This is a genomic window from Roseovarius sp. EL26 (assembly GCF_900327775.1).
Lineage (GTDB): Bacteria > Pseudomonadota > Alphaproteobacteria > Rhodobacterales > Rhodobacteraceae > Roseovarius.
The window spans coordinates 288144-403486 of record NZ_OUMZ01000005.1 but is presented as its reverse complement, the minus strand read 5'-3'; the positions used below and the strand labels follow the sequence as shown (position 1 = coordinate 403486).

At 55.0% G+C, this 115343-nt stretch carries 113 protein-coding genes (2 of these 113 cut by a window edge); 53 read left to right on the top strand and 60 right to left on the bottom strand.

Features of this window, described 5'->3' with window-relative positions; translation table 11 throughout:
* Both D9A02_RS03835 and D9A02_RS03830 read right to left on the bottom strand, forming a co-directional pair.
* A protein-coding gene (locus D9A02_RS03835; RefSeq protein WP_120499643.1) for a cell wall hydrolase crosses the window boundary here: on the bottom strand, window positions 1–590 show its 5' portion. 34 nt of this gene lie to the left of the window's left edge; only the first 590 of its 624 coding nucleotides appear in the window; its start codon is at window positions 588–590; its stop codon lies off the left edge, out of view.
* Between the two features lie 164 nt (window positions 591–754).
* Window positions 755–3247 carry a putative PEP-binding protein gene (locus D9A02_RS03830; protein ID WP_174232024.1) on the bottom strand — a complete coding sequence of 831 codons (2493 nt, stop codon included), beginning with the start codon at window positions 3245–3247 and terminating at the stop codon, window positions 755–757.
* A gap of 163 nt (window positions 3248–3410) precedes the next feature.
* On the opposite strand from D9A02_RS03830, the gene D9A02_RS03825 reads away from it, so the two are divergent.
* The gene (locus tag D9A02_RS03825) at window positions 3411–3713 is read left to right on the top strand and encodes a helix-turn-helix transcriptional regulator (protein WP_120499641.1); all 303 of its coding nucleotides are present in this window, start codon (window positions 3411–3413) and stop codon (window positions 3711–3713) included.
* An 88-nt stretch (window positions 3714–3801) separates the two neighbouring features.
* Entirely contained in the window at window positions 3802–4989 is a 1188-nt protein-coding gene (locus D9A02_RS03820) for an oxidoreductase (RefSeq protein WP_120499640.1), read from the top strand.
* On the opposite strand, the gene glyS is transcribed toward D9A02_RS03820, so the two are convergent.
* Genes glyS through D9A02_RS03795 form a run of 5 tightly spaced genes read right to left on the bottom strand, consistent with a single transcriptional unit; the run spans window position 4986 to window position 10588 of the window.
* Window positions 4986–7190, bottom strand: coding sequence for a glycine--tRNA ligase subunit beta (glyS, locus tag D9A02_RS03815; protein WP_120499639.1), 2205 nt, complete (start codon window positions 7188–7190; stop codon window positions 4986–4988). The two genes, D9A02_RS03820 and glyS, sit on opposite strands and share 4 nt — an antisense overlap.
* A 9-nt stretch (window positions 7191–7199) precedes the next feature.
* The gene (gltS, locus tag D9A02_RS03810) at window positions 7200–8408 is read right to left on the bottom strand and encodes a sodium/glutamate symporter (RefSeq protein WP_120499638.1); all 1209 of its coding nucleotides are present in this window, start codon (window positions 8406–8408) and stop codon (window positions 7200–7202) included.
* A complete protein-coding gene (locus tag D9A02_RS03805; RefSeq protein ID WP_120499637.1) occupies window positions 8401–8943 on the bottom strand; it encodes a DUF6446 family protein in 543 nt (180 codons plus the stop codon). The genes gltS and D9A02_RS03805 overlap by 8 nt, the downstream gene beginning before the upstream one ends.
* Window positions 8940–9659: an FkbM family methyltransferase gene (locus D9A02_RS03800; protein ID WP_120499636.1), complete on the bottom strand. Its 720-nt coding sequence runs from the start codon at window positions 9657–9659 to the stop codon at window positions 8940–8942. Before D9A02_RS03800 ends, D9A02_RS03805 begins: the two co-directional genes overlap by 4 nt.
* Window positions 9656–10588, bottom strand: coding sequence for a glycine--tRNA ligase subunit alpha (locus tag D9A02_RS03795; RefSeq protein WP_120499635.1), 933 nt, complete (start codon window positions 10586–10588; stop codon window positions 9656–9658). The genes D9A02_RS03800 and D9A02_RS03795 overlap by 4 nt, the downstream gene beginning before the upstream one ends.
* 199 nt (window positions 10589–10787) lie before the next feature.
* Between D9A02_RS03795 and D9A02_RS03790 the strand changes: the two genes are divergently transcribed.
* The gene (locus D9A02_RS03790; RefSeq protein ID WP_120499634.1) at window positions 10788–12542 is read left to right on the top strand and encodes a serine protease; all 1755 of its coding nucleotides are present in this window, start codon (window positions 10788–10790) and stop codon (window positions 12540–12542) included.
* Between the two features lie 285 nt (window positions 12543–12827).
* Window positions 12828–13286, top strand: a complete 459-nt coding sequence (locus tag D9A02_RS03785) for a DUF3592 domain-containing protein (protein WP_120499633.1) — start codon at window positions 12828–12830, stop codon at window positions 13284–13286.
* A gap of 33 nt (window positions 13287–13319) precedes the next feature.
* On the opposite strand, the gene D9A02_RS03780 is transcribed toward D9A02_RS03785, so the two are convergent.
* The 4 genes from D9A02_RS03780 to D9A02_RS03765 form a co-directional block, all read right to left on the bottom strand.
* Complete coding sequence (locus D9A02_RS03780; RefSeq protein ID WP_254054538.1) at window positions 13320–13766, bottom strand: hypothetical protein; 447 nt, start codon at window positions 13764–13766, stop codon at window positions 13320–13322.
* A gap of 344 nt (window positions 13767–14110) precedes the next feature.
* Window positions 14111–14998 carry a PhzF family phenazine biosynthesis protein gene (locus D9A02_RS03775; protein WP_120499632.1) on the bottom strand — a complete coding sequence of 296 codons (888 nt, stop codon included), beginning with the start codon at window positions 14996–14998 and terminating at the stop codon, window positions 14111–14113.
* Window positions 14999–15014: 16 nt separating this feature from the next.
* Window positions 15015–15242 (bottom strand): DUF1150 family protein, encoded by a 228-nt coding sequence (locus tag D9A02_RS03770; RefSeq protein ID WP_120499631.1) that lies wholly within the window; start codon window positions 15240–15242, stop codon window positions 15015–15017.
* A gap of 4 nt (window positions 15243–15246) precedes the next feature.
* Window positions 15247–15660, bottom strand: a complete 414-nt coding sequence (locus D9A02_RS03765; protein WP_120499630.1) for an Hsp20 family protein — start codon at window positions 15658–15660, stop codon at window positions 15247–15249.
* A gap of 160 nt (window positions 15661–15820) precedes the next feature.
* Between D9A02_RS03765 and D9A02_RS03760 the strand changes: the two genes are divergently transcribed.
* From D9A02_RS03760 to D9A02_RS03740, 5 genes are all read left to right on the top strand, one after another.
* A complete protein-coding gene (locus D9A02_RS03760) occupies window positions 15821–16045 on the top strand; it encodes a YdcH family protein (protein ID WP_120499629.1) in 225 nt (74 codons plus the stop codon).
* Between the two features lie 46 nt (window positions 16046–16091).
* On the top strand, window positions 16092–16580 hold the full coding sequence (gene purE, locus D9A02_RS03755; protein WP_120499628.1) for a 5-(carboxyamino)imidazole ribonucleotide mutase: 489 nt from the start codon (window positions 16092–16094) through the stop codon (window positions 16578–16580).
* Complete coding sequence (locus D9A02_RS03750; RefSeq protein WP_120499627.1) at window positions 16573–17640, top strand: 5-(carboxyamino)imidazole ribonucleotide synthase; 1068 nt, start codon at window positions 16573–16575, stop codon at window positions 17638–17640. Before purE ends, D9A02_RS03750 begins: the two co-directional genes overlap by 8 nt.
* A 498-nt stretch (window positions 17641–18138) precedes the next feature.
* Window positions 18139–18768, top strand: coding sequence for a hypothetical protein (locus D9A02_RS03745; RefSeq protein WP_120499626.1), 630 nt, complete (start codon window positions 18139–18141; stop codon window positions 18766–18768).
* 205 nt (window positions 18769–18973) lie between these two features.
* A complete protein-coding gene (locus D9A02_RS03740) occupies window positions 18974–19468 on the top strand; it encodes a GFA family protein (RefSeq protein WP_120499625.1) in 495 nt (164 codons plus the stop codon).
* A 14-nt stretch (window positions 19469–19482) separates the two neighbouring features.
* Here the strand turns inward: D9A02_RS03740 and D9A02_RS03735 are convergent, their stop codons facing one another.
* Both D9A02_RS03735 and D9A02_RS03730 read right to left on the bottom strand, forming a co-directional pair.
* Window positions 19483–20631 (bottom strand): alpha-D-ribose 1-methylphosphonate 5-triphosphate diphosphatase, encoded by a 1149-nt coding sequence (locus tag D9A02_RS03735; protein ID WP_254054536.1) that lies wholly within the window; start codon window positions 20629–20631, stop codon window positions 19483–19485.
* A complete protein-coding gene (locus tag D9A02_RS03730; RefSeq protein ID WP_120499623.1) occupies window positions 20628–21350 on the bottom strand; it encodes a triacylglycerol lipase in 723 nt (240 codons plus the stop codon). The genes D9A02_RS03735 and D9A02_RS03730 overlap by 4 nt, the downstream gene beginning before the upstream one ends.
* A 62-nt stretch (window positions 21351–21412) precedes the next feature.
* Here D9A02_RS03730 and D9A02_RS03725 point away from each other — a divergent pair, with 62 nt between their 5' ends.
* Window positions 21413–21862 (top strand): NUDIX hydrolase, encoded by a 450-nt coding sequence (locus D9A02_RS03725; protein ID WP_120499622.1) that lies wholly within the window; start codon window positions 21413–21415, stop codon window positions 21860–21862.
* On the opposite strand, the gene D9A02_RS03720 is transcribed toward D9A02_RS03725, so the two are convergent.
* Genes D9A02_RS03720 through D9A02_RS03710 form a run of 3 tightly spaced genes read right to left on the bottom strand, consistent with a single transcriptional unit; the run spans window position 21859 to window position 24105 of the window.
* A complete protein-coding gene (locus D9A02_RS03720; protein WP_120499621.1) occupies window positions 21859–22707 on the bottom strand; it encodes a DMT family transporter in 849 nt (282 codons plus the stop codon). The two genes, D9A02_RS03725 and D9A02_RS03720, sit on opposite strands and share 4 nt — an antisense overlap.
* Window positions 22707–23195 (bottom strand): GNAT family N-acetyltransferase, encoded by a 489-nt coding sequence (locus D9A02_RS03715; protein WP_254054535.1) that lies wholly within the window; start codon window positions 23193–23195, stop codon window positions 22707–22709. Before D9A02_RS03715 ends, D9A02_RS03720 begins: the two co-directional genes overlap by 1 nt.
* Window position 23196: 1 nt before the next feature.
* Entirely contained in the window at window positions 23197–24105 is a 909-nt protein-coding gene (locus D9A02_RS03710) for a DMT family transporter (RefSeq protein ID WP_120499620.1), read from the bottom strand.
* Window positions 24106–24381: 276 nt separating this feature from the next.
* On the opposite strand from D9A02_RS03710, the gene D9A02_RS03705 reads away from it, so the two are divergent.
* The 4 genes from D9A02_RS03705 to gndA all read left to right on the top strand — a co-directional run bounded on the left by D9A02_RS03705 (window position 24382) and on the right by gndA (window position 29501).
* Entirely contained in the window at window positions 24382–25554 is a 1173-nt protein-coding gene (locus D9A02_RS03705; RefSeq protein WP_120499619.1) for an aspartate aminotransferase family protein, read from the top strand.
* Between the two features lie 71 nt (window positions 25555–25625).
* Window positions 25626–26552 (top strand): ornithine carbamoyltransferase, encoded by a 927-nt coding sequence (argF, locus tag D9A02_RS03700; RefSeq protein WP_120499618.1) that lies wholly within the window; start codon window positions 25626–25628, stop codon window positions 26550–26552.
* 359 nt (window positions 26553–26911) lie between these two features.
* Window positions 26912–27949: an AraC family transcriptional regulator gene (locus D9A02_RS03695; RefSeq protein ID WP_162932957.1), complete on the top strand. Its 1038-nt coding sequence runs from the start codon at window positions 26912–26914 to the stop codon at window positions 27947–27949.
* A gap of 145 nt (window positions 27950–28094) precedes the next feature.
* The gene (gndA, locus tag D9A02_RS03690) at window positions 28095–29501 is read left to right on the top strand and encodes an NADP-dependent phosphogluconate dehydrogenase (protein ID WP_120499616.1); all 1407 of its coding nucleotides are present in this window, start codon (window positions 28095–28097) and stop codon (window positions 29499–29501) included.
* Window positions 29502–29589: 88 nt separating this feature from the next.
* Here gndA and D9A02_RS03685 read toward each other — a convergent pair whose 3' ends face one another.
* Entirely contained in the window at window positions 29590–30540 is a 951-nt protein-coding gene (locus D9A02_RS03685; protein ID WP_120499615.1) for a LysR family transcriptional regulator, read from the bottom strand.
* Window positions 30541–30642: 102 nt separating this feature from the next.
* Between D9A02_RS03685 and D9A02_RS03680 the strand changes: the two genes are divergently transcribed.
* A complete protein-coding gene (locus D9A02_RS03680) occupies window positions 30643–31629 on the top strand; it encodes a sterol desaturase family protein (RefSeq protein ID WP_120499614.1) in 987 nt (328 codons plus the stop codon).
* A gap of 102 nt (window positions 31630–31731) precedes the next feature.
* Here the strand turns inward: D9A02_RS03680 and hrpB are convergent, their stop codons facing one another.
* Window positions 31732–34182 carry an ATP-dependent helicase HrpB gene (gene hrpB, locus D9A02_RS03675; protein ID WP_120499613.1) on the bottom strand — a complete coding sequence of 817 codons (2451 nt, stop codon included), beginning with the start codon at window positions 34180–34182 and terminating at the stop codon, window positions 31732–31734.
* Window positions 34157–34315 (bottom strand): hypothetical protein, encoded by a 159-nt coding sequence (locus D9A02_RS19135; protein WP_162932956.1) that lies wholly within the window; start codon window positions 34313–34315, stop codon window positions 34157–34159. Before D9A02_RS19135 ends, hrpB begins: the two co-directional genes overlap by 26 nt.
* Here D9A02_RS19135 and meaB point away from each other — a divergent pair.
* Entirely contained in the window at window positions 34314–35288 is a 975-nt protein-coding gene (meaB, locus tag D9A02_RS03670; protein ID WP_120499612.1) for a methylmalonyl Co-A mutase-associated GTPase MeaB, read from the top strand. The genes D9A02_RS19135 and meaB overlap by 2 nt on opposite strands.
* A gap of 109 nt (window positions 35289–35397) precedes the next feature.
* Here the strand turns inward: meaB and D9A02_RS03665 are convergent, their stop codons facing one another.
* On the bottom strand, window positions 35398–36585 hold the full coding sequence (locus tag D9A02_RS03665; RefSeq protein WP_120499611.1) for a CaiB/BaiF CoA-transferase family protein: 1188 nt from the start codon (window positions 36583–36585) through the stop codon (window positions 35398–35400).
* Between the two features lie 3 nt (window positions 36586–36588).
* Window positions 36589–38205 carry a thiamine pyrophosphate-binding protein gene (locus D9A02_RS03660; protein WP_120499610.1) on the bottom strand — a complete coding sequence of 539 codons (1617 nt, stop codon included), beginning with the start codon at window positions 38203–38205 and terminating at the stop codon, window positions 36589–36591.
* 224 nt (window positions 38206–38429) lie between these two features.
* On the opposite strand from D9A02_RS03660, the gene D9A02_RS03655 reads away from it, so the two are divergent.
* The 7 genes from D9A02_RS03655 to mdoH all read left to right on the top strand — a co-directional run bounded on the left by D9A02_RS03655 (window position 38430) and on the right by mdoH (window position 46918).
* Window positions 38430–38948, top strand: coding sequence for a YHS domain-containing (seleno)protein (locus tag D9A02_RS03655; protein ID WP_120499891.1), 519 nt, complete (start codon window positions 38430–38432; stop codon window positions 38946–38948).
* Between the two features lie 106 nt (window positions 38949–39054).
* A complete protein-coding gene (locus D9A02_RS03650; RefSeq protein WP_120499609.1) occupies window positions 39055–39522 on the top strand; it encodes a rhodanese-like domain-containing protein in 468 nt (155 codons plus the stop codon).
* Between the two features lie 13 nt (window positions 39523–39535).
* Window positions 39536–40378, top strand: coding sequence for a PHB depolymerase family esterase (locus tag D9A02_RS03645; protein ID WP_254054534.1), 843 nt, complete (start codon window positions 39536–39538; stop codon window positions 40376–40378).
* A 461-nt stretch (window positions 40379–40839) separates the two neighbouring features.
* Window positions 40840–42213, top strand: coding sequence for a tetratricopeptide repeat protein (locus tag D9A02_RS03640; RefSeq protein WP_120499607.1), 1374 nt, complete (start codon window positions 40840–40842; stop codon window positions 42211–42213).
* Window positions 42214–42297: 84 nt separating this feature from the next.
* A complete protein-coding gene (locus D9A02_RS03635; RefSeq protein ID WP_254054549.1) occupies window positions 42298–43476 on the top strand; it encodes an OpgC family protein in 1179 nt (392 codons plus the stop codon).
* On the top strand, window positions 43476–45005 hold the full coding sequence (locus tag D9A02_RS03630) for a glucan biosynthesis protein (RefSeq protein ID WP_120499890.1): 1530 nt from the start codon (window positions 43476–43478) through the stop codon (window positions 45003–45005). Before D9A02_RS03635 ends, D9A02_RS03630 begins: the two co-directional genes overlap by 1 nt.
* Window positions 45002–46918, top strand: a complete 1917-nt coding sequence (gene mdoH / locus D9A02_RS03625; RefSeq protein WP_254054533.1) for a glucans biosynthesis glucosyltransferase MdoH — start codon at window positions 45002–45004, stop codon at window positions 46916–46918. Before D9A02_RS03630 ends, mdoH begins: the two co-directional genes overlap by 4 nt.
* Window positions 46919–46954: 36 nt before the next feature.
* On the opposite strand, the gene D9A02_RS03620 is transcribed toward mdoH, so the two are convergent.
* Window positions 46955–48115, bottom strand: a complete 1161-nt coding sequence (locus tag D9A02_RS03620) for an MFS transporter (RefSeq protein WP_120499605.1) — start codon at window positions 48113–48115, stop codon at window positions 46955–46957.
* Window positions 48116–48184: 69 nt separating this feature from the next.
* On the opposite strand from D9A02_RS03620, the gene D9A02_RS03615 reads away from it, so the two are divergent.
* Window positions 48185–48940: a helix-turn-helix domain-containing protein gene (locus D9A02_RS03615; protein WP_162932955.1), complete on the top strand. Its 756-nt coding sequence runs from the start codon at window positions 48185–48187 to the stop codon at window positions 48938–48940.
* 17 nt (window positions 48941–48957) lie between these two features.
* On the opposite strand, the gene D9A02_RS03610 is transcribed toward D9A02_RS03615, so the two are convergent.
* Window positions 48958–49827 (bottom strand): hypothetical protein, encoded by an 870-nt coding sequence (locus tag D9A02_RS03610; RefSeq protein WP_120499603.1) that lies wholly within the window; start codon window positions 49825–49827, stop codon window positions 48958–48960.
* Window positions 49828–50060: 233 nt separating this feature from the next.
* On the opposite strand from D9A02_RS03610, the gene D9A02_RS03605 reads away from it, so the two are divergent.
* On the top strand, window positions 50061–51122 hold the full coding sequence (locus D9A02_RS03605; protein WP_120499602.1) for a DMT family transporter: 1062 nt from the start codon (window positions 50061–50063) through the stop codon (window positions 51120–51122).
* Between the two features lie 30 nt (window positions 51123–51152).
* Here the strand turns inward: D9A02_RS03605 and D9A02_RS03600 are convergent, their stop codons facing one another.
* Window positions 51153–52667, bottom strand: coding sequence for an aldehyde dehydrogenase (NADP(+)) (locus D9A02_RS03600; RefSeq protein ID WP_120499601.1), 1515 nt, complete (start codon window positions 52665–52667; stop codon window positions 51153–51155).
* Window positions 52668–52756: 89 nt separating this feature from the next.
* Window positions 52757–53437, bottom strand: coding sequence for a GntR family transcriptional regulator (locus D9A02_RS03595; protein ID WP_120499600.1), 681 nt, complete (start codon window positions 53435–53437; stop codon window positions 52757–52759).
* 154 nt (window positions 53438–53591) lie between these two features.
* Between D9A02_RS03595 and D9A02_RS03590 the strand changes: the two genes are divergently transcribed.
* Window positions 53592–54611: an Ldh family oxidoreductase gene (locus D9A02_RS03590; protein WP_120499599.1), complete on the top strand. Its 1020-nt coding sequence runs from the start codon at window positions 53592–53594 to the stop codon at window positions 54609–54611.
* A gap of 2 nt (window positions 54612–54613) precedes the next feature.
* Here the strand turns inward: D9A02_RS03590 and D9A02_RS03585 are convergent, their stop codons facing one another.
* The 4 genes from D9A02_RS03585 to D9A02_RS03570 form a co-directional block, all read right to left on the bottom strand.
* Window positions 54614–55639, bottom strand: coding sequence for a proline racemase family protein (locus D9A02_RS03585; RefSeq protein WP_120499598.1), 1026 nt, complete (start codon window positions 55637–55639; stop codon window positions 54614–54616).
* Between the two features lie 11 nt (window positions 55640–55650).
* Complete coding sequence (locus D9A02_RS03580; RefSeq protein ID WP_120499597.1) at window positions 55651–56889, bottom strand: FAD-binding oxidoreductase; 1239 nt, start codon at window positions 56887–56889, stop codon at window positions 55651–55653.
* Window positions 56890–56957: 68 nt separating this feature from the next.
* Window positions 56958–57890, bottom strand: coding sequence for a proline racemase family protein (locus tag D9A02_RS03575; RefSeq protein ID WP_120499596.1), 933 nt, complete (start codon window positions 57888–57890; stop codon window positions 56958–56960).
* Entirely contained in the window at window positions 57881–58840 is a 960-nt protein-coding gene (locus D9A02_RS03570) for a dihydrodipicolinate synthase family protein (protein ID WP_120499888.1), read from the bottom strand. The genes D9A02_RS03575 and D9A02_RS03570 overlap by 10 nt, the downstream gene beginning before the upstream one ends.
* Window positions 58841–59211: 371 nt before the next feature.
* On the opposite strand from D9A02_RS03570, the gene D9A02_RS03565 reads away from it, so the two are divergent.
* The gene (locus tag D9A02_RS03565; protein WP_120499595.1) at window positions 59212–60792 is read left to right on the top strand and encodes an ABC-F family ATP-binding cassette domain-containing protein; all 1581 of its coding nucleotides are present in this window, start codon (window positions 59212–59214) and stop codon (window positions 60790–60792) included.
* Between the two features lie 18 nt (window positions 60793–60810).
* Here D9A02_RS03565 and D9A02_RS03560 read toward each other — a convergent pair whose 3' ends face one another.
* From D9A02_RS03560 to D9A02_RS03540, 5 genes are all read right to left on the bottom strand, one after another.
* Window positions 60811–61620 carry a zinc-dependent peptidase gene (locus D9A02_RS03560; RefSeq protein WP_120499594.1) on the bottom strand — a complete coding sequence of 270 codons (810 nt, stop codon included), beginning with the start codon at window positions 61618–61620 and terminating at the stop codon, window positions 60811–60813.
* A 119-nt stretch (window positions 61621–61739) separates the two neighbouring features.
* Window positions 61740–62876 (bottom strand): glycosyltransferase, encoded by a 1137-nt coding sequence (locus D9A02_RS03555; RefSeq protein WP_120499593.1) that lies wholly within the window; start codon window positions 62874–62876, stop codon window positions 61740–61742.
* Between the two features lie 3 nt (window positions 62877–62879).
* The gene (gene glpK / locus D9A02_RS03550) at window positions 62880–64364 is read right to left on the bottom strand and encodes a glycerol kinase GlpK (protein WP_120499592.1); all 1485 of its coding nucleotides are present in this window, start codon (window positions 64362–64364) and stop codon (window positions 62880–62882) included.
* A 96-nt stretch (window positions 64365–64460) separates the two neighbouring features.
* On the bottom strand, window positions 64461–65168 hold the full coding sequence (locus D9A02_RS03545; protein ID WP_120499591.1) for a pyridoxamine 5'-phosphate oxidase family protein: 708 nt from the start codon (window positions 65166–65168) through the stop codon (window positions 64461–64463).
* 114 nt (window positions 65169–65282) lie between these two features.
* The gene (locus D9A02_RS03540) at window positions 65283–66188 is read right to left on the bottom strand and encodes a LysR family transcriptional regulator (RefSeq protein ID WP_120499590.1); all 906 of its coding nucleotides are present in this window, start codon (window positions 66186–66188) and stop codon (window positions 65283–65285) included.
* Between the two features lie 100 nt (window positions 66189–66288).
* Between D9A02_RS03540 and metF the strand changes: the two genes are divergently transcribed.
* Entirely contained in the window at window positions 66289–67155 is an 867-nt protein-coding gene (gene metF / locus D9A02_RS03535) for a methylenetetrahydrofolate reductase [NAD(P)H] (RefSeq protein ID WP_120499589.1), read from the top strand.
* A gap of 109 nt (window positions 67156–67264) precedes the next feature.
* On the opposite strand, the gene D9A02_RS03530 is transcribed toward metF, so the two are convergent.
* Together D9A02_RS03530 and D9A02_RS03525 are read right to left on the bottom strand one after the other, a co-directional pair.
* On the bottom strand, window positions 67265–68326 hold the full coding sequence (locus tag D9A02_RS03530) for a DUF2235 domain-containing protein (protein ID WP_120499588.1): 1062 nt from the start codon (window positions 68324–68326) through the stop codon (window positions 67265–67267).
* A 176-nt stretch (window positions 68327–68502) separates the two neighbouring features.
* Complete coding sequence (locus tag D9A02_RS03525) at window positions 68503–69633, bottom strand: type III PLP-dependent enzyme (protein ID WP_120499587.1); 1131 nt, start codon at window positions 69631–69633, stop codon at window positions 68503–68505.
* Between the two features lie 112 nt (window positions 69634–69745).
* Here D9A02_RS03525 and D9A02_RS03520 point away from each other — a divergent pair, with 112 nt between their 5' ends.
* Both D9A02_RS03520 and D9A02_RS03515 read left to right on the top strand, forming a co-directional pair.
* Window positions 69746–70180, top strand: a complete 435-nt coding sequence (locus tag D9A02_RS03520) for an Lrp/AsnC family transcriptional regulator (protein ID WP_120499586.1) — start codon at window positions 69746–69748, stop codon at window positions 70178–70180.
* 151 nt (window positions 70181–70331) lie between these two features.
* The gene (locus tag D9A02_RS03515; protein WP_162932954.1) at window positions 70332–70904 is read left to right on the top strand and encodes a VPLPA-CTERM sorting domain-containing protein; all 573 of its coding nucleotides are present in this window, start codon (window positions 70332–70334) and stop codon (window positions 70902–70904) included.
* 55 nt (window positions 70905–70959) lie between these two features.
* Here the strand turns inward: D9A02_RS03515 and D9A02_RS03510 are convergent, their stop codons facing one another.
* The gene (locus tag D9A02_RS03510; RefSeq protein WP_120499584.1) at window positions 70960–72453 is read right to left on the bottom strand and encodes a D-alanyl-D-alanine carboxypeptidase/D-alanyl-D-alanine-endopeptidase; all 1494 of its coding nucleotides are present in this window, start codon (window positions 72451–72453) and stop codon (window positions 70960–70962) included.
* Window positions 72454–72699: 246 nt separating this feature from the next.
* Window positions 72700–73305 (bottom strand): nicotinate-nucleotide adenylyltransferase, encoded by a 606-nt coding sequence (locus D9A02_RS03505; RefSeq protein ID WP_120499583.1) that lies wholly within the window; start codon window positions 73303–73305, stop codon window positions 72700–72702.
* Between the two features lie 123 nt (window positions 73306–73428).
* Between D9A02_RS03505 and nthA the strand changes: the two genes are divergently transcribed.
* From nthA to D9A02_RS03490, 3 genes are read left to right on the top strand one after another with little or no spacing between them, the layout of a single operon-like run.
* Window positions 73429–74070: a nitrile hydratase subunit alpha gene (gene nthA, locus D9A02_RS03500; protein WP_120499582.1), complete on the top strand. Its 642-nt coding sequence runs from the start codon at window positions 73429–73431 to the stop codon at window positions 74068–74070.
* Between the two features lies 1 nt (window position 74071).
* Window positions 74072–74725 carry a nitrile hydratase subunit beta gene (gene nthB, locus D9A02_RS03495; protein WP_120499581.1) on the top strand — a complete coding sequence of 218 codons (654 nt, stop codon included), beginning with the start codon at window positions 74072–74074 and terminating at the stop codon, window positions 74723–74725.
* Window positions 74718–75047 (top strand): nitrile hydratase accessory protein, encoded by a 330-nt coding sequence (locus D9A02_RS03490; RefSeq protein ID WP_162932953.1) that lies wholly within the window; start codon window positions 74718–74720, stop codon window positions 75045–75047. Before nthB ends, D9A02_RS03490 begins: the two co-directional genes overlap by 8 nt.
* A gap of 21 nt (window positions 75048–75068) precedes the next feature.
* Here the strand turns inward: D9A02_RS03490 and D9A02_RS03485 are convergent, their stop codons facing one another.
* The gene (locus D9A02_RS03485) at window positions 75069–76379 is read right to left on the bottom strand and encodes an alpha/beta hydrolase (RefSeq protein ID WP_162932952.1); all 1311 of its coding nucleotides are present in this window, start codon (window positions 76377–76379) and stop codon (window positions 75069–75071) included.
* Window positions 76380–76477: 98 nt separating this feature from the next.
* Here D9A02_RS03485 and ettA point away from each other — a divergent pair, with 98 nt between their 5' ends.
* From ettA to D9A02_RS03465, 4 genes are all read left to right on the top strand, one after another.
* On the top strand, window positions 76478–78145 hold the full coding sequence (gene ettA / locus D9A02_RS03480; protein ID WP_120499578.1) for an energy-dependent translational throttle protein EttA: 1668 nt from the start codon (window positions 76478–76480) through the stop codon (window positions 78143–78145).
* A 5-nt stretch (window positions 78146–78150) separates the two neighbouring features.
* Window positions 78151–79062 (top strand): bifunctional 2-polyprenyl-6-hydroxyphenol methylase/3-demethylubiquinol 3-O-methyltransferase UbiG, encoded by a 912-nt coding sequence (locus D9A02_RS03475; protein ID WP_162932951.1) that lies wholly within the window; start codon window positions 78151–78153, stop codon window positions 79060–79062.
* A gap of 77 nt (window positions 79063–79139) precedes the next feature.
* Window positions 79140–79703 carry a DUF4329 domain-containing protein gene (locus D9A02_RS03470; protein ID WP_162932950.1) on the top strand — a complete coding sequence of 188 codons (564 nt, stop codon included), beginning with the start codon at window positions 79140–79142 and terminating at the stop codon, window positions 79701–79703.
* A gap of 67 nt (window positions 79704–79770) precedes the next feature.
* Window positions 79771–79956, top strand: coding sequence for a CTP synthetase (locus D9A02_RS03465; RefSeq protein ID WP_120499575.1), 186 nt, complete (start codon window positions 79771–79773; stop codon window positions 79954–79956).
* A gap of 1009 nt (window positions 79957–80965) precedes the next feature.
* On the opposite strand, the gene D9A02_RS03460 is transcribed toward D9A02_RS03465, so the two are convergent.
* A complete protein-coding gene (locus D9A02_RS03460) occupies window positions 80966–81598 on the bottom strand; it encodes a TetR/AcrR family transcriptional regulator (RefSeq protein ID WP_120499574.1) in 633 nt (210 codons plus the stop codon).
* 236 nt (window positions 81599–81834) lie between these two features.
* Between D9A02_RS03460 and D9A02_RS03455 the strand changes: the two genes are divergently transcribed.
* Entirely contained in the window at window positions 81835–82656 is an 822-nt protein-coding gene (locus tag D9A02_RS03455; RefSeq protein ID WP_120499573.1) for an enoyl-CoA hydratase/isomerase family protein, read from the top strand.
* A gap of 125 nt (window positions 82657–82781) precedes the next feature.
* Here the strand turns inward: D9A02_RS03455 and D9A02_RS03450 are convergent, their stop codons facing one another.
* Genes D9A02_RS03450 through D9A02_RS03440 form a run of 3 tightly spaced genes read right to left on the bottom strand, consistent with a single transcriptional unit; the run spans window position 82782 to window position 85677 of the window.
* Window positions 82782–83294, bottom strand: coding sequence for a DUF308 domain-containing protein (locus D9A02_RS03450; protein WP_120499572.1), 513 nt, complete (start codon window positions 83292–83294; stop codon window positions 82782–82784).
* 28 nt (window positions 83295–83322) lie between these two features.
* A complete protein-coding gene (locus D9A02_RS03445) occupies window positions 83323–83838 on the bottom strand; it encodes an HdeD family acid-resistance protein (RefSeq protein ID WP_120499571.1) in 516 nt (171 codons plus the stop codon).
* A gap of 33 nt (window positions 83839–83871) precedes the next feature.
* Window positions 83872–85677 (bottom strand): glycerophosphodiester phosphodiesterase family protein, encoded by a 1806-nt coding sequence (locus D9A02_RS03440; RefSeq protein ID WP_120499570.1) that lies wholly within the window; start codon window positions 85675–85677, stop codon window positions 83872–83874.
* Between the two features lie 171 nt (window positions 85678–85848).
* On the opposite strand from D9A02_RS03440, the gene D9A02_RS03435 reads away from it, so the two are divergent.
* Window positions 85849–86244, top strand: coding sequence for a hypothetical protein (locus D9A02_RS03435; RefSeq protein WP_162932949.1), 396 nt, complete (start codon window positions 85849–85851; stop codon window positions 86242–86244).
* Here D9A02_RS03435 and D9A02_RS03430 read toward each other — a convergent pair.
* Entirely contained in the window at window positions 86241–87002 is a 762-nt protein-coding gene (locus tag D9A02_RS03430) for an alpha/beta fold hydrolase (protein ID WP_120499568.1), read from the bottom strand. The two genes, D9A02_RS03435 and D9A02_RS03430, sit on opposite strands and share 4 nt — an antisense overlap.
* Window positions 87003–87092: 90 nt before the next feature.
* Between D9A02_RS03430 and D9A02_RS03425 the strand changes: the two genes are divergently transcribed.
* Window positions 87093–87467: a hypothetical protein gene (locus D9A02_RS03425; RefSeq protein WP_162932948.1), complete on the top strand. Its 375-nt coding sequence runs from the start codon at window positions 87093–87095 to the stop codon at window positions 87465–87467.
* 73 nt (window positions 87468–87540) lie between these two features.
* Window positions 87541–88494 (top strand): PhzF family phenazine biosynthesis protein, encoded by a 954-nt coding sequence (locus D9A02_RS03420; RefSeq protein ID WP_120499566.1) that lies wholly within the window; start codon window positions 87541–87543, stop codon window positions 88492–88494.
* 53 nt (window positions 88495–88547) lie between these two features.
* On the opposite strand, the gene D9A02_RS03415 is transcribed toward D9A02_RS03420, so the two are convergent.
* From D9A02_RS03415 to greA, 3 genes are all read right to left on the bottom strand, one after another.
* Window positions 88548–89003, bottom strand: coding sequence for a universal stress protein (locus D9A02_RS03415; RefSeq protein ID WP_120499565.1), 456 nt, complete (start codon window positions 89001–89003; stop codon window positions 88548–88550).
* Between the two features lie 73 nt (window positions 89004–89076).
* Complete coding sequence (locus tag D9A02_RS03410) at window positions 89077–90096, bottom strand: hypothetical protein (protein ID WP_120499564.1); 1020 nt, start codon at window positions 90094–90096, stop codon at window positions 89077–89079.
* 15 nt (window positions 90097–90111) lie between these two features.
* Complete coding sequence (gene greA, locus D9A02_RS03405) at window positions 90112–90582, bottom strand: transcription elongation factor GreA (RefSeq protein ID WP_120499563.1); 471 nt, start codon at window positions 90580–90582, stop codon at window positions 90112–90114.
* 269 nt (window positions 90583–90851) lie between these two features.
* Between greA and D9A02_RS03400 the strand changes: the two genes are divergently transcribed.
* From D9A02_RS03400 to D9A02_RS03390, 3 genes are all read left to right on the top strand, one after another.
* Entirely contained in the window at window positions 90852–92498 is a 1647-nt protein-coding gene (locus tag D9A02_RS03400) for an electron transfer flavoprotein-ubiquinone oxidoreductase (protein WP_120499887.1), read from the top strand.
* A gap of 106 nt (window positions 92499–92604) precedes the next feature.
* On the top strand, window positions 92605–94320 hold the full coding sequence (locus D9A02_RS03395) for a tetratricopeptide repeat protein (protein WP_254054532.1): 1716 nt from the start codon (window positions 92605–92607) through the stop codon (window positions 94318–94320).
* Window positions 94307–95134, top strand: coding sequence for a 4-(cytidine 5'-diphospho)-2-C-methyl-D-erythritol kinase (locus D9A02_RS03390; protein ID WP_120499562.1), 828 nt, complete (start codon window positions 94307–94309; stop codon window positions 95132–95134). Before D9A02_RS03395 ends, D9A02_RS03390 begins: the two co-directional genes overlap by 14 nt.
* Here D9A02_RS03390 and D9A02_RS03385 read toward each other — a convergent pair.
* A complete protein-coding gene (locus D9A02_RS03385) occupies window positions 95127–96131 on the bottom strand; it encodes a polyprenyl synthetase family protein (RefSeq protein WP_120499561.1) in 1005 nt (334 codons plus the stop codon). The two genes, D9A02_RS03390 and D9A02_RS03385, sit on opposite strands and share 8 nt — an antisense overlap.
* A gap of 55 nt (window positions 96132–96186) precedes the next feature.
* Between D9A02_RS03385 and D9A02_RS03380 the strand changes: the two genes are divergently transcribed.
* The 3 genes from D9A02_RS03380 to D9A02_RS03370 all read left to right on the top strand — a co-directional run bounded on the left by D9A02_RS03380 (window position 96187) and on the right by D9A02_RS03370 (window position 97448).
* The gene (locus D9A02_RS03380) at window positions 96187–96402 is read left to right on the top strand and encodes a DUF2007 domain-containing protein (RefSeq protein ID WP_120499560.1); all 216 of its coding nucleotides are present in this window, start codon (window positions 96187–96189) and stop codon (window positions 96400–96402) included.
* On the top strand, window positions 96395–97174 hold the full coding sequence (locus D9A02_RS03375) for a tRNA1(Val) (adenine(37)-N6)-methyltransferase (protein WP_120499559.1): 780 nt from the start codon (window positions 96395–96397) through the stop codon (window positions 97172–97174). The genes D9A02_RS03380 and D9A02_RS03375 overlap by 8 nt, the downstream gene beginning before the upstream one ends.
* 103 nt (window positions 97175–97277) lie before the next feature.
* Entirely contained in the window at window positions 97278–97448 is a 171-nt protein-coding gene (locus D9A02_RS03370) for a YdcH family protein (protein WP_120499558.1), read from the top strand.
* Window positions 97449–97506: 58 nt separating this feature from the next.
* Here the strand turns inward: D9A02_RS03370 and phbB are convergent, their stop codons facing one another.
* The 3 genes from phbB to D9A02_RS03355 all read right to left on the bottom strand — a co-directional run bounded on the left by phbB (window position 97507) and on the right by D9A02_RS03355 (window position 100564).
* Window positions 97507–98229 (bottom strand): acetoacetyl-CoA reductase, encoded by a 723-nt coding sequence (phbB, locus tag D9A02_RS03365; RefSeq protein WP_120499557.1) that lies wholly within the window; start codon window positions 98227–98229, stop codon window positions 97507–97509.
* Between the two features lie 190 nt (window positions 98230–98419).
* Window positions 98420–99595, bottom strand: a complete 1176-nt coding sequence (locus D9A02_RS03360) for an acetyl-CoA C-acetyltransferase (protein ID WP_120499556.1) — start codon at window positions 99593–99595, stop codon at window positions 98420–98422.
* 129 nt (window positions 99596–99724) lie between these two features.
* Window positions 99725–100564, bottom strand: a complete 840-nt coding sequence (locus D9A02_RS03355) for an EAL domain-containing protein (protein ID WP_120499555.1) — start codon at window positions 100562–100564, stop codon at window positions 99725–99727.
* A gap of 167 nt (window positions 100565–100731) precedes the next feature.
* Between D9A02_RS03355 and rlmN the strand changes: the two genes are divergently transcribed.
* On the top strand, window positions 100732–101913 hold the full coding sequence (gene rlmN, locus D9A02_RS03350; RefSeq protein WP_120499554.1) for a 23S rRNA (adenine(2503)-C(2))-methyltransferase RlmN: 1182 nt from the start codon (window positions 100732–100734) through the stop codon (window positions 101911–101913).
* A gap of 294 nt (window positions 101914–102207) precedes the next feature.
* Here rlmN and D9A02_RS03345 read toward each other — a convergent pair whose 3' ends face one another.
* Entirely contained in the window at window positions 102208–103551 is a 1344-nt protein-coding gene (locus tag D9A02_RS03345; protein WP_216824941.1) for an ATP-binding protein, read from the bottom strand.
* Window positions 103446–104033 carry an AAA family ATPase gene (locus D9A02_RS19320; RefSeq protein ID WP_216824940.1) on the bottom strand — a complete coding sequence of 196 codons (588 nt, stop codon included), beginning with the start codon at window positions 104031–104033 and terminating at the stop codon, window positions 103446–103448. The genes D9A02_RS03345 and D9A02_RS19320 overlap by 106 nt, the downstream gene beginning before the upstream one ends.
* Before the next feature lie 296 nt (window positions 104034–104329).
* Between D9A02_RS19320 and D9A02_RS03340 the strand changes: the two genes are divergently transcribed.
* Together D9A02_RS03340 and D9A02_RS03335 are read left to right on the top strand one after the other, a co-directional pair.
* A complete protein-coding gene (locus tag D9A02_RS03340; RefSeq protein WP_120499553.1) occupies window positions 104330–104515 on the top strand; it encodes a hypothetical protein in 186 nt (61 codons plus the stop codon).
* A 94-nt stretch (window positions 104516–104609) separates the two neighbouring features.
* Complete coding sequence (locus D9A02_RS03335; protein WP_120499552.1) at window positions 104610–105482, top strand: S-methyl-5'-thioadenosine phosphorylase; 873 nt, start codon at window positions 104610–104612, stop codon at window positions 105480–105482.
* A gap of 57 nt (window positions 105483–105539) precedes the next feature.
* On the opposite strand, the gene D9A02_RS03330 is transcribed toward D9A02_RS03335, so the two are convergent.
* A complete protein-coding gene (locus D9A02_RS03330) occupies window positions 105540–106253 on the bottom strand; it encodes a hypothetical protein (protein WP_120499551.1) in 714 nt (237 codons plus the stop codon).
* 324 nt (window positions 106254–106577) lie between these two features.
* Between D9A02_RS03330 and D9A02_RS03325 the strand changes: the two genes are divergently transcribed.
* The gene (locus tag D9A02_RS03325) at window positions 106578–107207 is read left to right on the top strand and encodes a LysE family translocator (RefSeq protein WP_120499550.1); all 630 of its coding nucleotides are present in this window, start codon (window positions 106578–106580) and stop codon (window positions 107205–107207) included.
* A 63-nt stretch (window positions 107208–107270) separates the two neighbouring features.
* Complete coding sequence (locus tag D9A02_RS03320; RefSeq protein ID WP_120499549.1) at window positions 107271–107810, top strand: adenine phosphoribosyltransferase; 540 nt, start codon at window positions 107271–107273, stop codon at window positions 107808–107810.
* A gap of 55 nt (window positions 107811–107865) precedes the next feature.
* Here D9A02_RS03320 and creD read toward each other — a convergent pair whose 3' ends face one another.
* Window positions 107866–109308, bottom strand: coding sequence for a cell envelope integrity protein CreD (gene creD, locus D9A02_RS03315; protein ID WP_120499548.1), 1443 nt, complete (start codon window positions 109306–109308; stop codon window positions 107866–107868).
* 148 nt (window positions 109309–109456) lie between these two features.
* Here creD and D9A02_RS03310 point away from each other — a divergent pair, with 148 nt between their 5' ends.
* Window positions 109457–110323: a DMT family transporter gene (locus D9A02_RS03310; RefSeq protein ID WP_120499547.1), complete on the top strand. Its 867-nt coding sequence runs from the start codon at window positions 109457–109459 to the stop codon at window positions 110321–110323.
* Here D9A02_RS03310 and D9A02_RS03305 read toward each other — a convergent pair.
* The 5 genes from D9A02_RS03305 to D9A02_RS03285 all read right to left on the bottom strand — a co-directional run.
* Window positions 110320–111957 carry an FAD-binding dehydrogenase gene (locus tag D9A02_RS03305; protein ID WP_120499546.1) on the bottom strand — a complete coding sequence of 546 codons (1638 nt, stop codon included), beginning with the start codon at window positions 111955–111957 and terminating at the stop codon, window positions 110320–110322. The genes D9A02_RS03310 and D9A02_RS03305 overlap by 4 nt on opposite strands.
* 92 nt (window positions 111958–112049) lie before the next feature.
* A complete protein-coding gene (locus D9A02_RS03300; RefSeq protein ID WP_120499545.1) occupies window positions 112050–112832 on the bottom strand; it encodes a succinate dehydrogenase iron-sulfur subunit in 783 nt (260 codons plus the stop codon).
* Window positions 112833–112847: 15 nt separating this feature from the next.
* Complete coding sequence (locus D9A02_RS03295) at window positions 112848–113168, bottom strand: succinate dehydrogenase (RefSeq protein WP_120499544.1); 321 nt, start codon at window positions 113166–113168, stop codon at window positions 112848–112850.
* Entirely contained in the window at window positions 113168–114973 is a 1806-nt protein-coding gene (sdhA, locus tag D9A02_RS03290; protein ID WP_120499543.1) for a succinate dehydrogenase flavoprotein subunit, read from the bottom strand. The genes D9A02_RS03295 and sdhA overlap by 1 nt, the downstream gene beginning before the upstream one ends.
* Window positions 114974–114995: 22 nt before the next feature.
* Window positions 114996–115343 carry the 3' portion of a succinate dehydrogenase, hydrophobic membrane anchor protein gene (locus tag D9A02_RS03285; RefSeq protein ID WP_120499542.1) on the bottom strand. 24 nt of this gene lie beyond the right edge of the window, so 348 of the gene's 372 nt are visible here — the last part of the coding sequence; its start codon lies off the right edge, out of view; it ends in the stop codon at window positions 114996–114998.

The window sequence follows — 115343 nt, the reverse complement described above, 5'->3', positions numbered from 1 at the left end:
AAATGATGCACTCCAATTGTTGCTGTACGCGGGAAGGTACGCGCCCAACGCGGGTTGACCGCCTTGGTGTGGTAATGCGTCGCCCCTTCGGTCAACACACGCTCTGAGCCACCCAACATCAATGCCGCCACTTTGCCAACTTGCGTATAGGCCTTTGGCTCGTGGATCACTTCCTTGTGGCCATCGCAGGTATATGTGAACTGGCATTGGTATTTCTTGCCGGTGCCCTGATTGATCACGCCACAAACCGTGTCTGGATAGTTTGCGCTGTCAACCCGGTTCAAAATCACCTCGGCCACGGCAAACTGACCTTTGGCACTTTCACCACGCGCCTCAAAGTATAGCGCCTCTGACAGGCAAGCCCATTCGGCATCACCGTCGACTGACGGTTGCGAAGCCAGCCATTTGCGGGTGTATTCCACGTCAACGTTCGCAGGTGACGCCTTGGGCGCGGGGACATTATCGACCCACCCTTGCCCCAAAGCTGAGCGCATGACACTGCGTGCGTTATCGTATGGACGACCTTCTCTGGTTTCGGCATGAGCCGCACCAGACAATAAAAAGACAAGTACTGCGCCAAAGCGAAGCATGATCCTATTCCCAATCCCAGACGGCTTTCGCCGCAAACATCCGGGCCAAATAATCATTGAAAGGGCTTGAGTCGAGTCTTTCGACTTCAGTGTTTACCGTTGCGAAACAATAAACCCAGAATAAGCCTTAATTTTGCCGTATCTTTCGATAATTGAGCGATTCCCTAACCGATCTTATCTTTGATCGCCAGCTGTGCGGCAGCGAGTCGCGCCACCGGAACCCGGAAAGGCGAGCAGGAAACGTAGTCAAATCCCACTTCCCGACAAAAGGCTATCGATTCGGGATTGCCGCCGTGTTCGCCGCAAATCGACAACGTAACTTCTGGCTTTACCTTCCGTCCCCGTTCTGCCCCGATCCGCAGCAACTCACCAACACCTTCGGTATCCAGCAGGTGAAACGGATCCTCGGGGTAAACGCCCTGACGTACATAATCTGACATGAACCGCCCGGCATCATCGCGCGACAAGCCGTAAGTCATCTGCGTCAGGTCATTGGTCCCAAAACTCAGGAATGATACCTGAGAGGCGATATCATCCGCCCGCAGTGCTGCGCGCGGCGTTTCCACCATCACGCCCAGACGATAGGTGAAATCTTCGCCGGTTTCACTGCGCACAGCGGCGGCAATCGCTTCGACACGTGCCCGCACCAATTCCACCTCGCGACGGGCTGAAACAAGCGGGATCATAATCTCAGGCACCACTGCCGCACCATCTTTGCTGGCCTCGACTGTCGCTTCAAAGATAGCGCGCGCCTGCATCTCGTAGATCTCGGGCACCGTCACGCCCAACCGCACGCCACGCATGCCCAGCATCGGGTTGTACTCACCCAAGGCCTCGACCCGACGGGTCACATCCGATAGTGGCAAATCCAGTGCCTCGGCCAGCGCTCGATGCCCCGCCCGATCTGTGGGCAGAAACTCGTGTAATGGCGGGTCAAACAGCCGGATACAAACCGGCTGACCTTGCATGATTCGGAACAGATCTGCAAAATCAGCTCGCTGCATTGGCAAAATCACTTCAAGTGCTGCCGCGCGGTCCTCACTCGAATCAGCAAAGATCATCTCGCGCATCGCGGTCAGGCGCTCGGGTTCGAAAAACATGTGTTCTGTCCGACACAGGCCAATGCCCTGCGCCTTGAATCCACGCGCCACCTTGGCATCTGCAGGCGTATCTGCATTGGCACGCACATCAATATCGCGCACCTCATCGGCCCAGGCCATCAAAGTGATCAGGGCCTCATCCCGCGCGGTTTCCAACATGAGCGCGGTCCCTGCTGAGACCTCGCCATTGGTGCCATCAACGGTGATTACATCACCGCTCTTAAGGACGGTGCCATCCGGGAAAGTCAGCTGTCGCTTATTTGTCTGAAACCGGATCTCAGACGCCCCCACCACACAAGGCAGGCCAATGCCACGCCCAATCACCGCCGCGTGGCTGGTCATCCCACCACGTTCGGTCAAGATGGCTGCTGCAGCATGCATGCCGCGAATATCTTCGGGGCTGGTTTCGCGTCGCACCAGAATGCTGGGCTCACCACGAGACTCAGCAGCTTGTGCCTCATTAGCGGTAAAGACGATCTTACCACTGGCCGCCCCCGGGCTGGCCGCAATGCCGCGCGCCAGTATATCGCGCGGCGCTTCTGGATCCACCTGCCGGTGCAACAATTCATTCAAGGCGCGCGGCTCAACCCGCATCAACGCCTCTTCGCGTGGGATGATTCCGTCTTCGGCCAATGCCACGGCAATCGCCACGGCAGCCCGCGCGGTACGTGCAACGCGCACGCCGTCCAACAAGTAGACCTGACCGTTTTCAATGGTGAACTCAGCCTGCATTTCTTCGCGCAATCTGTGCCGCATCAATGCCGTATGCGCCTTGAGGTCTGCAAACGCCTCGGGCGCCAGTTCTTCCAATGATGGCCCACGCTCATCACGCTCCAGAAACAGAGACTTTGCCCCCGGGCTCAGCGCATCGCGCCCCTGGCTTTGGCTCAGATAACGCCCGGTGATCTTGGCCACACCAGTATCGCTGTTGACCAGCTGCATCACGCCGGATCCGCATTCGCCACGCCCCAGACCAAAAATCATGTCCTGCACCACAAGCCCCAAACCTGCATCCGCTGGCGCACCTTTGGCCTGCCGCAACAACCGCGCTGTCGTGCCCTCCCAAGCCCGCGCCATAGAGCGCAACACCGCCTTCAATTGCACGGCAGGATCCTGCGGGAACGGCTCTTCGGCCTCTTCCTCGTAGGCATTCAATGCCTCACGCAACCCCTCAACCGGGTCCGAGGACACATCATCCAGCATATCAGGGTCAAGCCGCTCCACGTTGATCGCATAAGATTGCACAAATCGCAGATAAAGCGTTGCCGCCGCCGCCTCGCCCATCTCTTCTGACAGGTCACGATAGCGGTCTTCATTCATGCCAATGTTCAGCACAGCCCCCGGACCGCCCCAATCGGGGTCCTCCGACGAGGGACGCACGCATAAGATCGGTGCATCGCCGAAGGGGGCCAGGATATGCGCCATATCCGGCATTTCACCTGCGGCAATACCATGTACGGCCTTAAACGATAACGCCACAGCATCCGGCACCGGCAAATCAAGCCGCACCAGACGTTGCAGACATTTCGCACGCCCGCCGTGGGTCTCAGGCGACATCTTCGCGTCAGAGGTGATCAGGGTTGTATGCTCGTCAAAATGCTGCACTGCGGCACTCCCTTGCTGTCAGTGCAGCATACCCAGCTGACCCGACAAGGCAAGAAAAACCATGACAATTCAATGACAGCTTGACATCAACCCTTATATCGAGATATCTGAATATATGAACTTAGAAAGATCAATCTCCGCGCTGAACAATCCCGTGCGCCGCAAGATCGTGGAATGGCTCAAGGACCGGTCGAATTTCCCGCCCGCCCTGCCGGAACACGAAGGGCTCGAAGGTGTCTGCGTCGGCTATATTCAGGAAAAGGCCAACCTGTCCCAGTCCACCATCTCGAACTACATGGGCCTGCTGAAACAAGCCGGCTTTGTCATCGCCGAACGTCACGGCCAATGGACTTTCTACCGCCGGGATGAGGACAATATCAAAGCCTTCTTCGACGCGGTCCAAAAAGAACTCCTCTAACCCTTCAACACAGCAAAGCCCAAACAGCCATCATAACGCAAACATAAACCCATACATCGAGATATCGAAATATATAAAGGAGAACAAAATGAACGCCTCCATCCTCAATCGCCCCTTAGAATTGCCCAGCGGCGCGATCCTCAAAAATCGCCTGATCAAATCCTCCATGTCCGATTCCCTTGGCGATGGCGCTGGCAACCCGACCGAGGCGCAGATCCGGCTTTATGAACGCTGGGCCGAAGGTGGCGCGGCGCTGTCATTGATCGGCGAAGTGCAAACCTCACCGCTTTACCCCGAAAAGCCCGGCAACCTTGTGCTGACGCCCGACATCGACATGACAGCTCTCAAAGCCCTCGCCAAACGCGGGTCTACGAACGGCGCGCATATCTGGCCGCAGCTTGGCCATGCCGGGGCGCTGTCGCATGGGCCAATCAGCACGCCCATGGGGCCGTCGCCTTTGGATGTTGAAGGACTGCAAAGCCAAGGCATGTCACTCGATGACATCCATGCCCTGCCCGCCGCCTATGCCAAGGCCGCCAAGATTGCCCAAAGCGCCGGTTTCACCGGCGTACAAATCCACGCAGGCCACGGGTTTCTCTTCAGCCAGTTCCTCTCCCCCCTGTTCAACAAGCGCAGCGATGCCTACGGCGGATCAGTCGCCAACCGCTTTCGCGTCATTCACGAGGTGATCGAAGAGGTCCGCACCGCCGTCGGCCCCGCCTTCCCCATCGGGATCAAGATCAACTCCACCGACAAACTTGTCGGCGGGCTGACCGAGGAGGACGCCTTCCAAGTGATCCGCGCCATCAATGAAACCTCGATTGATCTCATCGACATCAGCGGCGGTACCTATTTCCCCGGCGCGGCCTCCAGCTCGGATGGGGTCTCCACAACCGGGCCATACTTCATCAATTTCGCGGAACACGCCAAAACCCTGACCTCGATCCCCATCGCCACCACCGGCGGGTTTGAAACCCGCAATCAGGCCATGCAGGCAATTGAAAGCGGTCAAACCGATGCCGTCAGCCTCGCGCGCTCCATGGCGCTCAACCCCAATCTGGCCAACTCATGGCTCAGCGACGCGGGCGGAGATCCGGAATTTCCCGTGTTTGACGCTCCGCCGCGTGGCGGTGTGACGGCGTGGTATTCGATGCTGCTGACAGCGCTTGGCGAAGACAGCGAAGACAGTTTCGCCCTCACCCCTGCGCAGGCCATCACGGCCTACGAGGCGCGCGACGCCAAACGCTGCGCGCTCTGGAAAGCGCGGTTTTCCTAACCTTCGATCTTGGTCAGATCCGCCGCCTGCAAACAGATTTGGCGGATCTGGTTGAGCATGTTCAGACGGTTACGGCGCACGATATCATTGTCCGTATTGATCTGTACCGCCTCGAAAAACGCATCGATGGGCGCACGCAGTGCGGCCATACCCACCATGGCCCCGGCGAAATCTTCCGCCTTCATCGCCGTGGCAATGGTACCCTCGGCTGCAGTCAATGCATTGAACAACGCCTTTTCTTCCTCGGCTTCCGTGTATTTCAGATCGGCACCATAGGAATATTCAACGCCATCCTTTTCTTCAGCCTGCGACAGGATGTTGTTGGCGCGCTTATACCCCTGCAACAGGTTTTCCCCGTCATCGGTTTTCAAGAAGTCCGACAGCGCCCCCGCCCGTTTCACCAACAACGTCAGATCATCATTGCCCGGCATCGCAAGGCAGGCATCGATCACATCATGCCGAATGCCCTGATCCCGAAGATAGACCTTGAGACGGTCATGGAAGAAGGAGAGGAGATCAGCAGGCAACGAGGCAACCAGTGCTGTCGCCGCCTCAACCTGATGCGCCAAATCGTGCACGCGTTTTGCGGCAGCGTCAGCCTCTTCGCCCGTTGCCGTTTTCTGCTCTGCTTTCGCCCCAAGCAGTGCAGCTTGCCATTCGGCCAGTTTCAACAGAACCTGTGCTGCTTGTGCTGAATTTTCCTTCAGCCCAAGCCTGAGATCATTCTCCAACACCAACCGGATAACACCCAAGGCTGCACGACGCAGGGCAAAGGGATCCTTTGATCCGGTGGGTTTTTCGTCAATCGCCCAGAACCCGGTCAGCGTGTCCAGCTTATCCGCCAGTGCTACGGCCACGGATACAGGCGCCGAGGGCACATCATCGGATGGCCCAAGCGGCGAATAGTGGTCCTGCGCGGCATCTGCCACCTCGGCCCCATGTCCGGCGGGGGCGGCATAGTAGCGGCCCATCAGGCCCTGCAGTTCAGGGAATTCATACACCATTTCCGACGACAGATCGGCCTTGGCCCATTTCGCCGCCGCCTCGGCCAGATCGGCATCTGCGCCGACAACCGGGGCCAGTTCCCTCGCCAGCGCCGCAATCCGCGCCACGCGCTCACCTTGCGATCCCAGCTTGTTGTGAAAGGTCACATTGTCCAACGAGTCCAGCCATGGCTGGCCACCGGCCTCCGCCACGCGAATGTCGTTCTCCCAAAAGAACTTCGCATCCGCCAACCGCGCCGCCAGCACCTTTTGGTTACCCGCCAGAATGGTCGCGCCATTGTCCGCCGTGGTCCGGTTGGCCACGGTGATGAATTTTTCGATCCGCTCAGTTTTCGGATTGCGGACCGAGAAGAATTTTTGATGCTCCTTCATCGAGGTCTGCAACACCTCTGGCGGCAGGCCCAAGAATTCATCATCAATGTTACCTATTAACGGCACCGGCCATTCGACCAGCCCGGCAACCTCGGCCAGTAGGCCCTTGTCATCAACAATCTCAAGCCCCTGCGCAAAAGCCAGATTGGAGGCCTCCTGCCAGATCGCCTCGGCCCGCTCGGATGTATCCAACATCACATGCGCGGCCTTCAATTTGCTGCGGTAATCATCGAATGACGTGACGCTAAAACGCCCATTGCCCATAAACCGGTGACCCTCAGTCATGTCACTGGATGCAATCCCATCCACATCCATCGGCACAACATTGGCCTCGCCCGCGTCATCCGTCAGAATGCACAGGATCGAATGCAAGGGCCGTACCCAACGCAGGCTGCCCGCGCCCCAGCGCATCGATTTGGCCCATGGGAAATTGCGAATGGTGTCTTCCAGCACTTCGGCCACGATCCCAGACGCCGCACGTCCCGGTTTGGTAATGGTGGCGAAATAGACTTGGCCTTTTTTCTCGTCGCGCACGTCCAGATCATCGCGGCTTACCCCTGCCCCACGCAAGAAACCTTCGATGGCTTTTTCTGGCGCATCAACGCGCGGTCCTTTTCGTTCTTCCTTGGTGGTTGGGCTTTCCGCCAGCAGGCCCTGCACTGTCAGGGTCAAACGCCGCGGTGTCGAAAACGCCGCAGCCCCGGCATAGGTCAGCCCGGCCTCAACCAAGCCATCGGTGATACGCTTTTTCAGGTCCTCACAGGCGCGGCCTTGCAGGCGGGCCGGGATTTCCTCGGAAAACAGTTCAATGAGAAGATCAGGCATGTTGCACCTTTAGATAGACAGAAAAAATTGGATGATCGCGGCATTTGCCAGATCAACGAAGAAAGCTGATACCAGCGGCAGGATCAGAAAGGCAACCGGTGACGGTCCATAGCGTTTGGTCACCGAGGTCATATTGGCAATCGCCGTCGGCGTCGCGCCCAGTGCAAAACCACCAAACCCCGCGCCCAACACCGCTGCGCGGTAATTGCGGCCCATTGCCGGAAACAGCACAAAGATGCAAAACAGCACCGCCACAATCGCCTGTATGCCCAACACCACAAACAGCGGCCCAGCCAGATCGGCAAGTGTCCAGAGCTGCAGGCTCATCAGTGACATCGACAAAAACACCGCCAGCGAGAATTCCGAGATCAGCGCCAGCATCGGGGTGCCTGCCACAGCAGGAGTGCGTGGCAACACGATCGGCTTAAGGTTGGCCACAGCGATGCCCAAGATCATACAAGGCACAAAACTTGGCAGTTTCAGACCGGCGTCTTCGATAAATTCATTGATGAACAGCCCGGCAAAGATGGTGATATTGATAGTCAACAACGTGACCATGAAACCCACATAGTTCAGCGACACGCTGCCCGCATCGTCATAGTCAAGCCCGACAATCGGATCGGCATCCTCATTATCAGGCTTCAGATCATGCCGTTTGATCAAGAACCGCGCAATCGGCCCGCCAATCAGCGCGGCCAGTATCAACCCAACAGTGGCAGCGGCCAGACCAACCTCGGCGCCTTGCTCAATTCCGAACTGAGCGTATAACTCGGGCCCCCAGGCAATCGCCGTGCCGTGTCCACCGATCAGGGCGGCTGATCCCAGCATGATCGACAGTTGCTCAGGCAAACCAAACAGGCTTGTGCCAAACCGGGCCACCACGTTTTGCACCACAATGTAAAGAACCGTCAGCACCAACAGGATACCCAGCGCCTTGCCACCACGTTTGAGTTCGGACAACCGGGCATTCAACCCGATGGTGGTAAAGAACATGACCAACAGACCGTCACGCACGGTCAAATCGAAAATGATCTCCTTGCCGGTCAGCAGGTAAAATCCCCAGATCAGCAGCGAAACGAATATCCCCCCGACCACCGGCTCTGGGATGTTAAATTCGCGCAGCACCGCATGGCGGCGGGTCAGCGCTGCCCCGGCAAAATAGACCAGCATACCCAATGTAAACGTGGCAAAGTTCGATACGGCAATCGCGTCAGCCATCACTGCCCCCAAGGGCCGCGGGCGGCTTGGGGCAATCATCGGGCGCGCGGTTGCCGTCAAAGACAATCTCGCCACAGCGGTTAATCTGATGCCAGACAAAGCCACGGCCGTCTTCATGCACGGCAACGATCCGGTCGATGCCGTATTCGATATCTTTCACCCCAAGATAGGCCTGTGCCTGTCCCTGCTCCAACGCTGCACCCAGTGCCTTGGCATCGAAACAATCGAACCAGCCCGGCGCTGTCAAAGGCACGGCCTCTGGATACGGTATGTAGGATTGTTCCAGTTCGGCCCGCGTCAACTCGGTTGTAAAACAGGCGCGATAGCGGATCGGAGAGCTGTTAGAATCAATAGCCTCAAAGGCATCATAAATCACAGCCCGCGGCACGCCATCCGACAATGCTGCAATTTGCACATCCGACGTGCCGTTGGCCTCGACCTGCTCATAAAAATGATACACCTGCAGGTAATACATCGATACCCCGGCCACAAAGGCCGTGATCATAATCGCCGCTGCAAGGATTTTTCCAGTCATATCCAGTCCAAGTTTACATGAGTGTGGGAATACTTCTCGCTAAAACGTGCGCGCAAATCGCGAAATCCCGGGCGCATTTCTTTAAATTTTCGCTCATGCGTTTCGACAACCGTGCACCGCACAGACGCGAACACTCCAGCCTCGTCCATTGCGTCCAATAGTTCCAGCTCAGCCCCTTCGATATCCATCTTGATCAACGCGATCTCGCCGCGTTCCGCGATTAAACTTTTGACCAACGCCACAAAGTTCACCTGTTCGACGGCGATGCTTTCATCCATGGATTCATTAATGCCCCGCCCTCCGGACACGATTGTACTTTTGACAGAACCCCCATCAGGATTTTGATCGAAATTACTTGCCCGCCGAAGCTGAACAGTTCCGTCAGATGCAGCCACTGCTTTTTGAAACAGCTTAACATTTTTTGCATCGGCAAATCGTGCCTGCAGCTTTCCAAAAGCGTATGGATCGGGTTCAAATGCCAGAACCTCAGCTCCGGTTGCCGACAATTGTTCTGACACCTCTCCAACATTAGCACCGCAATCAATAACGATATCCCCAGGCTTGAGAAATGCCAGCACGCCATCCAAAAAACCATGCGCCCGCGCGTGCCGTAAATTACGGTTTTCGCGGCGCTTCATTTTTTTCACGTCGCCCTGCAATTTTGCAAGCTCCGCTGCGAGATCGGCATCAGGGTCTTTGGGGACGTCTTCAGTCATGTCGAGGCATAGCCTCCGGCTTCGGTCAGAACAAAGGCATCGGCGCATTTCTTGGCCAGTGCCCGCACCCGGCCAATATAGGCCTGACGTTCAGTAACTGAAATCACCCCGCGCGCATCCAGCAGGTTGAACATATGGCTGGCCTTGATGCACTGGTCATAGGCCGGGTGCGCCATGATAATGCGTTTGCCGGTTTTGGGGTCATCATAATCCTGCGACAAGATAGCCTCGCACTCGGCTTCAGCCTCTTCAAAGTGTCGCAGCAACACTTCGGTGTTGGCCACGTCAAAGTTCCAGCGACTGTATTCCTGCTCGGTTTGACAAAATACATCGCCATAGGTCAGCTGGATCGGCGCATCAGGGTCATTGAACGGCATATCCATAACGTGATCAACGCCCAAAACATACATCGCCAGACGCTCCAGACCATAGGTCAACTCGCCTGATACCGGGTGGCAGTCATGCCCGCCAACCTGTTGGAAATAGGTGAACTGGCTGACTTCCATGCCGTCACACCAGACCTCCCATCCCAGACCCCATGCACCCAACGTGGGGCTTTCCCAGTCGTCCTCGACAAAGCGAATGTCATGCAGGTCCATATCCACGCCAATTGCCTCAAGCGAACCCAAATAAAGCGCCTGCAGATTGGGGGGGCTGGGTTTGATCAGCACTTGATACTGGTAATAGTGCTGCATCCGGTTCGGGTTTTCACCATAACGCCCATCGGTCGGTCGGCGCGACGGCTGCACATAGGCCGCGGCCCACGCCTTGGACCCCAAAGAACGCAGCGTGGTGGCCGGGTGAAAGGTGCCAGCACCAACCTCCATGTCATAGGGCTGCATTACCGCGCAGCCCTGCTGCGCCCAGTAATTCTGAAGCCGCAGGATGATTTCCTGAAAACTGCGAGGTTTACCGGTTTTATCCGCCATATTTACCGCTACCTTTTTTACTCAGGCATAGCCCGTGAAATTGCCGCCCTTACCTACGTCCGCAGGTGCCGGGGGTCAATTGCGACGGCCTTTATAATTCCTGTATATTTTTGCTGCACCCAGCTGTGGATTTGATACAAGGTCCCAAATAGCACAACGACCGTTCATTAAGATCCAAATCACTGGCAAAGGCCCAAACATGTTGCGTATTATATTTTCCTTTGTGGTGACCCTCTTTCTTGCGATCCCGCTGGCATGGGCACAACAGGGTCCGTCTTGGATTCAGATCGAAGCGCAGCCCAGCCTACTTAAAGCCAATGAACGCATTCGCGCCTATGCCACCCAACTGCAGGACCTTAATGGCTTTGCTCTTGGCAATGGCTGGTATGGAATCGCGCTTGGCCCTTATGATGCGGATGACGCTCAGCAGATCTTGCGCCGTTTACGTGCCGATAGGGTCATTCCGGGCGACAGCTACATTGCCCGCAGCTCAGATTATCAGCGCCAGTTCTGGCCCGTTGGGTCGAACGCGCTGAACCAGCCGGTGATCGAGCCCATCCCTGAGATTGGTATCGTCACCCAACTACCAGATAACACCGCCGAGATCATCTTGCCGGAACCGCAACAAGCCGATGAAACACCGGCACAGGCCCGTGTCGCGGAACAACGCCTGACACGCGAAGATCGCGCTGAGCTGCAAACCGCGTTGAAATGGGCCGGGTTCTATGGCGGCACTGTCGACGCGGCCTTTGGCCGGGGCACCCGTGGATCAATGGCCCGCTGGCAAGAGGCCAGTGGCTATGATGCTACAGGTATCATGACCACCGGCCAACGCGCTGAGCTGCTCGGCCAATATTACGCCGTACTTGAGGGGCTTGATCTACAACCCGTCCAGAACACAGAAACCGGAATCGAGATTGAGTTACCTCTGGGAGTGGTAGAGTTAACGAAATACGATCCACCTTTTGCGCATTATGGCCCCAAAGGTGACATCGACGCGCGCATTCTTCTGATCAGCCAGACCGGTGACCGCACCACCTTGTCCGGGCTATATGATATTATGCAAACGCTGGAAATCGTGCCCGGAGATGGGCCTCGCGCTTTGAACAAAGACAGCTTCACCTTGATAGGTGAAAGCGCCTTTGCAATCTCGCATACGCAGGCCTGGCTTAAAGACGGAGAGATCAAAGGGTTCACTTTGATCTGGCCCGCAGGCGATGAAGAACGCCGTGCCCGCCTTTTGGGTATCATGCAAGACAGCTTCAAACGCATCGACGGCATTCTTGACCCTGCCGCAGGCTATGAAGAAGCGCAAAATATAGATCTGATTTCCGGCCTCAAAATTCGCAAGCCCGCCTTTTCCCGCTCTGGCTTTTATGTCAACGACAGCGGCACGGTCCTGACCAGTGCCGAATTTTCCAACGGCTGCAGCCGCCTGACGATTGATAATGATTACACCGCAGAACTTGTCGCTCATGATGCTGAGCTGGGTTTGGCAACCCTGCGCCCGACTGAGACCCTCGCACCGCGCGCCTATGCAGCGTTCCAGCAAGATGTGCCACGTCTACAATCTGATATTGCTGTCGCCGGCTATTCCTACGGCGGTGTTTTGGGCGCACCAACGATGACATTCGGCCAACTGGCTGATGTCAAAGGCCTGAATGGTGAAACCCATATCAACCGTCTAGCATTGGCCGCCCTTGAAGGTGACGCAGGTGGGCCTGTCCTAGATGCCGGAGGAGGCGTCGTCGGCATGCTATTGCCTCAACTCACAACGGGTAAACAACTGCCCAAAGGTGTCAGTTTTGCCACCGATGCACAAACGGTTCAGGCATTCTTGTCGAATGCGGGCATCTCTGCAGAAACGACCACAAAAAACGGTGCGCTGCCTGCCGAACAACTGACCGATCAAGCGAGTAACATCACGGTTCTTGTTAGCTGCTGGGAAGAGTAAGCTGTTTTAGCACGGCCACTTCGTATCCCCTTAATTGACCGCCAAGGTCGCTCGGAGCCTATTTCCGCCCGATCGCCGTACATCTTGCTGCGAATGGCGACACAGCGGACGCAACAGACTTTCGCTGCAGTTGCTCGAACGACCGCTTTTCGGCGGTTTTACCCAGTATCTGTAGCATGGCAACAGGATTGACGAGTCGGATTCGACAAAGAATTGGGTGGTCCAGCTTGGGACAATGGCCGGATTGTCTGTTTCAGCCCAAACTCATTTACGTTAACTTACGATATGGAAATATTCTGGACTGACTTACTCAGCGGGGAACGCTACGCGGTGCTGTCCACATGTATTGCCTACGTTCTGCTCATGGGCATCATTAGCATCATCGGATGCCTCCGCGTGCGCCGCTGGCCGCACACCACAGGAATACTCACGGAAGACGGGGTTTCAAGCTTTGGAAGTGGCAGCGATAGAATGCACGCAGCACGCGTGCGCTACGAATATTCCGTCGACAGCACACCCTATACCGGAAAGCGGCTGAGCCCGTTCATCGTTCATGCCACCGGAACCAGAATGGCGGAATGGCAAAAGGGTGGCATCCAAAGGCATGGAGGCAACCACGTTACCGTATTCTACAACCCGGCCCGGCCTCATAAATCCTACCTGATCTTACCCACATTGATCGGAATCATAGGCGTGTTCGTGCTCATCACCATCGTGGTGATTGTGTTGTGGTTTGCGCTTTAGCTTGACGGAACTCAAAGGTCTGACTGGGAAATCTCAATAAGTGCGCTGAAATATCCTTGATTTATCAACGCTATCTTTGGTCCGATCCTGCGACCACCGTTCATAACGGATGCCGTGATCAGCAAGCGCCAAAAATACCCGGTGGGGGCTAATGCCTGCAGCTTCGCGATCAAAGTTCAGGACACGGTCGTCGGTCAGGTGAAGTTCGAAGTATTCGCTGGTTTCAGTATACTCGCCATCGCTATCGGTGCCTGTTCGGCTGACTTTCAACGATGTTGCCTTCGCAACATGGTCGAGTGCGATGTCCATCGGTAGATTTTTGCAAGGTATGGCCACGTCCCAAATCAACCTGCCTGCACCGATTGTGGCTTTCCAATCGCCCGGTGTGTTGAGAATACGCCAGGTTTTTCGGGCTTCGCCTATTGCAAAAGTACCACTCATCAAAGCGCAAAGAGCAAAAAACGCTTTGAAAAATGTCACGATATGATTGGCCGGGTGAATTGCAAAAATATAAAGTATTGGCCACACCAGTCCGAAGCCGACCCACATGATGTGCACGCTGACGACGCGCAGCTTCGACGATTGGATGACAGTTTGTTCTTTCACAATCGCAGGGTAGAGCGGATTCGTATCAAAATTATGACAATACGCGCGTCCAAGTACGAGCCGCAAATTATCACCGACATGTATAGTTGCCATTCATGCCGAGTGCAGCATCGATCATTGTGAGCTCGGAGCAGACATTCTCAGCGCACACCTATTAAATTTGTTCAATTCAAAGAAAGGTCCGAGATTACAAAAACAATCAAGGGAAGCCTTTTTGCTTACAGATGCAGATCACCTGACATCAACAACCAGCCCTGCCCTGCGACAGACACGCCGGTGATGGCATCTGAGGGGCCGTGTACGCGGACTTGCGCTTGCCCCGGGCGACCCAGCCAATGGCCCTGCTCTGCAATAAATGCGGGCTGATCAATCAGGCTATGTCGCCAAAGATACGACGCCATCGCGCCGGTGGCTGAACCGGTAAACGGGTCTTCAGGCGGGCTGGGCGGCGCCAACAGCAACCGAGAGAAGGTATCGCCCGCATCGCTTATGCCTTCTAAGGTGACCCAGAACGGCTCCAACATATCAGTTCCGCTATAGCCCAAGCGCTGCGCCATCTCCGCCAGTGCCTCGCTATCAAGGTTCACCCGGCGCAGGGCTTCGTGATCTTTCAGTACGGTAATACAAAATGGCAGGCCGGTTGACACCATCTGCGGCTGGCCGACGATATCCTCTGGGGCAATCCGGCCAATCCTCGCCACTTCCTCGACCGGGATCTCAGCGCCAAACTCTGGTGCGACCTGCGTCATCGAAATCACCGGCGTACCGCCGCCAGAGCGGTCAATCTCAATCGGCACAATCCCTGCCCCGGTTTCCAGCGTCAGATGATCCCCACTCACCACACCGCGATGCAAGAGCGACACCACCGTGGCAATTGTCGGATGCCCCGCAAACGGAATTTCGCGGCTGGCCAGAAAATAGCGTACGTTTACATCAGCCACATCAGATGGCCCAACAAAGGTGCATTCCACCAGCGACGTCTCACGCACAAACTTCAGGCAGGTTTCAGTATAGGTCACACCGCCATCATGCACCACCGCGCACCCATTGCCGCCAAACGGCTGATCGGCAAAGGCATCGACCCAATCAACAGGATAAGTAGGCATCTGGCACCCCGGATGGTTAGTGAACCGCCACCGGCTCCATGTTGTTCTGGCGTGCCAACACAAAGGCCAGCGCCCGATCACGCACCACGGCCAGACGCTCACCATCAGCGGCGTGCAACGCATAAAGCGTGTCCTGACCTTCGGCCTGTTCGCGCATATCCTCGGGCAGGTCGTCTACTTTGACCGCGCGAACATAAGCGATTCCGCTTTCACCTTCGGCGCCAAAATCAAATTCTGTATTCATCTGCTCAGCCTTTATTTATTTTTATACGTTGCACCACAGTTTCGGGCTGCGCGCGCGTCAGATCAACATGCAGCAATCCGTTCTCCATATTGGCATCCCCGACCTCAACCCCGTCGGCCAAAACAAATGACCGCTGAAATTGCCGCGCCGCGATTCCCCGGTGCAGGTAAACGCGTTGATCGACGTCATCTCTTTGTCGGCCGCGAATCACAAGTTGGCGATCTTCGACTGTGAGAACCAGATCCTCTTCGGCAAAACCGGCCACGGCCAAGGTGATGCGATATGAATTTTCCGAAGTTTGCTCTATATTAAAGGGGGGATAACCTTCGTTACCCGACTTGGCCGAACGTTCTAAAAGACGCTCAAGTTGCTCAAAACCCAACATATATGGGTGTGACCCCAAAGATACTTTCGTCATCGACACGCCCTTCTATGTAAAGCGACAGTCCGTTTTTCATGGTCCCATTTTGGCAACCACCCCTGAAATATGGGGCTTTGCGGCATCGGGCGCAAGGGCTTTGCGAAATTGAGGAATATCAGTATTCTAGCCACCAAACAGGCAAAGGAATCGCGAAAATATGAATGTCTATCGTGATCTGTCGATGAAATCCGACGATGTGCTGCGCTATGAACTGATCGAATACAGCCACCAGCACCGCGATCTGGACGAAGCGATCTCCGCCCTGCAGGAAAAAGGCACGGCCGATCCTCTGACAATCAAACGCCTGAAGCAGCAGAAACTGCGACTGAAAGATCGCATTGCCTTCATCCAGGACCGTCTAATCCCGGATATCATTGCATAGCGGATCAAGCTGCGTATATTGCGCGCTTCACGAGGAGGGGCGCAATATGTCAAAGGTCATCGTAGGCATCATCATGGGCAGTCAGTCAGACTGGCCGACAATGAAAGAAGCCGCCAACATATTGGATGAACTGGGCGTGGCCTATGAGGCCAAAATCGTCTCGGCGCACCGCACACCAGACCGGCTGTGGGACTACGGCAAAACTGCCGTAGAACGCGGCCTAAAGGTGATCATCGCAGGCGCAGGCGGTGCCGCTCACCTCCCCGGCATGGTGTCCTCGAAAACCCGCGTGCCAGTTGTGGGCGTCCCCGTCCAGACCAAGGCGCTCAGCGGGGTCGACAGCCTCTATTCCATTGTGCAAATGCCCAAGGGCTACCCGGTCGCCACCATGGCCATCGGTGCCGCCGGTGCGGCCAATGCGGGCCTGATGGCTGCGGGCATTCTCGCTAATGAGGACGCAGCCCTCGCGGAACGGCTCGACGCTTGGCGCGCCGCCCTCTCCGCCTCAATCCCGCAGGAGCCACAAGATGACTGACGCACTGCCACAAGGCGCGACCATCGGAATTTTGGGTGGCGGTCAACTGGGCCGTATGCTCTCGGTTGCGGCGTCCCGTCTGGGTTTGAAAACCCATATCTTTGAACCCGGCGCAAACCCACCTGCCGGTCAGGTGGCCGATGCTGTCACCACCGCCGGGTATGAGGATGAGGCCGCGCTCAAGGCCTTTGCCCAGTCCGTCGATGTCATCACCTATGAATTTGAAAACATCCCGACCACTGCACTGGATATCCTCGAAGCTCTGCGCCCGGTCCGGCCGGGGCGCGAGGCGCTGCGCGTCAGCCAGGACCGCATCACGGAAAAAGATTTCCTAACGGGTCTCGGCCTGAAAACCGCGCCATATGCTGCCGTTGATGACAAGGCCAGCCTTGATGCCGCTCTGCTGTCGGTCGGCACGCCCGGCATTCTGAAAACCCGCCGCTTTGGTTATGATGGCAAGGGACAGTCCCGGATCATGGCCCCGGAAGAGGCGGACAAAGCCCTTGCTGATATGGCAGGTGCGCCATCTGTGCTCGAAGGGTTTGTCAATTTCAGCCACGAAGTCTCTGTGATTGGCGCGCGCAACGCGGATGGTCAGGTTGCCTGTTTCGACCCCGGTGAAAACGTCCACCGCGATGGCATCTTGCACACCACCACCATCCCGGCCCGGCTGAACATTTCACAACGGACTGAGGCGGTTATTTTGGCCGGTCAGATCCTCAATGCGCTCGACTATGTCGGCGTCATGGGCGTGGAACTGTTCGTCACCCCGCAAGGCCTGATCGTGAACGAGATCGCCCCGCGCGTGCACAATTCCGGCCACTGGACGCAGCAAGGCTGTGCCGTGGACCAGTTCGAGCAACACATCCGCGCCGTCGCAGGTTGGCCGCTGGGGGATGGCAGCCGCTATGCGGATGTGGTGATGGAAAATCTGATCGGCGATGATGTTGACCGCATTCCAGAAATTGCCGCTGAGGCAGGCACATCAATCCACCTCTACGGCAAAGCCGAGGCCAAACCCGGCCGCAAGATGGGCCACGTGAACCGGATCAGCAAGTAAATCGCTTACCGAACATACACCTTGCCCGGAATCAAGGCGCGCAGCGCCCCGGGCGCCTCATGGGCGGGCGCTTTTTCAAAGCTGTCTCCACTTGACCTTCAGAATGCGGGCAGTTTCGGATATGGACGAAATCCTGCGTTAAGCTCTACTTACTTACAAAACCTGTAAAGTTGAGTTCCAGAATTTCTTTTGTCTGGGGGCATCTCGGGTTCCATCCGAACATAGGCTGATCGGCTGGAATTTCTGACCTCATTTGCACCAGTTTGGTGACCATACGTAAGCACCCCTCCACCCTCGATAGCTTTAAGTTGCGGTTCATCAATCAAAGCCGCGCAAGCCAAACACGAATCTTTTCAAATCGTCTCATCCTTGAAATCCAAAGTTCTAAAATTCACCCTTAAAGGCACTCTAGAATTGCATGGCTGTATGCTGATCACTACCTATCATAGTGTGAGTTACTTCTGATAGTTATCAATTGGAATTTTAGGAAGGAATAGGATGCTGCATGAAGAGTTAGAAGAAGTTAGATATTATGTTGAACGTACTAGACAAAATTATGGCCATATCGAAGCGGCGGATACGGCTCAGACTCTACGCGATGCATGGGAGGATTTTTTAGGCAGCTTTTCTAAAGCGATTGGAAAAATGATTGGCTATGGCAAGCTTGATCCCAATCTAAGACCTTGGGCGAACAAATTAAAGAATGCTTCAACAAAAGACGATGAAGGATTATTGTATTTGCGAGAGGCACGAAATTGTGTCGAACATGGCCTAAAACCCTTTGCAAAATTTGAAGATCCTTTGGTTGATGTGGCAGGTGTCATGGATATCAAAAATGGCAATGTCATTATCACAAATTGTAACTTTAACAGCCAACCAATTGATCAACTATATTTGAACGTTCAACAGGGCAGAGTGACTGAAAAAGCTGGTTGCGAGGCAGTCTCGATTACTGAACATGCTGCCGATGTTCTTTTGGCGCCTGTATATAATGAAGAGAAGGGTAAGGAGTATCCTGTTCCCACAATGATTGGAGGGAACACGATTGTTTCTAAAACACCCACGAAGTTCGCCCATTTGGCTATGTCTAAGCTCGACGAATTGGCAAAGGAATTCTCTCAAGGCTAGTTTGTTGTGATCAGACATCTGGTTTGGCGTATGGCCAAATATACTTGATGGGAGCGAAGCAATTTTGGCCACTAAAGAACACCAATGACCGTTTCATCCACTAAGCAGGCTAACACGGGTAGCTGTCAGGCTCTTTTGCCGCTTGGTTAGAAATGTGGTATCCTCAACGCATTAAATTGCACATTAATCACGCCGGATTAAACCAATGACCATTGCCGAAGGCGGCTGCCTGTGTTCAAAAATCAGATACCAGGTCTCTGCTCCTCCCACACATTTGACAGTCTGCCACTGCAAGTTTTGCCAACGGGCAACCGGTGGCGCGTATATGGTTGAACCGATATTTGCGAAATCCAACCTGAGCATCCTTGAAGGCACGCTCAGGACCTATGCACACGTCTCCGAGGGCAGCGGCAAGTCGGTCTTTGTTCATTTCTGCGAAGACTGCGGCACCAAGATTCACCTGTCGTTTGAACGCTTTCCTGATGCGGTTGGCATCTATGCGGGCACTTTTGATGACCCCAATTGGTACAATGTCGCCCCAGATGAGACCAAACATATTTTTCTAGGCGTCGCCCAGAAAGGCACAATCATTCCCGCCGGGGTCAAAACCTATGAACGGCATGCCAGAACCAATGACGAAGTGCCCGAAATCTCACATGTGTTCGAACACCCACATGCCATCAGCATGTTCCCACACTAATAGGGCCGACCGCACTACCCAATAAACCGCCGCGCGACCTCGCCGCGCATATGGCTGACTTTGCCGCCTGAGATCGTGGCGCAGACATCGCGGCTCTCTGCATCCAGAATGACCAGATCGGCGCGTCGCCCTACGGCCAGCTCCCCTCGATCTTCCAACCCCAGCACCTTTGCCGGCCCACTTGAGATCAGCCCCCAGGCTCCGGCGAAATCCAAAACGCCCGCTTCAGCCAAAAAGAACGCTGCCCGCCGCATCGACGGATAGTGGTAATCGGATGCCAACCCGTCACACAGCCCCATGGTGATCAGATCCAGCGCGCTGGCGTTACCATTGTGCGAACTGCCCCGCACCACATTTGGCGCGCCCATCACCACAGCATCGCCCGATGCACGTGCCGCCTCTGCCGCTTCAACCGTTTCCGGGAATTCAGCGATATGCACGCCCATCGCATGCCAGCCTTGGCGCTGTGCCTGCGTCCGGTCATCGTGGCTGCCCAAGCGCACGCCCATGTCGCACAGCTGATCCGCCAAAATTTCCAGCGCCAGCGGCACCTCATCCATCCGCGCATGCAGCGCCTGCATATAGGCCAGATATTTCTCGGGGTTTTGGCCAATCCTCAGCGCCTGACCCGTCAGGCGTTTGGGGCGTTTGCCCTTTTCCAGAACATCATGCTGCAGGTGGTCATTGAATACCACATAGGGGATGGCAAACCGCTCCACCATGTCACGCACTGCATCATAATCATCCAGCATCGGCGTCTCAAACCGCAACTGCGTGCGCAGATCGGTGGCAAGACGCGGCTGCACATCTTGCAGCGCCGAAAACACTCGCTCGGCAAACTCAGGGCCGCGCATTCCGCCTTCCCAACTGTAGAACTGCGCCAGTGTCGCGGTGGAAATGCCATTGGCCGCCAGTTCCGCCTCGGCGGCCACGACCCCCAGGCCCATATCCTTCATTGCGCCGCGACGCGGTGCCAGATGTTTTTCAAACCCATCGCCATGCGCATCGACCATACCTGGCAAAACCAGATAGCCGCTCAGATCCACCTCGCGTGCAGACCTGTCTTCAACAACCCGCCCCTGCGATAGACAAACAGGTTGCACGCCATAGCCGTCAGGCGTCAGGGCTTGCGCACCGATTAATCGCAAATCGGGCAGCATCAATCTTCGCTGCCCCAGAAAAGATCCGTCAGTTCCAGCTCCGGGTTGAACTGGCCTGTCCTCAGAAATTGCTTTGTTTGTGCGATAACCATTGGGTTGTTCATCATAAAGGTATGTGTGACCGGAAGGGTGATATGATCGCTCATACCGTCCACACGCGTCGATGCAACCGAAACTTTGCCATCATCCGGTCCTTCGATGATGGTCGAGAAATAGGGATTAAGCGACCGCGTGCCCGCAATCACCCCCAATTCAAAGTCCACAGGTGGCAATTGCGCAGGTATCCCTTCAGGGCCTGTGACCAGTTCCCCCCCAGCCGGGCCATTCATCCATTGAAAAAGTTCATTGCCGCCCAGTTCGTCCACCACTTCCGATCCATGGTTGGGTGGCCCCAGCATCACCACTCGGCCCAGATTTTCGGGCCTGTGATCGCGCAACCATTCGCGCAGCAAGATGCCCCCCATCGAATGGGTGACAAAATCCACGCGATCCTGTCCACAAGACTTAATCGCCGCTGGCAGGGTTGTGTCGGCCAGTTCCTCGATATGCTCTTTTGTTGATGGATATTTGGGCGAAATTACGGTGTAACCATCAAGCTCCAACACCTGTTGCATCACCAAAAACGACGCATCCGTGCGCGCCAGCCCGTGCAACAACACGGCACAGTCCGCAACGGCGGATGCCGGACACAAAATACTCAGTAAAATCAAACAATGTCTCATATCTCTTGAGATAGGCCCAAAGCGCGCGTTACAAAACCCCTCAACCAAAGTGACGAGGGGTCATGTCCACCTATAAACCTGTCCGACTGGCCGTACGCGCCATCATTGTTGAAAATAGCCGACTGCTTCTGGTCAACGCCTACGCAGGTCAGAAATCTGACCTGTGGTGCGCCCCAGGGGGTGGGGTCGACCCCGGCGCCTCCCTGCCCGACAACCTCAAACGCGAAGTTTTTGAGGAAACCGGCCTGGCCATCGACGTCGGTCAGCCCTGTCTGGTCAATGAGTTTCACGATCCCAAACGTGGCTTTCATCAGGTTGATATCTATTTCCGCTGCCAAATCACCGACGGTACATTAGATGAGGATTGGCAGGACCCCGAACAGATCGTCAACCGCCGCAGGTTCTTCTCTCAAACTGATCTGGAAACCATCCGTTTCAAGCCCGACAGCCTACCTGCGGTCGCCTTCTCAGACAGTGTCGTTTACGATCCGCTGGAACTGATCGTGCCTTAGGCGCGGGGCTTCAGCACTGAAACCGCAACGCCACCCAGAACAAGCGCACCAGCAATCACAAACTGCCACGTCAATGCCTCGGACAATAGCAACATACCCCCGACCATGGCAATCACCGGCACCGTCAACTGCGCCACCGCCGCCACCGCTGCGGGCAATTTGGGCAAGACGCTGTACCATAGCGCATAGCCCATACCGGAGGTCACAGCGCCCGACAAAACAGCCAGCGCAATCCCGGACCATGACGCCGCAACAATGCCCTGCGTGCCATGCGACGCCAGCATCAAAACCACCCCCACCGGTGTAGCTAAAATGAAATTCGCCGCCGTCGCCTGCAACGCATCCCCACCCCGGCGTCCGTTCAGCGAATACAACCCCCAGCCAAAACCGGCCAACGCCATCAACCCTCCATGCAATGGGCTGATCTGCGCGCCGCTTCCGGGCCACAGCAACCACGCCAGCCCGACACACGCCAAGCCCGCACCGACCCACCGACGTGCCGGCACAAATTCACGCAACATCAAAGCGCCAGCAAACATGGTGATCTGCACGACACCGAACAGCACGAGCGCCCCCAGCCCGGCATCCAAGCCGTCATAGGCCAGCGAAAACCCAAAAATATACAAAAGCAACGACAGCGTTCCCAGCAGTCGCCCCGGTCCACGTAGAACCAAGCCACCGCGCAACATCATGCACAACACCGCCAACATCAACGCCCCAGCCAGCAAGCGCACCGCGCCAAAACTTACCGCATCAATGGCCCCATCCGCCAATGCCATCCGGTTCAAAACCGAATTTGCGGCAAAGGCCACCATGGTCAGCGATGTCAGCAAAAACAATCGCATCACAGGTCACCAAAAGCCTTGGGATAGATCAGCTCTTTCTCAGGCACGTCCTCCCCCGGACCAGCCAGCAACGTATGTTCAATCGGGTAGGGTGAGGTCAGCTTTGCCGCCCGCTCTGCATTAAAACCAGCACGCCCGTAAAATCCAACCTGCCCCAGCACCACAACCGTATTACGCGACGCCTGCGCCCAAGCCGTCAACATCCCGATCATCCGGCGGCCATATCCACGCCCCTGCACATCCGGGTGCACGGCAACCGGCGCCAGACACAACCATTTCTTAGGGGCCACAAACTGTGACAAAGCATAGTAACCGACCAGAGTTCCTTCGAACGTCATCACCATTTCGCCGGCAATCACTCGATCCTTGCGCAGCTGGCGCACCAGTCGCACTTCTTCGTCGCCGCCGAAGGCCAGACGCAGCAGGGCCTCGACCTCACCCTCTTCTCCGCGCCGCATTTCACGACCAAAATCAGGCCCGTTGATCATCTCATGCCCCATCGCTCGCATCAGATAGCTTTATCCGTGCCATCCCTTCGCGCCACGCCAAAAGTGCCGCGCCGGTCAAAATGATCACCGCCCCGATGATCGAAATAGCATCTGGCACCACGCCAAAGATCACCGCGTCATAAAGGGCTGCAAACACCAAAGCCGCATAGAAAAACGGCGCCACAAAACTCGCATCTGCCCGCGCCATCGCATTGACAAAACACGCCTGCGCCATTGCCATCAACACGCCGATACCGGCCAATGCGGCCCATTGCGCAGGCGTCGGCATCTGCCAGACAAACAGCACCGCAAAACTCGCGATACACAATCCAATGAGATTATTGATCAGCAGCACCTGCAATGGCCCTTCGCGCCCCGCCAGCAGCTTGATGAATATCAACTCGGCCCCCAGCAAAAGTGCTGACCCCAACGCCAACAAAGCCCCGGCCTGAATGCTGCCTGCCCCCGGGCGGGTCAGGATCGTTGCGCCGATCAGAGCCACAATCGCCGCCAGCCAGCGCCACTTACCGACCTTCTCGCCCAACAAAGGAATGGCCAACATCATCCCGAACACCGGATTGAGAAAACTGATCGCCGTCGCATCTGACAGTGGAATGAACGCCGCAGCCGCAAACATAAACGTCACCCCGCCCCAACCCAGCGCCGAACGTCCAACATGCAGCTTCAGATTGGGTCGCGTGAACTGTGGCCGCAAGACCAGCACGCTCAACCCAATCGCCATAAGTGCAAACAAAAACCGCCCATGGCTAATTTGCAATGCATGCATTTCCGGCCCTAAAACCCCTGTGCCCAATGCTTTGGCCAACAAGGTTGTGCCCGCCGCAAAACCCGACGCTGCCAATGTCAGGCAGGCGGCCAATGCGGGGTTTTGTTCAGGTCTTTCAGACATCCCTCAGCAGTGGCCGCAAACGCGCCATACGGCAAGCCTGAAAGTGCCCCTGAAAGTTTTTTCTTTCCAGATCATCCACAACCCGCTAAAGGGGCCATATGAACAAACGCATGACATATACTGCCACCCGACGCCGACGCACCCGCGCCTGACGTCCCACCTGTTTGTTCCCGTGGCCACCTACGCCACATCCCTTCATCATAATTGACATGTACCCCTCGGTCAGGCACTCAGCCTTGTGCTTACAGGTTTGACCACCACAAAAGGATAACTGCGATGATCCCGTCCGTTCTGCCCACCTACAACCGTGCGCCTTTGACCTTCGTCAAAGGCGAAGGCTCTTGGCTGATCGAGGCAGACGGCCGACGCTTTCTGGATCTCGCCGCCGGGATCGCCGTGAACGCCCTTGGCCATGCCCATCCGGCGCTGGTGCAGGCGCTGACTGATCAGGCAAACACCCTGTGGCACACATCCAACCTCTATCACATCCCCCAGCAAGAAGCGCTGGCTGACAAGCTGGTTGAACATACCTTCGCCGACACCGCGTTCTTCACCAACTCCGGCACAGAAACCTGTGAGCTGGCGGTCAAAATGGCGCGCAAATACTGGTTCGAACAGAACCAGCCCGAGCGGGTGAACATCCTGACGTTCGAGGGGTCATTCCACGGCCGCTCCTCCGCTGGTATCTCTGCCGCCGCGTCCGAGAAAATGACCAAGGGTTTCGGCCCCATGCTGCCCGGCTTCATCAGTCTGCCGTGGATGGACATCGATGCCGTCAAAGCCGCGATCGACGATAACACCGCCGCAATCCTGCTGGAGCCCGTTCAGGGCGAAGGCGGCATTCGCCCATTGCCCGATGACCTACTCAAAGACATCCGCGCGCTGTGTGATGAACATGGCCTGTTGTTGATTTTGGACGAAGTGCAATGCGGCGTTGCCCGTACCGGGCGCCTGTTCGCCCATGAATGGGCTGGCATCACCCCTGACATCATGATGGTCGCCAAGGGCATCGGCGGTGGTTTCCCTCTGGGTGCCGTACTCGCCACAGAAAATGCGGCCCAAGGCATGACCGCAGGCACGCACGGGTCGACCTATGGCGGCAATCCTCTGGCCTGTGCCGTCGGCTGCGCGGTGATGGATCACGTCTCCGACCCGGCTTTCCTTGAGGATGTCAATCGCAAGGCAGGCCTGCTGCGGCAAAAGCTCGAAGGCCTCATTGCCGCACACCCCGAAGTGTTCGAGACTGTCCGCGGCAGTGGCCTGATGCTCGGCCTCAAATGCAAGGTCGCCCCTGCTGATGTCGTCAACGCGGGCTATGATCATCTGATCGCCACGGTCCCCGCCGCTGACAATGTCGTTCGCCTGTTGCCGCCACTGACCATCACAGATGAGGAAATCACTGAGGCTGTCACACGCCTCGACGCCGCCGCCACTCAACTGGCGTCCTGATTTCATCTCACCAAAAATATCTCGGGGTAAGAGGGGCAGCGCCCCTCCCCCGCCAACCGAAAGCATAAAACATGAACCATTTTCTCGATATCCATAAAACCTCGCCTGACAACCTGCGCTCCATCATCGACAACGCCAAAGCGATGAAAGATGCGCGTGCCGGCCGTACCCGTGGTGCTACGGATGACGATCAGCCCCTTGCCGGCCACATGGTTGCGTTGATTTTTGAAAAACCCTCCACCCGGACCCGCGTGTCCTTTGACGTCGGTGTACGCCAGATGGGCGGTCAAACCATGTTGCTTTCCGGCACAGAAATGCAATTGGGCCACGGCGAAACAATTGCCGACACCGCCCGCGTTCTTAGCCGTTATGTTGACCTGATCATGATCCGGACCTTTGACGAATCTGTCCTCATTGAGATGTCAGAATACGCCGACGTGCCGGTCATCAACGGCCTCACTGACCGCACCCACCCCTGCCAGATCATGGCCGACATCCTCACCTTTGAGGAACATCGTGGCCCGATCAAAGGCAAAAACGTCGTCTGGTCTGGCGATGGCAACAACGTCTGCGCCTCCTTCTTGCATGCCGCAGGCCAATTTGGCTTCAATTTGACCTTCACCGGCCCCGCACAGCTGGACCCAGAGGATGAATTCATCGGGCTTGCCCGCAACGCCGGCAGCAATATCCGTATCGAGCGCGACCCCTTCAAAGCCGTCGAAGGCGCCGATCTGGTGGTCACCGACACCTGGGTTTCAATGCATGACAGCCAGTCCACCAAGGAGCGTCGCCACAACATGCTGCGCTCATATCAGGTCAACGAAGAGCTGATGTCCCACGCCAAGCCGGATGCCCTGTTCATGCATTGCCTGCCCGCGCACCGCGAAGAAGAAGCCACCAGCGCCGTCATGGACGGCCCCAATTCTGTAGTTTTTGACGAAGCTGAAAACCGCCTGCACGCCCAAAAAGCCATCATGCGCTGGTGCTTGGGTGTCTAACGCAGACACTCACCGACGCGTTCTGATGCACCAAAAAGACTTAAAAAATGGCACCGGTCTCCCCAACCCGGTGCCATTGGTAAATGCGGCGCCCGATGCAGGTGGAGGGCCATCTTCTGCATCAGTGAGTGGTAAGTTCCGGCGCCTATTAACCAAATTTAGTTGATAGAATTTCGATTTCTCACGAATCTTAAGCATAACTTGGGTCATTCTTCACAGTTCGTTTATTGAATCTGGGCCACATGTTTTTGAACAAACGCCAATCTCGCGAAATAAACGGGTTTCTATGCCTATTGAACGTGTCATGCTAAACATGGACGCACGGCCTGTGCCCGACCGACATTGATTAGAGCAAAATTTTGAACAAGCGCACTTCAACCACACAAAACGAATTGGTTTCAGCTCATCGTCTTATGCACCTTGCGCAAGAACTGGAAAAACACACTGGCAGCCAGGCCGACGTCCTGCAGGCGCTTGACGCTTCCGGGTTAAAAGAAACTGATCTGAAACAAGAAGGTCACTATATCAGCGCCGAGAAAGAGGCCCGCTTCCTTCAGAACGCAGTGACGATCGTGCACGACAAGGCTTTTGCAGCGAGGGCCGGGCTGAATTTTGAGAGAAACACCAGCATTCCTCTCTATGTCGCGAAATATTCACAAAACCTGAGAGACGCCCTGCGCAATGCCTCCAAATACACAGCTCTGGCAGACGGAAATTTCAGGTACCAGACAGAAACGTCAAACGACGAAGTCTCTATTATCCTATGTGAGCAAAACCCCTACTTGGAATTCGGCGACCGGGTTCGAGAGTTCATGGTCTTCACCATTTTGACAGCGATGCGAAATCTGACAGGCCGCAAAATAAACCTGCGTGGAATCTGGTTTTCACACGACGCCCCGGATTGTCAGCAAACGATCACCCGGCTTGCGGGATGTCACGTCGCCTTTGGCGCGAAGCACACCATGTTTAAGTTGCCCTCTGCAATCCTCGACCTTCCGGTATCGACCTATGATCCAAGCCTGCTCCATCACTTGGAAAACTACGGGGACGCCCTCGTGGCGCAACTCAATCAACCAGAACCCAGCCTGCGCGTACGTGTTGAGGCCCTGCTGATCGATCACCTGCCAGAGGGGCTTTTAACCGCTCCACAAGTCGCCTCTCAACTGGGTATGAGTGAGCGAACCTTCTCTCGACGCCTCTCACATGCCAGTCTGTCTTTTTCTGCCATCTTAGATGAACTGCGTGGCAAGCTTGCAAAAACTTATCTGGCGCAAAGTGCAACGCCCATATCCGAGATCGCCTTTCTCCTCGGTTACGCCGATCAAGCTGCCTTCACGACAGCTTTCAAGCGGTGGGCTGGCGCCACACCCAAAACCTATCGGGCCAGCGTGAGTTAGCATAAAGCGCACGCTCCCGCACATCACACAGCGCACATCAGAAAATGCCGATGCACCACTTCAGCAATATTGAAGCACAAAGTCCCCTTGCAAATCCCGCCCCACGGCGTAGCCTGCGATTTCGTCATCAGTGAACGGAGGCTTCATGACACAGGCGCAAATCGGTGTGTATGGATTGGGAACAATGGGCAGCGCACTGGCGTTGAACATGGCAGATCATGGTTTTGAGGTCGCCGTCACCAACCGCGAGGTCGACTGGATTTCCAGTTTCATCTCTGGCGCCGATAACCTGTCTGAACGGCTGCACCCGCACAACACATTAACCGATTTTGTTGCCGGTCTGGCCACGCCAAGGGTGATCCTGTTCATGATCCCCTCGGGTGCGCCTATGGATATAATGATCGAACAGATCACCCCGCTTCTGGACCCCGGCGACACCATTATTGACGGCGGTAACGCCAACTTTCACGACACCCGCCGCCGTTCCAAGGCGCTGACCGAAAAAGACCTCCATTTTGTTGGCATGGGCGTTTCAGGTGGCGAAAAAGGCGCGCGTTTTGGCCCGTCGATGATGGTCGGCGGCACGGATCACAGCTGGCAACAACTGCGCCCCATCTTGCGCGCCATCGCCGCCACTTACCAAGATAATCCCTGCGTCGATCACCTTGGCCCTGATGGCGCGGGCCACTTTGTGAAAACCGTGCACAACGGCGTGGAATATGCCGACATGCAGGTCATCGCCGAGCTGTACGGCCTGCTGCGCAATGGCGCCGCCTGGCCCCCCGCCGACATCGGCAAACTGTTTGAGGAATGGGACAAGGGCCCGCTCAAATCCTACCTCGTCGAAATCACTGGCAAGGTTCTACAATACACCGACCCGCTCAGTGGTCACGCCGTGGTGGACGTCATCAAAGACGCCGCCGGGCAAAAAGGCACCGGTCGCTGGACCGTGGTTGAAGCCGTGCGCATGGGCCAATCCGCCAATATGATCGAGGCTGCCGTAGGCGCCCGCGCGTGGTCTTCGGAAAAAGACATCCGGCAAGACATGCAAAATCACTTCGGTGGCGCACGTGACTGGTTCACCGTTGATCCCGGCGTGCTTGCCGATGCTTTCCTCGCTGCCCGCATCCTGTGCTACGCGCAGGGTTTTCGCATCCTCGTGACCGCCTCCTCAGAATACAGCTGGGCCCTCGACATGGGTCGCATTGCCGAAATATGGCGCGCTGGCTGCATTATCCGTTCAGCCCTATTGGATGACATTTCCGAGGCCTTTGCAGATCAACCCCCACATGGCCAGTTGATCCTTTCGCCCAAGTTCACTGAAACCCTGTCTCGCACCGTCCCTGCGCTGCGCACAGTCGTTAGTGCGGCCGTTGCCGGTGGTCACGCCATTCCGGCACTCTCATCCGCCCTCAACTGGTTCGATACCATGCGGCAGGGATATGGCACCGCCAACATTATTCAGGCACAACGTGATTTCTTTGGCTACCACGGCTTTGAACGCCTCGGAGAAGACGGCAAACACCACGGCCCTTGGTGGGACGACACCTAAAAGGCGCCGTAGGGTGGCTGCAAACCCACCATCCCCCCACAGGCAATTCTAAACGCTTTGGGCAGAACGCTTAGGCGGCGTCTGCACCTCAACCCGCGTGTGACCCCACGCCAACCGTCAATTCGCCTGCTGCCTCGCTCTGCATCCAACCGTGCAAAATCTGCAGAAACACTGATACTAACTTTCTCGGTCGGCCCGACACCCGTCCCGATAACAACTGCAACTGCGGTACATCTGGCTCCAACGGCACCGTCACCAATCGGTCTCCGCCGTAGCTGACATTGATCATCGGACGCATCGCCAGCACCGACACGCCCGCGCCTGCACCAACCATCCCACGCACCATTTCTGTACTGCTGGCTCTGACCGCAACTTTTGGAGCGATGCCCGCAGATTGAAACAACCGATCCAGATAGGGCCGCGCCAACGGTAAATCTAATTGCACCAGCGGATAATCGGCCAAGGCTTTCACCGGCACCGGCACCTGTCGTGTAATCTCATGCCCCTCAGGTGCCAGCACATAGGGTGGCAGCTCTAATAGCAATTCCGTTTCAATTCCCCGCCGCAAATCATGCCCGGCAAACAGGATCACATCCAATGCCCCAGCCAACAACGCCTCCTGTGCGCTGTCATTGTCATGCTCTTTCAATTCAAGCGTTAACCCCGGATTCGCAGCCATCATTGGGCAAAGAATTTGAGGCAGAAACGCCGGGGCCACCGGGGCGTAATATCCAATCCGCAAAGTTCCCGACAAAGACTGGCCCAGATCACGCCCGGCATCCATCAACTCCGCATAATCTTCTAACAGCGCCCGAAAGCGTGCCGCCACCTCGATCCCCTCAGCTGTCGCCGCAATCCCGCGCGCCCGTGTGCGCACCAACAGATCCGCGCCGAACTCGGTCTCAACCTGATCCAACGCCGCACCAATCGCCGAAGGCGCTATATTCAAAACCTTTGCCGCCGCCGAAATCGATCCTTGTTCCACCACTGTGGCAAAAGCTCTAAGCGCGCGCAAAGACAAGCGTAGATCATCCGACATCGTAGCTTCCCCTGAAAATCAGACTTATTACGCCTCATAAATCTATTTTTCATAAAATGACAACTGCGTCATACTCTGCCCAATCTGACAAGAGACACGCCAATGACCGACACCGCCGAAAAACCTACCCTGCCCGGTTGGAACCACACTCCCGACGTGCCAATTCAAGCTTCGCCGTTCTTCAGCTGGCCACCAGACCCGCGCCGGATGCTGGATTGGCTCTCGGTGCGTTGGCTGCAATTTGCTGAAAACACAATTCTGATTGTGGTCGCTCTCATCACATGGATGTGGTTCCAACCCTCGCTGGAAACCACCGCCACCTTGTCGTTTGACTGGGTCTTTGCCATCTGGCTGCGTAACATGATCCTGATCGGCCTCGTTGCCGGGGGGCTTCATTGGTTCTTCTACATGCGCCATGGCCAAGGCAAACGCCTTAAATACGACGGCCGCCCGCTGATGACCAAAGGCAAGCAATTCAATTTTGGCGGGCAAGTCCGCGACAACATGTTCTGGACCCTGACCAGCGGCGTCGGCTTTTGGACGGCGTACGAGGTGCTGATGTTCTGGGCCATGAGCAACGGCTGGGCACCGTTACTCTATTGGTCCGACAACCCTGTCTGGTTTGTGCTGGTCTTCCTGCTTACTCCGGTATGGATTTCCTTCCACTTCTACTGGGTCCACCGCGCCCTGCACTGGGGCCCGCTCTACAAACTCGCCCACGCCCTTCACCACCGCAACATCAACGTCGGGCCATGGTCCGGTCTGTCGATGCACCCGGTTGAACATCTGATCTATTTCAGCTCAATCCTGATCCACTTCATCGTGCCCGCGCACCCGCTACACATTCTCTTTCACATGCAAAGCCAAAGCCTGACCGCCGCCAGTTCCCACACCGGTTTTGAAAACCTGCTGGTCAAAAACAAAAAACACCTCGCTTTGGGCACCTTTCACCACCAGATGCACCACCGGTATTTTGAGGTGAACTACGGCAATCTTGAAATGCCCTGGGACAAATGGTTCGGCTCCTTCCACGACGGCACTGCTGAGGCCCACGAACGCTTAAAAGAACGCCGAGGGCGGCGAAGCTGATATTGTGACCGTAGTGTGGGCATTACTGCCCACCATCACGCCGATCCAATTTATGTACCAAACCCGCGTACAGCCTGTACAACTTGTACGCAATTACGCGCCTTAACTCCGCCGCTTTACCCTAAGCGTCGGGTCGGCCTGTGTCGGATCTTCGGGCCAGGGGTGTTTGGGGTATCGCCCGCGCATATCCTTGCGCACATCGGCATAGCTGCTGGCCCAAAACCCGGGGATGTCCATCGTTGTCTGCACCGGCCGTCCAGCGGGGGACAATAGTGTCACCCGCAGCGGTGTATTCCCCACCATCGGGTGCGTAGTTTGGCCAAACATCTCTTGCAGGCGTAAATTGATTTCCGGATCTAATCCACCGTAATCAATTGGTATTTTACGCCCCAAAGGTGTGGTGAAATGCGCCGGGGCGGCCTGATCAAGGCGTTGCATCTGCTCCCACGACAGGCACCCACGCAGGGCCTCAAGCATATCAAATCGCTTCCAATCCTGGGCGGTTTTTATGCCCTCCAGATAAGGCAGTAGCCAATCCTCCAGCATCTCCAATAGCGCTGCCTCAGTCATCTGGGGCAACTCATCTCCACCATCCCGAACCAGCTCAACCCGTTTGGCAAATCGCTCCGCCGCAGCGCTCCAACTCAGCCCTAAATCCTTAACGCCATCCAACATCGCCAGCGCCACCACATCTCTGGGCACATCGCGCCAATGTTGATCCGCCAGAACCACAGATCCCAGGTTTTCCTGTTTCCGCGCAATCACTTGCCGATCCCGTTTGGACCATTCACAAATGTCATTCCAAGCAATCTGATCCCCAAACAGGCTGCGCACTTCAGATTCAGAAATTTGGATCGCCTGCCTGATTCTCGCCTCGCGCGGGTTGCCATCCAGCTCCGTCGCCACGATCAACCGCGCCCCACACAGCGGGTCGCCTTCCGGCATTATCGCGCCTTTTCCGCCTGACAAAACATAACGTGGCGCATCACCCTTACGGCGTAATCCGATGCGATCCGGATAAGCCAACGCTGCCATTTCCGCATCGCTAAGCTTTTGCTTTAAAACTGATTTTGACTGCTTGGCTAAACGCTTCGCTTCCTGCTTTATCCGCTCAACACCCCCGCGATTGGCCGGATAACGGGCCTCGCTGGTATAACGTTTGAAATCCCGTACCGCCGACAAACGCAGTGCCAAATCCACCGGTGCCCCCCGCCCCAACGGGTCACGATCCGCCAGCAGCGCCGCCAAAGGCGCCGCCTCTGTTCCTGCCATTGCCAGCATATGCCCCAAACGCGGATGCAGCGGTAATGTCGAAAGGATTTTACCATGCTCCGTAATGCGCCCATCTACATCCAAGGCACTCAAAAGGCGCAATAAATCCTGCGCCTCGCCATAACTCCCCAGATTGGGTGGCGTGAGAAAGGCCAACTCCTCAGGTCGCGCACCCCACGCCGCCAACTCCAGTGCCAACCCCGACAAATCAGCAGATTCAATCTCTGCTGGGGGAAAGGCATGCAAAGCCCCCTCCTCCCCCTTGCTCCACAATCGATAACACGTCCCCTCAGCCACACGCCCGGCACGACCAGCGCGCTGCGTCGCCTCGGCCCGTGTGACCGGTTCAGTCACCAGCCGTGACATACCTGATGCAGGATCAAACCGGGCACGGCGTGATTTCCCGCCATCCACCACCACACGTATGTCTTGAATAGTCAGGGATGTCTCGGCAATCGAGGTCGCCAACACCACCTTGCGACCAGTTTTCATTGGAAGGATTGCAACCCGTTGCGCTGCAAAATCCATCGCACCAAACAAGGGGCGTAGAACAGCATCTTTCGGCAAGCGATCTTTGAGTAATGCTTCGACACGCCTGATTTCTCCCTCTCCGGGGAGGAACACCAAGATGCCACCGTCCCTCTCCTGCACGACCTGCTGCACCAGATCGGCAACGGCGTTTTCAAACCGCACCTCCTTACGCAAGTGGCGTTCAAGCCATTGTGATTGAACAGGAAAACTTCGCCCGTCAGAGGTGATCACTGGTGCGTCGCCCATCAGCTGTGCCACTGGTTCTGCCTCTAGCGTCGCTGACATGACCAGTAACTTCAGGTCCTCCCGCAAGGCCCCAGTGATTTCCAAGCACAGCGCCAGTCCCAGATCCGCGTTCAACGAGCGCTCGTGAAATTCATCGAAAATCACCGCGCCGACACCGGACAGTTCAGGATCAGACTGGATCATCCGTGTCAAAATGCCTTCGGTCACAACAACGATGCGTGTCGTGGCGCAAACCCTTGCCTCCCCTCTGACACGGTAGCCCACGCTTTCGCCCACCTTTTCCCCCAAGGTTTGCGCCATCCGCTCCGCAGCCGCACGCGCCGCTAAACGGCGGGGCTCCAACATCACGATCATTCCGTCCGTCACATTGGCCTGCAACATCGCCAATGGCACGACAGTGGTTTTACCCGCCCCGGGGGGGGCCTGCAAAACCGCACATCCTCGCTGACGCAGAGCATTAAGCAAGGGTATAAGAACATCATAGATCGGCAGGTTCGCTGTCATAATCAAACTTATCGGGGATCAAGCTCCAGTTTGCCAGTGCGACCTGCGCCCGCAGACCAATTATCCCACTAGACAAAAGCCCAAACCCCAAGGCATGAATGATGTAACAGATTTCACCACCGGCGACAGGCATGAACATCACAGAGCTGAGCAACAAAATTCTCAATGGCGACCGGCGCGCGCTGGCCCGTGCGATCACCTTGGTTGAAAGCGCCCGCCCCGATCATCGCACGCAGGCAGCTGAGCTGATTGACGTTCTGAAAAATTCAGGTCGGCAGTCAATCCGCATCGGTCTTTCGGGCACGCCCGGCGTGGGCAAATCGACCTTCATTGAAAGCTTTGGCATGATGTTGACTGGTCTGGATTTGCGGGTCGCCGTGTTGGCAGTTGATCCAAGCTCTGCCCGTTCTGGTGGCTCAATCTTGGGTGACAAGACCCGCATGGATCGTCTTAGCCGCGAGCCGAATGCTTATATCCGCCCTTCGCCCAGCCAAACACACCTTGGCGGTGTCGCCCGCCGCACCCGCGAAGCCGTATCGTTATGTGAGGCTGCGGGCTTCGATGTCATCTTGATTGAAACCGTTGGCGTCGGCCAGTCCGAAACCGTGGTCGCTGAAATCTCTGATCTGTTTGTGCTGCTCTTGGCTCCGGCCGGTGGGGATGAATTGCAGGGTGTTAAACGCGGCATCATGGAAATGGCTGATATTATTCTTGTAAACAAAGCCGATGGAGACCTGAAGCCAGCGGCAATGCGCACCTGTTCGGATTACGCTGGAGCGCTCAGGTTGCTACGCAAACGCCCACAAGACCCTGCAGGATTCCCCAAAGCCATGATGGTTTCCGCCCTTGAGGAACATGGACTGCAAACTGTCTGGGACGAAATGACGGAGTTGACCAACTGGCGTCGTGGCGCAGGGCACTTTGATGGCCGGCGCGCTCAACAAGCCCGGTACTGGTTCGAAGAGGAGGTACGTCAAGGCCTATTGTCCCTCCTGCAAACCCCCAAAGCACAAGCCTCCATGTTCGCGGCATCCGAGGCCGTCAGCCGGGGGGAAAGTACACCCTCAGTTGCCGCACAAGTCGTCCTGCGCGAACTCCAAAATTAAACCCCAACTACCTTTGTCTCAAAACACTTCGGGGGTTTAGGGGCAGCGCCCTCTGGGCCTGCGTGGCCTAAACGCAAAACATCCTGCGCGCATCAACCAATGCGCACCTTCAGATTTCTTCGTTTTGTCCAAGCTGCGCCAAAACCTCATCCGTATGCGCACCAAAGCGGGGCGGACTGGTGCGATAGCTGACTGGCGTTTTAGAAAACTTCAGCGGATTGCCAAGTAACGACACTTCTCCGTTTTCAACGCCCTCAACCTGCATAGTGATCACACCATCTCGTGCCTTGGCCTGATCGGACCCCAACGCACGATCAAGTGTATTCACTGGACCAACGGGCACTTTCACCGCTTCCAGCCCCGCGATCACCTCATCCAATGTAAACGCCAACAAACGCTCAGATACCTGCGGGATCAGCTCAGCACGGTTTTCGATCCGCGCCGGGTTGGTGCCAAACTTTGCATCATCAGCCAATGCGGTCATGCCCAGAAAATCGCAAAATCGCCGGAACTGCGCGTCATTTCCAACCGCCACAATCACATGGCCATCTGAGGTGCCAAAGACCTCATAGGGTACAATATTGGGGTGGCCGTTGCCGCGGCGTTCAGGCAGTTGCCCACTGGTCAGGAAATTAACGCCCTCGTTGATCAACCACGCCATCTGTGTATCCACAAGCGCCACATCAATATGCTGCCCCTCGCCGCTTTGGTCGCGGTGGCGCAGCGCCGCTAAAATACCGACGGTGGCGTACATGCCGCACATCACATCAGAGATGCCAACGCCAACTTTCATCGGTTGCCCTTCAACCTCGCCTGTCAGGCTCATGATGCCACCAAAGCCCTGCGCCATTAGGTCATAACCGGGCTTTTCGCGGTTCGGGCCGGTTTGGCCATAGCCAGAGATCGAGCAGTAGATCAGCGACGGATGCACCGCTTTCAGGTTATCATAATCTAACCCGTATTTGGCCAATCCACCCGGCTTGAAGTTCTCAACCACAATGTCGGCACGCACGGCCAGCTGGCGGATCAGTTCCTGCCCCTCGGGCGTGGCGATATCAACTGCAACGGATTGTTTGTTGCGATTGGTGCACATGAAATAGGCGCTCAGGTCGGTCTGATTGCCGTCTACGTCACGCACGTAAGGCGGGCCCCACGCGCGGGTATCGTCGCCCTTAGATTTTGGATTTTCGATTTTCCAGACGGTTGCCCCCAGATCACCCAGCATCTGTGTGCAGGTTGGCCCCGCCAAAATGCGGCTCAGGTCCAGAACGACCAATCCATCAAGTGCCCCTGCCATGTTTCAAATCCTTCCATCATATGCGCCGCGCTCGATCTCAGCGGCAATTACGGTGAATGTATCAGCTTGCTGCGCGGCTTTCAGAGCCTCGGCCAACTCTGTACGCGAGGTGACTCGGTGTCCTTGCCCGCCAAAGGCGCGACCAATGGCAGCAAAGTCGTGATGCGCAAAGTCAACGCCACGGTTAGCCATCTGACGCTGGCGTTGCTTCAGCTCGATCAAAGCCAGACTGCGATCTACAAAAACCACGAAAATGGTTTTCAAGCCCATCTCTTTGGCTGACGCCAGCTCACCCGCTATCATCAGGAACCCAGCATCGCCCGAGAAAGATACAGAAGGCCTTTCAGGTTCAACAATCGACGCACCAATGGCCAAGGGAACAGCACAACCCATCGTGCAAAGCGCCGAAGATTGCAAAAGGCTGCGCGGCTCTGAGCATTCCCAGATTTGTGACAGCAAGATCCTGTGCGCGCCGGAGTCAACAGTGGCAGTGGTGTTGGCGGGCAGATGCTTTTGACACTCTGTGATCACAGCGGCTGGGCCCCAAATTTCTGAGGTATCAAAGGCTGCATTCAGCGCGTCTTTGACCGCGGCCACTTCGCCACCGGCCCATGTATAAACCGACGCAATCCCATTCGACAGGGCCTTCAAACCTGCGGCAGTGTCACAGACAAAATTCAACGTTGCCTGGTGCATATAGTGGTGATTGGGTTCGGCGCTGATGTCGATTACGTTCACTTGCGCAGGGTCCCAGATATTCTGCCAACCGGGACGCATTTCAATAGGGTCATAACCGGCACAAATGATCAGATCTGCTGATTGAACAAACGGAAGCAACTGACGATCAGCCAAGGGTGACAGGCCCGCACCACCCAGACAGAGGGGGTGATCCTCTGCTATTATGCCTTTTGCTTTGTAGGTCGTCACAAACGGCACGTTGTGTTCTTCGACAAACTGCAGCAACGCGCCTTCTGCCCGCTCGTTCATCGCATCGACGCCGACAATCATCACTGGCTTACGGGCTGCAGCCAGCCAGCTGCGCGCCAGTTCCAGATCTGCGCCCTGAGCCGGGGCTGTAACGCTAACCGGCGCCCGGCGGGATGTGGCGGAATTTGAGGCTTTGGCGTCTGCCACTGAAATTGGCACATCGATAAACACTGGGCCGGGGCGGCCTTCTAAAGCTATACTCAAGGCCTTATCGGTGATCAGACCCGCGCTCGCCGCGCTCAATGTAAATGTCGCTTTGGTAATCGAAGCAAAGACTGCACTATGGTCCATGACCTGATGGGTATATTGCTGCGCCTCATCGGCATCAACACAACCTGAAAGCATGATCAGCGGCACGCGTTCCTGCATAGCATTGGCTACCGCATTCACTGCATTCATCGCACCCGGACCGATCGTGGCTATAACAATGCCCGGCGCGCCGGTGCGTTGCCAGACAGCCTCGGCCATAAAGCCCGCGGCGTTTTCGTGTTTAACCAAAGTGAATGTGATCCCGGCCTGCTCTAATGCGTCGATCAGTGTCAACACCTCGCCACCGGGCATGCCAAAGGCGTGGCGACACCCCGCTTGATACAGTCGTTCTGCAAGAAGATCGGCGGCTCGTTTCTGTGTCATTTCTCGCACCCAGTTTTTGTGTAGCAGGGGTTGCTTGGCACAGATTTGACGCAAGTTACAGAATGCACGTGCATTTTTTCGACATCTCGCGATCTTGTGCCAATTATTTCAGGAATACATCACAATCCCACGACACATCACAGTTTTGCGAGGGGGGCTGTGCCCGAGAAGCCCCCCGGTTATCTATGAACAAGACCAACACGTCATTCCGAAAGGATCTGGAAATGAAACACCTTACCTCATTTGCCTTTGCTGCCATATTCGCCCCCATCGCCGCCTTTGCCGGGCCGCAGTATGTTGATGAAACCGGCTATGCCGTTTCGGGTTTCGATGTGGTGGCCTATTTTAACTTGGAACAAAGCGACGTGGGAACAGCCCAACCTGCCGCCGTTCCCGGAAAGGCATCGATCACAGCAGAATATAATGGATCAACGTTTGCGTTTTCTTCCAATGCAAACCGCGACAAATTCACAGCAGACCCCGCCAAATATGTCCCGCAGTTTGATGGCCACTGTGCTTACGGTGTATCACGTGGCGGCAAGGTTCCGGGCAATCCGAACCTATGGCGCATCGTTGACGAAAAGCTGTACCTGAACATCACGCCTGTTGTGGTCGGTTTCTGGGAAGAGGATATTCCCGGCAACATTGATACCGGAGATTCCAACTGGCCCGGAATTGAGGCCAGCGCCGCTTCGACCAGCACGATTCCAAAGTACACCTCGGACGCACCGCAGGCAGATTAAGTTTCTCTACTCTTTCTACACAGGGCGGCTTTAGCGGCCCTGTTTTTGATTTTAGGGCCGTCTTTGGGCAAAATGCATTGAAACTTAAAACTACGTGCCACATCTCATGTCGAACACATTGATCACCCGTCGAAACATCTTATTGTCATCCGCAGCAGTGGGCGCTGTTGCAGGATTTGGCATTTGGCGCGCTCAGAGTGGTGAAATATTGGAGGCAGGCATGGACGCGGACAAAGCACATAAATTAGCGCAAAAAGGTGAGATCATCCTGATCGATGTGCGTCGCCCAGATGAATGGGAAAGCACTGGCATTCCGTCTGGCGCGGTGCCGCTCGACATGCGCCGCCCAGATTTCATCGACGCATTTTCACAAGTAGCCGCTACCGCCTCAGATAAACCCGTCGTACTAATTTGTGCCGGCGGTGTACGCTCAGCCAGAGCGCGCGCAGCACTTACAGAGGCAGGCATCGCAAATATTTCCGACATCCCCGAGGGCATGCTTGGCTCTGCATCCGGGCCAGGATGGATTGCGCGCGAGCTGCCGGTTGTCCCTTCGATTACTGAGGCCAAATAACATGTACAAAGCCATGACACAGACACTGGCAACGCTAGTTATGGGGCTTGTATTCTCCAACCCGGCGATAGCCGGGTGTATGGATCATGACACAGCCTGTCAGATTGCAGAGGGCGAATATCATATTGCCGTCCCGGAGCGGGCTACAAAGGGAAACCAGCCAGTGGTTGTTTTTCTTCATGGTTATGGCAGCCATGGCGGTAATACCATCAACAACGAAAACCTAATAATGCCGATGCTGGAACGCGGCTATGTGGTCATCGCCCCAAGTGGCCTGCCACGTGAAAATGGCCCCGGCTCCAGCTGGGCCTTTCTACCCGGAGATGATCGCCGGGATGAACTGGCATTCATCAACGCCGTGCTTGATGACGTCAAATCAAAGGTGTCAATCGACCGCACACAGGTTCTGTTAGCGGGGTTTTCCGAAGGCGCCTTTATGACCAGCTACATTGCCTGTCAGACCCCAGAAGCCTTTGCCGCTTATGCCCCATTGGCAGGTGGGTTCTGGCGCCCTCATCCAGCACAATGCGCCGGCCCGGTTCGCCTTTTGCAAACCCACGGCTGGTCAGACGGTACCGTCCCAATTGAAGGCCGCCCGCTGGCTGGAGGGAAATATCTGCAAGGTGACATCTTCCAAACGCTTCAAATCTGGCGCGAGGCCAATGCCTGCGACCAGATGCGTGCGGATGTTCGCACAACAGATGGGCCATACTGGCGCAGGGTCTGGACGCATTGCACCCCGGGCAGTGCTCTTGAATTTGCCTTGCACGAAGGCAGCCACAACTTGCCAGAAAGTTGGGCAGATATGGCGCTCAACTGGTTCGAAAAACTGCCGCCTGTACCACTGGGTCAATGATCAGCGAGGCAAATCAGTTGTAAATGCAACATGTTTTCAGTGCGCCAAGGCTGGAAATGTTTCAATTTCACAGTCAACCCCCAGAATCCTTTAGCTTCCTGTTATGTGCGGCAAACCACGCATAACATCGCCATCCCTGTACAGATTTCATCGCGACACCTTCACCAACACCTTAATATCTTGATAATTTTCCACATTGTGCAATTAAAAACAATATCTTAACAATAATCCCCGCAACTTACTGGATGCGATCGCAGCATTCACATATTACGCCTAAAGCCTGACAATACATGCGCAGTACTATTGCGATATTGCGCCTAGCCACCTGAATTATTGCAACATTTCGCTCATCACTCTCGCGCTTGGTCAAAACGACGTGACCTGAAGCCTCTTACGCTGTAGCGACGCGGTCAAATCGGTATTGTTAGCGCCAAACGTATTTGCCTTGCAAAGGACAACCAATGAAAAGTGACTTGTTTGGAAATGATGTCAGCCTAAACTCGGAGGCAACTGTGGCCTCCTGGAACGAGCTGCAACTGGCGTTTCTAGCGCATGGGGCAACCACGCCAACACACTTAGGTGCGGTCCTTGAAGGCGCGCCCGACTTTGCGATGGCGCATGCGCTCAAGGGCTTATTCTGCGCCATGCTGGGGCGCAGTGAAATGACCGTTGCTGCGCGCGAAGCGCAGTCGGCCGCGCACAAGGCACTGGCCAGCGGCACGGCAACCGCGCGAGAACGTTTGTTTGTTGATGCATTGGATCACTGGCTGGTTGGGCAACCCATTCTGGCGATCAATGCCATGGAAGAAGTTCTGAAACATCACCCGCAAGATAGCCTTGCCATGAAAGTCAGCCACGCGATTCGGTTTATTCTGGGTGACGCCAAAGGCATGCGCCGCTCAATCGAGGCCGTCTTGCCACGCTACGGCACAGATCACCCGGGCCTGGGGTATGTCAACGGCTGCTACGCCTTCGCGCTTGAAGAAACGGGCGATTATTCCCTTGCCGAAGCAACCGGACGTCAAGCGGTGGAACATTCCCCGAATGACGCTTGGGGCCTGCATGCCGTAGCTCATGTTTATGACATGACAGCCAACTCCACAGCCGGGCTTGATTGGTTAACCGGGCGCGAAGCGGCCTGGGCGCATTGCAACAACTTTCGCTATCACGTCTGGTGGCACAAAGCGTTGATGCATCTCGACAACGGACAAGTTGATGAGGTTCTGGCGCTCTACGACACGGAAATCCGCAAAGATCATACCGATGATTATCGGGATATCTCGAACGGGGCATCGTTATTGATGCGGTTGGAGCTTAACGGCGTGGATGTGGGGCACCGCTGGGAGGAGATGGCCAGCATTTCTGAGACCCGCACCGAAGATGGCTGCCTGATTTTTGCTGATCTGCATTATCTTCTGGCACTGATGGGCGGAAACCGTGACGCCGCACTGTCACGTCTGGTTGGTCGCATTCAAGATGACGCAAACGCCAGCAGAACCGAAGCTCAGCTTCGCATGGCAAAGCCGGGCCTGTCCACTGCCGTCGGGCTCGAGGCCTTTGGCGACGGAGATTACAAATCTGCCTTCCTCAATTTGGCGCAGGCGCGTCAGCACATGCAAGGCGCAGGTGGCAGCCATGCCCAACGCGACGTTTTTGAACGCATGACGATCGACGCAGGTATTCGCGCAGGGTTCTTTGAAGAGTCCAAAACTATCCTTGATGATCGAAAAGCCCAGAGAAACGGTTTTGAAGATGGCTATGCCACGGCACGGTATGAAATGATTGCCAATTACGAGCAAAGCTCACAACAAGGCTTGCGCCTGCCAGCTGAATAAGTAAGGGAAACCCGCGACTTACCAGACCAAACCAACTTTGGAGCGACATCAGAAATGTCAGCGATAACAACGACAGTTCCAACCATGAAGAGCGCGGTGCAGGCCCAACCAGCCCTCGCGGCTTCCGGTGTGCGCGACCCCCGGTTGGATTTCTATCGCGGTCTGGCGATGTTCATCATTCTTATCGCTCACACGCCGGGCAATTTTCTGACCCTATGGATTCCTGCGCGCTTTGGCTTTTCTGACGCCACCGAGATTTTTGTGTTCTGCTCCGGCATGGCCTCGGCCATCGCGTTTGGCAAGGTCTTTGCCGAGCGCAGCTGGTGGCTCGGCACAGCGCGGGTCAGTTTCCGCGTTTGGCAGGTCTATTGGGCGCATATAGGGTTATTTTTCACTATCGCCATGCTGATGGCAGCACTCAATGCGACGGGCCTGTTTGAGAAAAACTATATCGCATCACTGAACTTGCAGCATTTCTTTAAGAACCCCGAACAACAGTTGATCGGGTTGATGACTCTGACATATGTGCCGAATTATTTTGATATTCTGCCGATGTATCTGGTTATTCTAGCAATGATGCCTTTCATGGCGGCAATGGCTCAGGTCAATGTTTGGCTAATGGTCAGCGCTTCACTTGCCATCTGGTTGGGTGCACAACTTGAATACCTCAGCTTGCCGGCTGAGCCGTGGTCAGATCGCGAATGGTTCTTTAACCCATTTGGCTGGCAGCTGGTCTTTTTCACTGGATTTGCCCTGATGCGTGGTTGGATCCCAGCCCCTCCGCGTGACAAACGCCTGATGTGGCTGTGTGTTGCGATTGTGCTGCTCAGCGTACCGCTGGCATATTTCCGAGCGTTGAATGCCTTTCCTGAGCTTAAACCACTTCGCGCCGAGATCAGCTTCTTCATTGAAAAGTCCGACTTTGGCCTGTTCCGCTACATCCACTTTCTGGCGCTGGCCTATCTGGGGTGGTTCGTGGCGGGTGAAAAAGGCCGCAATCTGGTGGCACAGGGTACGGGTTTGGCAGCCCGTGTCTGGCAACAAGCTCTGACTTTGATCTTGAAGGTCGGTCAGCAGTCATTGGCGGTGTTTGTGGTCTCCATGGTGATTGCGCGGCTTATCGGCGTTGGCTTTGACACCTTTGGTCGCGACATTTGGATCGTCTGGACTGGCAACCTGATCGGTTTCGCCATTCTGATCGCAGTGGCTTATATTGCCGGGTGGTTCAAATCCCATCCATGGCGCAAACAACGGGGTAAATGATGGACCGTCGGGATTTTCTGGGATTTGTATCAGCGTTCGCAAGCATGGCTACACTGCCAGCCCATGCCACCGATGGAGCCGTACGCCCACATTTCACGGACAGCACCCCTTTTGATCTGGCTGGATTGATCGAGCGTGCAAAGCAGATGGCGTCAGTACCATACGCACCTCATGTCGAGGCCCCCCAAGCATGGAAAAACCTCAGCTACGACGAATACCGCGCCATTAGGTATCGTGGCGACAGCGCGCTATGGCGTGGAACCGAGACCCCCTTTCAGGTCGATTTCTTTGCCCCCGGTCTGTATTTTCACCGCCCAGTTCAGATCAATGTGGTTGAGGATGCGCAAGCCCACCGCATAGCTTTTGATTTTGAGCTGTTCGATAAATCCACCCCGGCCCCGGACCTGCCCATTGCCGAAGATCTGGGCTTTTCCGGTTTCCGCTTGCGTACCGAGATCAAGAAGCCTGGGCAGTATGACGAGTTTTTTGTCATGCAGGGCGCCAGCTATTTCCGTGCAGTCGGGCGCGACAACGCTTACGGTTTGTCGGCCCGTGGCTTGGCCATAGACACAGGCGAGGCCAGCGGCGAAGAGTTTCCCGATTTCACCGAATTCTGGATTGAACGCCCAGAACCCGGACAAGATCATGTGATCATCCACGCCTTCATGGACAGCCCCTCGATCACTGGCGTGTACAGTTTTACCGTCATGCCCGGCGATGCAACCAAGGTAGACGTGACTGCGCGGCTGTTTGCTCGCGAAAACGTCACTCATGTCGGCATCGCACCGTTGACCAGCATGTTCTTGTTTGATGAGACCAATCGCAATCGGTTTGATGATTTCCGTCCCGCAGTGCACGACAATGACGGATTAATGATCCAGAACGGCGCGGGTGAAAGCCTATGGCGTCCGCTTGCCAACCCAACAACTCTGCAAGTCAGCAGCTTTGTTGACACCGCGCCCAAGGGCTTTGGCTTGATGCAGCGTGCCAATCAATTTTCCGACTTTGCCGATCTTGAGGCTCTTTATCACAAGCGTCCAAGCCTGTGGATTGAGCCGGCAGAAGATTGGGGCAGTGGTGCGGTAACATTGGTCGAGATTCCGGCAGATCGCGAGATTTACGACAATATTGTCGCCTATTGGCGGCCTGCAGGTGGCCTACCCAAGGGGCAAGAAACTACTTTGCAGTACCGAATGCACTGGGGCAATGGCGCGCCAGCCACAGCTCCAGTTGCAAAGGTCTTGAACACGCGTTTGGGAAAACGGTTTGAAGGCGGCTATATTGTCACCATCGACTTTGAAAGCATTCCGGTCCTGCTCAAAGACCTCGAAGAGTTGACCCTTTTCATTGGTGCCAACACTGGCAGCCACAGCAAAGGTATCGTCCAACGCAACCCAGAAACCGGTGGGCCACGGCTAGCCTTTACGTTCGATCCAGAAGGGTCAGACGCTGTTGAACTACGCGCTCAGCTGCGCCACAACAATCGCAATGTAAGCGAAGTTTGGCTCTATCGATGGACTGAGTCATGAACCGATCAACCATCATAGATCAGCGCATGCCACAACGCGCCCCCCTGCACATGCCCGAGCAAGACTTGCGCCGCCATACGCCGGTACAGACAGCCCCAACCTCGTGGAAAACGCTGCTCTATCGTTTGGCTGTCTTTGTACCAGCATTGATCACAACCAGTTTGCTGATCGGGGCCTTTATTGATTGGATGTCCAACGGCGGGCTGAACGTGATTGAGATGCTGTTGATCAGCCTTGTAGGCCTGACGTTTATGTGGATATCACTTTATGTCAGCTCGGCCAGCCTTGGATTTCTGGCGCACTTCAGCGTGCTGAAACGCGCACCTCTGCCCCGTCAGGATGGCAATGCAATGGGTGTTGCCCTTCTGGTGCCGATGTATCACGAAGACCCCGGCGATGTGTTTGGAAATCTTGCAGCAATGGCGCAGGATCTGAGTGAAATTGATAGCACCCACAGCTTTGACATCTTTTTCCTGAGCGATACCCAAGATGCGAATGCGGGTCAGCGCGAACGTACAGTGTTTGATCAGTTCAGCGCCTATTTACCGGATAACATCAGCGCCTATTATCGCCGCCGCGAGGTCAACACTGACAAGAAAAGTGGCAACATTTCTGATTGGCTGTGCAATTGGGGTGACGCATATGAGGCGATGCTGGTGCTTGACGCCGATAGCCTGATGTCGGCGGACGCTGTTGAACGGTTAACCGATGCGCTGGCCTCGGATCCACGCGCAGGATTGGTGCAATCGCAACCGCAGCTTTACGCAGGCCAAAGCATGTTCGCCCGCAGCCAGCAATTCGCAGGCGCAGCTTACGGTTTCATCCTTGCCAAAGGCCTGTCGCTGTGGTCCGGGAAAGAGGGTAACTTTTGGGGTCATAACGCGATCATCCGCATCCGTGCATTTGTAGAAACTGCGGGCTTGCCCAAAATTCGAGGACTGCGCAACCGCAAGACCCTGATTCTGAGCCATGACATTTTTGAAGCCGCTTTGCTTCGTCGCGGTGGCTGGTCTGTACGGTTCCTGCCCGAGATCAAAGGCAGCTTTGAGGAAGCACCGGTCAATCTAGTGGATTTCGCCATTCGCGACCGACGCTGGTGCTATGGCAACATGCAGCACCTGCGCATCATTAGCAGCAAAGGCCTACACTGGGTGTCGCGTTTTCATATGCTGCATGGTGCAATGGGTTACCTCATGTCGCCGGTGTGGTTCCTGCTCCTGACCATCTGGGTGATGCTGGGCCGCACGCCCGAGGCCAACCCGATTGCTTATTTCAGCACACAAAACCCACTCTATCCAATGTGGCCAGAGCACAGCATGATTAATTCCTTTGGGTTGCTACTGTTCATGTATTCAATGCTGCTGTTGCCCAAGCTACTGGGCATTATCACCTGCGTTCTAACCCCAGGTGCAGTACGCGGTTTCGGCGGACCAACACGTCTGGCTTTATCGTTCGTAACAGAAGTAGCTTGTTCCATAGCTTACGCCCCAATTTTGATGGTACAACAAAGCATCGCCGTCACCCGTGCCTTTGTCGGCATTCCCGCCAAATGGGCCCCACAACAACGCCAAGGCGGGCAGTATTCGGTTATGGCTCTGCTAAAGTTTCACGCTTTGGAAACTGGGTTTGGTATTCTCATCATCAGCGGCATGGTGATGGGCATTGTTTCGTACTGGTTATTGCCCATCGGGCTGAGCTTGCTGTTGTCAGTTCCACTTTCGGCTCTTAGCGGTGCGCGCCCCAAGGGTGGACTGTTGCCACACTGGATCATGACCACTCCAGATGACATTGCACCGCCTGCAATCATGAAGGCCAGCCGTCACTGGCGGACGCTAATGGGTGGCACTCCACACGCCTTTCCAGCGTCACAAACCACCACAGCATCTGCAACATCAAAGCAACAAACGGCCTAAAATCCGGCTCAGATCATCTCCTCATTACGACGTGATTTACTTTGGCAAGAATAGCCCTGCTGTAAATACGGCAGCAGAGGCCACGGCAAGACCGACGAATTGAACCTCAAACCCCAGCCCCATTTTTTGTAAAATTGCGATCAGTGGCACTGCGGTTGAGCCAACTCCCAATGACAGCGCGTATTCAACTGACACAGCGCGCGACCGTATGCTTGAATCTAGGTAATGGCCCACCAGCCACGTAGTGATTGGAATACCTGCAAAGATCAATGTGACCACAAACAGTGTCAAGACAAAGGCCAGCCAACCCGCCGCCTGTGTCAGCAGCAACAGTAAGATTATTTCACCTGCCAGCAGAGACAAAAGGATTGGACGCGCTCCAATTTTGTCCAACAGCTCTCCAACCGGCAATTGCGCAAAAGCGGCAATAGCGAAAATCAAACCGGTCGATGCCCCGATCCAGGCCAGATCAGCACCATCATTGATCAACCGTTCGTCGAGAAACTTGGGCAGTGAAATTGTAACCATATTGAAAACCAACCCACCGAACAACGCGGCAACGCATATCACTGCAAAAACGGCCCATTGTGTACGTTGATCATGGTACGCCCTCGCATTTGCACCGTCGCGACGCAATGCTTGCGACTTTTCACCAGGGTTTCGACTGCGCAAAATCAGCACTATGCCTATAGCAATCGACACAAAACCCGGCAGTGCAAACGCACATTGCCAACCAAAAAACTGCGCCAGCAGGCCGGTTATCACAGCTGCGGCCGCCAGCCCCATATTGCCGAACACGCCGTTGATGGCCAGCGCACGCCCCGCCCGTAATCCGATTTGCGTGACATGCGCCAATCCCACGGGGTGATAAATCGCAGCAAACAGCCCCAATGCCCCCAGTCCAACCATCATCGCCATCGGTTCAGTAGCCAGCGCAATCCAGATACTGGAGCCTCCACAGCCGATGAAAAACACGGCTATCAGCATCAGTCGGTCAAACCGATCCCCCAGCCATCCCGCCGGTAAAGTGCCAAGTGCAAACATCACATAGAGAGGGCTGCCAAACAAAAGCACATCCGCAAAGCTCATGCCCCATGCAGGTGCAATTGCCAACGCAGCGGTGGGAAAGATCAGCAAAAAGAAGTGATCCATAAAATGGGCGGCATTGATGAACTGAAGGGCTTCGTTACGTGACATCTTCCTGTCCTTGGATTGTCTCTTACGCTTGATATGTCGCAACGCTATGCCTTAATGTCTGTCGACATAATGACAGATAATACGCCAAATATGCCAAAAGCCTCCCAACCCGACATTGTTGGGCTGTCCTCGGCCTATGCAACGGGGACAGTCATCGCGCCGCATGCGCACAGGGCGCATCAGATAGTACATGCAATCTCGGGCACTATGCGGGTGATGGCACAGGGCAGGATGTGGTTCGTGCCCCCTGGGCGCGCCTTGTGGATCCCCGCACAGATGCAACATGCCATCGAATGCATCGGCCCGGTCGAAATGCGAACCGCTTATTTGAGCGAAGCGTACCCAACCGCCCATTCCGAGGTGCTTGTTTTATCAGTTTCACCATTGATGCGCGAAGTTCTGGTGCGCTTGGCAGACCAGGCGGATGAAGCCCTCGACCTGATGTTGGCCCAAGTGCTGATCGCTGAAATCAAACATGGGACGCTCGAGCCGCTCAGCCTGCCCATTCCGAATAACCCTCGCATCGCAAAACTAGCGCGACAGATGCAGACTGATCCAGCAGATCAGACGCCGCTGACCACATGGGCAAATCAATTGGGGTATTCAGAGCGCAGCCTAATCCGCTACATCCGAGCCGAAACAGGAATGACCTTCCGCGAGCTCAGACGCCAGACACGGATCATGGTCGCACTCGATAAATTGTCTGCCGGCCAATCGGTAACGGAGACCGCATTCGATGTCGGGTTTGAAACGCCAAGCGCATTTATTCACGCCTTCCGCATTTTGATGGGGCAAACACCCCGACAATTCATGTCCGGGGTGTAGCCACTCATCTCAATTTGTCAGAACGGCGAAACCGGCCAATCAGATACAGGTGTCATCTCCTCCGGTGGGCGCGCCAGAAAGATTTGCGCGTGGAAATACCCGGTGGTCTCCAACCCGTCGGTATCGTGTCCACGCCCCTTGGCGTTTGCGATGGCGCGTACTTGTTCATCCTCATCCGCGAAACGACGATGGCGAAACGGGGTCATATCCAGCGCCTCAACCACATAACCATGATCGCGCATGACCTCTATCGCCTCAGCCGTGTCATTGCCACGGATCGGCGCGGTGGCAATCCAAGGCTGGCGGGCTTTGGCCGCGCTCAACAACCGGTCCAGTGCCCGAGGCAGCATATGGGCAATACTGCCACATTCGACCATCAAATCACAGGTGGAAAGTTCCTGCAGCAACGCTTCACTAGGTTGATCATCTTCAAGGTTTTCTGCGAAGATCGCATCAAACACACCCACGTCACGGCCATAGACCAGCGCCTTGTCGGCAACATCAATCCCGATGTAGCGGTCCATATGCGCCTTATCGCGTTTGCCCGCAAGCCAGTCACGATCTTTTGCAATGGTCTGCTCCACCGATGCGGTATCGCACCAGTCGCCCTGATACCGCGCCAGCACATCATCCAATGTTACATCGTGGCGCATCAGCTCGGCGGCGATACCATAGCCGCTGGCAAAATCGACAATATTCGCCCGTGGTAACCCACGCAGATGGCGCAGTTCCGCCAGCACCGCTTTGAACCCTGCCACCGCATGGTGCGCGGTGCGAAACCCGGCATGATGCATCGCCTGAAAATACGACCGGCTGTCGGCAAGATTGTAAATGTCATCATAAATGGTCACCAGTTTGCGACCTTGTCCATCCTGCTCTTCGATCATGTCGTGCTCCGCTATCTTGGCTGTCCCTTATTTGGCATAGGCAATGGCAATTAGAAACCTTCTGTTACAGGCAGGCACCATCACGTGAATGAAACCGTAAACATCTAAAAAATCTGAAACATTGTTTCGTTCAATGTCCGCAATGTGACCCACTTTACCCCCAGACCCCTTGCCAGCACGTCAAGAAACCTGCGAAATAACGAGAAACCAGCCGCAGGTAAGGACCCGACCCCATGGCAAAAGCAGATACCAACGTAGCACAGGCGCCCTCAAAGGCCCTTTTGGGGATAGGGCTGGTCTGGCTAGCGGTCTTTATCTACGCCTCGTCAAACTCCATCGTCTCCCTGCTGGCGGACATTGGCCGGCAGCATCCGGTGATGGGGCGCAATGCGGTTTCCCTGTGCAATCTGCTGTTTCTGGGCTCGCTCATCTCATTGGTGCCCATGGTGTTCATGTTCTATAAGGACTGGACCCGCGACAACCTGCGCAAGCTGAGCCGTAAAGATTGGGCGGTTCTGACGCTGTCGGCTTTGCTGTCTTCGGCTCTTACACCTGCGCTATTTTTCATCGCACTGGATTACACCACCGTGACCAATGTGGTCCTGATCGGCCGGATTGAACCACCATTGTTCCTGCTGGCGACCTTCTTTGTACTGAAAGAGCCGTTGGACCCTTGGGCCTTTGGCGCAGGTGTAATTGCGCTGCTGGGCGCAATGGTCATGATCGCGATGAACGGCTCAGACGCAGCCTTTACCTTTGGCAAGGGTGAGATTGCCACCGTCTTTGCAACACTCTCTTTCATCGCCTCGACCATTGTGACCCGGGTGGGTTTGAAAAACGTGCCCTTGGGCATTTTTTCGATCTATCGCACGGTGCTGGGCACGATCATCTACTATTTTCTGGCCCTTTACCTTTATGGCCCAAACCACTTTCAGGATCTGTTCACTGCGGTGCTTTGGAAATGGGTCTGGGTCTACGCCATCATCGTCATCATCATTGGGCAGTTCGCCTGGAACATCGGCCTCAAGAATGCGCGTGCCGGTGATGTCTCTCTGGCCACTTCATTTTCACCGGTCGCTGCGCTGATCATTGCCATGGTCCTACTGGGTGAAGATCCCGGCCCCGGTCTGATCCCCGGTGGGCTGATTATTCTGGCCGCCATCGGTGTAGGGCAGTTTGGTCGCATTCGCAGCACGCGTCTGAAAAAGCAACGCGAGGAAGCAGAACAGCGCGCCAAGTCCAAATTGGATCGCGCACTGGAACAAGAAGGCCGCATGAACTTCAAAGGGGCCTGAGGCCCCTTCGAGATCTTCAGCTTAAAACAATCAGCCGAACTGCTCTGGCAGCAGTGCATCCGGCAAGTTTTGATAACACACCGGGCGCAGGAAACGACGGATCGACATGGTGCCCACAGACGTTGCACCAAAATTGGTCGAAGCTGGGTATGGCCCGCCGTGAACCATGGCGTCAGAAACTTCGACGCCGGTTGGGAAGCCATTGGCCAATATGCGTCCCGCCTTGCGCTCGATAATCGGCATCAGGGCTCGGGCCGCATCCACATCACCATTATCCATATGTAAGGTGCAAGTCAGTTGCCCCTGCATCGCCAAAGCAACCTCAAGCATCTCATCGGCGGTTTCCGCAGTGATGATCACACCAAGCGGACCAAAAACCTCTTCGGCCAGCACTTCATTCGCCAGCCAGTTTTGGGCTGTCGTCCGATACAAATAAGGCGTGGCATCGCGCTGATCACACGACGTGTTTAACAATTCCTGCACTCCGGTGGTTTCTGCAATCCGACGTTTACCATCGCGATAGGCTGCTGCGATACCATCGGTCAGCATGGTTTGCGCCGGCGCACCGGCAAGCACGTCCTGTGCGGTTTGCGCGAACTGATCACCTGCCTCACCTGCCTGAACAATGGCGATACCCGGATTGGTACAAAACTGCCCCGCACCCATTGTCAAAGATCCCGCCCAGCCGGCTGCAATATCATTTCCACGGCTGTTCAGTGCAGTATCAAGAATGAACATCGGATTGACCGAACCCAGCTCACCAAAAAACGGAATTGGTTCTGGCCTTGATGCGCATAGATCATAAAGCGCACGCCCCCCAGCCAAAGACCCAGTAAAGCCAACCGCCTTGATCAGCGGATGTTGCACCAGCGCGGCACCCACTTTGCGATCACCCCCCTGGATAAGGCTAAACACGCCTGGATGGATGCCGCATTTCTTGATCGCGGCATGGATCGCCTCAGCAATGATCTCACCAGTGCCAGGGTGGGCACTGTGGCCTTTGACCACAACCGGACAGCCCGCAGCCAACGCCGCTGCCGTATCGCCACCGGCAGTGGAAAAAGCCAACGGAAAGTTTGATGCACCAAACACGGCCACGGGGCCAATCGGGCGCTGTACCAGCTTCAGATCTGGGCGCGGCAATGGCTGACGGTCCGGAAGTGCGGTATCATGACGTTGGTCCAGATAACTCCCGTTCAGGATATGGTCTGCAAACAGGCGGATCTGGCCAGTGGTCCGACCGCGTTCACCTTGCAGGCGCGCCTCGGGCAGGCCCGTTTCCTGACTGCCAATCTGCGTAATGGCTTCGGCCCGCGCTTCGATCTCATCTGCGATGGCATTCAGGAATGCGGCCCGCTCTGCACGTGACGAATAGCCATAGCTCCAAAACGCCTCCTCGGCATCCAAAGCGGCGGATTCAACGTCCGGAACGCGACCCACTGAATACAGGTGCTCTGGCCCATGCGCGGGTGCCGAGGCAAAGGTGGTGTCGCTCGCCAACCACTCGCCAGCGATCAGATGTTTACCATGGGGAACAAAGGTCATTTCAGTCTCGATTCTGTACGGAACTTGATTTATGGATATTGTATCCAATTTAACAAAACATGCAAGTCCTCACATCTTTCCGTGGCGCATCAGCTGCCTTCGGAAGCCCGTTTTGCCGCGATCATCTCCAGCAACTCGTCTTTTGTGCGCTGGACATGACGCTCCAAGAGGGCGCAACCTTCTTCAACGCGCCCCGCCTTGGCGTGCAGAAGCAATTCACGGTGTTCTTTCTGGGCGGGTTCACGTTGTTTCATGACGCTCAGATGCAAGCGAACGTAGCGATCAGACTGCATACTAATCCGGTCCAGAATTTCAGAGGTAAGCCTGCGCCCGGCAGCCATATAAAGGGCCGAATGATACTCATGGTTCAACGCACCCCATTGCGAAACATCATTCTGATCGTATGAGACTTGCATCTGGTCCAGCAGTTTCTCGCAGCGCGCAAAGTCAGCCGCTGTCATATCTGGAATAGCCCGGCGAAACATATCGACTTCGATCAAGCTACGCAGATCGAAGATCTCACCAATTTCTCGCAAAGAATGTTTGGTAACAGAGCCTCCCCGGTTATTGGCCCATTGCACCAGCCCTTCGGCGCTTAGCCGTTTCAACGCTTCGCGCACAGGCATGCGGGACACATCATATTCATCAGCCAGAGCCTCTTGGCGGATGACCTCACCCTCGGCCATTTCGCCACTCAGGATACGTTCGCGCAGATCATTTGCAATCAGCTCTGGCAGGCTCTGCTTTGTCACGATGCGCTTGTTACTCATATTCACGACCCCTCAATAGACTTCGGCTTTTGGATACAAATAGACAGTGCCCTTAGAAAGGCCAAGTTATTTCGTTTCCATGTGTTGAATTGAAGATTGCACGGCACGTATCGATTATTGTATCCATTATCCAAATCAAAATGGAGTCATCACAGTGAGCCGCAACGTTCAGATTAACCTAGAGGATGTCAAACACCTCGCCACGCGCGTTTTGACACATGTCGGATATGACGAAGCGCACGCTGCCGCGATCACGCACATGCTGTATACCTGCCAGCTGGATGATTGCCAGTCACACGGATTGTTTCGGCTTTTCATGTGCGCCCAGACAATGAAGGCGGGCAAGATCAGCGGCAGCGCCTTGCCCGAGCTAACCCCGTCAGATAATGCCATCGTTCGGGTTGATGCCAATACGGGCATGTCACTGCTAGCCGTTGAAAAGGCTATGCCAGTGCTAATCGAAAAAACCCGCCACCACGGGATGGCGGCCATGGCGGTCAACAATTGCTTTCACTTCTCTGCGCTTTGGCCCGAGGTGGAACAGCTCTCACAGGCTGGGCTGGTTGGCATGGCCATGGTGCCAAGCCATTCCTGGGTTGCCCCTGCTGGCGGAAAACGCGGCACATTGGGCACCAACCCATTGGCGTTTTCTTGGCCGCGTCAGGATAAAGATCCGTTCACCTTCGATTTTGCCACCAGCGCCTTTGCCCGGGGCGAAATTGAACTGTACCTGCGTTCAGGCAAACCTCTGCCAGATGGTGTGGCTGTGGATGTCGAAGGCAATCCAACCAATGACCCGCAGGCCGCGATGGACGGCGCAATGTTAACCTTTGGCAGTTACAAAGGCTCGGCGCTTTCAATCATGATTGAACTTATGGCCGGACCGTTGATCGATGATCTGACCAGCCTCGAAAGCATGGAATATGCCGCGGGTGCCGCTGGCGCGCCCTATCATGGCGAGGTGATTTTAGCCTTTGATCCGGCGCAGTTCAGCAACGGCAAGCTTGCGCAAAACGATGCAAGGGCCGAATGTCTGTTTGCCGACATCATTGACCAAGGCGCACGCCTGCCATCACAACGACGCTTTGCCGCCCGCGCGCGCAATATTGAACGCGGTTATGTCGAGATTTCCGAAGCGTTGCACAATGATTTACTGGCATTGTTAGAGGCGTGAGATTACGCGCCCCAAGTATCGCTTAGACGATACCCACCGGGCCAAGGGTCCGATGGGTCCAACATATGTTGATGCGTTCCGGTGACCCACCCCCGGCCGCTGATTTCTGGCACAATGGCTGCGCGGCCACCAACCTGCACCTCTTCCACAATACGGCCTGTAAAACGTGATCCGATGATCGACACAGCCTCGAACGTCTGCCCCTTCTGCATCTGCCCCTTGGCCGCCATCAACGCCATACGCGCAGAAACGGCCGTACCCGTAGGGGATCGATCCACCTTACCGGGCTGAATGGCCACGGCAGATTTACCTGTCAGGCCGGTTTCAGTCTCACTCAGCGGTCCGCAGAAGGCGCAAAATGAAATATGATCCCAATCCGGGTTTTCTGGATGCGTAAACCCAAGCTGGTCATTCGCCGCATTGGTGATAATCACACCCAAGCGCGCGATCTCCTTGGCCTCAGCTTCAACAATCTCAAACCCCAGTGCAGCCGCATCAACCACGACAAAACTGTCACCACCATAAGCGGTATCAACATTTATGATTCCCAGACCAGGTACATCCAATGGCACGCCGATCTTGTCTGCAAAGCTTGGTAGGTTCTGCACATAGATCCGCTCGGCCTTACCATTTTTGCATTCGGCCCGGACCTTAACCAGTCCACCGGGCGCTTCCAGCAACATCTCGGTCACTGGTTCCTGCATCTCAATCAGGCCACCATCCAGCAACACGGTCGAGACACAGATCGAATTCGATCCCGACATCGGTGGCGTGTCTTCCGGCTCCATGATGATAAAGGCGGCATCTGCATCCGGATGCTTGGGCGGCACAAGCAGGTTCACATGCCGAAACACCCCGCCGCGCGGCTCGTTAAGAACAAAATTGCGCAGGACCTCATCCTGAGCAATAAAGCTCCGCTGCTCCCACAACGTCTCGCCGGGTGGCGGTGTGACCCCACCAACGATGACGTCGCCGACTTCACCCTCGGCATGAGCCGAGATGACATGAACAATCTTACTGCTGCGCATGGTGTATCCTTTCAAAACCGTGTCGGGGAATAGGGTGCTGTCGAAATCGAAGCCGCTTCACCCCTTACAATCGATGCCACCAGCTCTGCCGTTGCGGCCGACTGGGTCAAGCCCAAATGTCCGTGACCAAAGGCATATATCACATTTCCTGCGCGCTTCGATGCCCCGATCACCGGCAGGCTGTCCGGCATTGAGGGCCGAAAGCCCATCCATTGCGTGCCGCCGTCGGTCTCGAGGCCGGGCAGGAACTGCGCCGCCTTGTTCAGCAGGATGTCGGCACGCTTGTAGTTAGGAGCTAGTTTCAACCCGCCCAATTCCACTGCGCCGCCAACCCGGACGCCGTCATTGATGCGGCTGACCACAAACCCGTGCCCGCCAAAGGTCAAATGCGTGCGCAGATCAAAGGCTCCATCTGGCAGCGTGGTGTTATAGCCCCGCTCGGTTTCCAGTGGAATGCGGTCGCCAACCGTGCGCGCCAGATGATGCGACCACGCCCCGCAGGCCACAATGACTTTGTCAGCTTTGATCAACCCATCGGCACCAATCAGGCGCACGCCGTCACCGTCATTTTCCAATGCGCGAATATCGCCCTGATCAATCACACCACCAAGCGCCACAAAGGCCTGCGCCAGATGCTCGACCCACGCCTTGGGGTCAACGGTATTGATCCACTGGGGGGTATATCCGGCATGGGTAAAACGCGGATCGATCCCGGGTTGAATTTCAGCAATCGCCTCAGCGCTCTCTAGCAGCTCAAACTCGATCCCATGCGCGCGACGCAAATCCCATGCGCCTAGGCTCTCCTGAAATTCGCGTGCGCCTTCAAAGAGCTGCATTTGCCCTTCGCGCCGGATCAGGTTCTCGCCATCCGTACCCGTAATCTGGCGTTCCAAAGCCTCGCGCGCCAGCCCCATCAACGTCGTCTGTGCCATTAACGAATGCGCGTACCGGTCCCGCCAGCTGGCCCGCCAGAACCGCAACATCCAAGGCGCAATTTTCAATGCATAACGTGGTGGCACGGACAAGGGCCCTAGCGGATCCAGCAGCCATTTCGGGGCTTTACGCATAATCCCTGGCGTAGCCAGCGGCACGATGTCGGTAAAGGCAAAGGCCCCCGCATTCCCCTGTGATGCCTGCGCTGCCACACCTTCACGGTCTAAAACCCGCACGTTATGGCCTTGACGGGCCAGCTCCAGCGCGACGCTGATGCCAACCACCCCGGCCCCGATCACAATGATATCTTGCCCCATTGCGGCTTCACCCAAGTTAATCTGAATGTTGGTTCAAGCGGGCACTTTTGCGCCCGCTCAGTCAATTGTTAAAGATAAATCCCATCCCGAAACGGGTCACCCTCAGTGAAACGCAGTGTGCTTTCGCCCATGACATGCGCCTGCCCGGTCAATAACGGAATGACACCGCCATTTGCCCCCGGCTCGTATGACAAACGATACGGGCTGCCAATTACGCTTTTCTGGATGATCTCCTGCCCCGGCGCCAATTGCCCCGCCGCCGCGAGACAGGCCAGACGGGCCGAACTGCCGGTGCCACAAGGCGAACGATCATAAGTATCATCGGGGCACAAAACAAAGTTGCGACTGTGTACGCCGCCCTCTTCTGCCGCCCCTTGAAAGATCACGTGATCAATCGGCTCGCCCTGCTCTCCGCCGACACCCTGCGCAATGCAAGCCTCGCGAATGGAAATGGTAAGGGCCGTCATCTTTGCGATATTGCCAGAGATCACCGGAATCGGACTGGGATCAACGATGAAAAACCAATTGCCTCCGTAAGCCACATCCCCGGTTACAGTGCCATAGCCCTCCACCTCGACTGAGACTGCTGGGGTCACCCGACGGCTCTCGATGTTGATCACGGTGACGGTATTGGCGTCATGCAAAGTGATCGTTACCACCCCTGCAGGTGTTTCGATCTTATGCGTTCCCACATCTATCCGGCCCATATCCGCCAGCGTCACCGCCAACCCGATGGTGCCGTGCCCGCACATGCCCAAAACGGCATCGGCGTCAAAGTAGATTACCCCGGTGACACACTCCAGATCGACCGGTTCCACCAGCAACGCCCCGACCATGCCGGGTTGGCCGCGTGGCTCCAACAGGATCGATTTGTAGAACGCCTCATGATCGGTGGCCAATCGGCGGGCGCGCTCGGCCAGTGGCCCGGATCCAAGATCCGGGCTGCTGTCGAGGATCACCCGTGTGGGCATCCCGCCGGTGTGGCTGTCGATTACATGCATTCGGTGATGATCCCACCTTGCTTGGACCAATCGGCAAACCAGCTGTTGAACAGTGCATATTGCTGTTCGCAATAGTTGCGCTGCGCATCAGTCAGCTCGTCAGTTTCCACAAAATGCAGGCGGTATTCTTCTTCACCGTTCAGTACCAGAAGATACTTGTAATAAAGCACCAGATCGGTGCCTTCGTCAAAGCTGGCCAGAACGCCAAAGGCTTCTTCCAGCTCCAGCGCGCGTTTGCGGGCCTCGGCATTACCTTCGGCCGCTTTTTGCGACAGCGCCGCCAGCAAAAGCGCTTCTTTTGGAAGCGCAGTACCGATACCGGTGATTGATCCGGTGGCACCACAGTTCACAAACCCGTGGTAAACTTCGGTATCAACGCCAACCATCAGTGTCACTTGGTCGTCCTGGCTGGTGATATGTTCGGCTGCATAGCGCAGGTCGTCCTTGCCGCCAAATTCCTTAAACCCGATCAGGTTTTGGTGCTCGGCCCGTAGGGCGAAAAACAAATCCGCACGGGTCGCAAAGCCATATACCGGGCTGTTGTAGATTACCGCTGGCACATCTGGCGCCGCTGTCAGAATCGCCTTGAAGTGGTTCTTCTGAGCTATGGCAGAAGACCCGCGCGATAACACACGGGGGATCACCATTAGCCCTGCGGCGCCGACCTTTTGCGCATGTGCGGCAATGGCAACGGCAGATTTGGAGTTAATCGCACCGGTGCCAACAACCACTGGCAGGCCTGCCTCTACCAAGCGTTCAACACCGGTCATGCGCTCTTCGTCGCTCAGCAATGGCCAGTCGCCCATCGATCCGCAATAAACCACCGCAGACATGCCTGCCGCGATCATCTCTTTGCCCTTTTTCACAAGCGCATCAAAATCAGGTGTTCTGTCCGCTTTGCAAGGGGTCATCAGGGCCGGCATCGTGCCGGAAAAAACGTTCTTCGTCATGGTCATTCTCTTTGCTTCAGAGTTCAACAATATGTGGCCCGATACAGGCTGGCCAGAAACTTACGGAGATGTCCGAAGAGCCTCGCCGTGGTGCGTGAATCACTCATTATCGCAAATTGTATCCAAAATCCAATTTTTTTTCACCTTGTAAAACAATACCCCGTCAATGGAATTGAAGCGTCTATTTGTTGGATTTATCCAGCCCTCAAAACTTCATACCCTCTCAGCCCGTTATTTCTTATTGAGAGGCTTGTATTTAAGATCACCCTTCCTAAATTTAAGAATAACACCAACGGAAACTGAGTATCTCAACATGATCATGACATTTGCCGCCTTCGTCCTTTTGGTTTCGCTGCAAAAAGTTATGTCTCATGCCTGCAACAATCACGCTTTCCAGCCTGTCCTGGTCCACACCTGACGGCACTCCCCTTTTCGACAATCTGAACCTCACTATCGGATCAAAACGCACCGGTATTGTCGGGCGTAATGGCACCGGCAAAACATCTCTGTTGCGGCTGATGGCTGGCGAAATCCGCCCCCATTCAGGTACGGTGCAGGCCACTGGCTGTTTGGGCCTAATACGCCAAAACATCCTGCCCCACCCCGGTGACACGGTTGTAGACCTGTTCAATGCACGCACGGCGCTGGCCCTGCTTGCCAGTGCCGAAGCCGGATCAACAAGCGCAGAAGACCTTATTGACGTAGATTGGACCCTGCCCTCGCGTATCGACGCGGCCCTTCGTAAATGCGCCTTGTCGGTTGACCCACAGACGCCGCTTGCCGCGCTTTCCGGTGGCCAATCCACCCGCGCGTCATTGGTTGCGCTGATCTTTGATCAGCCGGATTTCCTATTGCTAGACGAACCGACCAACAACCTAGACCACGACGGGCGCAAGGCGGTGATGGAGCTTGTTCACGGCTGGCGTGGCGGTGCCGTGATCGTAAGCCATGATCGTGAACTCCTTGATCAGATGGATAACATTCTAGAGCTGACCACACTGGGAGCGACGCTATATGGTGGCAACTACAGCGCATACCGCGCCTTGAAAGCGGAAGAGCTGCAGGTGACAGAGCAGCATTTGTCTCATGCAGCAAAAAACCTGACAGAGGTCAAACGCCGCGCCCGACAAGCCGCAGAGCGCAAAGCACGCACAAACAGTGCCGGACAAAAAGCCCGTGCCAATAAAGACCAACCCAAGATGGTGATGAACGCTGCCAAAGAACGGGCCGAAGCCTCAGGCGGCGCAGGTGCCCGCCTGCGCGAGGCGAGATTGAAAAGTGCCATTGACCAACATTCACACGCACGCAACAACATAGAGATCCTGCAGCCTCTGCATATGGAGACCCCGACGACCCAACTGGCCAAAGGGAAAGTGGTCCTTCAACTGGATCACGTCACAGGCGGCCATAACCCCGAACTCCCAACAATCCGCGACCTGTCGCTGGCTCTCACCGGCCCCGAGCGCATCGCAATCACCGGGGGGAACGGCAGTGGCAAGACGACATTGATCAAACTGATCACCGGGGCGTTAAAGCCAACCTCAGGGCAGATTGACGTTCGGGCCTCTTTTGCACTGCTCGACCAAAACGTTGACCTTCTTGATCCACAACTTTCCCTGCGTGAGAACTTTCTGCTCTTGAACCCAAAATCATGTGAAAACCACTGCCGCGCGGCCTTGGCCCGGTTTTTGTTTCGCGCCGAAGACGCGTTGCAAATCACGGAAAGCTTAAGCGGTGGCCAGAGGCTGCGCGCAGGCCTCGCCTGCGTTTTGGCTCGGGCTGATCCGCCACAGTTGTTGATTTTGGATGAACCAACCAATCACCTCGATCTAGATGCAATAAAGGCGCTAGAGGCCGCGTTGCTATCCTATGATGGTGCATTGATTGTGGTCAGCCATGACAAAACATTCCTTAAAAACCTGAACTTGGATCGGAAGATCAAGCTGAAATAGGGGCTGTTCTGTGGTTGATTATTGCCAGCTGACCGGCTCCAATTGGAACAGTTTGGCCAGTTGTTCATAGACTGCAGGCAGCTCATTCTTCAGGGCCTTTGGTTTCTCAAAAAAGACCTCGACCGCAACCGCGAAAAACTCTTCGTGGCCTTCCGCGCCATAGGCGTCGATGACCGTCTTGCGCCCCTGCTCAGTGTCCTGAACATGAGCCTCGAATGCCGTCAAAAACACACGCTCCCATTCCGCAAAGCTTTGCCCTTTGCTCAGGATAGGTACGCCATTGGTATGCCCGGACAGGTCATCGATTTGATGGGCGAATTCATGCAAAACGACGTTGTGGCCATCCCGGTCATTCATCGCACCCTGCTTGCTATGCGCCCATGACAGTACGACCGGACCCCGCGTCCAACTTTCGCCAGACCGTACGATTTCCTTTTCAGTCACCACAAAGCCACTATGGGCACGTTGGCGCGATTTGAACGCGCCTGGGTAAATCAGGATAGTGCTGAGATTTTTGTACCATCTGTCGCTGTTGACGACCAGTAAACACGCCTGCGCCGCAATCGAAAGCTGCATTTCCTCAGTGATCTCCAGTCCGTCGCAGCCGTAAAAATCGACCTGATGCAGAAACAGATTCATTTTACCTTCTAGCCTGTCACGAAATTCGACCGGCAACCGCTTAATAAGCGGGACATGCTGCGCAACAATTGCGCGCTCACCCTCTGTCAGCGCGGCGGCAAGAAGCTCTGCATGCATTTGGGTTTTTGCCCAATGGCGATAGCCGAACACGCCAGCGATCAAAAACAAGGCTATTAGAACAATAATCATGCGAAAAGGTTATACTGGTCAAACGGTTATTGGAATTCAAAATATCAGCTGACCTTTCCTTCAGTCTCGCCTAAACCTGCATGCTGAAAAATACACGCGTCAGACTTCCCTCTCACGCGTCACCTATGCTGTACTTTTGTCGCGAGAGATTGAAATACCTCACGCGCGTTAGCCGGCGCCTCCGCCGTAGGGTGCCCAAGCCGTTTCAAAGCGCCCTGTTTGATCACAGCCCCACCCGCCAACGCATAACCGGTATCAGCAACAAAGCGAGACAGGTCGATTGGCATCTGCAACAGGTCAATATCGTGCACGGCGGCAGAACTTGCAGCTTCAGTTGCGGCAACTGAGCTCCCGTTCGGGGCGATAATTTGGGCTGGCATCCGAACCTGCGTCGTCAAGTGCTGCGTTAGCTGTGCCAATGGGTGCAGGCGCGCGGTCGGATAAGGCTCCAATACATCGCGCAGGATATCAGCCGCCAGACCATCCGCGCCCAGATAAATATCAACCTGGCCACCGACCCGAGCATGTGCTGCAATTCGTCCCAGACAATGATGCGTCACCTGCACGCCATCATCCGCCACAACCATCAACTCTTTGCCGATGTCGTGCGCATGAAGATGCAGGAAAAACGCCAAAATCGTCTCAGCCATCGCATTGTAATGCCCGACATCACGCGGATTGTTTTCCAATCGACCGATATCGACTTCGGCGATGCCCGCCCCAGCAGCATGCACCCGAACCATCACATCCAGATCAGCGGCATAGTTACCAATGATCTCATGATGCGCAATCAGGCTACGGTTGACCAGATAGATGCCTGTATTGGGCGCTCGCAGGTCCGGCATCCGGGGAAACAGCTGGCGCATGGCGGGGCCCACCAAAAGGCGAGTCATCGGCATATTGTCACGTAGATCGTTCCACGCCCCTTTGACCAGCCCCACACCGGGCGCACGCGCTTCGACCATGCGGGCAAACAGATCTGTTTGAAACTTATCCAGATCAGCATCAAGCTTCATCACCCAATCATTGCGGGCCGCTTTCAGCCCTGCACGCACCGCCTCACCCATTCCCGGCGTCGCCTCAAACACCACCGTGGCGCCGGCCTTTGCCGCCAAATCACCGGTCTGATCCTCTGAGCCATTATCGACGACAACGATCTCATCCACCCAGTCCATCTGCATCAATGTGCTGACCACACGGGTAATCGTTGCCGCCTCATTTCGTGCAGGTATGATTACTGATACCAGATCACTCATCACTCAAAACCCCTGTGCTGCACGTACGGCGCGCTGCCATTGCGCATAGCGTGCGTCACGCGTGTCTTCGTCCATCGTGGGTTGAAATATCCGCTCGCGTGCCCATGTTGCGGCAAATTCCTCAGGACCCGGATAAATTCCCGCCTGCATCCCGGCCAGCCAAGCCGCACCCAGCGCCGTGGTTTCCAATATCGGCGGGCGGTCAACCGGCACACCGTTGATGTCGGCCAAAAACTGCATTGCCCAATCCGAGGCCGTCATGCCACCATCAACCCGCAACACAGCATCGTCATCACCGTCCCAATCGGCGCGCATTGCCTCTAGTAAATCCCGGGTCTGAAAACCCACACTTTCCAACGCCGCACGGGACATTTCTGCCGGGCCTGAATTGCGCGTCAGACCAAACACTGCGCCACGACAGTCGGCATTCCAATAAGGGGCTCCCAAGCCGGTAAAGGCGGGCACAATCACCACATTTTGAGTAGGATCAGCGGTTTTTGCCAACTCCTGCGTTTCAGCCGCACCTTTGATAATTTGCAATCCGTCACGCAGCCATTGAACCACCGCTCCCGCGATGAAAATCGACCCTTCCAGCGCATAGGTCGGCTTGCCATCCAATTGATAGGCAATGGTCGTCAGCAGTCGGTTCCTGGACGTGACCGGCACATCGCCCGTGTTCAAAAGCGCAAAACAACCTGTGCCATAAGTTGACTTCATCATGCCCGGTTGAAAACAAGCCTGCCCGATGGTGGCGGCCTGCTGATCGCCAGCCACGCCCAAGATCGGCACTTCTTGTCCCAGAATATCCGCCTGCACCATGCCATAATCCGCCGCGCAATCGCACACCTCAGGCAGCATCGCCATCGGAATATCCAACAGGGCACAGATCTCGGGGCTCCAGCACCCCTCACGGATATCGTAAAGCAACGTGCGGGCGGCATTGGTTGCATCAGTGGCATGCACTTTTCCGCCGGTTAACTTCCAGATCAGGAAGCAATCGATGGTCCCAAATAATAGTTGCCCTGCCTCGGCCCGCTCCCGCGCGTCATCAACATTGTCCAAAACCCACTTCAGCTTGGTGCCCGAAAAATACGGATCCAGCAAAAGGCCTGTGGCGTGACTGATCATCTCCTCATGCCCAGCCGCGCGCAGGGCATGGCACAAGTCAGCTGTGCGCCGATCCTGCCAGACAATGGCATTATGTACTGGTGCGCCTGTTTCGCGGTCCCAGACAACGGTAGTTTCGCGCTGATTAGTAATGCCCAATCCGGCGATATCAGATGCGGCGATACCAGCCTTTTTTACCGCCTCTCGGCAGGTATTCGTGACGGTTGACCAGATATCCGCAGGATTATGTTCGACCCAGCCCGATTGCGGGAAATGTTGCGCAAACTCTTCTTGCGCGCTGGCAACCGGGTGCAACCCTTGATCAAACACAATCGCCCGGCTTGAAGTTGTCCCCTGATCAATTGCCAGCACATAAGTCATTGCGCATCCCTTTTGTCGCTTTGAACGCCATATCAATGCGTTCGCATCGGGATCGCAAGCCCTCTCTGCACATCAAACAAAGAAGTGCTCAGCGCCTTAAACGCTGTCGGCTGTATTTTCGACCTCTTGCTGTTGCCGGTTTGGCAGTTTTTCATATGCACGAACATAGTCAGGCAGCGCGGCAGTCTGGTCGCCATTCGGGTCGCGGATCGCATCACACATAACCTGTTTGATCAGCACTTCACCGGCCCAATGAGTCAGCCCCAGATCCTTTTCAAAATCCGCGGCCGGACCTGCCCGCATCTTCGCAACTGCCTCATTCAGCGGAATGCGCATTACTGTTGTGGCATTCAACTCTTTATCGGTCGGCGGGCGGGTGTCTTCGTAACGCCCCTTCATGACCTGATCGGCGTAGGCTTTGAACGAGGCGCGTTTCTCTTCGGGATCTTCCACCAACTCTGGCTTGCCGTACACAACAACAGATCGATAGTTGACCGAGTGACTGTACAGGGCGCGTGCAAGCACAATCCCATCCAACAAAGTTACCAAAACACAAACATCCTGACCACTAAGTGCTGCGCCCAGCATGGTGCTCTTGTTTGAGCCATGTATGTAGATGAAATCCCCCATGCGACCATATCCAGTTGGCAGCACCATCGGAGAACCCTTGTGGAGATACGCCACATTACACATGAAACTTTCATCCAGAATGGCGTGAACTGCCTCCCTGTCGTAAATGCCGCGATGCGGGCGGCGGGTCAGTTTAGTCCGGTCTGTGACGGGGATCTGTGTAGCATGTGACATAACGAGAATCGACTCCGATGCAGGTGTGTTTTGAACCCGTGGCTTAGTCGAAATCTGGACATCTATTAATGACCAAAAGTGGCTTTTTTGGCCATACCAATTGCACTTAACCCATTATCCCCGCTGCATCTTCACCGGTATGTCTCGCGCAAGTTTCAGTAAGTGCGCCATAAACGGCTTGTGTGCATCCTCTTCGCGGATGGCCGCGTATAATCGGCGTGTCACGCCTTTTTCAGTGATCGGGCGGGTTACGTAATCATCGCTTTTGCGCAGTTCACGCACCACCCAGTCGGGCAGAACCGCCACCCCGCGATTGGACGCCACCAACAGCAAAATCACCGCCGTCAGTTCCACTTGCCGCACCGCGCGTGGCTCTACCTTGGCCGGGCTCAAAAGCTGCGTGAACACATCCAAACGCGCCCGATCCACCGGGTAAGTGATCAGCGTCTCATTGCGAAAATCCTCAGCCACGACAAATTCTTTCTGCGCCAATGGATGCTGACCAGCGGCAACAAATACCGGTTCATAATCGAACAGCGGTTTGAAGATCACACCCGGCAGGTCCTCGGGATCGGATGAGACCACCAGATCGACCTCCTCCTTTTGCAGGGCAGGCAGCGCATCAAACGCCAGACCGGGGCGGATATCGACATCCACCTCGCTCCATGATTTTCGAAATGCCTCAAGCACTGGAAACAACCACTCGAAACATGCGTGGCATTCAATCGCAATATGCATCCGCCCGGCGCTACCCTCGCGCAGGCCGGAAAACTCTGCTTCCATCGCCTCTACTTCGGGCAGAATCTTTTCTGCCAGCCGTAACAAACGCAAGCCCGCCGCCGACAATTTCAGCGGCTTCGATCGGCGGACAAACAGTTCCACCCCGGCCTGATCTTCTAAGCCCTTGATCTGATGGCTCAGCGCCGATTGCGTGATATGCATCAGATCCGCTGCGCGTGCCAAACCGCCAGCCTGATGGATGGCCCGGATGGTTTTGAGATGCCTGAACTCGATATGCATTATTAGTTATCTTCATTTAGATAGTGAATATTATGAAGTTGTCTCACATTCAGCCACCTGCAACAAGGGCGCATAGACAACCCAATGCAGGATAAGACCGATGACCACACCAGATATCTCATTCGAATTTTTCCCGCCTCGCTCGCTCGAGGCTTCTTTTCGCTTGTGGGATACGGCGATGGCGCTGGCTCCGTTTGACCCGGGCTTTGTTTCAGTCACATATGGCGCCGGTGGCACCACGCGGCAGCTGACTCAGGAAACCGTGAGCGCGCTGCACAAAACCACCGATCTTAAGGTTGCCGCACACCTGACTTGTGTTGATGCCTCACGCGAGGAAACGCTTGAAATCGCCAAGCAGTTCGCCCTTGACGGCGTGACTGAAATCACCGCCTTGCGTGGCGATCCACCAACTGGCACCGGCCCCTTCCACGCCCGCCCCGATGGGTTTGCCGACAGTTGCGAGCTGGTCGATGCGTTGGCGCGCACCGGAAACTTCAAGATCCGCGTTGGCGCCTATCCTGAGGTACACCCTGAGGCATCAGATCAGGCCGCTGATATCAATTGGCTCAAGCGCAAGATTGATGCCGGGGCCTCAGAAATCATCACTCAGTTTTTCTTTGAAGCTGACGTGTTCTTCCGTTTTCGCGATGCCTGCGACAAGGCTGGCATCACCGTGCCGATCCTTCCCGGCATCCTGCCAATTGAGAACTGGAAAAACGCGCGTGAATTTTCCCTGCGATGCGGCGCTTCCATACCTGATTGGCTAGATCATGCCTTTGATAAGGCGCTGAGAGATGATCGTGAGCAGCTTTTGGCAACAAGTGTGGCAACAGAGTTGTGCAGTGACTTGCTTGAGGGCGGAGTTGAGCATCTGCACTTCTATACCCTCAACCGGCCAGACCTGACGCGAAATATCTGCCATGCGCTTGGCTTGAAATCGCATCAAGCCCTGCGTCACGTCGCCTAAGCCTTCAAGGCCTTACCTTTTCAACCGGTTGCCGCCTCATGGATTCAATCGGTTGAAAATTAACCATCCTACTGTCAAAGCTAAATTTCGTCACACACTGCGGGATCAGTTAGCTAACCGTTTCCGCATCCGGCAGGCCCGGTTCAACCTGATGTACGCTGGGGTGTACCGTTTCAGACGAATCCACTCCCACATCGCGACCGCGTCTGACCCAAAATATCTTACCCCAACCACGCCACGTCCCAACAGACGGTGCCTGCGCATCGATCTTGTAATGCAGCTTCCAGCCGTTCGGCAGTGGCAGGCCACACGCCTCGGCCTTGTCCAACATCCACACAAACGGAATATTGGCCAAAGGCCGCGCCTGATCATAACCACCCAACTGTCCGCCGATATCGCCATGGGTACCGCGAAACCACATCTGCTCCACCTTACCATCAAATCCCGGAGCGGTTTCCCATAAGACTGGCTCAAACGTGCGCCGCGTCTCATCCAGCGCCAGCGCATGATAACCGTGGCGCACCGATGCGCCCAACCGGTGGTCATGAAAGGCATGCGCCTCTTCGCTCCATCGCCAGATAAGCGGCAGACGCAAGCCCAGCGCCTTGACTGTATCCCAAACGCCGATCATCTCAATCTCAACCGCCGCATGACAATGTGCCTCGGCAAAAGCGTCAGCCACAGCGCTACCTGCGCCCGCCTGATAATGCCGGTACGCGGTGCGAATATTGCGTTCAGTCGCATCCGCAGCACGCAGCAACCCAACCCGGTCAATAACCCCAGCAAGCGAGCGCACTGCAAAAGCCCCACGTGAATATCCTAATAGAAAAATCCGATCACCCGGCCGGTACCTGCTGGCAAGATATCCATAAGCACGGCGGATTTGGCGGTTGATACCCTTCCCGGTCATCACATCAGGTGCACGACGCCAATCACACCATTGAATTCCAGATTCGTAATAAAGAGATAGCTCAGCCCCAGCGGTAGAGCTTAACAACTTATAAGCCAGCCCGGCATTGCTTTCACACCCCACGCTCAAGCTGGACATCGTTCCATCAAGAATAATGACATGTGTGACCTGCCCACGTGTGCGGGCAAAAGCGCTCTGCCCCCGTCGCCGTCCGGGGCGAATAAAATCAAAAATTGTTTTTGACCACTGGCGCCAGGTCATGCACAGCACCTCTCGTATTTATCCAGCCGGTCTTATCAGCCTATCATATAAATATGGACGAATAAGGGCTATCGCACCACACGAGGTATGAAACTTGCCGTGAGCAATCATTTCAAACGCCCGCTATCACAGCCTACAGCACAGAACTTTATAGAAAGTAATCACGCCGTGCTGCGTCAGTTCAGCCGGGTCACTGTCACCGGCTCACCAAGCCCATATCCGTTAAAGCCGGTGTTGATGGCCCGTGAATAGGCTCCCATACCATCAAACAGGATATAATCTCCCTCGGCGATATCATCCGGAAGCGCCACAGGGTCAGGCAAGCGATCAATACTGTCACAGGTCGGACCATATACAACGCGGCCAGACATGCGCCCCGCACGTTCGTGCCCTTGTGGATCAATAATGCGAATCCGATCGACCATCATCATGTCGCGCCCTTCACTGAACCCGCCATAAATACCGTCGTTAATGAAAACCGCGCCCCCCGGACGGATTGCTTTGACACGCGCCGCCAGACTAAAGGCATCCGCGACCATTGCCCGACCTGGCTCGCATACCAACTCTGGGGCATCCGTGCCAAAACACCGGTCTGTTTCGCGGCGAATGTGATCGAAAATCGCCTCCAGATCAGGCGCATCCCCAACACGGTGCGCGGCAAATCCTCCTCCAACATTCAGGCGCGCCAGTGACACGCCTGCCTGTTTAGCAACATCTGCGACTGCCGCGATATAACACCCCCACGCCGTCGGATCCGCGCATTGTGTGCCGGGATGAAAGGTCATCGCCGGGGTAAAACCCAATTCCACAATCCGGCGCAGCAGTTTCGCAGCCTCATCGGGTCCAGCACCAAATTTCTCGCCGAAATCGTACACCGCTCCTTTTATTGGCAACGCCAGCCGGATCGAAATTTCAACATCCTTTACCAAGCTCGCAATTTTCTCTAGCTCGCGCGCGCAATCCACCGAATACGACGCCACACCCAGCTCTGCAGCCAACGCAACTTCCTTGGGTGACCTGACCGGGTTGTTGTAGTGCAAAACCGCATCTGGAAACACACGGCGCACCGCCTGCATCTCTTGCGGGCTGGCCACATCAAAGGCGCGCACCCCTGCCGCCACCAGATTGGCCAACACTTCCTCGCCCGGATTGGCCTTGACCGCATAGGTCACCAAACCGTCAAACCCATCTAGAAAGCGCTGCGCCGTTGCCTGCAATTGTGTTGGGCTGAAATACAAAGAAACTGTATCGGGCTGCTGCCTGCGCAGATGCGAGATCGGATCATTCCAATGGGGGGTATTACGCATGCTCAAAAACCTTATTTACGCTCTGCCTTTCATTTTCGGGGAATTTTTGGTCGATTTCTCAGGTCATACTGCATACTATGACCAGTAATATCGTCAAATTCAGTTATCAATCATGCAAATAGACGAAACTGACCGTTCTTTGATTACCTTGTTGCAGGAAAATGCCCGCATGCCAGTGACCAAACTGGCCAAGCGTTTGAATCTGGCACGCACCACGGTTCAGGCCCGGCTGGACCGGCTTGAACATTCCAAAGTCATTCAAGGTTACGCTGTTCGCCTAAACGAAAACATGCGCGCGCCAATTCGCGCAACGGTCCTGCTGGCAATTGAGCCACGCAGCGCGCCAACGGTCTTGGCGCGGCTTGAAACCCACTTAAACGTCATGGCCGTCTATACTACGTCTGGACGGTTCGACATGATTGTTGAGCTTGAGGCGCAAAGCACGGAAGAGCTGGACACAACCCTTGACCAAATAGGCGAGGCCAAAGGCGTGAAAAGCTCTGAAAGCCTGATCCACCTGTCGACCCGTATCAATCGACGCCGATGAACAAATTATCAATGGCCGCTATGCGGACAAAGTTGCTATTTGATGGGTATAAGGGTAAAAAGGTCATACTTTATCAATTAGATAAATTTCTGAACAGTTTTGAACTGCTCGTATTAGTTTTTTAACAATTTTGAACAAAAGGAACATTCAAGTGAAACTATTGAAACTCCTAGGTACTGCTTGCATCGCATTGGTCGCAGCTACATCAAGTTACGCTGCAACATTGGATTTCGACTTTTCCTTTTCGGATGGGGTAGCGGATGTTTTCGGAACCATTTCAGGTCTGTCCGATAACACCAACGATCAGGCAGCCACTGCGATCACTGTGTCTTCCGTCGCATTCGGGCTTGATACAGTACAGTTCCTAACTGTCCCCACAAGCGTAACAAGTAACACATTCTCAGTTGCGGATGGTCTAATCACGTCCGCAAGTTTCTCGGCCAATGTGGCCAACAGTTTGCCATTACCAGGCAGGTTGTTTTTGTCTCTTGGGTTTGGCCCTACCGAGATTGAGCGCTTCGGCGGCCTGCAGGCAACTGATGTAACAGGTGCGATTTTGTTCAGTGTAATTGAAACTGGTGGTAATGGTCCATTCGGTCCGGCCACCCCGCCGATCAGTTCTGTTCCGTTGCCCGCCGGGGGAGTGCTATTCATCAGTGGTTTATTTGGTCTTGGTGTATTGCGAAAGAAAACGTCAAAGCCAGCTATCAAACTTCTGGCATGACAGGCCCGGTGTGGACTCAAAGCCGCCATCCATCTTTGTGTCCCGCACGCCGGTATCAGCTCCCGTAGATCGTCCCCCACCGATGGATCATTTTTTGCTGCAGCCGCTTGGCGCGCGTGTTCCAGCTTGACGCCCCCGGTGGGCGCGTCCCGACCGACAGATCAAACTTGCTGCGTTGTTCTTCATTTGCGGTGAAAATCGCAAAACTCATTTCTCGCCCATCCGGTGCCACCATGTATCCAGCCAAAGAGCTGACAAAATACAGTGTACCGGTTTTAGCCACCACCTTAATCGGATGCGAGGCCAGCTTTGCCCCATTAGCATCACGCATCGGGATGTTTTTCAAAATCGGCACCAACTGAGTGTCCTTACGCACCTGCGCCAAGGCCCGTGCAAGCGCCTGCGCAGATAGCTGCGACTGTGGGTTCAATCCCGAATGGTCCCACAAGTCCGCGCCTTCCATGCCGAGATCGGCCATGGCCCATGCGCTCATCTCCAGGGCAGACGCCCGTAGATCAAGCGGATGCCCGACACGTTTGGCCGTGGCGACCATTCCCACCATTTCGGCCGTGATATTGGTGGAATACTTCAACATATCGCGCAGGACTTCGAGCAGCTGATCACTCTTTTCACTGACCAAAACCGTGCCCTCAGGGGCCTGCTCCAACCGCGCGCCCATCTTCATCTTGATGCCGTGCGAGCGGGCAAAATAGGAAAACACCTCTGCGGCATAGGTTGCGGGTTTGCGCATCGGCAACCAACGCGCCCCTCCGCCGCCTAACGCACTACGCGCCACACTCCAACTGTCATATGTACCGCCATCGGAATAGGCATAGACTGGGCCTTTGCGGTCCGAAAGATTCATCCGCGCGGACAGAACATCAGGCCGATATTTGCCAGACCGCGCATCCATCGTGATGGCATATTTTCCACCGCTACGCTTCCATTCAAAATGCACGCGATTGAAATTCAGGTTCAGCCCTGAAATCGCAGGGTTATACCCCACTTCGATCGGTTGGGTCGGGTCAATCATCGCTTTGTAGGGAATTCCTCCATCCCAGATGCGCAGATCACCATCAACCTGATAGACACCGGCCTCTTTCAGGTTCGCGGCCATGCGTGCCAACGCGTCTGTATCCAGCGTCGGATCCCCACCGCCGACCAAAACCAAATCGCCCTTTAGCACACCATTCTCTACCGGGCCCAATCCAATTAACCGCGTCTCAAATTGGTATCCCGCCCCCAGAACGGCCAGACCATATAGCGCAGTCACTGCCTTGGTCACACTGGCAGGTGGTTGCCCTGCCTTGGCATTGTGCCCCTCCAAAATCAGGCCAGATTTCACATCAACCACTGAACACGACACCTGCCCGCCCAGTTTTGCCTTAGTGATCAGGTCCTCAATCGCCGAGGCCTTCGGCCGTCGTGCCCGAACCTTCGGCCGCAGTTGCGGGCGCAGCGAACTGGCAGGGGCTTCGGCCAAAGCCATCGACCCGGCACTGCCCAGCAGCCCGGCCAAGATAAACCGACGTGAAAGATCTCTTGCCATAGTTTTAACTAAACCTCAGCCCGCCGCCGGGGACAATCCCGTATTCGTCACATGTCACCCGAAAGGGCGATCACAATGTATTGTTTATTGCTTAAACCCCAAGGGCCACTTTGACGCACTCCACTGTTTCATGCGGCCACAAATATCCCGCCACAGTCACCCCGAGGAAGAGGCCAAGCCGATGACGAGTTATCAAGCGCGCCGTAGGCGCACATTTTGATAAGCAAAGCTGGGTTGAAACATAACCTAGACGTTATTCCACGCCCCACTTTGCCGCAGACCGGTTGAGGAGATGTTCATCATCGGCACGTTCACAAAACACCACGCCGGGGCTTGCATCTGCCCCAACATCTGGCCATCGCGCTTTCTAAGTCGTGCAAAATCATAAATCCGCGCGGCACGCGAAGTTTGCGCTGCAATGCGTTGTCCTGGGCGGGCCATAACACCAATTGGCACCCGCTCCATGATCTGCCGCCAATCTTGCCATTGATCAAACTGCGTCAGGTTATCCGCCCCCATCAGCCAAACGAACTGCGCTTTTGGTCGCGCCTTTTGCAAGGCCGCCAAGGTCTGCGCCGTATAACGCGTGCCAGCCTGCGCCTCAAAATCGCTGACATGAATACGCGGATGTTGCAGCAAACCACGACAGGCCTGCAACCGTTGCTCCAACGGTGCCGGCCCGCGTGCTTTCAACGGATTGCCCGGGCTGACCAGCCACCAGACCTGATCAAGCCCAAACCGTTTAAGCGCCTCGTGGCTAATGTGCACATGCCCCACATGCGGTGGATCAAACGATCCCCCCAGCAGCCCAATCCGCTGACCAGGGCTGTGATATGGCAGATTAAATCTCATCTCACTTCTTTCACCAGCCCCAGCACGGTTGTCCAGCTTTTTCACACAACCGCTTGTGCGTTGACACACTGTCCCCAGCAGCCCTAACCTATGTTTAACCCGGATCAGGAAAGGCCCCGATACATGTCCACCTATGACCCTGAAAAGGCCGCCAAAATTCATCGCGACATCCACACCCATCTGCCACCAGACCCGGCCCTGCGGGTAAAAACCCTAGAAAGCCTCGCGGTTGAGCATGGTCTTGTTCGCCCCGAAGTGATCGACGCCTGGGTTGAGGCGTATTCAGAACAAATCGGCCCCAAACGCGGCGCGCAGGTGGTTGCACGAGCGTGGTTAGACCCGGAATTCAAAACCCGCCTGATGGCAGACGCCGCAGAAGCGATCAAAGATTTTGGCTTCGAAGGCCACGCCACAGGTCACCTGAAAGCAGTTGAAAATACTGAGACTGAGCACAACCTTGTCGTCTGCACCCTGTGTTCCTGCTACCCCTTCTCGATCCTCGGCATGTCGCCCGCATGGTACAAATCATCAGAATACCGTGCCCGCGCCGTGCGCGAGCCTCGCAAGGTGCTAGCCGAATTTGGCGTGACACTCGCCGATGACGTCTCTGTGCGCGTCTGGGATTCCACCGCTGAGCTGCGCTACCTTATCCTGCCTCAACGCCCTGCGGGCACCGAAGGTTGGAACCACGATCAACTGGCCAGTATTGTGACACGCAATTCGATGATTGGCACTGACCGGGCCCTGCAAGCCGGAGGTGCATAAGATGGATTCTCTACACGATCTGGGAGGCAAAGAAGGATTTGGCCCCATACCCATCGACACCGGTGATGCCCCGTTCAGCCACGATTGGGAGGAACGGGTCTGGGCACTAAACCTCAATCTGCGCGCCAACACAGGCACCATTGACTGGTTCCGCCACGGAATAGAACTGATGGTTCCAAAGGACTACATGTCTTTTGCTTACTTCAACAAATGGTGCGCTAATTTCTTTATGCTTCTGATTGATGGTGGCTATTTTACTGTCGATCAGGTCATAGATGCCGCGAAAGATCCACAAATCCCGCGCGGTGACAAACATGTTCCGACCATAGCAGAAATCTTAGAAGATTATCGCAGTCGCAACACCGACTTCTCAGTCGACAGCGATGCACCTCCCCGTTTTACCGTGGGTGATAATGTGCAAACTCAGCGTTTCGCCCATTCCGGCCATTCGCGCCTGCCAGCCTATGCCCGCGATCGCAAAGGCACTGTGATTTCGCATCATGGCGCACATCTGCTGGCCGATGAAGGTGCCAAGAACAACCATGTAGGTGAACATCTCTATACCGTCGCTTTCACCGCGCCCGAGCTTTGGGGCCCGGATGCAGATCCACGCGATACCGTCACGCTCGAACTGTGGGAGAGCTACCTTGTTTAACCCCGAGCGTCCCCTTGCCCCGCCAGAAAAGGCCTTTGATGAGCCTTGGCAGGCGCAGGCCCTCGCGCTTGCAGATACGTTGGTACAGGCCGGGCATTTCACCCCGACGCAATGGGCCGCTGCCCTTGGTGCGGCGCTGACCACATTTGAACGCGACGGTGCGCCCGACACCGCTCAGACATATTACAATGCCGTCATTACAGCATTGGAACAGCTGACCGAAGCGCACACTGACATATCGGAAACAGAGCGCCGCCAACGTCGCGCAGATTGGGAAGCCGCCTATCGACGTACCCCACACGGTCAGCCAGTTACACTCTGATTGTTGTGAAAAACCGGGTTGTTAGCGCTCCGGCCCGCTGAAATCCAAAACCTCCGGCAGTTCTTCACCGGGATAATTTTGATGCAAGGCCCAGGTCACCGCGCTGGTTCGCTCGAGTGGGCGAAACTCGGTGCCGGGCAACTGCCGAGTCCTGAGCGCCAATACGATGTCGGACATTACAGCCGGATTTTCCCGAAAATACGAATGCCCCAAATGCCCGCTCCCATCTTCGACCAGAATATAATGCACGGTGCCTGTTCGCTCCGTGTTCTGAATTTGCGCCTCGCTAAAGCTATCAGCATCAATTCCGCCTAACCGCGTGTTATTGCCAATGACCTTTGACAGCGCTAGCAGCTCATCCTCGGGATTGGCGTAAATGCTGATTTGCTCAAAGGCTTCTGCAAAACGCTCTGCCACCAGCCTCTGTTGCGTTACACCAATGTCCAGATCAGGGGCCGCCATCACCAAAATCCCAGTTTTCATCGCCGCCCTCGGGGCCTTCCCCGATGCGCGCGCCTCAATCAGCAATTCCCGAAGCGCATCAGTGATCACCACATTACCGCGCGAATGTGCCACGATATCGATGGTCTTGACTTCAGGGATGCTCGCCAGCATTCGCAAATATTCTTTGACATGAAACACTGAAAACTCACCAGATTCCACATCGCGAAAGTATGCCAGCGGGCCAGAACTTCCTGCGGGCCAAGAATAAACCATCGGCAAACTCTGCCGCCCGGAATAGTGCCAGATATTAGCAAGCGTCCCGACACCATCGTCAAAATCGTTATTAAAGCCATGAATATAGATCATCACCCGGTCCAACCCGTGCTTGCGCAACCGCGTCCCGATTTCCTGTGCCATCACGTCCTGACGCAGGTCATAGGCCTGCTGTGCAGCATCCCGCACCACCAGACGATCACCGCGTCGCTCAATCGGCAGGGGTGTATCGGGGAAACGCGCGATCTCTTGCAGATAAACCGGGTCCAGCCGCGTCAGGCCACGTTTACCCTTGTCGTGGGTTCGCTCGACCAGATCACCCCAATCCTGCAGATCACCATATTCCACGAGGCTGACCCCAAACGCCATCGAATCGCTGCGCACGCTGCTATAGCCCGCAATCTCTCCGGCTGCGTTGCGATCCGGTTGGCGATCCGTCACATAGAGAATTTCAGTCGTTGTCCGGCGCAATCCCTTTGGAACACCCCGGGCCGGATACAAGTCACCGTTCTCAAACGTATAAAGGTTGGGTGCTGGTGCCAAAATTCCAGTTGTGCTCAAGCCACCACAGGCCGCCAAAGCCAATAGAACGCAGCTAAAAACCACTTTTTTCATGTGCCGTGGCCCTGTCATAGTGATTTCCCTGTTTGAATTTATCGCCTGCGCCGGTTACATGCCTGCAAGTTCACCTCAAGTTCAAAGAGAGCACAGACATGGCAGCCTATCAATACGTCTATCACATGCAGGATGTCTCCAAGACATATCCTGGCGGCAAGAAATGCTTTGAGAACATTCATCTCAGCTTCCTGCCCGGCGTTAAAATTGGCGTCGTCGGTGTCAACGGCTCCGGTAAATCCACGCTGATGAAAATCATGGCGGGTCTTGATCCCGACTTCACCGGCGAGGCTTGGGCCGCAGAAGGCGCCAAAGTTGGCTACCTCTCACAAGAACCACCACTGGACGACAGCCTCTCTGTACGCGAAAACGTGATGCTGGGCGTGGCCCCGAAAAAGGCCAAGCTTGACCGCTTCAACGCGATCGCCATCGAGATGGCCGAGGATTACTCCGATGAGCTGATGGAAGAGATGACAGCACTGCAAGATCAGATCGACGCTGAAAACCTCTGGGATCTGGATGCGCAGATCGACATCAGTATGGAAGCCCTGCGCTGCCCACCAGACGACGCTAAACCCAGCGATCTGTCGGGGGGTGAGCGTCGCCGCGTGGCCCTGTGCAAACTGCTGCTCGAAGCACCAGAAATGCTACTGCTCGATGAGCCGACCAACCACCTAGACGCCGAAACCATCGCCTGGCTGCAACAGCACCTGATCGATTACAAAGGCACCATCTTGATCGTCACCCACGACCGCTATTTCCTTGACGATATCACCAGCTGGATCCTCGAGATCGACCGTGGCCGCGGCATCCCTTACGAGGGCAATTATTCTGCATGGCTGCAGCAAAAGGCCAAACGCCTGTCGCAAGAAGCCCGCGAAGACAAATCCAAGCAAAAGACGCTGGAACGCGAATTGGAATGGATGCAGCAAGGCCAAAAAGCCCGCCAAGCCAAATCCAAGGCCCGGATCGCCGCCTATAACGATCTCGCCAATCAGTCCGAACGTGAAAAAATCGGCCGCGCTCAGATCGTTATCCCCAATGGCCAGCGCCTTGGCGGCAAAGTGATCGAGGTTGAAAACCTCAACAAGGCGATGGGCGACAAACTGTTGATCGAAGACCTGACCTTTAGCCTGCCCCCCGGCGGCATTGTCGGCGTCATCGGCCCCAACGGTGCCGGTAAATCGACGCTGTTCAAAATGCTCACCGGTCAGGAAAATCCGGACAAGGGCACCGTTGAATTTGGCGATACCGTGCAGTTGTCCTATGTTGATCAGTCGCGCGATGACCTCAACGATGGTGATACGGTTTGGGAGGCGATCTCTGGCGGTGCCGAGATCATCCAACTGGGTGACGCACAGGTCAATTCCCGTGCTTACTGCTCATCCTTCAACTTCAAAGGCGGCGACCAGCAGAAAAAACTCTCTCTGCTCTCAGGTGGTGAACGTAACCGTGTGCACATGGCGCGGTTGCTGAAAGAGGGCGGCAATGTCCTGCTCCTCGATGAGCCGACTAACGATTTGGACGTTGAAACCCTGCGCGCTTTAGAAGACGCGCTGGTTGACTTCGCCGGCTGCGCCGTGGTCATCAGCCACGACCGCTTCTTCCTCGACCGGATCTGCACCCACATCCTCGCGTTCGAGGGCGACGCTCATGTCGAATGGTTCGAAGGCAACTTCGAGGACTACGAAGAAGACAAAAAACGCCGCCTCGGCCCGGACGCTTTGGAACCCAAACGTCTGAAGCACAAAAAATTCTCGAGGTAATCCAAATGGGTATTAGAAGACATATTAGAAAGTTTCGTGACAAGCGGCAGGCATTAGAACTCAAGCGGCAAGAACTGGAAAACAATCGCCGGGAACTAGAAAGACTCCACGATCGATCAAATGACGTTCTCCCCTCCGCCCGGAACCTTTTGCATAGTTCCCTCGAGCCTATGGCCGCACGGGAACACTTTTTGCCGTCAATCGATACAACAAAGAAAATCCTCGAGGTGGGACCATATTTCGCACCATCTATCAAAGGGGAAAACGTACGTTATTTCGATGTCTTCACCACGGAGCAACTTCGGGAGCGGGCAAAAAATGATCCCAATGATTTTGTGACCTCTGATACCGTTGTTGACGTTCACTTTCAGGATGATGATGGCGATCTCTCGACTATTCCAGAAACCTTTGATGCCGCTTTCAGCTCTCATTGCATCGAGCATCAACCCGACCTCGTGCGCCACCTGAATGATATTAGTAACCTACTGCACGAAGGAGGGCACTACTATCTGCTGGTGCCCGACAAGCAGTTTTGTTTCGATCAACCGAAGCCAGATACTTCCATAGGTGACGTTCTCGCAGCCTCCATAGAAAAACGTAACAGACACACCCTCCGTTCACTGATCAACCACACTATATTGATGACCCATAACGATTCCGTTCGGCATACAGAGGCTGATCACTTCGATGCCGGTTGGGAAGAGGGCTATATAGAACGCCTAAAAGCGGCATACGACAAATACTCAGCGCCGCATGAAGAATATATTGATTCCCACGCCTGGCAATTCAAACCCGAAACCTTTCTCAACATAGTTTGGGCTTTAAACGAAGCAGGCCTAACAAGCCTCAAGCCAGAATCTGTATGGCTAACGCCGTCCAATCGCCTAGAGTTCGCAGCTATTTTGCGAAAAGCCTGAAGGAAATAAAACGCGAGAGACATTCTGCCTTTCGTCCATGCATTGCTACCCTGTACTTACTCAGCCATAACTCTCTCATGTCATTTGCAAAACTCCCTCTGCTGGCTCTTGGGCTGACGTTGCTCAGCACCTGTGCCGACATCGACACCGTGCAGCCAACCCGCAGCACACCGCAGACAGCCGAGGAGATTACCTTTGCCAAATCCGTCCTGAACAACTTGCAGCCTCAGTCCATCGCGCAGAACCGTGAATTCTGCGGCTTCATCGGCCTTGGTGAGGACGGCAACTACATCTCGACCACGCCAATCCGCGGACGCAAAGGATCTTGCCAACCTGAGATGGACGAGGGTTTTGAACCCCTCGCCTCCTTCCACACCCACGGGGCGCATTCGGCAGAGTATGACAGCGAGCTGCCCTCCTCTGACGACCTTCTGGCCGACATGGACGAGGGTGTTGACGGCTACATCGGCACCCCCGGCGGACGGGTCTGGTTTAACGATTCCTCTCAGGAGCACAGCACCCTGCTCTGCGGTCCCCGCTGCATCAGTTCTGATCCGGGTTACGATCCGTCAGACGCCCCACCCCCGGCCAAGGAATACGATCTCGACGCGATTTATGACCGCGAAAACAGCCCGATCTGATCTGGATCAAGGCCCCCTTACCAAACCAGCGCTATCATGACGACACATCAACACTTGGAGGTGTCCCATGTTCCGTCTGGCCGCAATTATACATCTCTTCATCGGCTCCACCCTAGCGGGTTCCGGGGTCATCGCCGCCCTCGTCTCAGGGTACGACACTGTCTACGGCATTTCCATTGCTGCTGCTTTGGGGTTTCTCGCGTCCTTCCCAATCACCCTCCTGATCGCGCGAAAGCTTGTTGCGCAGCAATAGTCGACCTGCACCGGTTGGCTTACGGATGGTTGGCAACTCTGGGAGGATTGACAGCCATCCGTTTAGATTTCGTCCGCCATATCCTGCAGTGCGCCCCAAAAGTCTTTGCGCCCGCAGCAATTCGGGTGAAAGATCGCGGGTTTTCCAAAAACGACTTATCCTTGTGCAACAGTCCTGTTCATCAAAGTATTTTCGATTTATCCACAGGTTTTTCCCACCATATATCAACAGGTTATCCCCAAGAAATTTCAATGCTGCAGTGCTATTTTCTTGCCAGAATCGCGTCTCTGGGCAAACCTAAGGATATCGCAGCGGTTCATTGAACCAACGCGGTTCGCAGATCTCCCCCGGGTCTTATGACTTGGGTCTGGATGCGGCGGGATGCGGGTCCTTCGGGATTATCGCCCCTCCGCACCGGATTGGGGAAGCGGCCCGGTCGTGAGGGTCTTCGGATCTTCATGAACTGGCAGTTTCTTTTAGGTGTATTGCGGGCCACAAGCCACCTTCGGGCGGGGCGTGGCGGCGGCGGATCTTCGGATTTGTTGCAAACGTGGCAGGTCTTCGGATCTACTGCAAAAACTGGATCTGTGTCCCTCGGGGCGCGATGATCCGGCGAGGCGTCAGGGTGTGGAGCAATCCACGATGCAAAGACCGCGTCTGAGCACCTGGCGCCTTTTCCTTTTTGGCCACCACACCATTTCATATTTGTTTTCATTTTGACCACAGTTGCCGGGCAGTGACACGGAAACGGGGTTCAAAAGCGTTAAGACTTTTGAACCCCGCCGTCAGTCGATGCTGTTCCGCGTCTATGCACCTGTGCGTCAACGGATAGCCCGTGCGCAGTGGAAAATCAACAATATGTTGATTAAAGACGCTCCGAACATGCCAAATATCGATACGAGATCAAGATTTAACAGGCTAAACGTCTATCCAATTGATTGGCCGGAAAGTCAGCTTCAGAACATTGCAATGAGGTCGAGATAGGGATTAACGACCACCGTTGACCAGCTTACGCAATAGCAGGGAACAGCGCGCGCAGCTCTTTTTCCATCTCCGAAACCGCAGTGTCTTCTCCGGCGACGACTTGTGCCAACGCAGCCTGGAACAATCCGTCGAAAAGGGCATAGAGCGCTTTGGGTGAGAGCTTTGGCGACCCGCCCTCCATTTCCGCATATCTTGCAACGACACGCCAGATCATTTGCTCCAGGTCACTATCGATTTTTTGCACATCGTCCCGCAACGCGGCCTCGAACAAGGCTTGAGAGCGCAGATCATACCAAAGTCGATGCAAATGAGTTTCGGCCACGAGCGTTTCAGAAAGCTGCGCAATGAAACCATCAAGTAATTCATCTTGTGTTGCTGCGGTTGTGGTGGCGACATCATAGCGTTTAACGCAAACGGCTTTGTATTGCCTGATGCATTGGGTGATCAGGTCTAACTTGTCATCAAAGTAATAGCGCAGCACACCGTGTGAGAACTCTGTGTTTTCGGCAATATCGCGCAGTGACGTTCGGGCATAACCCAAACGCGACAACGTCGACAGTGCGGCATCGGCGAGTTCCGCTCTTCGTGCTTCGAACTTGTCGACTTTTGCCTGTGCGCGTTGGTTTGCCTCACCAAGACGACTCTGTGTTTCCGCCATAGACCAGCCTCCCGTCTCTAACCGTACTAAAGCCAGTTGGAGATATTTCAACTGTCTATATGACTTTGGGTCCTCAAAGAGTGTTCGCCGAGTATTTACAATCGTATAATAAATAACTTTACAACTGTATAATTTTTACCTATGCCCGCTAAATACAAAGATTGCTGGTCGGAAAACCAGAGCACATTCGGTGCCGAATCTGACGTAATTGCACTTGATTCAAAGGAGCTTCGGAAATGAGCAAACTGCACATAACAACAGAAGACGGGATCAAAACCGTCGTTATCGACAACCCTCCAGCCAATATCTGGACGGTGGATGTCATCAATGAAATGAATAATTTCTTTCATTCGCTGAAGCACGACCATGAGACGAAAGCAGTCGTCTTCAAGTCGGCCAACCCTCATTTTTTTGTGGCTCATCTGGATCTTAACACGATTAACGGCACGCCTGAGGGACAAGAAGGTATCTATGCCTTCTCTAAAATGATCGAAAACGTCAAAACGCTTCCGCAATTGTCAATTGCCGTGGTGGATGGTTTCGCGCGCGGTGGCGGCAACGAGTTCACTATGGCTTGCGATATCACCTATGGCACAGAAAACGCTGCCTTTGCCCAGCCCGAGATCGGGGTCAACATTCCAACCGGCGGGCAAGGTGGTGTTCAGTTCGCCCGCAGACTGGGCCGGAAAAAGGCGATGCAGGTGCTGTTGACTGGCGAAGATATTTCCGCGCCCGATGCTGAGGCTTTGAAAATCATTACGAAATATGTGCCCAAGGCCGAGCTTGATGAGTATCTCGAGGGTATTTTGAATACTTTGAGAGCAAGAGATTTGCGCGATGTGGCGATGTACAAGGACATCGTAAATGCATCGATCCGTGACGAAGCTGCAGGCGCTTCAATCGAGTTGCGCTACTTTCTTGAGCGTGCGGCAGAAGATAAAACACAAACCATCATCAAGGCGTTCTTGAAAAGTGGGGGCCAGACGGAGCGCGAAGCAACTGATTTTGCCGGTGTCTTCGCTGATACAGCAGCAGAACTGGCCAAATCTGAGAGCTAGCTCTTCAAAGTGTAGTTCAAATTCGAAAGCCATGGGCGATAAAGTCGCTCATGGCTTTTCAATTCCTTCTACCAGCAACCCACGTAAAAAGGCCCCCCCTAAAAGGCGAGACCTTTGAATCAAACTCAAGCGCCAGTTTTCTTTTTCCGACGCAGGGATAGGATGATCAGGGTCACGCCCAGCGCCAACAGCTCCAGCGCCACGATCAGGCCGAGGGTGATACCCAGTCCACCCAGCAGCACAATCACCCCCAGAACGGCCGACACAGCCGCCGCCATCATGATGTATTGCGACAGGCTATCCTCCTTGATCTCACGCGCGGCCATCAGCTTGCCAACTCCCGCAGCAACCAATGATCCGCCCACGATCCAGCCCAGGATGGAGCCATCGCCAAACGGCCCCAACAACAGCGACAGCCCCAGAAACAGCGCCACCGCCGCTCCCAGAATGGCAGCGCCACGGGCTTTGAAGCCTTCGCTGGTATAGGCGGCATAGCCCTGCAGCCCGCCCACAGCCAACAAGCCGCCACCGACGATAACCTCGGTTGTGGTGCCCGCAGTGCTTGGGTTAATCAGCGCCCACAGGCCACAGGTCACAGCAATGACCCCGGCCAATAGCCACAACATCCAATGTTTCATAGGCTTTCTCCTTTGCTCAGATCCCGCATCAAGCCGCTTTACGCGACCCCAGCGACAGTACGATCAGTGACACGCCGTTCGAAATCAATTCGATCGCCAGGAACAGACCCAGCACAACAGTTGCCGATTGTGGGAAGTTCGACAGGATCATGCCCCCCAGCAATAGCGAAATGACACCCGATAGGATCAGGATCATCCGAACCTGTCCGCCCTCAACCGCAAAGGCCATAAGAATGCGAAACAACCCGGCTGTCAGCATCAAAATCGCGGCGGCAAAGGTCAGCGTCAGCGTGCCTTTGAGTGGCTCACCCACAAGATGGAAACCCATCAGGAACATGACCAGACCGAACAAAAGCGCCCAAATCCGGCCGCCCCAACCCGAGGCCTGAAACGCCGATACCACCGTCAGCGCCCCAACCACCATGAACATATATCCCGCCAATAAGGTCGCCGACAATGTTGCCGCCATCGGATTGGCCAACGCAAAAAGACCGCCTAGCAATGATACGATGCCTGCAATCAACCAAAGTCCCCAATTATTCATCTTGTATCCTTTCACAATACAACCCGTGCCGCCCTATGGCGACGCATCTCGATAAGTCTTGACCGGGCTTGAAAACCCTACAAAGTCAGCGACTTCAACCAATAACCGCTCGACCACACTCATTTCGCTGCGCGCTACGATGACCCTGCGCGCCAGTGCTGGTTCATCGGTGATCAGCCCGTCCACCCCGCGCGACAGCATCTGCGACATCGTCATCGCGTCATTGGGCGTCCAGACATAAACATCCTTGCTCGCCGCATGTGACCGGTTGATGAACCCGGGCGATGCAATCGCGCTGTTCACCGCAAGAAAATCCGCATCATATTGTGACAGATCACCGATGGCCGTCGCCGCCAACAGACCCCGCCGCCATTCGGGACGGACACGTTTGATGTCGTCAACCTGCTGGGTCTTGAGCGACATCACAGCAGCCTGATCAACCATATCGACCTCTTCAATCACCTGCGCCACCCGTTCGGCCAGCTGATCGTCATGACCATAGTACTTCAGTTCGACCAGAACCTTCGCCCGCCCTTTGGCCAACATCAGCACCTCGCGCAGGGTTGGCACGCGCTCGCCCGCGTATTCCGGATCAAACCAGCTGCCGATATCGACATCTGCCAGATCCGCCGCCGTGGCGTCCCAGACTTTGAGCGGATTGCCCGAAAGTTTCATGAAATCACTGTCATGCACAACGATCACCTCGCCATTGGCATCTTCCTGAACGTCGATCTCCAACCAGTCCGCGCCTTGCACGATCCCCTCTTCCATCGCCGCCAGAGTGTTCTCGGGCCGCACGCCAGCAGCACCGCGATGGGCTATGACCTCAACATCCTCAACCGTGCGCGCCTTTTGAACAAGCGCCCACCCTGTGCTTGCGCAGGACACCGCGATGAAGCCCGCCATCGCCCACAGTAAAACCCCAGAAAAGCGGTCCCCTCGGGTATCAAATTCTGGCAAGCGTGGAATAATCTGCCCACTCAGCGTATCGATTGCGGCAGCCAGAACCCCAGCGCTCACCGCGCCGCTTAACAGCAGCAATGCCCCCCACAGCAGCAGACATAGCAAGGCCAGCAGCGCAATCCGCGCCAATCCTGCATCAACCGGCGGGGCCAGCAGCCGAACCCCAACCCCAATCAGCCAAGCGCTCACCACCGCCGCCAGAATCGCCGCCCCAGCCCAGACCGCAATCGCCAAGGCCACTTGCCGCCTGCGCCCCTGTGTCAACGCTACGCTCTGGGCAAAACTGCGTCGCGGGCTGCATTCGGTAAACAAGATCAACGGCAGCGCCATCACCCAGCCGGCCAAAAACCACAGCAGAACCAACACCAGCCCCACTGCCAGCGGCGCGGCATAGACAATCGCACGGATAAATTCCGGCGGGTGTGTGCTCAGATAATAATTGATGTCATATTCGCCGATCTGGCTAAACACGATCAACGCAATCACCCCCGCCACGGGCAGCACCAGCGCCATTACCCGCACAATCAACCACCCGGCAAAGATGCAAACCGACGCAAACTTTTGCCGCAAATGCGCAAACACCGCCCGCACGGAACTTGCGCCGCGAAATTCGATCAACAGCCCCGACAGTTCCAGCACCGACGCGGCAATAATAATCGCCCCCACCGTAACCAAAAGCGTAAGCCCAAGCGGCGACAGCAGATATTTCGCAATATCCTGATCGGTCAGCGCTGCATTGCCAGAAAAAGACACGGCAAGCCGGATCGCTGCCTGACACAGGGGGAATATCACCGCTGTCGATAAGGCTACAAACAGGATGTGAAGCATCATAATGCTTCGCCGCTCTCGCCATGCTTTATTCAAGATGGCTTTCATCTACTCTCCGGTTTTGTTTGAACACACGCAATGCGCGAGAATCTTCCCGTTATACGGAGGAGACTCGCAGAAGATCACAAATTTATCAATTGTTTTCAATTTCCTGTGCAATGCGGTTATGATGAAAAATCCTCGCACCTTCTATCCCATGACCACGCAAAGGCGTTCCAGATGTCACATCGTACCTTTCCTCAAACCCTACGCGAACTGGCATTGGCTTTGCTCAACGCCACATTGATGCTGGTGATCATCGTTCTGATCTGCGCCACCTTCATGCTGCGTGAATTGAATGAACTGCGTGACAGCGCAGCCCAGATTGCCCGCGAGGCCATAGCGCCGCAAACCCAAAAGCTGGACCAGCTCCGCGCCCGCGCAGACAGACTCGAAAGCCGTCTCGCCAACGCCGACAGTTTTGAATTGGTTCAGATCCGCAACGAGATCCATGCCCTGCGCGAAGCCCTGCCAGAGCTCTCAGATGTGGTTGAACTCAGCACCCGCGCCTTTGCCGATCAACTACTCAAATCATTGGCCGATCGTCTCAACAGTATTGCAGAAAACAAGCTCTAGTCTCGCGCCAGCCAGGCCCGCACCACCGCTTCGAACTCACGTGGTTTTTGCGCATGCAGCCAATGGCCCGCGCCAGGGATTTTCATGAATTTTGCCGCCGGGAATAGGGCTTTGATCTTATCGCGGTACTCGGGTTTCACGTAATCCGAATCCGCCCCAGACAAAAACAACACCCGCCCATCATAAGCCGCATCCAATTCCGGAAAACTCATAATCTCCGTCATCTCAGCCTCAAGAGTTTCCAAATTCAATGTCCACCGCTTATTCGGTGCATCCAGTGACTGTAAGAAAAACGAAATCAACTGTAGATCGTCCACATAGGGTTCCAGCAATGGAATCGCCTCTGTCTTGCGGCTCACCTGTGACAGATCAACCGCCTGCATTGCCTTCACATATTGCAACTGCGTATGGCCATAAGCCACCGGCGCGATATCTGCCACGATCAGACGGTTGATCAATTCGGGTTGTGTCAACGCCAGCGTCATTGACGCCTTGCCGCCCATCGAATGACCCAACACATCATATGGTCCACCCAAGGATTGCAAAACCTCGGCCAGATCATCGGCCATCTCGGGATAGTTATGTGTCGTGGTCCATTTGCTGGCACCGTGGTTGCGCATATCCACCGCCACAACATGCCGCTCATCCGACAGACGCTTGGCGATCACGCCCCAATTGCGACCAGAGCCGTACAGCCCATGCACAATCACAAGGCCGGGTTTGTCTGTCGGGGTGCCGTGTTCGATCATATTCAACATGTGACTTTGATAACCCCGCCTTCGACAACTCTCCAGTCCCTATTGAGACCTGCACTGAAAGTCCCTAAATTCAGCCACGGAGGATTACTCGTGGTAGAACCTGATAAAATGGATCAACGCGTCAAACGGCTGAACGACAAGCTTAAGGAAAAGCTTGGTCTTCGCGGTAAAACGCTTGAAAAGCGCCTAAAACGCGCCGGTCGCACGTTGCCAAAACACTTGCGCCGCGAAGGGGCTTTTATCGTCAAGGCACAACAACAGGCGACCAATCCCAAAATGGCGCGTTTGATCGATCAGGAAGCACTGGATCGATCCTTTGCCATGTTCCGGCACTATCTCAAAGACATCAACCCAACTGAGCGCCGCAAGGATAAGATCATAAACTTCCTTGGCCTGCTGGTCTTCAATCTGGTGGTCATTGCTGCGCTCTATCTGCTCTTCCTGCTGTGGAAAGGGTTGGTCTGACGATCCGCCCTTGCCGCTCGCACGCGTGCTATGCCACGGTGCCTGCACCCACGACCAGACAAGGGCCGCGTTCATGACAGACATCGCCGATTTGCCTTTTGCCATGTATGACGCCTTTACCGATGTGCCCTATTCCGGCAGTCAGGCCGCCATCGTATTAAATGCCGGGCAACTCAGCACAGAAAACCGTATGCGCATCGCTCGCCAGATCGGCGTCCCAGCCACATCCTTTGTGGACCGGATAGAGGGCACCACTGTATCCCTGCAATTCTTCTCCACTGTCATGGAATTGCCAATGTGCGGTCATGGCACTCTCTGCCTAATCACCCGGCTGGTCGACTTGGATCTGCTACCTTGCGACAGTGATGATTGGCACAACGCGACGCTTGATCTGCCCAAGGGCAAGGCCACGGTCAAATACCGTCGCAATACCAACGGTCGAATTGAGGTGATGTTGGATGTCGCGACAGCCACCTTCGCCCCCGCCGCGCTCGACATGGACAGATTAGCCACTTTACTGGGGATCACCCCAGACGACTATTCATCATCTCTGCCGGCCGAGGTTGCCAGCGCCGATTTCATTCACCTGTGCCTTCCGCTACGCGATCTCGACGCGATGAACCGCCTGCAGCCCGACTTCGCCGGTCTCGCGGCTTTTTGCATTGAGAACGGATTGGAAACTGTGGCCGCGTTTTCCACCGATGTGATCGCCGTCGATCGCCACCTACATGTGCGGGACTTCTGCCCCGCTGTCGGTGTTTCCGAATCTGCCGCAGCGGGCACCACCAATGCGGCATTGGCGGCTTATCTGTTTCGTAACAATCTGGTTAAGCCTGAGGGCGCAGATTTGTTTGAAATCCGCGCTGAGCAAGGTCTCAAACTGGGTCGCCCCAGCCAGATCACCAGCCGAATCATGGTTTCAGATGGTGACATCACTCGCCTTCAGGTCGGCGGCATCGCAACGCGCGTAATCGAGGGTAAACTGAGCCTCCCATCACCTGATAGTGGACCTTTATCCCAGCAATGATTTGTGTACGTTTCAGGCCCTAAAACGTACAGGCTGTACACAAACTTCCGTGCTTAAGTGATGGCTTCAAGCCGCTCTTTCGACAGATCGCCCGGCACAATTGTGATCGGAATGGGCAACGAGCCCGAGTTCTTCGACAGCTGTGTCACCAATGGTCCGGGGCCCTTTTTATCCGTGCCAGCACCCAGCACCAGAACACCGATTTCAGGATCATCGTGCACCTGCGCCATGATCTCGGTCACTGGTACACCTTCGCGAATGACCAGCTCGGGTTCAACACCCTGCTTGTCGCGCATCCACTTGGCAAACACTTCATAATGCACCTGAATCCGCTCGCGCGCCTCTTCACGCATGATGTCGCCCACACCGATCCAGTGGTTGAACTCCTCAGGGGGAATCACCGCCAAAACTTCGACACCACCACCGGTGTGTGCCGCCCGCATCGCAGCGAACCGCATGGCATTCAGACATTCCCGGCTTTCGTCCAAGACGACAAGAAACTTACGCATGATTTTCTCCCCTCAGTCCGGCATCATTGCCGAAAAGGTTTGTAGCTGCAACAGGTTATCGACTCGTTACCAATTAGTTAAACGTTCCGGCCACACGGCCCAACAACATAAAGGCGCGTGCTGTCCGTGTGTCAGCCAGTTCGGAAATCTCTGTATCTGTTGCCGTTTCCGCGAATTGGGCAAACATCGCATCAAACCGGCGCAAGAAATGATGCGCTGCGTCCCGAAAGATCCCATCATTGCGCATTCTTGCCCCTGCCAGGGCCAAAGATGAGCGGTCCCGAACCCCACCAAGTGTAGCAATTGCACGCCCTCGTTCTCCTTCGGCGAACCGGCGCCAAACCTCGGGCCGTGCCATATCCGGGCGTAGGTCATCCATATAAATGCCTTCTTGTGACAACAGCGTCAGCACGTCCTGAGACGCCTGAATCAGCTGCGAGGCCGAACGATCTTTCAGCGCCCGGCGCAAAGCCGCAAACCCTTCCTTGTCATTCACCGTCTCCGGAAAATTCAGCGCCCGGATAAAGTCTTTCCGCTCCAATGGCGGCAGAATATCTTCGGCACTTGTACCCAAAGGCAAAGCCGCCTGATCTTCTTTTCCACCGGTCGCCACCATCGTTGCACGAGGTTTAAAAACCGCCGCCGACCCGCGAGAGGTCGAAAAGGTTGCAATCGCCGTTTCTGTCTTGCGCTGCGCCGCTGCAATTTCGTCCAACTTACGCGCAACCGAGGCCTCTGAAACAGTGTTACGTGTTTGATTTTGCGTCACATATGCTTGGCGAATAGCATCAATGGCAGATTGCAGGCGCTTACTCTCTTCACGCATCACACGCGAAGATCGCGCCGCTACAGCTGCCACCCATATCATGGCTAACGGTAGAAAAATTGCCAACATCGTCATGACAAATTGCAGCAAATTACCGGACGATCCGGTTGCATCGCTTGAAGGAATCAACAGAAAGAAAAGCCCTGCAGCGCTCAGCCACAGAACAGATAACACAAGGGCGATCACCTCCACTCCGGTGATCCGAGCCTTGCTCAATTTGTCATAAATTCCCAACGACGTCGGGGAAGTCTCAGGCCGGTCCGACATGTTTTTTTGCCTAAATCAAATATAGGCAACCTTTAGCACTTCATAAGATTTTTCGCCACCCGGCGTACGCACTTCAACACTATCGCCCTCTTCTTTGCCGATCAGGGCGCGAGCAATCGGCGATTTGATGTTCAAAAGCCCATTTTCGATGCTGGCCTCATATTCACCTACGATCTGATAGGTTTTCTCTGCATCTGTGTCTTCGTCTACCAGTGTTACGGTCGCGCCAAATTTGATCGCGCCTTTCAGGCTGGCGGTATCAATCACATCTGCAAGGCTGATGACGCCCTCCAGCTCTTTGATCCGGCCTTCGATGAACGACTGTTTTTCCTTGGCCGAGTGATATTCGGCATTCTCGGACAGATCGCCGTGCTCACGCGCCTCGGCAATGGCACGAATGATCGCCGGACGTTCCTCTGATTTCAGTTTCTTCAACTCGACTTCAAGCTCAGAATAACCCTTATGGGTCATCGGAATTTTTTCCATTTTGAGCGCCCCCTTTTATGTCCTTACCGCCTGACTGCGGCACATCATTCATTCACAAATCTTCGCGCCAGATTGCCCTAAGCGAAACAGCGAATGCAATAGAGGATGGTAACGTTGCGTGCAATCTGCTTCTGATACGCGTCAAAATGCCGTTTTCTGCCGTATTTAGCCTCATCTTTCAATTGACGATATGCTTCACTGCGCGCTACCACAGCGCAACTTTATTGCCAGCCGGAATGCCGGCACGCCCTGAGAAAGGATTTGGAGTAATGTCCGAGATCGAACGCGAAGCCATGGAATACGATGTGGTCATCGTTGGTGCCGGCCCGGCGGGCCTGAGCGCAGCGATCCGCCTCAAACAGCTGAACCCCGAACGCGAAGTCGTCGTTTTGGAAAAAGGCTCTGAAGTTGGCGCGCATATTCTATCAGGTGCGGTGCTGGACCCTTGTGGTCTTGACGCTCTGATTCCCGACTGGAAGGAAAAGGGCGCACCGCTGAACACGCCTGTCAAAGTCGACAACTTCTACATGCTTGGTGAAGCGGGGCAGATCCGCATTCCGAACTTCCCCATGCCGCCGCTGATGAACAACCACGGCAACTATATCGTGTCGATGGGCAACGTCTGCCGCTGGATGGCAGAACAAGCCGAAGAGTTGGGTGTTGAAATTTTCCCCGGCATGGCCTGTTCCGAACTGATCTATGGCGAAAACGGCGAGATCAAAGGCGTCGTCGCCGGTGAGTTTGGCAAAAACGCTGACGGCACCCCAGGCCCCTCTTACGAGCCCGGCATGGAACTGCACGGGAAATACGTCTTCTTGTCGGAAGGTGTGCGTGGCAGCCTCTCGAAAGAAGTAATCGCCAAATACAACCTGTCTGACGGCAAAGAGCCGCAGAAATTCGGCATCGGCATGAAAGAGATCTGGGAGATCGACCCAGCCAAACACAAAGAAGGCACTGTGACCCACACTATGGGCTGGCCTCTTGGTTCAAACGCTGGCGGCGGTTCGTTCGTATACCATCTGGAAAACAATCAGGTCTATGTCGGCTTTGTGGTTCACCTGAACTACAAAAATCCACACCTGTTCCCTTACATGGAATTCCAGCGCTTCAAACATCACCCAATGATCGAAGAGCTGCTGAAAGGCGGCAAACGTGTGGCTTACGGCGCACGTGCAATTTCTGAGGGCGGATACCAGTCGATGCCCAAGATGGTTGCACCCGGCGTGGCCCTGCTGGGTTGTTCGGTTGGCATGGTCAACGTGCCGCGCATCAAAGGTAACCATAATGCCATGCTGTCCGGCATGGCCGCAGCTGAAGCAGCACATGCTGCAATCGAAGGTGGTCGTTCCAGTGATGAGCTGAATGAGTATGAGTCGGAGGTCCGTACCGGCGCCATCGGCAAAGACCTCAAAAAAGTGCGCAACGTCAAGCCGCTGTGGTCAAAGTACGGCCTGTTGGCGTCGTTGACCTTGGGTGCAATGGACATGTGGACCAACACGCTGGGCTTTTCCTTGCTGGGTACGGTCAAGCACGGCAAGACCGATGCCGAAGCGACCGAGGAAGCCTCAAAGCACAAGCCAATCGATTATCCAAAACCCGATGGTAAAATCAGCTTTGATCGCCTGACCAACGTCAGCTTCTCGATGACCAACCACGAAGAAAGCCAACCTGTGCATCTGCAACTGGCTGATGCCACCACGCCGATTTCGGTCAACCTGCCGAAATACGCAGAACCGGCGCAACGCTACTGCCCCGCTGGTGTGTATGAGATCGTGGAAAATGAAAATGGACCAGAGTTCGTAGTTAACTTCCAGAACTGCGTGCACTGCAAAACCTGCGACATCAAAGACCCAAGCCAGAACATCACATGGGTCACGCCGCAGGGTGGCGACGGTCCAAATTATCCCAACATGTAAAATCTTGGTGAAAATCAGCTTGCGGGGCGCTCAATTGAGCGCCCCGCATTGCTTTGGCCGGTGTCACATATTACCTTTGTTCAGAAATCATAATGAGGCCGTCCGCGTGCGCTTGAAACCTTTTCTCACCATTACCCTGATCTCTGGCCTGCAAGGCCTCGCATTCCCCGCCACTGCAGAAGATAGTGTCGGGGCATATCTGGCTGCGCAGCAAGCACGTTACAACAGCGACTATTCTGCTGAAGCGCGCTATTTTTCCGAAGTCCTCACCCGAGACCCTGCAAATCCAGCGGTTCTGGAAAGTGCGGCAGCAGCCTACCTTCGCCTAGGTCAGTTGGATAACGCCTTGCCAATGGCGCAGGCGATCGAAGCGGCGGGATTGCGAAGCCAGGTGGCCAATATTGTTCTAACTGCTGCGGATGCCCAAAGTGGTGATTATGAAGCACTGATCAAACGTGCCAATGACGAACGTGGCATTGGCGATCTGGCAGATGGTTTGATGGTGGCATGGGCGCATCTTGGCTTAGGCGACATGAGTGCGGCACAGGCCAAGTTTGATGAGGTGGCCAAACAGCGCGGCGTCAAGAACTTCGTTCTGTATCACAAAGCGCTGGCATTGGCTTCGGTAGGCGATTTCGAAAGTGCTGATCAAATTTTCTCGGGCGCTGATCTAGGTCCGGTTCAAAACACTCGTCGCGGAATGATTGCATGGTCGCAAATCCTCAGCCAGCTGGACCGCAATGAAGAGGCGATTGAAAAGCTTAATGCCGCATTTGGCAACAACCGCGACCCTGAAATCACCGCCCTACGCGCCAGCCTTGCAGAAGGTGAGAGCATCCCATTTTCCCTGATCCATAGTCCAATGGAAGGGCTCGCCGAGGTGTTCTATTCCCTCGGACAGGCCTTGGCTGTGGATTCAGGTGAAAGCTACACACTGTTTTATTCGCGCGCAGCTCAGGCACTTAAACCTGACCATATTGACGCGATCATCCTGTCTGCGGAACTGCTTGAATCTTTGCGCCAATATGATCTGGCAACCGCTGCGTATAAATCTGTTCCGCGAAATCATCCGTCGTTTTTCGTAGCCGAACTGGGCCGTGCTGATGCATTGCGCCGCTCAGAGAAACCCGATGCTGCAATCGAAGTCCTGACACAACTAAGCGAAAGCCACGCAGAGCTGCCGCTGGTACATGTTTCAACCGGCGATCTGCATCGCCAGCAAGAGCAGTTTTCAGAAGCGGCTGATGCTTATGACCAAGCCATTGAAATTTACGATGAACTCGGAACCCAACAATGGTTTGTCTACTATGTCCGGGGCATTTCCCAAGAGCGGCTAGGACATTGGGAAAAGGCCGAAGCCGATTTTCGCAAAGCACTAGAGATTAACCCAGAGCAACCTGATGTGTTAAATTATCTGGGCTACACAATGGTGGAAAAGCGCGTCAATTTTGATGAAGCCCTCGACATGATCGAACGTGCCGTCAAAGCCCGCCCTGACAGCGGCTATATCGTCGATAGCCTAGGCTGGGTACTGTACCGTCTGGGCCGCTATGAAGAGGCCATCGGCCACATGGAACGCGCCGCTGAACTCGAACCGGTCGACCCAGTCCTGAATGACCACTTGGGGGATGTTCTGTGGGCGGTTGACCGCAAGACTGAAGCCGAATTCCAATGGAGTCGCGCCCTGTCATTCTATGACGAAGATAAGCCTTCGCCTGACATTGATCCCGACCGTATCCGGCGCAAACTGGAGGTTGGCCTAGATGAAGTTCTGGCCGAAGAAGGTGCCGAACCGCTTGCCGCTGTAAATGACGCAGATTGAGGCATTTGCACCCGCCAAGATCAACCTGACCCTGCACGTCACCGACCGGCGACCGGATGGCTATCACATGCTCGATTCATTGGTTGTTTTCGCCGACATCGGTGACCGGCTGACAGTTGAGAGTGCCACTCAAGCGTCGCTGACTGTCTCCGGTCCGATGTCCGAAGGTGTCCCCACCGACGATAGAAACCTTGTGTTACGCGCGGCGGCCTTGATCGGCGTCCCGGCAAAAATCCACCTGGAGAAACGGCTGCCCCACGCCGCCGGAATCGGCGGTGGATCCAGTGACGCGGCAGCATCCCTGAAAGTTCTGGCACAGCTTGGCAACACCCCCTTGCCCAAAGACAGCGCTGTACTGGGCGCTGATGTTCCAGTCTGTCTTGTAGCAAAGGCCGCACGGATGCGTGGAATTGGCAATGTAATCAAATCCATCGCAAATTTCCCAACGTTACATGCTGTTATGATCAATCCGAACGTCGCGATCGAAACCAAGACGATCTTCCCAAAGTTGGAAAGCACTCAGAACACGGCAATGCCTTCGGTTCTGCCGGGTTTCAAAAACTCCAGCGACTGCATCACCTTTCTAAGAACCACGCGCAATGATCTGGAGGCAGCGGCCATACAGGCCCAACCTGTTATCCAGGATGTGTTGAGTGCGATCGCACAGACAGCCGGCTGTCAGATCGCCCGCATGTCCGGTTCAGGTGCCACTTGTTTTGGGCTCTACAATGATGAGGCCGCCGCACAACGTGCCGTACAAAGCTTGCAAACCGCCCATCAAAACTGGTGGATCGTTGCAACCAAGCTTAGCTAACGCGCGACACCACAAAGTCAGCCAAATCTGACAGCATATCGCGAACTGGATTCTCTGGTAGAGCCGCCATCGCAGTTTTTGCCTCCGCCGTCCAGCTCAAGGCATCTTTGCGTGTACGCTCCAACGCATCGTGTTTGCGCAGCAATACAAGCGCATGCTCCAAATCGCCATCCCGTTGGTCACCTTTTTCAATCGTGCGCTGCCAAAAGGCACGCTCTGTATCAGAGGCATCTGCCACGGCCTTGATCAATGGTAAGGTCAACTTCCGTTCCCGAAAATCGTCCCCAACATTCTTGCCCGTTTTCTGGCTTTGACCTTGATAATCCAACAGATCATCAACAATCTGAAAGGCAATACCCAAAGCATCACCATAGTCATACAGCGCCTTGATCTGGTCCTCTGGGGCCTCAGCAATTACACCGCCCACTTCAGTGGCGGCTGAAAACAACGCTGCGGTCTTGCCCCGCACAACCTGTAGGTAAATTGATTCGTCCGTGCGCAGGTCTTGCGCCGCAGTCAGCTGCAGGACTTCACCCTCGGCGATTGTGGCCGAAGCATTGGCCAAAATATCCAGAACCCGCAGTGATCCCGTTTCAACCATCAACTGGAAAGAGCGTGAAAACAAATAGTCGCCCACCAGGACGCTAGACTTGTTATCCCACAACAGATTAGCAGTCGGGCGTCCGCGACGTTTTGCGCTTTCATCGACCACATCATCATGCAGCAATGTCGCGGTGTGGATGAATTCAACCGTGGCGGCTAAATGCACATCATATTCCCCTGTGTATCCACACAGGTCGGCCGCGGCGAGTGTCATCAATGGCCGTAAACGTTTGCCACCTGCCCCAACCAGATGCGCCGTAACCTCAGGGATACGAGGGGCGTGGCGGGACGCCATACGCGTCTGGATCAGTTGGTTAACCGCATCCATCTTGCCCGACAGATGTCGCGCCAGCTCTTCATGCGGCTTCTTCGCTATGGCCTGCTCAAGTTCCATCACACACCTGTCACGCGGCTCGACATTTTTGAACCGGTGCCTTTTAGTCATCCTCATGAAACAGCTTCTGCGCACAAATGATTCTACGTCGATTGCCTTTGCCAAGGCACTGCTTCAAGGCGAGGGTATAGACTGCTTTGAAATCGACGTAAATATGAGCATCCTAGAAGGTTCAATTGGTGTCTTTCCGCGCCGGTTGATGGTTGCCCCTCGTGACTACGAGCGGGCCCTTCAGGCTATGATTGACAATGGAATTGCAACCGATGGCTGACCTCTGGTCCCAAGCTGAAATAAGTCAGAACGACTTTTTGGGCGGTCGACTTAAATTTTATCAACCCCGGCAGGGATACCGGTCTGGCATGGATGCAGTTCTTTTGGCCGCCAGCGTACCCGCGCGCGTCGGCGATAGCGTGCTGGAATTGGGCTGTGGTGCTGGCGTCGCAATCCTCTGCCTCGGGCACAGAGTGCAAGGCACAGCACTTTCTGGTCTGGAGCTACAACCCAGATATGCGGCGCTGGCACAACGCAATGCCACGGAGAACAATCTGGAACTACAGCTCGAGACTGGAGATCTGGCGCAACCGCCCAAGGGCCTCAAACAGCAGCAATTTGACCATGTGTTAGCCAATCCGCCTTATTTTCTGCGCGCAAATAGCACCAAGGCCCCTGACACCGGGCGCGAAACCGCTATGGGTGAGGATACGCCGCTGGCAACTTGGGTCGAACAGGCCGCCAAACGGACCAAGCCCAAAGGTACGGTCACCTTCATCCAACGGGCAGATCGCCTGCCCGAACTGCTGACCCAGATGGCAAAGCACCTTGGCGGGGTGACGGTATTACCGTTGATTCCCCGTCCTGGGAAACCCGCACGGCTTGTTTTAGTGCAGGGGCGCAAAGGCGGGCGCGCGGCCTTCTGCTTGCGCGATGGTTGGGTTTTACATGACGGTAGCCACCATGATGGTGACCGCGAAAACCACAGCAAAGCAACATCTTGCGTGCTGCGCGAAGGCCAACCAATGCCTTTGGGTGAAGTTAAAGTTTAAAATCCGCACAACATTTTTGCGCCGATGCTGCGCCCGCAGCGTGACAGATGGATAAATTTGTGGTGCACTTGGTTTGTTATAAAATTTTGACAGGAGATCGCTGATGAGCTTGAGTTCACATGTTCAGGAATTGAAAAAGAAACACCACGTCCTCTCAGAACAGGTTGAAGACGCGCAACGCGCCCCCGGAACAAATGATCTGGAAATTTCAGAGCTCAAGAAACAAAAGCTGCGATTGAAAGAAGAAATCGAACGACTTTCGGTCGACGCTTAATCTTCACAATAAAGAGGCCGGTCAATTGACTGGCCTCTTTATTTTCTTCTCGTACGAATTATACGAAGAATTGCGCACCGTTCGCCGAGATGGTTGAACCGTTGATAAATTGCGAATCTTCTGAAGCCAGGAAGGCAACGCAACGCGCAATCTCTTCAGGCTCGCCTAGACGGCCAGCCGGGATTTGGCTGATGATGCTGTCGCGTACTTTCTCAGGCACGGCCATAACCATTTCAGTAGCGATGTAGCCCGGGCAGATCGCGTTAGCCGTGATGCCCGCGCGCGCGCCCTCTTGTGCCAGAGATTTCACAATACCCAGATCCCCCGCTTTGGTCGCGGCATAGTTCACCTGCGCGAATTGGCCTTTTTGACCATTGATCGAGCTGATCACAATGACGCGGCCAAATTTGCGCTCGCGCATGCCGGGCCAGACAGGATGAACAGTGTTGAAAACACCTGTCAGGTTCGTATCGATGACCTGATGCCATTGCTCAGGTGTCATTTTGTGGAATGGCGCATCACGGGTGATGCCAGCGTTCGCAACGACGATATCGATAGGGCCAACTTCTGCTTCGACCTTGGCGATCCCTGCTGCGCTTTCATCATAGTCAGCTACGTTCCATTTGTAGGTGCTGATGCCGGTTTCTGCTGTGAAATTAGCAGCGGCTTCGTCATTGCCGGCATAGGTCGCGGCAACGTTATAGCCTTCGGCTTTCAGCGCTTTGGAAATTGCTGCGCCAATCCCGCGGGAACCGCCGGTAACAAGTGCTGTTCGAGCCATGAAATCCTCCAATATGGCAAAATGCGTTGGTAACTCTATTACTATTCAACAACCAAATGAGCAATAATATTACGCATGCAATTTGCCGCACCGCAGCAGATTTTCGCGAATTTTCGCTCAGTTAGTTTCCTTTACGAAAAAGGGGCGCCTATTCAGACGCCCCAATCAAGTGCGATTCGCGCGCAATAAATCAGGGGCGTTCAAGACACATCGCGACGCCCATACCGCCACCGATGCACAGAGTTGCAAGACCCTTCTTCGCGTCACGGCGCTGCATTTCGAACAACAGCGTGTTCAAGACACGACAGCCCGAGGCACCGATCGGGTGACCAATAGCAATCGCCCCGCCGTTGACGTTAACGATATCCGGGTTCCAACCCATGTCCTTGTTCACGGCGCAGGCTTGTGCAGCAAAGGCTTCGTTCGCTTCAACCAGATCCAGATCGTCTACCGACCAACCTGCTTTTTCCAGTGCTTTGCGACTCGCGTGAATAGGGCCAACACCCATGATCGATGGGTCAAGACCCGCTGTCGCATAAGAGGCAATACGCGCCAATGGCTTGATGCCACGTTGCGCGGCATTATCAGCCGACATCAGCAACACAGCCGCCGCACCATCATTGAGACCCGACGCGTTCGCAGCCGTCACAGAGCCTTCTTTGGCAAAGGCAGGGCGCATCTTTTGCATAGCTTCCAGATTTGCACCGTGGCGGATGTATTCATCCTGATCGACAATGATATCACCTTTACGCGTTTTCACAGTAAACGGTGTGATTTCGTCGGCAAATTTCCCTGCCTTTTGAGCAGCTTCCGCTTTATTTTGGCTCGCAACCGCAAATGCATCCTGCATATCACGAGTGATCTGCCACTGGTCGGCAACGTTTTCTGCAGTTTGGCCCATGTGGTACCCGTTGAAGGCATCCCACAGCCCATCGCGGATCATCGAATCGATGTATTTCATGTCGCCCATTTTGTGCCCGGCACGCAGATGCGCAACATGGGGGGACAGGGTCATGTTTTCCTGACCACCGGCGGCGACAACGCTCGCATCACCCAATTGGATGTGCTGCGCACCCAGCGCGACAGCGCGCAGGCCAGAACCACACACTTGGTTGAGCCCCCAAGCCGAACTTTCGACAGGCAAGCCCGCATTGATATGCGCCTGACGGGCCGGGTTTTGCCCCTGACCGGCGGTCAATACCTGACCCAAAATCGTTTCTGAAACTTCGCCTTTTTCGACACCAGCGCGTTCAACGATCGCTTCCAATACCGTCGCGCCCAAATCATGCGCGGCCGTATTGGCAAAAGAGCCACCGAATGAACCAACAGCCGTCCGGGCTGCCGATGCAATAACAACGTTTGTCATAGAGTCCTCCACCAAGGTTTATTCCTCAGAATCCCCTGGATTTGCGACACCCGCACGGCCAAAAGACTCTGCCATCACCGAAGGCATAGCCTAGTTGCCGCAATGCGGCAACTGGTCCGATGTCGCACGTCAGCCTTTCGCTTTCTTCTCTGTCGACTGTACCCATGGTGGCTGGATGGTTGGGGCGCCAAAGTAATATCCTTGCAAACAATCCACACCAATCGTCTCCAGATACGCAACATCGGCCGCCGTTTCGACATTTTCGGCAACCGTGACCATATCAAACTGCCGCCCGATAGCGATCAATGCTGCGGCCAGCACTTGATTATCGGGGTCTTCAGCGATCCCCCGAATGAACTGCCCCTCAATCTTCAACACATCAAAATAGAAGTTCTTGAGATAACGAAATGACGTAAAACCGGCCCCGAAATCATCCAGTGCAAAGCTGACCCCCTGTTGTTGCAAATCCTGCATAAAATTGATGACCAGTTCCGGCACCAACATCGCGGAACGCTCTGTGATCTCTAAAATCAATCGTTCTGCCAAAGATGGGTCCTTTTTCAGACCCTGCCTCAGGACCTTCATCCAGCGTGGATAGCCAATTGAGCGTGCCGACATATTCACCGACAATCGCAAGCCCGGATATTGTGTCAGTGTCTGAATGCCTTTTTCCAACGCCAGGCAATCGATCATACGACCGGTTTCGGTGGTTTCGATCTCGTTGATAAATTCGGCCGCGGGAATGACCCGCCCGGTTGCGTCCAGAACTCTGATCAACCCCTCATAAAACGCAGGTCGATCATGCCGACCAACCGGAACGATCGACTGATAGGCCAGCCGCACTTGTTTGTGACGAACCGCCTGATCAACCATATCGATCACATCTTTATCCCGTTTCGATACCGCATAATCCAACGGCGTCTCATGCCCTGCAGATATGCCAGTCCATTTCGCTTTGTCTCGCCCCATCTGATTCTCCATCTGTGGACAAGAACAGCTTTGCCGATTGAGGCTAAAGAACCCTTAATTCCAGCCAGAGCTTTGAATCCAATCCTCAAATCGATTTTTCACAGAATTCTTTGGATTCAGCGAAAGAATACTATATGGAGGCACATCTGACTAAAAAGACGTGCAAAATGACCAACACAGCTCCGATCACTCAGGATGTTCTGACCATCCCCCGCAAACTGCCTGATGGGCCGATGAACCTTGTTGGTTTGACGCGCGCGCGCCTGCGCGAGGTGTTGATCGAAAATGGCACCCCTGAAAAACAAGCCAAGATGCGGGTCAACCAGATCTGGCAGTGGATTTATCAGTGGGGCGTACGTGATTTTGCCGAGATGACAAACCTCAGCAAAGCCTACCGCGCAGAGCTGGCTGAGAAATTTGTCGTCGAAATCCCCGAAGTGGTCAGCCGTCAGATCAGCACGGATGGCACGCGCAAATATCTGGTGCGCATCGCTGGCGGTCATGAGGTCGAGGTGGTCTATATCCCTGAAACAGATCGCGGCACGCTGTGCATCAGCTCGCAAGTGGGCTGCACCCTGACATGTTCTTTCTGCCACACAGGCACGCAAAAACTGGTCCGCAACCTGACAGCCGGTGAAATCATCGGTCAGGTGATGATGGCCCGCGATGATCTGGATGAATGGCCAGAGCCGGGTCAGTCAACCGCAGATAACGGGCCACGCCGCCTGTCCAACATTGTCCTTATGGGCATGGGCGAGCCGCTTTATAATTTCGACAACGTCCGCGACGCGATGAACATCGCGATGGACGGCGAAGGCATCAGCCTGTCACGCCGCCGCATCACCTTGTCGACCAGCGGCGTTGTGCCAGAGATCGCCAAAACCGCCGATGAAATTGGCTGTATGCTGGCGGTCAGCTTTCATGCCACCACGGACGAGGTGCGCGACAAGCTGGTTCCAATCAACAAGCGCTGGAACATCGCCGCCCTGCTAGACGCCCTGCGCGCCTACCCAAAGCTGTCGAACTCAGAGCGTATTACCTTTGAATATGTCATGCTCAAGGACGTGAATGACAGTGATGAGGATGCCCGCCAACTGGTGCAACTGATCAAAGGCATCCCCGCCAAGATCAACCTGATCCCGTTCAACGAATGGCCCGGCTCCCCGTATGAACGCAGCACCAAGGACCGGATCAAGAAGTTCTCGGATATCGTCTACAACGCCGGCTACGCCAGCCCCGTCCGCACCCCACGAGGGGAAGACATCATGGCCGCCTGCGGACAGCTGAAATCAGCGACTGAGCGGGCTCGTAAATCCCGCAAAGCCATCGAGGCCGAAGCCGGGCTTTAAGCCCGAACCGCTTGGCCTGACCGTACACCAAACTTAGACTAACAGCCCTGCATCACACCCGCGCGGAATCAAGGCCATCAGGCCGCCGCGCATCGCCGGGCCGCCCCCGGGCACGGCGATTTGGCCCCCCCAAGCGCAAGTCCGAGAGGCCCCGCGGACTTGGCCACCATAAACCACAAGATTGCCCCCTCACCTCGCCGCACCCCGGCCCGACGCTGTGCGGCTCGACAACGTAAACTTTAGCTGAGGTTGCGAAGGTGTGACTTATAGATACGATCAGGAAAAGCTGTAGCGTCAGTTTACCATTCTTGCCAGTTTTACCATCCAACCTTCGACTTCGCCGACTGCTCCTCGTTCCTCCAAACGCTCATAAGTCCTATAGTCAAACGCCTGCATGAGCTTCTCTTTAGCCTTCGAATCTTTGGGCACTCCATCAAATCCCGCCATCTCATGCCAACGCAATGCAAACGATCTCGGAACACTTGGCGCATTTTCTCCCGGCATGTCCACGACATCGCAAGTGAAACCAAAAGCATCTTGAATAGCACCTGGATGTAGATAGCATTCAATTTCATGCTTCTCTGTCAAGGCAGCCCAAGAACCATCGCCGCGGGCATTCACAGCGTCAACTGAAGTTTGATATGCTGGCACATCGGCATCGTAAACATGTGCCTCAGGCAGATTCAATGGTCTTAAGTAGTTGTTATTTACCCAGTGCTTGAGGCTACTGCCGCCAAGTACGATAAAAGCGAACCTTGGGTCATTTTGGAGATCAGGAAACGCATTACTCTTCTCATGCATAATGCCGCTAAGTTTCTTAAATACTGCAACGTCCGTGTATCCCTCAACGCAAACCAACGCTTTGACTCTGTTGTCTGGAACTAGACCCAATACTGAAGCTACTTCTTCAAACACATCTACTCCTTTGCTGATCGTAGGCGTATCATCCTGCGTATTTGAAGAAATGAATCGAATGCTATCGGCTGGTAAGTCAGCAGCCAGTCCCGGGCTATGTGTCGTGAGTAACACTTGGCAACCAGGCAGTGCCGACAAATCGAGAAAAGCATTCAACAATACCCGCTGATTGTCTGGGTGCTGTGATGTTTCGGGCTCTTCAATTGCGTAAATGATGTTGGACTTGTCAGAATTGTTCAGCCGCCTCTCAGCTTCCGCCTTGAAGAAACTTACCAAGATCATTCGGCGCACGCCGCTTCCTCGCTTGTTAAGAGCAATGCCGTTGTTCGTTTCCATCCCAATTGAAAAAAGTCCGGCCCACTTAGAACTCAGTGGTGGTTTGTAGATAGGACTTAGAGACCCAGCTAATTTGGGGTCGATTTCCATAAGCGCTGCGTGAATTAGCCTTGCAATCTCTTCGGATTTTTCTTTGACTAACGCCTCAATTTGTCGAATTTGAATGGCGGCTTCGGCAATTGCTGCTTTGATTGCTCCTTTTAACGGGTTTTGCACTTCGTCATCGCTGTCTTTACTGGCTCGGTCACTTTGAAATAACGCGAAGATAGGCAGATAGCTTTCTAGTTTATCCCAAACCCTCTTTCCATCTTCCTTACCTTTTCCAAGCTCCAATCGCCGGGTTGTACACTCCAAGTCCGCAACATTTTCCCAGATTGCCCGACGCATTCCGGGGTTTCCTTCAATGGCACATCAAGTTTCATCTCCTTTACCTTTGCCTGCAGATCCTTTTCCTTTAGATCAAGCAGGTCGGAGAAGCCTTTAGCTGTGGGATGTTCGCAGACAACATAGACTCTTTCAGCTGGCTTCGTTTTGGAGCAATCAAATACCTTTTCTATCTTTAGCGTGCCGACCGTAGTTAAAAGGTACTCGTCTGCAAGGGAGGTCGACGCCCCTGCGTCAAGGTCAATCGCCTCGGGGAAATCTGAAAACTCGCAAGAGATGGTGACAGTATTGCTTTTGGATCTGACACATGCATCGGAGTTATCAATTTTAACAATTTCATTATTGAAAAAAACTTCCAGTGCTTCGATGATAGTAGACTTACCAATATCATTTTTTCCGATGAGCGTTGTAAGATCTGAGAACTCAACTCGAGTCCTATCTTGATATGCTCGGTAATTTTCTAGTTCGAGTGCTATTAGCTTCATTTACAACCTAAACTTATGTGGAATCGCTTCAATAATTGTCGGTTCACAAATGTTCACTCACTTATCATAAATTGTAAATGTACATGCACTAACCACCACAAGGCGTTTATCGGAATTTCCTACTGAACGTCAAACTAGAATTATTTGCGTTCCTCTATGATCGCCACATTCCCTCCATCCCAACTGTCCCCAGATCATAAACAAGCCCAGATTTGACCACAGACTGTCTCTAATATCGCCACAAGGTCGGTTCAGCTTGGCAGGATGAAGAAGACCATCCTTTAGGGACCAAGAACATGCAAACGACCGATTATATGGACAAAGACGTTTTTGAACTGGTACAGCGCGAGCGCGAGCTGGCGGTGTCAGACCGCGAGTGGAAGCACCGCCTGCGTGGTTATGGTTATGCCATCCGCGATTACCGCGAGGGCACTTTTGTGACACCGCTTTTCGGCCTCAAACGCCTTGTCCGTCTGAATTAAGCACGACCAAAGGCAATCCCATCAGATTGCCATTTCCAATTCTGCAGCCGCCGCGTAGACATGATACAGGCGTCAAGGCAGAGGAAATAAACACATGGGTAATACAGTTATCGGGGTCATCGGTGGTTCTGGCGTTTATGACATCGACGGGTTGCAAAATCCGGAATGGGTCACGGTAGACACCCCATGGGGCGCCCCCTCTGATCAGCTTTTGACCGGCACGCTGGACGGCGTAAAAATGGTCTTCCTGCCCCGCCACGGGCGCGGGCATATCCACAGCCCCACTTCTGTTCCTTACCGCGCCAATATCGACGCCTTAAAGCGCCTTGGTGTCACCGACGTGATCAGCGTCAGCGCCTGCGGATCCTTCCGCGAAGAAATGGCCCCCGGCGATTTTGTCATCGTCGATCAGTTCATCGACCGCACTTTTGCCCGCGAAAAATCCTTCTTTGGCCCCGGCTGCGTCGCCCATGTCAGCGTCGCCCATCCGACATGCCCCCGGCTGAGTGATGCCTGTGAAGTTGCCGCCAAAGCCGCAGGCATCACCGTGCATCATGGCGGCACCTATCTGGCCATGGAAGGCCCGCAGTTTTCCACCCTTGCTGAATCCAAGATGTACCGCGAAAGCTGGGGCTGTGATGTCATCGGCATGACCAACATGCCCGAGGCCAAACTCGCCCGCGAGGCCGAGCTATGCTATGCCAGCGTGGCCATGGTCACCGACTACGACAGCTGGCACCCCGACCATGGCGAGGTGGATGTCGCCCAGATCATCGCTACGCTGACCGGCAACGCCGACAAAGCCCGTTCCATGATCAGCCGTCTGCCTGCGCTGCTAGGCACCGAGCGCGCGCCCTGCCCCCACGGCTGCGACCGCGCGCTGGAGTTTGCGATACTAACGGCCCCCGACAAACGCGACCCAGATGTTTTGACTAAACTGGATGCCGTTGCCGGAAGGGTTATATAAACACTGTCCAGTATTCACCAAATCTATGGTGCAGCTTACGTGCACAGGTATTTGATCTCATTGGATACGAACTAAATCCCATTTTGCCTTCTGACGGGTAATCCATCCGACATCCAATAATTTATTCAATTCAACTGAATTACTACAGGCTAGTCCGCAATCGGCAGGTACAATATTTGACTTAGAGAGTTGCACCATTTTCACGTCTTCTGGATTTTCGTTGTGATAATATACGGTATCGACAATAAGCACGGATTGATCTGAACTCCGCATCAGCTCAAGCACCTTGCCAACACACTCAGGATTGAATTTTGCCCCATCGCTGCTTGTTCTAAACTGCTTAGTGAAAGCCCATTCATTCACGGCACCATTAACCTGCATGCCAGCCAAGATCTTCTCACCTACAAGCTGCCCAACTTGAGACATGGCGCCATTAACCCCTCGCCCCCAATCATTTATTCCCTTGAAGGATACAGTAGCGATTGGATTTTCTGTATCACTCACTTCAAATTTGCAAAGCTTACGCGGTAAAATCCGTGCTTCGTTGTGATCATAAATGTACGCGTCACCTGGTGTAGGCAAGTTTACACGGTTTCCAACGATACTTTGCCGATCATATCGCAAGTCAGCCTCGTCTGCATCAAGTAGCACAGGAGTGATTAAGGCGACTAAAGCCACGGCCGAGCCTAAATAAATCAGGTAATGTGAGCGCGACCGAGCTGCATTCCAAAGATCAACGACATTCATAGCTGCACCGGTTTTGGACAACATAGCCCAAATCCACAATTCTCATAATCATCAGGGCAAGATTGCGCATGTGTTAGTGACGCAAAGCTCAAAAATATAGCCAATAAGCCAGCAAAAAAGGGTCTCATAAAAATTCTCCTAAAATGGTTTCTGAATAAAATAATAAGAGATAAAAATAACATAAAACCGCAAAAAAGGCGAATCTCTCGGGAGATTTCACACTAATCTCCTCAACCCAAAGGAATATTGAGCTCTGCTGCATTCCAAATTTCAGCACCTGATTAGGGCTTTAACCTAGGTAGGTTTTGTGATTCCTTTTTCGCAATTCTCAATGTGAAGGATTCGGCCATGCCCCTTGAACTCTGGCTCGCCTTTGTTGCCGCCTCAACTGCACTTCTTTTGATCCCCGGTCCAACGGTTTTGCTTGTACTCAGCTACGCGCTCAGCAAGGGGCGGACGGTCGCAGTGGCCAGCGCAACAGGTGTGGCCTTTGGGGATCTGGTGGCTATGGCAGCCTCCTTGATGGGGCTCGGTGCGCTGGTGCTCGCTTCAGCCACATTGTTCACCGCGCTCAAATGGGCCGGCGCGATCTATCTGGTCTACCTCGGCATCAAACTATTGCGCAGCGCCCCAAGCAAGGGATTGGAGGCCAACGTGTCCGATCGCGAAATCACCGGTCGCAGCGTGTTCTGGCACACCGCTGCCGTGACCGCACTGAACCCTAAATCCATCGCATTTTTTATCGCTTTCGTACCGCAGTTCATAACGGTGAATTCGCCCCTGCTGCCACAGTTTGCCATCTTGATTGCGACCTTCGTCACATTAGCTGCTATTAACACGCTGTCGTATGCCCTACTGGCCGACAAACTGCGCCAAACCATCCGTCGTCCTTCGGTACTAACATGGCTCACCCGCAGCGGCGGCGTGGCCTTGATAGCCATGGGTCTGATGACGGCAACCCTGCGGCGGACAAGTTAATTTCCTTGAAAACAACCTCGTTTTCCGCCACATCAGGTACGATTTTTCAAAGCGAGTACGATCATGCCAAACACAAAAACCGTCAGCGATTATATCCGGAACATTCCAGATTTCCCGCACGAAGGCATCATCTTTCGCGATGTGACGACGCTATTCTCAGACCCGCGTGGGTTTCGCATGGCGGTGGATCAATTGGTTCACCCTTTTGTTGGTCAACGGATTGACAAGGTTGTTGGGCTAGAGGCGCGAGGGTTTATTCTGGGTGGCGCGGTGGCGCACCAGCTGTCGGTTGGCTTTGTCCCCGTGCGCAAACAGGGCAAACTGCCCGGTGATGTCCTGTCCGAGGCTTACACGCTGGAATACGGCAAGGCTGTGGTCGAAATTCACACCGACGCAATCCAACCCGGCGAACGGGTTCTGGTGGTGGATGATCTGCTGGCCACGGGCGGCACCGCAACCGCTGGCATCAAACTGATCGAACGCCTTGGCGGGGAAATCACCGGCTGCGCCTTTGTGGTTGACCTACCCGAGCTAGGTGGTCGCCAACGGCTGGAAGACATGGGCATGTCAGTTCACACCCTGTGTGATTTTGACGGTTTGTAACTGAAACGAAAAGGGCCACCCGCGTCACGCAGATGGCCCCGGTTTATACCAACCCTTATTCAGTCGACGTTTGCGGTGTTGGATGTTGCACCACAGGCCGCGTCAGATCTTTTTTGCGCCACCAACCGCTTTTGGTTTGTTTTTCTGGATCGCCGTACCAATCCTCATTCCGGGTAGCAAACATCGTGCCCGCGATGGCAGCGAACAGCAGAATTGAGCCCGCCAGTAACGCATAATCCGCACTGCGCAGGATCAGATACATCACCGCATAAAGCACCGCCTGCGCCAACCCAAGCACCAGCGCCCGCTTGCCCAACCGCAATGCCACTGCCCCAAAGCACGTGATCAATCCCACCGTCGCCCCTGCCGACAACAGATAAGCCATGGCAAATCCGATCTGTTCAGACAGGGCCAGCATGAGCAGAAAGAAGGCCGACTGCGACAGACCCACCAGAATGTACTGCACCGGGTGTGTCGGACGGGTGGCGGCCCCTTCGACCAGAAAGATCGTCAGAAACGTCAGGCCAATGAACAACATACCGTAGCGTGCCGCGCGGTAAGCTTTTTGGTAAAAATCATTCGGCTGGTAAAATCCAACACCAAAGCCACTGCCGCTACGGGCGGCCTCGTCGGTGTCTTCGCGCGACACCTGTGGCAAGCTACGCGCCAGATGCGGGATGGTCCAATTGGCAGTAAATCCCGCCTCAGAGACCTCATGCCCATCTGGTAGAAAGCTGCCTCTGAATTCGGGGTGTGCCCAATCGCTGGTGACTTTTATTTCACTTGTACGACCCACTGGCGTGAAATCCAAAGCCTCTGTCCCGTTCAAGCCCAGCGTTAACTTAAACGCTTCATGCTCTCGTGGATCACCGGTCAAAGCCATGACCCCACCTTTGCCATGGCTACTGCTTGCAAAAGGTTCCAGAGGCAGGGCCGCGTCATCTGCCAAGAGCTCTGTTGCGCCCCTCAGCGCCCGGTTTGAAGACACATGAAACCGCACTTCAGCCTTATCCCAGATCAGAACCTCTTTGCCCTTTAACACCTCGGTTGCTTTCTCATATGGAAAGTCAAATTGCATATCGGCCTGCGCGCTATAGACCGGTACGGTGAAAATTCCCCGGCGACGCTCTTGTGTCTGGCTTTCAACATCAACCTTCAGATCGTCCGGGTAGATAAAAACCGGATCCTGTTGATAGGTGCGTTCGACATCCTTGTAACGAAAGAGCGGTTTATCATTATCATCCGTCATCTGTTGTCCCGTGACCGGATCCAAGATTTCGATCTTGTCGCGCACGCGGATCGTTTTTTGCACCGGAATCACCAGAACCGGGCCGCTCAATTGTTGTCGCCCGCCCCATTCATAGCCAATCTCGCTGCGCGTCTGCCGGTTATAGTCGGCACGAGCATCAATGATGCTACCGACAAAGAACACCGGGATGGTCATGAGTACGACCAGCACCGCCAATATGAAAAATCTGTATCCGGGGGATTTGTGCATCGGGAATTACCTTCTTACTGCTTTTGATACCCCTTCATGCCCAACCCGATTGCAGGGCTTACGTCGAAGTTCAGCAGTTTTTGCGCAAATCGCCAATTTTGTCGGGAACAGAACAGATTAGCCCACAAGACCGTGGCCCTTTGGGAGCATGACAACTGTCCCTAAACTTAGCCTGCGCGATGCGCTCCTTGGTGTTTGCGTGGCTCTAACCTGGGGCATGGGCATGGTTTTTGCCAAGGCTGCAATCACACATTTCCCCCCGATCCTACTAATGGCAATGCGGTTTTCAATCACAGCCCTGGCACTGGTCTGGTTTGTGCGCCCGCCAATCGCGCATCTGAAAATGCTGGCATTGATTGCCTTCATCTCCGCTGCAGTGCAATACAGCCTGACCTACACCGGTCTGAAAAACCTTGATGCCTCGGCAGCCGCGTTAATCGTACAGCTTGAGGTACCCTTTTTAACCCTCTTCGGCGTCATTGCTCTCAAGGAAAAAACCAGCTGGCTCAAATGGCTCGGCATCGGGTTAGCCTTTTTCGGGGTCTGGCAGATCAGCGGCGCACCAAAAATCGCTGCGGCATGGGGCTCAGTCCTGATGGTAGTCGGAGGGGCGGCAGTCTGGGCCGTGGGGCAGGTGATGATCCGTGCCCTGCGTGACATCGACGGGCTCACAGTCACCGCATGGATTGCGGTCATGGCAGCCCCGCAATTGCTGATCATGTCGTTGATCTTTGAAACGGATCACATCGCCGCCGTCACCAGCGCCACTTGGGTGGTCTGGGGCGCTGCGTTTTACATGGGGCTGATCATGACCGCGCTGGGCTATGGCATCTGGTATACGCTGGTGCGGCGCAACCCGGTAGGACAGGTCGCACCATTTCTGTTACTGCTGCCACTGTTTTCCGTCGCTGGCGCGGTGATCTTCCTTGGCGAAAGCCTCAGCCTGCATGTCATGATCGGCGGTGCCATTGTCATTGCTGGCGTCGCCGTCATCATGTTCGACAAAAACAGTTAAGCCTCTTGCCCAGCAGCGCGGCCAGAGAAGATGCAGCCCCCTAGGAAGGACCCTTCAAGCGCGTTGTAGCCGTGATAACCACCACCGCCAAAGCCTGCGACCTCTCCCGCAGCATACAATCCCTCAAACACCGTGCCATCCGGGCGCAGCACCTGACCCTGAACATTGGTGTGCAACCCACCCAATGATTTACGTGTCAAAATATTCAGGCGCACGGCAATCAGAGGCCCGTTTTTCCGATCTAGTATGGCATGCGGCTTAGCCGTTCGGATCAGCTTATCGCCGCGGTAAGCCCGTGCCTGCCGGATCGCGATGATCTGCGCGTCCTTGGCAAACTCATTCTCCAGCTGGGAATCCCGCGCCTCGATCTGCACCCGCAATTTGGCACCGTCCACCGGCACATCCGGGGTGATCTTGTTCATCCCCTCGACCAGCGTATCAAAGTCATCAGCCACAACAAAGTCCGCGCCATGTTCTTTGAAGGCCTCAACCGCACGGGTCGCGCCCTTGCCCAGCCGTTCCTTCAAAACGCCGGCCCAAGTGGCGTTGGTCAGGTCCGGGTTTTGCTCGCTACCAGACAAGGCGAACTCTTTTTCAATGATCTTCTGCGTCAGAACAAACCAGCTGTGCTCATGCCCAGTAGACAGAATACGCTTGAGCGTCCCAAGCGTATCAAACCCCGGTAAACATGGGGCCTCCATCCGGTCGCCATTGGCATCAAACCACATCGACGACGGACCCGGCAGAATGCGAATGCCGTGTTTGGGCCAGATCGGGTCCCAGTTTTCCAGACCTTCGGTGTAATGCCACATGCGGTCTTCGTTAATCGCACCGGCCCCGGCCTCTTTGGCCGCCTGCTGCATCTGACCGTCGACATAATCCGGAACACCCGCGACCATCTTCTTCGGCGCAGGCCCCAATCGATCGGTCGGCCAGAGCGCGCGCACTTTGTCGTGGTCGCCACCAATGCCGCCTGAGGTGACGATTACGCTTTCACCAGAAAACTCAAACTGTCCCACAACCTCACGATTGGTGGAGGCCCCGCGCACAGCATCGTCATCAGCCAGAATATCGCCTTTCACACCGCTTGCCCGTCCATTCGTGACCTCAAGGCTGGTCACCTTGTGGCGATGTGCGAACCGCAACAATCCTGCGGCTTCAGCTTCTTTTGCCAGTTTCACAAACGGCGCAACCACACCTGTGCCCGTACCCCAGGTGACATGGAACCGGGGCACTGAATTGCCATGCCCATTGGCATAGCTGCCGCCACGTTCAGCCCAGCCCACAATCGGGAACCAGCGCAGACCGATATCATACAGATAGCTGCGCATCGGGCCAGCGGCAAAATCCAGATAAGCCTGCGCGCATTTGCGGGGGTTTTCATCTTCGGGGCGGTCAAACTGGGCACTGCCCATCCAATCGACCTCGGCCAGCTCGCGACTGTCACGGATACCCATCCGGCGCTGCTCAGGTGTGTCGATCATGAACAAGCCGCCCAATGACCAGAACGCCTGCCCACCTAGGGACTGCGGCCCTTCCTGATCAATCAATACAACGCGGCGTCCGCGCTTGGTTGCCTCATGCGCGGCCGCCAATCCAGCCAATCCACCACCAACAATAATGACTTCATCCATGCCCGATCCTCCTTGCACGGAAGGTAGGTGTGAACGAACAGGGCAGAAACCGAAACCCTACGTCAGAATTTTGATCAAATTCAAAACCTGCCTCAGACCGCCCGATCGACCATCATCTTTTTGATCTGCGCAATCGACTTGGCGGGGTTCAAACCCTTCGGGCAAGTCTTGGAGCAGTTCATGATGGTGTGACAACGGTAAAGCTTGAACGGGTCTTCCAGATAATCCAAGCGCTCTCCTGTCGCCTCATCGCGACTGTCGATGATCCAGCGATACGCATGCAACAGCGCGGCAGGCCCAAGATATTTGTCGCCATTCCACCAGTAGCTAGGGCAGGATGTTGAGCAACTTGCGCACATCACACATTCATACAGGCCATCCAGCTTCTCGCGGTCCTCAATGGATTGCTTCCATTCCTTGGCCGGGCGATTGGTCTTGGTTTCCAACCACGGCATGATGCTGGCATGCTGCGCATAGAAATGCGTCAGATCCGGGATCAGATCCTTGACCACAGGCATGTGCGGTAGCGGATAAATCTTGACCGTATCGCCACGCACCTCGTCCATACCGTAAATACAGGCCAGTGTGTTGATCCCATCGATGTTCATCGCGCAAGATCCACAGATCCCCTCGCGGCACGACCGGCGGAAAGTCAGCGTCGGATCAATCTCGTTCTTGATCTTGATCAGCGCGTCCAGAATCATCGGCCCGCAATTGTCCATATCGACAAAATAGGTATCGACCCGCGGGTTCTGACCATCGTCCGGATTCCAGCGATAGATCTGAAATTTGCGCGCGTTTGAGACGCCTTCGGGTTTGGGCCACGTCTTGCCCGCGACCATACGGGAATTTTTAGGGAGTGTGAGTTGAACCATTGCCGTCTCCTCCGGTCAGCCGCCAAACAGCGAAATGCTGTTTTCGGCAATACAGTTTACGGCGTCTGGGCGACTGGCGATTTCCAGCACTGTCTCTACCGTTGATTGGGTTACACCGGTGACGGACGCACCAGCGATTGAAATGATTTCACTGGCCGAGGCCGCCTCAATGACGCAATCCGTCACCGGAGCAGCGTTTACGCCAGGAAACTTGTCTGAGACCACACCATTCACAACCGTTTTTGCCTGATCCTGTGCGACGTTATCCACAGCGTCGTTTGCGGCAGCACAGGCCGTCAAAAGGCCAAACGCAGCAATTGAAACCAACCTCAACATCAGAATGTCCGCTCTTTTGGGGCGATCTTCTTCAAGCTGATGCCACCTTCTTCCTCGGTGGTCAGTGGATCCACAACAATCGGGCGGTAGCTGAGAGTGGTTTTATTCCCCTCGACCCGCGCGATGGTATGGACGCGCCAGTTTTCATCATCCCGCGTGCTGAAATCTTCATGGGCGTGGGCACCACGGCTCTCTTTGCGTGCTTCGGCCCCAGCAATCGTTGCCAGCGCGTTGGGCATCAGGTTGGTCAGCTCCAGTGTTTCCATCAGGTCACTGTTCCAAACCAAGGAGCGGTCAGTAACCTGCAAATCATCCAGTTTACCGGCGATGGCATCCATCTTCTCAACACCCTCAGCCAGAGTTTTCGAGGTCCGGAATACTGCCGCATCCGCTTGCATGGTGCGTTGCATTTCCAGACGTAGATCTGCCGTTGTCACATTACCTTTGGCATTGCGCAGGCCATCAAAACGATCAAACGCCTTGTCAACTTGGACTGTATTCGTTGCTGGCACCGCACTATCAGCATCTACAACTTTACCCGCACGAATGGCTGCCGCACGACCAAAGACCACAAGGTCAATCAGCGAATTAGACCCCAATCGGTTTGCACCATGAACCGAGGCACAACCCGCCTCGCCCACAGCCATCAGGCCCGGCACGACAGCTTTGGGGTCTTTTTTGGTGGGGTTCAGAACCTCACCCCAATAGTTGGTCGGAATACCGCCCATGTTGTAGTGCACAGTCGGCAGAACCGGAATTGGTTCTTTGGTCACGTCAACGCCCGCAAAAATGCGCGCGCTTTCCGAAATACCGGGCAAGCGCAGGTTCAGGGCTTCTGGTGGCAGATGAGACAGGTTGAGGTGGATGTGATCACCCTCTGCCCCCACGCCGCGCCCTTCGCGGATTTCCATAGTCATCGACCGACTGACATAGTCACGCGGGGCAAGGTCTTTGTACTGGGGCGCATAACGCTCCATGAACCGTTCACCCTCAGAGTTGGTCAGATACCCACCTTCGCCGCGTGCACCCTCAGTGATCAAACAACCAGAGCCATAAATGCCCGTTGGGTGAAACTGCACGAACTCCATATCCTGCAGCGGCAGGCCAGCGCGGGCCACCATGCCACCGCCATCGCCGGTGCAAGTATGTGCCGATGTCGCGCTGAAATACGCCCGGCCATAGCCGCCAGTGGCCAGCACGACCGTCTTGGCGTTGAAGACATGCATCGTGCCATCGTCCAGCTTCCAGCAGACAACACCGGTGCAAACACCATCGTCTGACATGATCAGATCAATGGCAAAGTATTCGATGTAAAACTCGGCATTGTTCTTCAGCGACTGACCATACAGCGTGTGCAAAATCGCGTGACCCGTCCGGTCAGCGGCCGCACAGGTCCGCTGTACCGCTGGGCCTTCACCAAACTCGGTGGTGTGTCCCCCGAATGGGCGCTGGTAAATTTTGCCTTCTTCGGTACGCGAGAACGGAACGCCGTAATGTTCCAGCTCATAAACCGCCTTGGGGGCTTCGCGCGTCAGATATTCCATCGCGTCGGTATCACCCAACCAGTCAGAGCCTTTGACCGTGTCATACATATGCCATTGCCAGCTGTCGGGACCCATATTGCCCAAACTTGCAGCAATGCCGCCTTGCGCCGCAACCGTGTGCGAGCGGGTCGGGAACACCTTGGTCACACAGGCTGTACGCAACCCCTGCTCCGCCATCCCAAGCGTGGCGCGCAATCCTGCACCCCCCGCACCGACGACCACGACGTCATAATCATGCGTCTCGTATTCGTAAGCAGCCATTTGTGAAGTCTCCGGTCGTAAATTAAAGGGCCATTTTGGCGATGGCAAAAAGCCCCGCCGCAATCAGCGTGTAACAAAAGGCGCGCAAAGCAACGAGCGCCAGCTTCTCGGCAACGCCGTGGACGTAGTCCTCGATCGCTTCCTGCGCTTCATACATCAGGTGAATGAGACCCACGATCAAACCAAGCGACAGCACAATCGCTGGGAAGGGTCGGCTGAAATACTCTTGTACCTCGGCGAAAGAGCCGCCAATTCCGTGACCCAATGCACAGATGAACAATGGGACCAACACCACCATGATCATCGATCGCACCATCATCTGCCAATGCCCTTGGGTGCCCGAGCTTCCCGCCCCCAACCCCTGTGCGCG

Coding starts and splice junctions, on each gene's coding strand:
- D9A02_RS03520 (WP_120499586.1), top strand. CDS start 69,746: ATGCAAATAGACGAAACTGACCGTTCTTTGATTACCTTGTTGCAGGAA.
- D9A02_RS03620 (WP_120499605.1), bottom strand. CDS start 48,115: ATGTCACGTAACGAAGCCCTTCAGTTCATCAATGCCGCCCATTTTATG.
- glpK (WP_120499592.1), bottom strand. CDS start 64,364: ATGACTTATGTGCTGGCAATTGATCAGGGGACAACTTCAAGCCGGGCG.
- D9A02_RS03825 (WP_120499641.1), top strand. CDS start 3,411: ATGAACTTAGAAAGATCAATCTCCGCGCTGAACAATCCCGTGCGCCGC.
- D9A02_RS03305 (WP_120499546.1), bottom strand. CDS start 111,957: ATGGATGAAGTCATTATTGTTGGTGGTGGATTGGCTGGATTGGCGGCC.
- D9A02_RS03750 (WP_120499627.1), top strand. CDS start 16,573: ATGACTGACGCACTGCCACAAGGCGCGACCATCGGAATTTTGGGTGGC.
- D9A02_RS03485 (WP_162932952.1), bottom strand. CDS start 76,379: ATGAAAAAAGTGGTTTTTAGCTGCGTTCTATTGGCTTTGGCGGCCTGT.
- D9A02_RS03380 (WP_120499560.1), top strand. CDS start 96,187: ATGAAACAGCTTCTGCGCACAAATGATTCTACGTCGATTGCCTTTGCC.
- D9A02_RS03410 (WP_120499564.1), bottom strand. CDS start 90,096: ATGTCGGACCGGCCTGAGACTTCCCCGACGTCGTTGGGAATTTATGAC.
- meaB (WP_120499612.1), top strand. CDS start 34,314: ATGAACATCACAGAGCTGAGCAACAAAATTCTCAATGGCGACCGGCGC.
- D9A02_RS03680 (WP_120499614.1), top strand. CDS start 30,643: ATGACCGACACCGCCGAAAAACCTACCCTGCCCGGTTGGAACCACACT.
- hrpB (WP_120499613.1), bottom strand. CDS start 34,182: ATGACAGCGAACCTGCCGATCTATGATGTTCTTATACCCTTGCTTAAT.
- D9A02_RS03510 (WP_120499584.1), bottom strand. CDS start 72,453: ATGGCAAGAGATCTTTCACGTCGGTTTATCTTGGCCGGGCTGCTGGGC.
- D9A02_RS03730 (WP_120499623.1), bottom strand. CDS start 21,350: ATGAGACATTGTTTGATTTTACTGAGTATTTTGTGTCCGGCATCCGCC.
- D9A02_RS03665 (WP_120499611.1), bottom strand. CDS start 36,585: ATGGCAGGGGCACTTGATGGATTGGTCGTTCTGGACCTGAGCCGCATT.
- D9A02_RS03615 (WP_162932955.1), top strand. CDS start 48,185: ATGACAGATAATACGCCAAATATGCCAAAAGCCTCCCAACCCGACATT.
- nthA (WP_120499582.1), top strand. CDS start 73,429: ATGTCCACCTATGACCCTGAAAAGGCCGCCAAAATTCATCGCGACATC.
- D9A02_RS03450 (WP_120499572.1), bottom strand. CDS start 83,294: ATGAAACATTGGATGTTGTGGCTATTGGCCGGGGTCATTGCTGTGACC.
- D9A02_RS03560 (WP_120499594.1), bottom strand. CDS start 61,620: ATGATTATTGTTCTAATAGCCTTGTTTTTGATCGCTGGCGTGTTCGGC.
- purE (WP_120499628.1), top strand. CDS start 16,092: ATGTCAAAGGTCATCGTAGGCATCATCATGGGCAGTCAGTCAGACTGG.
- D9A02_RS03400 (WP_120499887.1), top strand. CDS start 90,852: ATGTCCGAGATCGAACGCGAAGCCATGGAATACGATGTGGTCATCGTT.
- D9A02_RS03335 (WP_120499552.1), top strand. CDS start 104,610: ATGGGTAATACAGTTATCGGGGTCATCGGTGGTTCTGGCGTTTATGAC.
- metF (WP_120499589.1), top strand. CDS start 66,289: ATGACCACACCAGATATCTCATTCGAATTTTTCCCGCCTCGCTCGCTC.
- D9A02_RS03710 (WP_120499620.1), bottom strand. CDS start 24,105: ATGTCTGAAAGACCTGAACAAAACCCCGCATTGGCCGCCTGCCTGACA.
- D9A02_RS03760 (WP_120499629.1), top strand. CDS start 15,821: ATGAATGTCTATCGTGATCTGTCGATGAAATCCGACGATGTGCTGCGC.
- D9A02_RS03605 (WP_120499602.1), top strand. CDS start 50,061: ATGGCAAAAGCAGATACCAACGTAGCACAGGCGCCCTCAAAGGCCCTT.
- D9A02_RS03685 (WP_120499615.1), bottom strand. CDS start 30,540: ATGTCGGATGATCTACGCTTGTCTTTGCGCGCGCTTAGAGCTTTTGCC.
- D9A02_RS03565 (WP_120499595.1), top strand. CDS start 59,212: ATGCCTGCAACAATCACGCTTTCCAGCCTGTCCTGGTCCACACCTGAC.
- D9A02_RS03800 (WP_120499636.1), bottom strand. CDS start 9,659: ATGACTGAAGACGTCCCCAAAGACCCTGATGCCGATCTCGCAGCGGAG.
- D9A02_RS03655 (WP_120499891.1), top strand. CDS start 38,430: ATGAAACACCTTACCTCATTTGCCTTTGCTGCCATATTCGCCCCCATC.
- D9A02_RS03595 (WP_120499600.1), bottom strand. CDS start 53,437: ATGAGTAACAAGCGCATCGTGACAAAGCAGAGCCTGCCAGAGCTGATT.
- D9A02_RS03805 (WP_120499637.1), bottom strand. CDS start 8,943: ATGACTGGAAAAATCCTTGCAGCGGCGATTATGATCACGGCCTTTGTG.
- gltS (WP_120499638.1), bottom strand. CDS start 8,408: ATGGCTGACGCGATTGCCGTATCGAACTTTGCCACGTTTACATTGGGT.
- D9A02_RS03360 (WP_120499556.1), bottom strand. CDS start 99,595: ATGACAAACGTTGTTATTGCATCGGCAGCCCGGACGGCTGTTGGTTCA.
- D9A02_RS03525 (WP_120499587.1), bottom strand. CDS start 69,633: ATGCGTAATACCCCCCATTGGAATGATCCGATCTCGCATCTGCGCAGG.
- D9A02_RS03790 (WP_120499634.1), top strand. CDS start 10,788: ATGTTGCGTATTATATTTTCCTTTGTGGTGACCCTCTTTCTTGCGATC.
- D9A02_RS03610 (WP_120499603.1), bottom strand. CDS start 49,827: ATGATCGAAGAGCAGGATGGACAAGGTCGCAAACTGGTGACCATTTAT.
- D9A02_RS03585 (WP_120499598.1), bottom strand. CDS start 55,639: ATGCGCAGCAGTAAGATTGTTCATGTCATCTCGGCTCATGCCGAGGGT.
- D9A02_RS03630 (WP_120499890.1), top strand. CDS start 43,476: ATGGACCGTCGGGATTTTCTGGGATTTGTATCAGCGTTCGCAAGCATG.
- D9A02_RS03325 (WP_120499550.1), top strand. CDS start 106,578: ATGCCCCTTGAACTCTGGCTCGCCTTTGTTGCCGCCTCAACTGCACTT.
- D9A02_RS03775 (WP_120499632.1), bottom strand. CDS start 14,998: ATGCCTACTTATCCTGTTGATTGGGTCGATGCCTTTGCCGATCAGCCG.
- nthB (WP_120499581.1), top strand. CDS start 74,072: ATGGATTCTCTACACGATCTGGGAGGCAAAGAAGGATTTGGCCCCATA.
- D9A02_RS03820 (WP_120499640.1), top strand. CDS start 3,802: ATGAACGCCTCCATCCTCAATCGCCCCTTAGAATTGCCCAGCGGCGCG.
- rlmN (WP_120499554.1), top strand. CDS start 100,732: ATGACCAACACAGCTCCGATCACTCAGGATGTTCTGACCATCCCCCGC.
- D9A02_RS03765 (WP_120499630.1), bottom strand. CDS start 15,660: ATGACGAAAGTATCTTTGGGGTCACACCCATATATGTTGGGTTTTGAG.
- D9A02_RS03475 (WP_162932951.1), top strand. CDS start 78,151: ATGGGTATTAGAAGACATATTAGAAAGTTTCGTGACAAGCGGCAGGCA.
- D9A02_RS03540 (WP_120499590.1), bottom strand. CDS start 66,188: ATGCATATCGAGTTCAGGCATCTCAAAACCATCCGGGCCATCCATCAG.
- D9A02_RS03545 (WP_120499591.1), bottom strand. CDS start 65,168: ATGTCACATGCTACACAGATCCCCGTCACAGACCGGACTAAACTGACC.
- D9A02_RS03640 (WP_120499607.1), top strand. CDS start 40,840: ATGAAAAGTGACTTGTTTGGAAATGATGTCAGCCTAAACTCGGAGGCA.
- D9A02_RS03745 (WP_120499626.1), top strand. CDS start 18,139: ATGCTGCATGAAGAGTTAGAAGAAGTTAGATATTATGTTGAACGTACT.
- D9A02_RS03740 (WP_120499625.1), top strand. CDS start 18,974: ATGACCATTGCCGAAGGCGGCTGCCTGTGTTCAAAAATCAGATACCAG.
- D9A02_RS03830 (WP_174232024.1), bottom strand. CDS start 3,247: ATGTCGCCTGAGACCCACGGCGGGCGTGCGAAATGTCTGCAACGTCTG.
- D9A02_RS03635 (WP_254054549.1), top strand. CDS start 42,298: ATGAAGAGCGCGGTGCAGGCCCAACCAGCCCTCGCGGCTTCCGGTGTG.
- D9A02_RS03330 (WP_120499551.1), bottom strand. CDS start 106,253: ATGTTGTCCAAAACCGGTGCAGCTATGAATGTCGTTGATCTTTGGAAT.
- D9A02_RS03705 (WP_120499619.1), top strand. CDS start 24,382: ATGATCCCGTCCGTTCTGCCCACCTACAACCGTGCGCCTTTGACCTTC.
- D9A02_RS03415 (WP_120499565.1), bottom strand. CDS start 89,003: ATGCGTAAGTTTCTTGTCGTCTTGGACGAAAGCCGGGAATGTCTGAAT.
- D9A02_RS03390 (WP_120499562.1), top strand. CDS start 94,307: ATGACGCAGATTGAGGCATTTGCACCCGCCAAGATCAACCTGACCCTG.
- D9A02_RS03470 (WP_162932950.1), top strand. CDS start 79,140: ATGTCATTTGCAAAACTCCCTCTGCTGGCTCTTGGGCTGACGTTGCTC.
- D9A02_RS03770 (WP_120499631.1), bottom strand. CDS start 15,242: ATGAATACAGAATTTGATTTTGGCGCCGAAGGTGAAAGCGGAATCGCT.
- argF (WP_120499618.1), top strand. CDS start 25,626: ATGAACCATTTTCTCGATATCCATAAAACCTCGCCTGACAACCTGCGC.
- creD (WP_120499548.1), bottom strand. CDS start 109,308: ATGCACAAATCCCCCGGATACAGATTTTTCATATTGGCGGTGCTGGTC.
- D9A02_RS03570 (WP_120499888.1), bottom strand. CDS start 58,840: ATGACGAAGAACGTTTTTTCCGGCACGATGCCGGCCCTGATGACCCCT.
- D9A02_RS03430 (WP_120499568.1), bottom strand. CDS start 87,002: ATGTTGAATATGATCGAACACGGCACCCCGACAGACAAACCCGGCCTT.
- D9A02_RS03785 (WP_120499633.1), top strand. CDS start 12,828: ATGGAAATATTCTGGACTGACTTACTCAGCGGGGAACGCTACGCGGTG.
- D9A02_RS03465 (WP_120499575.1), top strand. CDS start 79,771: ATGTTCCGTCTGGCCGCAATTATACATCTCTTCATCGGCTCCACCCTA.
- D9A02_RS19320 (WP_216824940.1), bottom strand. CDS start 104,033: ATGAAGCTAATAGCACTCGAACTAGAAAATTACCGAGCATATCAAGAT.
- D9A02_RS03555 (WP_120499593.1), bottom strand. CDS start 62,876: ATGAGTGATCTGGTATCAGTAATCATACCTGCACGAAATGAGGCGGCA.
- gndA (WP_120499616.1), top strand. CDS start 28,095: ATGACACAGGCGCAAATCGGTGTGTATGGATTGGGAACAATGGGCAGC.
- D9A02_RS03340 (WP_120499553.1), top strand. CDS start 104,330: ATGCAAACGACCGATTATATGGACAAAGACGTTTTTGAACTGGTACAG.
- D9A02_RS03445 (WP_120499571.1), bottom strand. CDS start 83,838: ATGAATAATTGGGGACTTTGGTTGATTGCAGGCATCGTATCATTGCTA.
- D9A02_RS03385 (WP_120499561.1), bottom strand. CDS start 96,131: ATGGAACTTGAGCAGGCCATAGCGAAGAAGCCGCATGAAGAGCTGGCG.
- D9A02_RS03455 (WP_120499573.1), top strand. CDS start 81,835: ATGAGCAAACTGCACATAACAACAGAAGACGGGATCAAAACCGTCGTT.
- D9A02_RS03660 (WP_120499610.1), bottom strand. CDS start 38,205: ATGACACAGAAACGAGCCGCCGATCTTCTTGCAGAACGACTGTATCAA.
- sdhA (WP_120499543.1), bottom strand. CDS start 114,973: ATGGCTGCTTACGAATACGAGACGCATGATTATGACGTCGTGGTCGTC.
- D9A02_RS03720 (WP_120499621.1), bottom strand. CDS start 22,707: ATGCGATTGTTTTTGCTGACATCGCTGACCATGGTGGCCTTTGCCGCA.
- D9A02_RS03310 (WP_120499547.1), top strand. CDS start 109,457: ATGACAACTGTCCCTAAACTTAGCCTGCGCGATGCGCTCCTTGGTGTT.
- D9A02_RS19135 (WP_162932956.1), bottom strand. CDS start 34,315: ATGCCTGTCGCCGGTGGTGAAATCTGTTACATCATTCATGCCTTGGGG.
- D9A02_RS03715 (WP_254054535.1), bottom strand. CDS start 23,195: ATGATCAACGGGCCTGATTTTGGTCGTGAAATGCGGCGCGGAGAAGAG.
- mdoH (WP_254054533.1), top strand. CDS start 45,002: ATGAACCGATCAACCATCATAGATCAGCGCATGCCACAACGCGCCCCC.
- D9A02_RS03530 (WP_120499588.1), bottom strand. CDS start 68,326: ATGACCTGGCGCCAGTGGTCAAAAACAATTTTTGATTTTATTCGCCCC.
- D9A02_RS03355 (WP_120499555.1), bottom strand. CDS start 100,564: ATGGGGCGAGACAAAGCGAAATGGACTGGCATATCTGCAGGGCATGAG.
- D9A02_RS03420 (WP_120499566.1), top strand. CDS start 87,541: ATGACAGACATCGCCGATTTGCCTTTTGCCATGTATGACGCCTTTACC.
- D9A02_RS03575 (WP_120499596.1), bottom strand. CDS start 57,890: ATGCATGTAATCGACAGCCACACCGGCGGGATGCCCACACGGGTGATC.
- D9A02_RS03435 (WP_162932949.1), top strand. CDS start 85,849: ATGTCACATCGTACCTTTCCTCAAACCCTACGCGAACTGGCATTGGCT.
- D9A02_RS03580 (WP_120499597.1), bottom strand. CDS start 56,889: ATGGGGCAAGATATCATTGTGATCGGGGCCGGGGTGGTTGGCATCAGC.
- D9A02_RS03600 (WP_120499601.1), bottom strand. CDS start 52,667: ATGACCTTTGTTCCCCATGGTAAACATCTGATCGCTGGCGAGTGGTTG.
- D9A02_RS03645 (WP_254054534.1), top strand. CDS start 39,536: ATGACACAGACACTGGCAACGCTAGTTATGGGGCTTGTATTCTCCAAC.
- greA (WP_120499563.1), bottom strand. CDS start 90,582: ATGGAAAAAATTCCGATGACCCATAAGGGTTATTCTGAGCTTGAAGTC.
- D9A02_RS03795 (WP_120499635.1), bottom strand. CDS start 10,588: ATGGCGGATAAAACCGGTAAACCTCGCAGTTTTCAGGAAATCATCCTG.
- D9A02_RS03295 (WP_120499544.1), bottom strand. CDS start 113,168: ATGTTGAGGTTGGTTTCAATTGCTGCGTTTGGCCTTTTGACGGCCTGT.
- D9A02_RS03320 (WP_120499549.1), top strand. CDS start 107,271: ATGCCAAACACAAAAACCGTCAGCGATTATATCCGGAACATTCCAGAT.
- D9A02_RS03505 (WP_120499583.1), bottom strand. CDS start 73,305: ATGAGATTTAATCTGCCATATCACAGCCCTGGTCAGCGGATTGGGCTG.
- phbB (WP_120499557.1), bottom strand. CDS start 98,229: ATGGCTCGAACAGCACTTGTTACCGGCGGTTCCCGCGGGATTGGCGCA.
- D9A02_RS03300 (WP_120499545.1), bottom strand. CDS start 112,832: ATGGTTCAACTCACACTCCCTAAAAATTCCCGTATGGTCGCGGGCAAG.
- ettA (WP_120499578.1), top strand. CDS start 76,478: ATGGCAGCCTATCAATACGTCTATCACATGCAGGATGTCTCCAAGACA.
- D9A02_RS03460 (WP_120499574.1), bottom strand. CDS start 81,598: ATGGCGGAAACACAGAGTCGTCTTGGTGAGGCAAACCAACGCGCACAG.
- D9A02_RS03440 (WP_120499570.1), bottom strand. CDS start 85,677: ATGAAAGCCATCTTGAATAAAGCATGGCGAGAGCGGCGAAGCATTATG.
- D9A02_RS03370 (WP_120499558.1), top strand. CDS start 97,278: ATGAGCTTGAGTTCACATGTTCAGGAATTGAAAAAGAAACACCACGTC.
- D9A02_RS03725 (WP_120499622.1), top strand. CDS start 21,413: ATGTCCACCTATAAACCTGTCCGACTGGCCGTACGCGCCATCATTGTT.
- D9A02_RS03345 (WP_216824941.1), bottom strand. CDS start 103,551: ATGCGTCGGGCAATCTGGGAAAATGTTGCGGACTTGGAGTGTACAACC.
- D9A02_RS03375 (WP_120499559.1), top strand. CDS start 96,395: ATGGCTGACCTCTGGTCCCAAGCTGAAATAAGTCAGAACGACTTTTTG.
- glyS (WP_120499639.1), bottom strand. CDS start 7,190: ATGCCTGATCTTCTCATTGAACTGTTTTCCGAGGAAATCCCGGCCCGC.
- D9A02_RS03650 (WP_120499609.1), top strand. CDS start 39,055: ATGTCGAACACATTGATCACCCGTCGAAACATCTTATTGTCATCCGCA.